Raw genomic sequence first — 112,336 nt, 5'->3', positions numbered from 1 at the left:
TGGTGTCAGTACGACGACGTTCGGATCGGTCACGCCGGGAGCCGCGGCCCGCAGCGAGCGGAGCAGGTGGACGGCGTAGTCACCGACCGCGCGGACCCGGTGCTTGGCGAACAGGTCCGGGAACACCCGCGCCATCGTCCGGCGGTTCTCCATCACGTACGAAACCCCGGACGGGCTCCGCAGGTTGTCCTCGAGAACCCGGAAGTCGCCCTGCTCGTCACGCACAACGTCGATGCCTGCCACATGGATACGGACACCGTTCGGCGGTGCGATACCAGCTGCCTGCCGGTGGAAGTGCTCACAGGAGGTGATCAGCCGACGCGGCAGTACGCCGTCCGCAACGATCTGCTGCTCGCCATAGATGTCGGCCAGGAACGCCTCCAGGGCCCGCACCCGCTGTACGACACCACGCTCCAGCCGCGACCACTCCGACGCCGTGATCACCCGCGGCACCAGATCCAGCGGGAACGGCCGCTCCTCCCCCGACAGGCTGAACGTGATCCCCTGGTCGACCAGCGCCCGGTCGAGCGCCTCCGACCGGGTGGTCAGATCCGCCGGCCGCAACGGCACCAGCGAATCGTGCAGCCGCTTGTACGCCGTACGCACACCGTCGACCGGATCGAACATCTCGTCGTACGCCCCGGCATGCGGGCGACGCGGGTCCAGGTAGCCGTCGAACAACGGGCGGGAGGATTGGGAGCTCATCCACGTCCTCGCTTCGCTCCGGGCGCGGATGAGGCACGTAGGGCGCTGTGTTGTCCGATGAACTCGCTTCGCTCGCTCATTTGCAGATCTTCACCCACGCAGCCCGCACTCGCACCCCGAAAGGGCCGAGTTCTTCCGCACGTAACATTGCGCCCAGTAGACCTACCCGTGGAGGACCTGATGTCCGATCGTCTGTCCGTTGGCGACACCGCACCCGATTTCACCCTGCCCGATGCCGACGGCAACGAGGTGGCGCTGGCGGACCTCCGCGGAAAGAACGTGATCGTCTACTTCTACCCGGCCGCGATGACCCCGGGCTGTACCAAGCAGGCCTGCGACTTCCGCGACTCCCTCGACTCACTCCAGGCCGCCGGGTACGCCGTACTCGGGATCTCCCCCGACAAGCCGGCCAAGCTGGCGAAGTTCCGGGAGCGCGACGGCGTGACGTTCCCGCTGCTCAGCGACCCGGACAAAGAGGTGCTGCAGGCGTACGGCGCGTTCGGCGAGAAGACCATGTACGGGAAGAAGGTGACCGGCGTGATCCGCTCCACGTTCGTCGTCGACCCGGACGGGAAGGTCGCGGTCGCGCAGTACAACGTGAAGGCGACCGGCCACGTCGCGAAGCTGCGCCGCGACCTGGGCCTGTGAACCGAGGTTGTGAAAAGGCACCCCCGCCACAGGCGTTTCCGGAGGGAAACCTTCGACCGTTTCATGACCCCGGTCCATGGAACGGTCGTTTGAAGCAAACTACCGCTGTGATTTGGGTCACACCAACATCTCAGCGGACCGCAGCGGAGTCGGCACTCTCGGTGAGTTTTTAAGCGTTCCTGTGAAAGAGCCGTACTCCGGGGACGGTTCCGGTTCAGCGACGGGTGTGTCACGACCATTGGCGGACTTCGCCGGGACGTGCGGAAACCGGGTAATCTGCGCGCGCAGTCTGCCTCTGGGAGGGAGGGACCTGCCGCGATGGGAAAACATTCCTCTGCGGTGACGCGAAGTAACACCAACCGTCGCTCGGTGTACATCACCGCGGTCGGACTACTGGTGCTGTCGTTGGGCGCCGTCTTCGTAGTCCGGTCCTTCGGGTCCGAGGCAGGCGCCGACGGGTTCCTCGGCGGCGGCAAGGCCTGCGCCGACCCGACACAGGTCCAGCTGGCCACGACGCCCGAGATGCAGGCCCCACTCGAAGCCGCGGCCAAGTCGCTGGCGGCCAAGGGCGGCAAGGACGGCACGCCGTGCGTGCAGGTCACCATCACCGCGGCGCCGTCGGCACAGATCGCGCGGGACGTCGCGCGCGGCAGCGACAACCGGCCCGACCTGTGGGTTCCGGACTCGTCGCTGTGGGTCGCCCAGGCCGACGACGGCCAGAGCGTCCCGAGCATCGCCGTCGCCTCCATCGCGACGACGCCGATGGTCATCGTCAGCCGGCGCGAGAACTTCGCCGACACCTCGTCTTGGCTCCGCATCATGGCCGCCAACGACCCGGCCCTGCTCGACCCGCTGAGCACCTCGCCCGGCGCGCTCACGTTGCTGGCGGTGCAGAGCGAGCGGCAGAAGACCTCGGCGTCCGACGGTCAGGTCTCGCAGTTGGTCGTCCCGCTGGCCCAGAAGCTCGGGTCGATGGCCAGGCCGTACACGGACGTCAACGCGCTGTTCGGCCGCGCGGACCAGGACGGCAGCAAGATCGTCGTACCGGCGACCGAGCAGAGCTTCGTGAAGTACCAGGAGGCGCACCCCGAGGCCCAGCTCCGGGCGATCCAGCCGGACACCGGGACGCTCTCCCTGGACTACCCGATCGTGGTCACGGCGAAGTCCGACACCGACGCGGTGAACGACGCCGCCCAGGCGCTGGCCACCGAACTGCTGACCGACGGCGCCACGCAGGCCCGTGACCAGGCAGGCTTCCGGGACACCACGATGAGCCCGCTCGGCGGCGGTCGGGGCGTCGGCGACGTGAACCAGCTGCCCAAGCCGACCAGTGAGGCGATCGACACCACCCTGCAGAACTGGACCCGGCTGTCGCTGTCCACGCACTCGCTGGCGGTCATCGACATCTCCGGCTCGATGGCGGAGAAGGTCGGCACCAAGACCCGGATGCAGCTCACGATCGAGGCGGCCGTCGGCGGTCTCAGCCTGTTCCCGGACAGCGCGGAACTCGGCCTGTGGACGTTCTCTACGACCATCGGCCAGGACAAGGCCGACTACAAGCCGCTGGTGCCGATCGCGCCGCTGTCCAAGCGGCAGCGCGGCAAGATCGTCGACCAGCTGAAGATCCAGCACCCGATCCCGAACGGCGGCACCGGCCTGTACGACACCGCGATCGCCGCGGTCCGGCAGGTCCGGCAGGAGTACAAGTCGAACGCGGTCAACACGGTCCTGCTCTTCACCGACGGCAAGAACGACGATCCCGGCAGCCCGACCCTCGCCCAGGCCGTCCAGGCGCTCAAGGCCCAGCAGGACCCGTCCCGCCCGGTCCGCATCATCGCCCTGGGCATGGGCCCCGAAGCGAACGCCGACGAGCTCAGCGCCCTCGCCGGAGCCACCGGCGGCGCGGCGTACGTGGCCCGCAACCCCGGCGACCTGAAGAACGTCTTCATCGACGCCCTCCAGAGCCGCTGACCCCACCGAAGGCCGACGCCTCCCCTAGGATGTCTACCCAGGGGAGGCACCAGCCCTCCTCAGCCAGAGTGGTGGAACGGCAGACACACCGGCTTTAGGTGCCGGCGCCTTCGGGTGTGCGGGTTCAACTCCCGTCTCTGGCACAGACTGTTGGACCTCCGGGTTGCAGGCCGTCGCGCGTTAGATGCGGACGGTGCCTGTGGTGCCGTTGAGGGTGGTTGGGGTGTTGGTGGGGATTTGGGTTGTGGCTGCGGGGACGGCAAGCACTGCGGGGATGCCTTGTTCTCGGGCGACTATGGCGGCGTGGGAGAGGATGCCGCCTTGTTCTGTGATTACGCCGGCTGCGATGGACAGGAGTGGGGTCCAGGCTGGGTCGGTGTGGGGGCAGATGAGAATGTCGCCGGGGCGGACCTGGGGGAAGTCGGCTGGGCCGCGGACGACTTTGGCGGGGCCGGTTGCGGTGCCATGGCTGCCGGGGATGCCGGTCAGCAGTCGGTTGCTGCCTCGGTCGCCTGTCAGGGGCGCGGGGGGTGGTTGGGCTGTGATGGGGCGGGACTGGAGGAGCCACGGGGTGTCGGCGGTCAGGGACCATTCGATGTCCTGAGGGCGGCCCAGGAGCCTGGTGACTGATTGGGCTAGCGCTGCTAGTTGTGCGGCGGTGGTGTCGGTGAGGGTCGGCGTACGGCGTTGGGGGGTGGGGACCTGGCGGATGGTCAGTGACAAGCCTCGGCGGTCCAAGGACGTGAGTTTGTCGGCGATCGTGCGGGTGACCGTGCCGCCTGCGGTGACCTGGTAGCGGTCGGGGGTCACGCGACCTTCGACGATGCTTGGGCCCAGACCCCAGGAAGACTCGATCAGCGTGGAGCCGTTGGTGTCGGTGAACATTACGCCGGAGACGTCCGCGTCCACGTGGCGCTGGATGATCACGGCCATCGCCGGGGGCTCGGAGCCGTCGCGGTAGGCCGTTGCGCGCGGGGACCACACGGACGCCCAGCAGGCGTGTACGGCGTCAACTACGGCAGCGATCCCTTGTACGCCGAGGAAGCTGTCGTGCTGCCCCGCCGCCGAGGCCAGTGCGGTGTCCTCGTTCGCGGCCGACGATCGGACCGCGACCGGAGGATCCCCCACGCTCGCAAGCCACCGCGAGATCCCGTCGACAGGTAGCTCAGCACCAGCGGCATCGGACGGGATGACGACGCCTTCGGGGACTGGGAGGCCGGCTTGGAGGAGGGTGGCGAGGGTGGCTGCTTTGGGGCTGCAGCGGTCGGGGGTGGCGTCGGCCAGCGGCACCAGCATGCAGAGGCTCCCATCAACGAAACGTTGACAACGGAATGTTGACAACGTTCTGTTGATAATCCACTGTAGGCGGATGCGAAGCAAGCAGGACGCAGACCAGGAACAGGCCGAACGCCAGCGCGAAGCCCGGGAGCAACTGCTCGACTTGGGCGCGAAGGACCTCCCGGCTCGACCGTGGCGACCAGCGCCGATCCCCTTGTCCGCGGTGGATTTCACGCAGTTCGCGGCCTGGCGGGCCGCCGACCTGAGCAACGACGACCTGCTAGCGGCGCTAGCGCTGTTGCCGGCGGCCCGGGCGGAGGTCGACGAGGTCGAGGCCGGCCTGCTGTTCATGGCCAGGAGTGCGGGGCTGACCTGGGCGGAGATGGCGGACGCGATGGGGTTCAGCTCGCCGCAGGCCTGTCAGCAGCGGTTCAACCGGCTGACCGCACGGCAGGATTCATGAGGCTCCTGGTGCTGCACGCGGTCCGGCTGCTCGGGTTCGCGGACACGCCAGCGATCGCACGACGTTTCGAGCTCCAGGACGTCGAGGACGAGCTGAAGGATGCCGAGGCGCGCGGGTGGGCGACGTACAGCAGCTTCGCGGGTACGTCGGGCTGGTCGCTCACCGAAGCAGGTCGCACGGAGAACGAGCGCCTGCTCAAGGCCGAGCTGACCGACCCCGAACCCATCCGCCAGGTGTACGACGAGTTCCTGCCGCTGAACGGCATGCTCCAGCAGGCCTGCACCGACTGGCAACTGCGGCCAAAGAACGGAGATCCGTTGGCGGCAAATGATCACACCGACGCAGCCTGGGATGCCGGGGTGCTGCACGAGCTCAAGGTGATCGACGGAGCACTCGGCAGCATCGTGCGGCGGTTGAGAGAGGTGCTGCCGCGGTTCAGCGGCTACGACAAGCGCTTCTCACAGGCGTTGGCACGAGCGAACGCGGGTGACGTCGCCTGGGTCGATCGCAGCGACGTCGACTCCTGCCACCGCGTCTGGTTCGAGCTCCACGAGGACCTCCTCGCCACCCTCAACCTCCACCGCGGCGACTAACCCTTGTGCGCGGCGTGATTGGGGAGAGCCGGAAATCCGGCTCTTATGACGGATGAGTGGGCCGCCGATCGGTCGTGTCGTCCCGCGGGCCGTGGCTCGCGCCGGCCTCTGCGAGGGTGCCGATTCCGCCGCCTCCTCCACGCGACGTCCGAGTGGGCGCCGCTCCCGGCTTCGCGTCCACCGCGACGTCTGAGTGGTTGGGCACGCGTGGCGTCGAGCAAGACTGAGCTGACTGGGGAGGATTTGAGACAGGAACTTGTGGCTGCGGACAGGAACTGGTGACAGGCGACAGGCAATAACCTGTTCAAGCGCCCGCGAGCCCGGACCCCACCCCCACGCACCACTCACCGCCCACACAGCGAACCCCGGTCGGCCCCGCGGGGTGGGGCAGGGCGGCTGGTGCGGCGGATTCTGTGCAGGCCGACAGTACGTATACGTCCACTGTCCGGCGATTCGGCCTGCCGCCCGGTGCGGGGTGGCGGGTAGTAGACGTATACGTACTGTCGAGCTGCCGCTTCCCAGTCGACGGCTACCCGTGAGCGCGGTCAGCCGGTTGCCGGGGGAACCGACACCTTCCGGGTACTGGGAACAGGCAATAGCAGGTGCAAGCCCACCAGAACCTGTCACACCGCCCCCGCAGTTCACCCACACAGGAGACAGGAGAGCCGTTCCTTTCCAGATCGGGCAGGTGACTCTCCCCAGATCAACGTGCACCCTCGTGCGAGGGCGGCATGATCTAGTTGCCGATGGCATCCAAGTAGGCCGCACCGCGTGGCGTCAGCCGGTACCCGACCTCGAGGCTGTAGGTGAGCCCCAGGTTCTTCAGCTTCCGTACGTCGAGTTTGAACGGCGCCGTCTCGCGCCCGACGGACGCGGCCAGGTCCGCCGCCCGGGTGGCCGGCGTGGAGGCGATCAACCGCAGCGTCTCCAGAGTCCAGGGACCGTGGTTGCTGAGCTCGTCGAACCGCTCCAGTCGCTCCCGGAGGTCGGCCACATCAGCCGCCGACAGCGACGACTGCGCGGCCAGTTCCTCCCGGGGATCCGGGCCCTCGACCAGATGGAAGCGGATCAGGAACGTCGGCAACGTGTCGTCGCCGCGCAGCCTGCGCCGCACGTCCTTCGCGTTCTGGCGGTCGGCGAGCGCCACGTCCGGGTCGTTGTCGGCGATCAGCTCCGGGTTCACCTCGCGGATGCTGTCGATCTCGATCCGGCCCGCGTTCGTCCGGTAGATCCGCCCCTCGACCACCCGCGGCTCGGCCCACCGCCGGTACGCGACAGTGATCTGCCCGCTCGCCACGCCGTCCTTGTCCGATCCAGCGAACAACATCCCTAGCTCCCCAACGCCTTCGCCACGATCGGGGCCAGTTCGCGCAACGCCTTGCCGCGGTGGCTGATCGCGTCCTTCTCCTCGACCGACAGCTCGGCCGTCGTCCGGTCGTACCCCTCGGCCTGGAACAGTACGTCGTACCCGAACCCGCCGGTGCCGCGCAGCGAGCGGATCACCGACCCGCGCATCTCGCCGAGCACCATCTCGTCCGGGCCGTCCGGCCGGACAAAAGCGACCGCGGCGACGAACGACGCGCCGCGACGCTCGTCCGGCACGTCCTCCAACTGCCCGAGCAGCAGCAGGTTGTTCGCATGATTGTCTTTCGCGGGGCCCGACCACCGCGCCGACAGGACGCCGGGCATCCCGTTCAGCGCGTCCACGCAGATCCCGCTGTCGTCGGCGATCGACGGCAGCCCGGTCGCGGCGAGCGCGGCGCGCGCCTTGAGCAGCGCGTTCCCCTCGAACGTCGGCTCGGTCTCGGGAGGTTCGTCGTACGGCGGCACGTCGCCGAGCCCGAGCACCTCGATCCCGGGCACGATCGGCGTCAGGATCCGGCGCAACTCCTCGAGCTTCTTCTTGTTGTTCGAGGCAAGCAGTACCCGCGTCACGCGAGGGCCTCCTGCTGGATCTTGGCCAGGTCGGCGCAGCCCGAAAGACCCAGTGAGAGCAGGCTGTCCAGCTCGGCGCGGTCGAACGGCGCGCCCTCCGCCGTACCCTGCACCTCGATGAACTTGCCGTCGCCGGTGATCACCAGGTTCATGTCGGTCTCGGCGCGGACGTCCTCCTCGTAGCAGAGGTCCAGCATCGGCACCGAGTCGATGATGCCGACGGACACCGCGGACACCGTCCCGGTCAGCGGCTCGCTCTTCAGCAGCTTCCGGTCCCGCAGGTACGACACCGCGTCCGCGAGCGCGACGTACGCACCGGTGATCGCCGCGGTCCGGGTGCCGCCGTCGGCCTGCAGTACGTCGCAGTCGAGCAGGATGGTGTTCTCGCCGAGCGCCTTGTAGTCGATCACAGCTCGCAGCGAGCGGCCGATCAGCCGGGAGATCTCGTGGGTGCGGCCACCGATCTTGCCCTTCACCGACTCGCGGTCCGACCGGGTGTTGGTGGCCCGCGGGAGCATCGCGTACTCCGCGCTCACCCAACCGAGGCCGGAGCCCTTGCGCCAGCGCGGCACGCCCTCGGTCACACTCGCCGCGCACAGCACCCGGGTGCGCCCGAACTCGACCAGCACCGAGCCCTCGGCGTGGTCGAGCCAGTTCCGGGTCACCGTCACGGGTCGGAGCTGGTCAGCATTACGTCCGTCAATCCGAGCCATACCCAAGACCCTAGTCGCAGTTGCTTACGTCCGAAGAACTGGCGGGAGCTCCGCTCGCTTCTTCGGACGCAAGCGCATCCCCTCGCCGGACGGGAGGGACTGCGTCAGTGCCATCCGGGCCGCCCACGGCAGCAGGTCGTTCGCCCGGCGGCCGACCCACGGAACCCCTTCCCGGACCAGCCACGCCGCGTCCGCCCACTTGCTCGGCGGCCGATAGGCACAGTCCAGCTCGGGCCGTACGTCGATGCGCAGCCCGCGGACCGCCAGCTCGTCCGCGAACGCCCGGGCGAGCTTGCGATGCCCGCGCTCCGCCGGGTGCAGCCGGTCGACGCTCCAGAAGTCCCGCCGGTACACCTCCGGGTAGTCGGCCATGTCCAGCCGGATCCCGCCGAACCTGGCGTGCAGGTCGTCGAACGCGACGTTGACCTGCTCGATCCGGTGCCACAGCGGCCGCCGCAGCCACCGCGGCAGGCCGAACACCTGGCCGTGGTCGTGGAACCGGACGGTCAGCAGCAGCGCACCGCGGGCGGTCAGCTGCTCCGCGCACAGCTGCAGGTGCTCCCGGATCCGGCCGGCGTCGAAGGTGGACCGCAGCGTGTCGTTGACGCCGACGATCAGTGAGGCGAGGTCGATCGGACCGTCCCCGGTGGAGGGCAGTTGCTCGGTCGCGACGACGGGCACGGTGGCGCCGCTGGTCGCGAAGTTGGAGAACGTCACACGGTGGGTGCTGGCCAGGGAGTCGGCGAGCAGCGAGGCCCAGCCCCGCCACCCCTCCCCCGGGCGCGCACCGGCACCGGACAGGTCGGTCGTACTGCTGCCGTTCATCGGGTCCCCGACCCCTACTGTGGTCGAGTCCCCCAGTGCCACGTAGTGGAGGCTCACATTCCGCCATGGTGACGGCACGGAGCGAGACGTCGATGTGCGGCGGGTGACGGGCAGCCCAATTCCAACTGGAGGATCGGTGATTGCTTGCCAGAATTGCTCGGAGTTAGGCTGTTGCAAACAACTATGTGCAGGAGTTGCCTGGTATGACTGATCTTCGGTTTGGCGTGGTGGGGCTCGGAGCGCGCAGCCGCATCGCGCAGTACGCGCACCGTCCCGGCGAGGGCTCGGAAGTCGTCGCGGTCTGCGACCCGGTCGCGGGGCAGCGGGACCTCGCACTGGAGCTGTACCCCGACGCCACGGCGTATGCCGACCACTCCGAACTGCTGGACCAGAAGCTCGACGGCGTGTTCCTGACCACGCCCGACGACCTGCACGAGGGTCCGGCGATCGACTTCCTCCAGGCCGGGGTCTCGGTGTTCGTGGAGAAGCCGCTGGCGATCACCACCGAGGGCAGTGACCGGGTCCTGCAGGCGGCGTACGACTCCGGCGCCCGGCTGTACGTCGGTCACAACATGCGCCACATGCCCGTCGTACTGACGATGCGCCAGCTGATCCAGGACGGCGCGATCGGCGACGTGAAGGCCATCTGGTGCCGGCACTTCGTCGGCCACGGCGGCGACTTCTACTTCAAGGACTGGCACGCGGACCGCACCCGCACCACCGGTCTGCTGCTGCAGAAGGGCGCCCACGACATCGACGTGATGCACTGGCTGGCCGGCGGCTACACGACCCGGGTGAACGCGATGGGCGCGCTCACGCTGTACGGCGGGATCACCCACCGGATGGACCGCACCGGCCAGCGATTCAAGGACTTCGTGTCCAATGACAACTGGCCGCCGCTGGAGCAGAAGGGCCTGGCACCGGTGATGGACGTCGAGGACCTGTCGATGGCGAACCTGCTGCTCGACAACGGGGTCTTCCTCACCTACGAGCAGTGCCACTACACCCCGGACTACTGGCGCAACTACACCGTGATCGGCACCCACGGCCGGCTCGAGAACTTCGGTGACACCGCGGGCGGCGTGGTCAAGGTGTGGAACAGCCGCCGCTCCGGGTACCGCGAGGACGCCGACCAGGTCGTCGAGATCGCCGGCGAGACCGAGCACCACGGCGGCGCCGACCCACACCTGGTCGCCGAGTTCGTGAACTTCGTGCGCGACGGCGGCGCGACCCTCACCTCCCCGATCGCGGCCCGTGCCGCGGTCGCAGCGGGTTACGCCGCCACCCAGTCCCTGCGCGCGAACGGCGTACCGCAGGACGTCCCGGCCCTGGACCCGGCCCTGGTCAGCTATTTCGACAACGGGCAGACGCGCTGACAGTGCTACGCTTTTCGACGTGACCAGGTACGCCGCGATGCGAATGCTGAGCCCTCGATACGGGAGGACTTCAGCGGCGTAGGCACGTGTGCTTGCAGCGAGAGGCCCCCGATGTCGGGGGCCTCTTTCGTTTCCCCAGCTGCTGCCACCACCCTGGAGTGCCACATGATCACGTACATCACCGACTGTCACGACGGTAACGCCCGCGCCAGACTCAGCATCCGGATCGGCACCCTGTTCGGCCAGGCGCCGACGATCGTCGCCGCCGACGGACCCGATCCGGAGTCGTTCGCCGCGCTCACCCTCCTGGACTGCCTGCAGGCGCTGGACCTGCTGGGCGAGGAGGGCCACCCGACCATCACCCTGCTCAACATCGCGCCCCGCGACGGCGTCTGGCCGAACGGCGTCCCGTTCTGCTTCTTCCGGTACGGCAAACACCTGGTCGCGAGCACCTTCAACACCCGCGTGCTTTCCCTGGTACGGCGGGAGCTCGGCATCGACCACGTCTACGTCACCGATATCCGCGAGGCGGTCACCGCCGCCGGGTTCGCGCCGGGCGAGGTCGAGAAGATCGCCGGCACGCAGTTCCGCAGCCTGTGGTACCTGCCGCTGCTCGCGAAATGGGTCGCCGACGGCCGCGCCGTACCGGCGACCCAGACCGCCGTCCCCGAACCGCTCGACGACGAGCCGGTCGTCGCCGTGGTCGACAACTTCGGCAACTGCAAGCTCGACCAGCGCCTCGACCTCGTCCCCGGTACGACGCTACCCGTTGCCCAGCGCAACGATGACGGCAGTACCACGATCGTCGACGTCACCTGCTACCCGCATCTGACCGCCGTACCGCGGAACGCACCGGGCATCGTTCCCGGCAGCTCCGGCACCGGCTTCACCGAACTCGTCATCCGCGGCGGATCGGCGGCCGGAGCCTTCGGCCTGCAACCCGGCGACACCCTGCTGGAGCGAGCCGCCGAGAAGGTCGCGTAACGGTCGGTGGGCTCGCCTACGGTTCCATCGGAAGTCCGGCGGCGAGCTGGTCGAACGCCTGGTCCAGAATCTCGAGGTACTGCGGGAGAGGGGCGCCGATCGCGGTTTGGTACGTCGCCAGGACGACGCCGACGACCGCTCCGGCCCAGGCGCGGACCGCGAAGTCGTCGGTGGGCCGGCTGGTGCGTTCGGCGGCGAGGGTCGCGAGGAGTTCGATGCCCTCGTACAACTGGTCGAGCATCCGGACGCGGAGCTCGGGGGCGTTCATCACCAGGCGCTGGCGTTCGGATTCCAGCTCCCACTCCTCCGCGGTCAACGCGTCCATGCCCTGACGGATCGCCGCCCGGAGCGCCTCGGTCGGGTGCAGCTCGGGCGGCTGGCCGCGGAACAGTTCGATCATCACCGGGTCGAGCCGGTCGAGGACGACGGTGTCCTCCTTGGTCGGGAAGTACCGGAAGAAGGTCGCCGGCGACACCTCGGCCGCGGCGGCGATCTCCTGGACCGTGGTCTCGGCGTACCCCTGGTCCCGGAAGAGCCGCAGCGCGTGCTCCTGGATCGCCGCCCTGGTCTTCGCCTTCTTCCGCTCCCGCAGACCGCTCATACCTTGATTGTCGCAAGCTCCGGTGTGGTTGCCGGGGTACGACGGGGCAGGAACGCCAGCGCGAGCACGATGGACACCACCGCGAGGCCGCTGCACGCCCACAGCGTCACGTCCATGCCGTCGACGAACGCCGCGCGGGCCGACCGGGTCAGCTCGGGCGAACCGATCGCGACCGCCGCCGAGGCACTGTCCCGGGCGGCCTGGGCGGCTGCCGGTGGAAGACCCGTGACGTCCAGGTGGTTGCGGTACGCCGCGTTGAGCACCGTGCCGAGGATCGCGACGCCGAGCGTGCCGCCGACCTGGCGTGACGCCTGGATCAGCGCGGATCCGGAGCCGCTCCGGTCGAGGGGCAGCGCGGCGAGGGCGAGCCCGTTCATCGGCGGCAGAGTGAAGCCGATGCTGACCCCCACCAGGCTGACCCAGATCGCGGTGAACCCGTAGCCGTCGCCGACCTTCGTGAACGCCCCGAGTGCCAGCCCGACGAGCATCAACGAGAACCCGATCACCACCGAGACCCGCGCCCCGGCCGTCTCGACCAGCCGCTCGGCGACCTTCGCGCCGATCAGCATCCCGCCGATGATCGGCAGCAACCGCAGGCCGGTGTGGAACGCGTCCGCGCCCTGCACCGCCTGGAACAGTTGCGGCAGCACGAACAGCAGTCCCACCAGCGCGAACGAAGCCAGCGTCGCCAGCACCGTGCCCCAGGTGAAGCCGGCCGACCGGAACAAGGACAGTTCGATCAACGGATCCGCCGTACGCCGGGCCCACGCCCAGAACACGGTCAGGAAGATCACTCCGGCCGCGATCCCGCCGAGCGTCCACGCCGAGCCCCAACCGTGCTCACCCGCCGCGATGAACCCGTACGTCAGGCAGACCAGCCCGGCCGCCGTCAGCAAGATGCCCGGTACGTCGATCCGCCGCGACCGGTGCCCACTGGTCGACGGGATCAGTAGTGCCACTGCAACTAGTCCGATGGCTACCAGTGGCAAGTTGATCAGGAAGATCGAACCCCAGCGGTAGTGGTCGAGCAGCCAGCCGCCGAGGACCGGGCCGAGGGGGATGCCGAGCGAGTTCGCCATCAGCCAGATCGTCATCGCGCGCTGCCGTTCCTCCGGCGCGAACAACAGGTTGAGGAGCGACATCGACAGCGGGATCAGGAACGCCGACCCGATCCCCAGCGCCGCGCGACCCGCGATCAACTGACCGGGCGAGTCCGCGAACGCGCACGCCGCCGACGCCAGCCCGAACACCACCAGCGCCGCGAGCATCAGCCGCTTCGGCCCGAACCGGTCCCCCAGCAGTCCCGCCGGCAGCAGCAGCGACGCGAGCACCAGCGTGTAGGCGTTCGCGAACCACTGCAGTTGACTTGTCGACGCCTGCAGATCGGTCGCCAGCGTCGGCAGCGCGACGTTGAGCACGGTCAGATCCAGCCCGATCACGATCAGGCTGAGCGACATCGCCGCCAGGGCCCACCACCGCCGCGGATCCAGCATGACAAACACCTTTCTGAGATCAACTCTAATTTGAGAGTAGATCTCAGAATCGCGATCTGTCTACCGCACGGTGCCGCGCAACACCTCCCGGAAGAGCTCCGGCTGCTCGCGCCACGGAGAGTGCCCAGCGCCCGGGATCAGGTGGAAGGTGTGATTCGGGGTGTGGGCGGCGAGGTCGCGGACGGCGAACGCGGGACGGGGGTCGCCGGCGCCGTGGATGAACGTCACCGGGGCCTGGATCGACGCGGCCCGGGACGTCACCTCGGTCGCCGTCCAGCTGTTCATGTCCGCGGCGAGCGCACGGTTGGCGGCGAAGTTGATCGGCAGGTCGACAGACGCGCTCTCGTACGCCCACTCCATCGCCCGCTCCCGGTCGGCGTGATCGGGAAACCACGACAGCACCCGGAACTCGATCTCCTCGGCCGGCGTGCGCGGGCGGCCCGAGAGGCCCTCGAGCCGGTCCTGCTGATCGGGGGTCATCCGGCGCGCCCGTTCCGCGGCGTCATGCGGACGCCAGTCGCCGATGCCGACACCGCCGACGTACACGACGCCGGCGACCTGCTCGCCGTACGCCGCGGCGTACGTCATCGCCAGCGAAGCGCCGAAGGAGTGGCCGAGTACGACGATCCGCTCATGACCGAAGTACGTGCGCAGTTCGTCGATGTCCTGCGCGAGCCGCGCCATCGTCTGCACGTCAGACGGATCGCTTCGGCCGCACCCGCGCTGGTCGAAGCGATGGACAACCGTCAGGTCGTCGAGCATTTCCGCGAAGACGGCGTAGTCGTCCCACAGACCTGGGCCGCCGTGCAGGACAACGACAGGTGGTGCGGATGTCGCCGAGCCACTGGTTGCGGTCCACAACCGAACGCCGTCAGATGTCGAAAACGGCATGCGGGGTAGCGATCTCGACCGGTCCGGAGAAGGTGCGGCGGGCGTTCTCGGCCTGCGTCACGCGGTCGTACCACGGCGGGACATGAGTAATGACGAGCCGCTTCACATTGGCCTTCTTGGCATGCTCACCAGCATCAGAGGGCGTCAGGTGCAGGTCAATCGGATTGTTCGGCTCGTTGTCCGGCAGCGCGGCCTCGGACAGCAGTACGTCGGCGCCGCGAGCCAGCTCGATCAACGCGTCGTTCGGACCGGTGTCGCCGGTGTAGACCAGCGACTTGCCGCCGTGCTCGACCCGGATCGCGTACGCCGGTACCGGGTGCACCATCGGCGCGGTGCGGATCGTGAACGGCCCGACCTGCTGAACGTCCTGCCAGGCATGGAATTCCAGCTCCTCCTCCATCCCCGGATCGAGCGGCAGGTCGTAGGCCAGCGCCATTCGTCCCGCCGTACCGGGCGGACCGAACACGGGGATCCGCGGGATCGGCGCCCCCGGCGCGTAGCGCGCCGCGACGTACAACCCGCACAGATCCATGCAGTGGTCCGGATGCAGGTGGGTCAGACCGATCGCCCCGATCTCCGGGACGGCGATATGCCGTTGGAGCGAACCGAGCGCGCCACTGCCGAGGTCCAGGATCAGGTTGAACCCGTCGGCGGTGACCAGATAGCTCGAGGCGGCCGAGTCCGGCCCGGGCACAGACCCGGAACAACCGATCACGGTGAGCTTCATACCTGGAACCCTACCGGCGAGTCGACCCCCGCGCAGGACGACCGGTGGCGTCGATTCGGTTACCACACAGGCATCCGGAACGCTTCCGGTGCCTTGGACAACGGCCGGATGCGACCCAGGTCACATGTCAGCGGATCCAGGCGAACTGGTCGACCCCGGACAGCACCGGGCCGAGGAAGCGGGAACCGATCGCGGCGAATTCCGCGGGGTCGCCGGTGGTGACGAACCGGTGCGCCGGGGTCGGGAGGTCGTCGGGGCGGAGCAGGCCGGTCTTGGTCAGTACGCCGTACACGTCCTTCGCGCACTCCTCGGCGCTGCTGACCAGGGTCACGTTGTCGCCCATCACGTACGAGATGACGCCGGTGAGCAGCGGATAGTGGGTGCACCCAAGGATCAGCGTGTCCACACCGGCCTCGACCAGCGGGTCCAGATACTCGTGGGCAGCCTCGAGCAACTCCGGTCCGGACGTCACGCCGGACTCGACGAAGTCCACGAACTTCGGGCACGCCCGCGTGAACAGCTCCACCTGCGGCGCGGCCGCGAATCCGTCTTCGTAAGCAAGCGATTGCGCGGTCGCCTTCGTGCAGATCACGCCGACGCGCTGGTTCCGCGTCGCCGCCACGGCGCGCCGCGCGGCCGGCAGGATCACCTCGACGACCGGTACGTCGTACCGCTCGCGCGCGTCCCGCAGCATCGCGGCACTCGCGGAGTTGCACGCGATCACCAGCATCTTCACGCCGGCCTCGACGAGATGGTCCAGGCATTCCAGCGCGTACTCGCGGACCTCGGCGATCGGCTTCGGCCCGTACGGCTGCCGCGCGGTGTCGCCCAGATAGAGGATCGGTTCGTGCGGCAACTGATCGAGTACCGCGCGGGCGACGGTGAGTCCCCCAAAGCCTGAGTCGAAGATCCCCACCGGTGCGTCTGCCACGGGAAGAGCTTAGAGGTTCCGCCAAGAGATGACACCGTCGCGAGCGTCGTCCCGCGGAGTGCTGGGCAAGGCGGAGGAGGGAGGCAGGACGGAGTCCTGTCGACCGACGACAACGCCGCCCAGTGCCCGCGGGGCGGCGCGCAGCAGGTGGCATCTCTTGGCGGAACCTCTCAACGGGTCCGGCGGCGGGCAGATCAGAAGTGCAGCCTTACCTAACCGGCTGGAGCGACACGCCGAGGTTGTCCACATCTTTACGTTATGGAATTGCCTTTTCGCGTGATGCGCGCCACTCTGGAGCGATGTTTGTACGACCGCCCCTCGTGATGCCATGGATCTGATGCATCACCTAGCGGTGGTGATGAGTACCACCGCCGCACCAACTCCGCAGCCGGACCACGTCGCCGCCGCAGGCCAAGCGGCCAGTCAGGCAACGGAGTCCGGCAACGGCACAGCAGCCGATATCGCGTCGTCCATCGGACCGACGGGACTCCTGCTGCTGGCGCTGATGGCGATGTTCGCTGCGTACGTCGTCTCGCTGTCGCTGCACCCGAACGCCAAGTGCAACCGGTGCAAAGGTGCCGGCCGGCACCGCGGCAGCATCTTCAGTTACGCCCAACGCCCGTGCAACAGCTGCAAGGGCCGCGGCGTCCACCCCCGACTCGGCCGCAAGGTCCTGTTCAAGCAACCCTAGGAACCATGACGTAATCACCCCTGCAGGTGCCTAAGGCAACAAAGGCGCCACCTACCCCGGACCGGCCCTCCGCCCGCCGTTCCGGCTCCCCTCACTCCTGCACCGACGGGTTCAGCGTCCGGTTCGGCCGTCGAGCTGTTCGCGCAGGATGTCGGCGTGCCCCGCATGCCGGGCGGTTTCCTCGATCAGATGCACGAGCGTCCACCGCCGCGACGGCGCCGTACGCCTGCCCGGGCGCGGCCCCGGTACGGTCAGGTCGTCCCAGCCCGCGACCGCCGCGTTCGCCTCGGCCCCTGTCTGCGCGTACGCCGCGAGCACCTCCGCCGCCGTCTCGTCAGCTCCCGCGCGGAACGTCGCCTCCCAGTCCGCCACCTCATGCCCCATCAAGTGGTACCGCTCCACGGCGGTCAGATGCTTCACGAGTCCGAGCAGACTGGTCCCGGAAGGTACTCCGGGTGCGCGTACCTCGTCCTCCGGCACACCGTCGGCCTTGGCCGCGATCGACGTACGGAGGTAGTCGAGGAAGCCGACGAGTACGTCGCGTTCGCCCGGCGCGGTCGCCGGCGGTCCGGTATCACGTCTCTTCACCCGGCCAAGAATGGCGTCCGGCCGGTCCTTCCAGCACGAAATGTTGCCGGACCGGCAACGGTTCAGACGCCCTCTCAGGCCCAGAGCTGGCCTTCGAGGCGGTCCTCGGCCTCGTCGATGGTGCCTTCGTAGGCGCCCGTGGACAGGTACTTCCAGCCGCCGTCCGCGACCACGAACGCGATATCGGCCTGCTCACCGTCGCGCACGCACTTGGCCGCCTGGCCGAGCGCCGCGTGCAGGATCGCGCCGGTCGAGATCCCGGCGAAGATGCCTTCGTTGTCGAGCAGCTCGCGGACCCGGCGGACCGCGTCACGCGGACCGACCGAGAAGCGGGCGTCGATCAGCGTCTCGTCGTACAGCTCCGGGACGAAACCCTCGTCCAGGTTGCGCAGGCCGTAGACGAGTTCGCCGTACCGCGGCTCGGCGGCGACGATCCGCACCGCGGGCTTGTGCTCGCGGAAGAACCGGCCGGCGCCCATCAGCGTGCCGGTGGTGCCGAGGCCGGCGACGAAATGCGTGATCGCCGGCAGGTCCTCGAGGATCTCCCGCGCGGTGCCGTCGTAGTGCGCGAGCGCGTTCGACGGGTTGCCGTACTGGTACAGCATCACCCAGTCCGGGTGTTCCTCGGCGACCTGCTTCGCGACCCGGACCGCCTCGTTGGAACCGCCCGCGGCCGGGGAGGAGATGATCTCGACCCCCCACATCCGCAGGATCTGGCGGCGCTCCTCGGAGGTGTTCTCCGGCATCACGCAGACCATCCGGTACCCGCGGAGCTTGGCCGCCATCGCCAGCGAGATCCCGGTGTTGCCCGACGTCGGCTCGAGGATCGTGTTCCCCGGGCGCAGCCGGCCGTCCTTCTCGGCGTCCAGCAGCATCCGCAACGCGGCCCGGTCCTTGATCGACCCGGTCGGGTTGTGGTCCTCGAGCTTCGCCCACAGCCGGACGTCGGCCGACGGCGACAACCGCGGCAGCCCGACCAGCGGCGTACCGCCGACCGAGTCGAGCAGGCTGTCGAAGCGCATCGGGACTCAGCCGCCCGCGACGGCCGGGAGCACGACGACGATGTCGCCGTCCTTGACCTCGGTCTTCAGTCCGCCGGTGAACCGGACGTCCTCGTCGTTCACGTACACGTTCACGAACCGGCGCAACTCCTCCGGCTCGCCCTCCACGATGCGCTCCTTGAGGCCCGCGTGGGTCCCGTTCACGTTGTCGATGAACTCGGCCAGGGTCGCGCCGTCGCCGTTGACCGCCTTCGCGCCACCGGTGTAGGTGCGGAGGATCGTCGGCACGCGCAGCTCGATCGCCATATCAGTCTTCTCCTTCTGTTTCCTCATAAGAACCAACGACGCGTACTTCTTCTTCCGTCACCACGCCGCCGATGATCCGGTACGAGCGGAACTCGACCGGCCCGTCGTACGTCTGGGAGTGCGCGCCGCCGCGGGTGGAGACCAGCACGTAGTGCGCGTTCGGCTCCTGGGCGCGGTCGATGTCGGTCCGCGACGGGTACGCCTCGGTCGCGGTGTGCGAGTGGTAGATCACCACCGCTTCCTCGTCCCGGTCCCACATCTCGTTGTAGAGCCGCTTCCAGTCCTCGTCGTCGAACTGGTAGTACGTCGGCGACATGGCCGCGTTCAGCATCGGCACGAACCGCTCGGCCCGATCCGACCCCTCCGGCCCGATCACCACCCCGCACGCCTCATCCGGATGATCCTTCCGGGCATGCGCAACGATCGCCTCGTACGTCCCCTTCTCGATCACCAGCACGCCTCTACGGTAGTTGGCCGAAGCGCTGCATCCGGCCGACCGCACTCTGCGTCCAGATAGTGGATGGTTTCGGAGAGTAGTCAAGTGGTGATACTGAGCGAACATGAGGGGACTGCGGAAGTACTGGGGTTGGGGCCTGCTGGCCGTCATGCTGACAGCGATCTGGTCGTGGAGCCTCGGGCCTGCGGTGCTGATCGCCGGCTGGGCGCTGGTGACGGCCTATTTCCTGTTCCAGGTACCCGTGTGGTGTGGCGCCGAGGGACGGCAGGGGCCGTGCCGGAACAACTCGTCGGGGATCATGCTCGGGTGCAACCAGGTCCGTCAGCACAAGTACCAGAAGCTCAAGCTCGCGTTCGTCCCGCGCAGATGGCGTGAGCTGAACCGCGGGCTCTGGGTCAACCCGGCCAAGTGTCTGGCCAGTGCGGGAGCAGTCGTCGGCATCGTCACCGGCATCGTGTCGACGACTGTGAGCGTCGTACGCGGCTGACCTACCAGCGGTCGTGGATCTGGGGGCGGATGAGGGTGTCGTAGGTCTGCTGGACGGCGGTGAGTTGGTCGGGGGTGAGAGGGGGGAGGGTGGCGGCGGAGATGTTGCCGGCTACCTGTTGGGGGTTGCGGGCGCCGGGGATGACGACCGTGACGCCGGGCTGGTCGAGGATCCAGCGGAGGGCGAACTGGGCCATCGCGGTGCCTGCGGGGAGCCAGGGCATCAGGCGGCGGACGGCTTCCAGGCCGGTGCCGAAGTCGACGCCGGAGAAGGTCTCGCCGACGTCGAAGGCCTCGCCGTGCCGGTTGTACGTGCGGTGGTCGTCGTCGGCGAACGTGGTGTGTTCGTCGTACCTGCCCGAGAGCAGCCCGCTGGCGAGCGGGACGCGGGCGATGATGCCGACCCCGGCCGCCTGCGCGGCGGGCAGTACCTGGTCGAGCGGCTTCAGGCGCAACGCGTTCAGGATGATCTGCACCGACGCGACATTCGGCCGCGCGATCGCGGTCAGCGCCTCGGCACAGGTCTCGACACTGACGCCGTACGCCGCGATCCGCCCCTCGTCGACGAGCGTGTCCAGCGCGTCGAAGACCTCGTCGTTGGAGTACACCGGCGTCGGCGGGCAGTGCAACTGCACCAGATCGATCGTGTCGACCCCGAGGTTCTGCCGGGACCGGTCGTTCCAGGCGCGGAAGTTCGCCAGCGAGTAGTTCTCCGGCACCTGCTCGACCCGGCGCCCCATCTTGGTCGCCACGGTCAGGCCCTCGGACGACTTCAGCACCTGTCCGACGAGCCGCTCGCTGCGCCCGTCGCCGTACACATCCGCGGTGTCGATGAACGTCACGCCGCCGTCGATCGCGGCCTGCAGCACCGCGAGCGCGTCGCTCTCGTCGACCGCTCCCCAGTCGGCCCCGAGCTGCCACGCCCCGAGCCCGACCACACCAACATCCCGCCCGGTCCGCCCGAGCCGCCGCATCTCCATACGCCCAACCCTAGTGTCAGCGGATGAGCGGACCTCCAGCACTCACCAAGTCCCCCGGACGAGCCTAAGCACAGCCAGATTCAGCGTACGAACCCGCCAACAGCAACTGTTACTGAGTGGTGCACGTCCGCCCCACCGCTCAGCGCATGTTGTGGAGGAGGGCGGATTGGAGGTAGCCGAGCCAGTCGTAGAGGTCGTAGGTGAGGCGGCGGGGGTCGTCCTCAGGGAGTTTTTCCCAGGTCGAGTAGTCGTCCTCGTCCTTGATGTCGAGGCGGGTGCCGATGGCGAGGCGGAGGTCGTTCAGGGCGCGGAGCCAGGACAGCTGCTCGTCGGGCTCCAGTGCGATCTCGTCCGCGCCGGACTCCTCGAGCGCGGACAGCACCCGCTTGGCGTCGGTGACCTTGCCCTCGCGCAGCCCACGCTCGGTGAACCGGCGGAACTCGGCCGACGCCATGTCGTCCTGCTTGTACGCGTCCGGCAGCAGCCGCTGCAGCACGATGTCCTCGGGCGGCGACGTCGGCCCGTCGGAGTCCAGCAGCGCCGCGAGCGGGTCGCTCGACTCGGTGGCGCGCGGCGGCAGGCCGTCGTACAGCAGCTCGACCAGGTTGCGGAGCAGGTTCGCGAGGATGTCCGCCTCGTGCTCGGCGAAACTGACGACCACGGTCTTGCGGCGCCTGCGGAAGCGCGTCACGACTTCTCGCAGGTGGCCCACAGGCCGTAGGTGTGCATCGCTTCCACGTCGCGTTCCATCGCTTCCCGGTTGCCGTTCGAGACCGCCGACTTGCCCTCCTGGTGCACCTGCAGCATCAGCTTCTCCGCCTTCTGCTTGGAGTAGCCGAAATAGGTCTGGAAGACGAAGGTGACGTAGTCCATCAGGTTGACCGGGTCGTTCCAGACGACGGTCACCCAGGGCGGGCTCAACTCGATCGCCTCGTCGACCTCGGCGCTCTCGAGTTCGCTTGGTGCGGTGGTCACCTGTCCATTCTCTCCATCATCGGTTCGGGCTTCGCAATAGGCTGCCCCTGTGAGCCACTCGACGGCGTTATTGACCGACCATTACGAGCTGACCATGCTGCAGGCCGCGCTGGCCGACGGCACGGCGCAGCGCCGCTCGGTGTTCGAGCTGTTCGCCCGCCGGCTGCCGGACGGCCGCCGGTACGGCGTGGTCGCGGGCGTCAACCGCCTGCTGGACGCGCTCGAGCGGTTCCGGTTCGACGAGCAGACGATCGCCTTCCTGGCCGATCGCGGCGTCGTCGACCAGGCTACCCGGGACTGGCTGGCGGAGTACCGCTTCTCCGGCGACATCTCCGGGTACGCCGACGGCGAGATCTTCTTCCCCGGCTCGCCGGTGCTCGTGGTGGAGTCGTCGTTCGCCGAGGCGGTGCTGCTGGAAACCGTTTTCTTGTCGATCCTGAACCACGACTCCGCGGTCGCCTCGGCGGCGTCGCGGATGACCTGGTGGGCCGGTGGGCGGCCCTGTATCGAGATGGGCTCGCGCCGGACCCACGAGGAGGCGGCGGTCGGCGCGGCGCTGGCGGCGTACATCTCGGGGTTCAGCGCCACCTCGAGCCTGGAGGCGGCCCGCCGGTTCGGCATCCCGAGCACGGGGACGGCGGCGCACGCGTTCACGCTGCTGCACGACCGTGAGGAGGACGCGTTCCGGTCGCAGGTCGACGCGCTCGGCAAGGGTACGACGCTGCTCGTCGACACCTACGACGTCGCGAACGCGGTGCGGACCGCGATCGAGCTGACCGGCCCCGAACTGGGCGCGGTCCGGCTGGACTCCGGGGACCTGCCGTCGCTGGCCGGGCAGGTCCGGGAGCAGCTGGACTCGCTGGGCGCGACGAAGACCCGGATCATCGTGACGAGCGACCTGGACGAGTACCAGATCGCCGCGCTGGCGCCGGCGCCGGTCGACGGGTACGGCGTCGGTACGTCGCTGGTCACCGGGTCCGGGTACCCGACGTGCGGGTTCGTGTACAAGCTGGTCGCCCGGGAGGATGCGAGCGGTGAGCTGGTGCCGGTGGCGAAGAAGAGCCCGGACAAGATCTCCATCGGCGGGCGGAAGTGGGCGCTCCGGCGGCGTACCGCGGCCGGGGTCGCCGAGGTCGAGCTGATCGGTGTCGGTGAGCAGCCGGTCGACGACGGCGACGACCGGGTGCTGCTGAAGCCGCTCGTCGAGGCGGGCAAGATCGTCGGCCGGACCACGCCGGAGGAGTCGCAGGCGCACCATCAGAAGGTCCGCGACGAACTCCCCCGCTCCGCCAGCCAACTGAGCCGCGGCGAACCCGCCATCCCCACCGACTACATCGGCGACTACAACAGCCGGAAGCCGTTCCTGCCCCGGAGTCACACGTGAGCACGACGCACAACGCCGGAGAGTGGTCACCGGATGCGCCGGCTGACGAGGCCGACGTACTGATCGCGTTGCGGTTCGCGGAGCGGGCGGCGCGGAAGGCGGTGGCGGAGGAGCTGGCGGGGACCGTGCTGCACACCGGGCAGGAACTGGTGCTGGCCAAGCTCCTGCACCACGGGTCGTTGCCGGTGGCCCGTCTCGCGAAGGTCCTGGACGTCGAGGTGCCGACGGCAACCAAAACCACGCAGCGGATGGAGGCCGCCGGGCTGGTCCGCCGGGTGAAGAGCACGACCGACGCCCGCCAGGTCGGCATCGAGCTGACCGACCGCGGCGTCGAGCTCGCCCACACCGTCCAGGAGATCTACGACCGGGCGGGCCGCCGTGCGCTCGCCCAACTCAGCCCTGAAGACCGTCGCATCCTCCGCAACCTTCTCTGGACCATCACCGGCACCTTGGAAGACCTCACCCAGCTCTGACCCACCGCCGCACCACAGCCGCCGACTCCCACACATGGCGGCTCTTGTATTGGATGTGTGGGGCGAGGATGGCCAGGTCTGGGAACTGGGGACTGCTACCCATCTGAAGTAACCAGCCGACGTCCCCGATCGGCCGGCTCCGGGTATTGGGCGTGGTGCTGCCGGGGTGGGCTTGCTGCGGGTTGTGCAGGTCGACAGTACGTATACGTCCACTGTCCGGCGATCCCGCCTCCCGCCCGGCGCGAAGAGGCAGGTAGTAGACGTATACGTACTGTCGAGCTGCCGTTTCGGCGGACTGTGGCTACCCGTGAGCGCGGTCAGCCGGTTGCCGGGGTTATCCGCCTCGCGTCAGGAGGTTGGGAGGTAGGTGTCCAGGTACGGGTTGCGGAACTTGCCTGTGGGGTCGAACTTCGACGCGAGGGTGATGAAGTCCGGGACGCGTGGGTAGCGTTCGGCGAGGGTGGTGGCGTCGGCTTCGAAGACCTTGCCCCAGTGGGGTCGCGCGTCGAGCGGTGCGAGCGCGTTCTCCAGGGCGGCGACCACGGGACGGACCACTGTCTCGTCCTGGATCCAGGTGAAGTGCAGGGCGACGGTGTCCCGGCCCTGGCTCGGGCTGAGCCACAGGTCGTCGGCGGCGATCGTCCGGACCTCCGACACCTGGATCATCGGTGCGAACTGGTTGCCCAAGGCCCGCAGTACGTCGAACGCCTCGGCCGCCCGCGCACGCGGTACGAAGTACTCCGACTGCAGCTCGTCCCCGTTGCTCGGCGTGAACTCGAGCCGGAAGTGCGGCAGCCGCTCGTTCCACGGCCCAGCTACCCCGCCCTGCTGGGTCGCGTAGTCGGCCGGCATCACCTTGATCGGGTGCCGCGGCCCGTCCGCGAGCCGCGCCCCCAGCCACTCGGCCGAAGGCGCACTCAGCTCCCGCCGCTTACGCCACACCATCACGTCCGGATCCACCCAGTCGGTGAACGCGCTCACGCTGTACGCGCTGCCCATCACCTCGGCGAAGTCCGTCCCGAGCCGCTCCACCGGCAGCCCGTCGTACACCACCTGGCTGATCTGGTACGTCGGTTGTACGTCGAGCGTCAGGCTGACGGTCACGCCGAGCGCACCGAGCGAGATGACCGACCCGGCGAAGTCCTCGTCGTCCCGGGTCAACGTGACGAGCTCACCGGACGCGTCCACGAACGTGATCGCGTTGACCGCGTCCGCGAGCGGCCCGTTGGCGTCGCCGGAACCGTGCGTCCCGGTCGAGCACGCGCCGGCCACCGAGATGTGCGGCAGCGAGCCGAGGTTGTGCAACGCCAGCCCCTGAGCCTGCAGCGCGGCCGTGATCTCGCCGTACCGCAGCCCGGCCGAAACCGTGACGCCACGCTCGCCGATCTCGATCACCGAGGGCAGGTCGGCGACGCTGACCAGAGTGCCGGCGCTGTCCGCGATCCGGTTGAACGAGTGTCCAGTGCCGAGCACCCGCACCTTCTCCGACCGGCCGACGAGGTCCTGCAGTTCGGCGATCGACCGCGGCCGCTGCAGCGCGCTCGCGAAGCTGATGTTTCCCGCCCAGTTGGTCAGCGTCATGACAGGACTCTCGCACACCACCTGCCGTCGGCCTCCAGGGGTCTTGACCCTTGGAAAACAACGAAAAGTTTCGCGCTCCACCCCCGGTTCCGGGCTGCTCCGGTGGCCCGCGTTAGCGTGGCAACGACAGCGAAATCTCGACTGAGAGGAAGCTATGTCGCGCATAACACCACGCCGATGGGGCGCCGTCGCGCCCGGTCCGGCCGGCGTCCTGGCCACTGGAACCGCGGTCACTCTCGCGGTCGCGGGTACGGTGCCCGCCCAGGGCGCAACCACCTCCGCGGACAGTGCCGCTGCAACAGCGTCGGCGACGCGGAAGATCAAGTGTGACCCCAAGCCCGGCGGCAAGCCGTTCTACGACCCGCCGTCGGCATCGAAGAAGTACGACAAGCGGTTCCGGAAGAGCGCCGCGCTGCCCAAGCTGGGGTCCTGCATCCCGCAGGGCGTCGGTACCTGGTGGAACTGGTCCGGGTCGAAGAACCTGCTGCTGGTGGCCATGTACCACCCGGGCAAGCGCTCGCTCATCGTCGGTATCGACCCGGCGACCAACAAGGTCGTCGGCGACGTCTCGATCGCGTCGACGCACGCGGGCGGAATCACCACCGCGTACGGGTGGGCCTTCGTCCAGGGCAGCACGCACGGGATCCGCAAGTACAAACTGTCCACGCTGGCCAAGGCGATGAAGAAGTCCGGTACGCCGTACGTGAAGGCGACCGGTTCCGAACGGAAGGTCTACTGGGCGTCGTTCGTCACCAGCTACGGCGACTCGTTGTTCGCGGGCCGGTTCAACCCCAAGGGCCGCGGCAAGATGTACCAGTACAAGATCAAACCCAACGGCTCGCTCACCACGATCAAGAAGGCGTGGGAGATCCCGGCCAAGACCCAGGGCCTGCTGGTGACGAAGAACCACTTCATCTACAGCACGTCCTCGGGCCGCAAGTACCTGAGCAACCTGTACGTCGTACGCCGCGGGCAGCGTGATCTCGACAAGGCCAAGCTGACGTGCTTCCGGGCGCCGAGCATGTCCGAGGGGATCACCGACTTCGGCGGGTACGCGTACCTGGCCTTCGAGTCCGGTGCCTACAAGTACCGCTCCGACCCGAGGACGAAGAACGTGATCAAGAACCTGCACCGGGCGAAGATCTCGTCGCTGACCAGCCTCTTGTGAGCGGCTGACCAGCCTGTCGTGACGGCATCGGGCGTCATCAGATGGTTTGATGGCGCCCGATGGTCATCTGTTTCGGTATCGCCGGGTTCTGGTTCCTCGTCTTCGGCGTCAGCTTCCTGCGCGACCGGCGGCTGTTCAAGAACGGGATCTTCCTGGTCCTCACGCTGATGTTCGCCGGCCTCGGCGTGATCTTCGCGGTCGAGACGGTGAGTAAACCCGTGGCGGTCGCGATGGTGTGGGCGATCGTGGTCGCGATCCCGTTGACGATCGCGGTGCTCGCGGTGTTCCTGGTGATCAACGGTGTCACGATGCTGCGCCGGGAGCGCCGCCGGCTGTCCAACCTGCTGTCGCTGCTGGTCGGCCTCGGGATCATCGGCTTCGTGATCTTCAGCGTGCTGGTGCAGAAGATCGGCTGGGAACCGCTGGCCGTCGTACGGTCGGTCCTGCTCGGCGTACTGACCTACATCTCGTTCCTGTTCCTCTGCTTCCTGGTGTACGCGTTCTTCTACAGCCGGGTCCGCTCGTCGCGGAAGGTGGACTTCGTCGTCGTCCTGGGCTCGGGCCTGATGGGCTCGCGGGTCACGCCGCTGCTGGCGAGTCGGCTGGACCGCGCGCAGCAGGTGTACGAGCGCGCGCTCCGCAAGGGCCGCTCGCCGCTGCTCGTGACATCGGGCGGCCAGGGTCCGGGTGAGGACTTGCCCGAGTCGCACGCGATGGCGGCGTACCTGGTCGACCACGGCGTCCCCGACGACCAGATCCTCCGCGAGGACAGGTCGACGACCACCTGGGAGAACCTGACGTTCAGCCGGGACCTGATGGTCGAGCTGCGACCGCAGTACCGCTGCCTGATCGTCACGAACAACTTCCACGCCTTCCGCGCCGCGCTCACCGCCCGCAAGGCCAAGGTCAACGGCCAGGTGGTCGGCTCCCCGACCGCGGCGTACTACTGGCCGACGGCAACAATCCGCGAGTTCGTCGCAATCCTGGCCGGCCACCCCTACATCAACGGCGCCATCTGCCTCCTGATCGCCCTCATCACGATCCTGCCGTACTTCTGAACCTCGCCTGCCCTCTGGTGAACCGCTCACCTGCCGGGCCGGCCGACCATGCGGCGGTCGGCGATGCTCAGCGCCGGCGCGGCTGCACCAGGCCGGACTCGTATGCGGCGATCACGAGCTGGGCCCGGTCGCGGGCGTGCAGCTTGGCGAGTAGGTGGCCGATATGGGTCTTCAAGGTGCCGCGACCGACGTGCAGGTGGTCGCAGATCTCCTCGTTCGACAGTCCGCGCGCGATCAGCGACAGTACCTCCCGTTCCCGCTCGGTCACGCCGTCGAGACCGGTGAGCGGGCCCTGCCCTGGCTCGGCCAGCCGTGCGAACTCGGCGATCAGCCGGCGCGTGATCGAGGGCGCCAGCAGCCCCTCGCCGGCCGCGACGACGTTGATTGCCTGCAGCAACTCCACGGGCGGGACGTCCTTCAGCAGGAACCCGCTCGCCCCGGCCCGCAGACCGGCGTACACGGCGTCGTCGAGGTCGAACATCGTCAGGATCAGCACCTTCGTGGCGGCTGTCTCCGGCGCGGAGCAGATCCGCCGGGTCGCCTCGATCCCGTCCAGCCTGGGCATCCGGACGTCCATCAGTACGACGTCCGGCCGCTCGCGCCGCGCGAGTTCGACCGCCTCGATCCCGTCCGCCGCCTCGCCGACCGTCGTCAGCCCGGGCGTGGTGTCGATCAGCACCCGGAAGCTCCCGCGCAGCAGCGCCTGGTCGTCGGCGACCAGGACCCGGATCTCACTCATACGGCAGCCGTACGACGACCTCGAAGCCACCGCCCGCGCGCGGCCCGGCACGGTACGTACCGCCGTACACACTGACCCGCTCCCGGATCCCGATCAGGCCGTGCCCTTCGACGACCGCACCACCTTCGCCATCGTCATAGACCTCGAGCTGTACGGCGTTCGCGGCGCCGGTGATCGTGATGCGGCAACAACGGGCGCGGGAGTGTTTGGTGATGTTCGTCAGGCATTCCTGGACGATCCGGTGGACCGTGAGAGCGACGGCCTCGGGAAGCGGTTCGGGTACGTCGACCTGCAGCTCGACTGCGACGCCGGTCGACTCGACGCGCGCGACCAGCTCCGGCAGCGCGGCGAGACCCGCGGGCGGCGCGAGCTCCGCGGGCTCGTCGGAGGTCCGCAACAGCCCGAGCATGTGCCGCAGCTCGACCAGTGCGTCGCGACTCGTGGACTCGATCACCGACAACGCGTCGGACACCTCCTCGGGACGGACCCGCAGGACATGGTTCGCGACCCCGGCCTTGACCGCGATCAATCCCATGCTGTGGGCAACGATGTCGTGCAGTTCGCGGGCAATCCGCAGCCGTTCCGCGGCCACCGCCTGCTCGGCCAGCAGCTGAGCCGAGCGTGCGGCGGCAGCCCTTCGGTCCCGGACGACTTGTCCCAGCACCCAGGCGCCGTACAACGCGGCGATCCCGGTGAGCACGATCGCGGCGCGGGACTGACCGGCCGGCGCGCCGGCGACCACGGCGAGGAGCAGAACGACGAAGCCGACCGCCCCCGCGAGACTGATCAGCCGGCGGCTGGACAGCGGCCGGTGCGTTTCCCGGGTGAGTGCGACGACGTACAGCACGTACGCCGCGGCGAGCAGCGGATCGCGCAGCCCGTCCACGGCGAAGGCGACCACGGACATCACGCCCACGACGGCGAACGCGGGAACCGGCCAGACCCGCCGTACCGCGACCGGCAGCGCGAGTCCGATCGCGACGAGCGCGGGTCCATTGGACGAGGTGAGCAGGACAAGAACGGCGTACCCGACCGCCACAACGCAGTCCACGGCGATCAGCTGCCGCCGACTCAACCCGAACTCGTCCGCCACACGTCGAACCTAGCCGAGCCCACGGACCACCACCTCAGACCGGAGTCCGACGGCCCCTGGTCCGATGCGCGCCCGCTGGTGAGGTCAGCGGACGCGGACCGCGACCGACGGGCTCTTCTGGACGTTGCGGCCGTCGCTGACCTCGACGTGGTACGACACCTTTCGGCCGCTGGTCAGGCCGGAGTCGGTGATCGAGGTGACGGTCGGCTTCGTCCAGGAGTTCGACGTCCGCGACCAGCTCGCGATCCGCGTGCTGCCGCGGTACACCAGGTAGGTGAGCGTGAGGTTGTCGCGGTCGAGCACAGTCGGGACGGCGATCGTCACCTTGTTCACCCGCGCACTGGCGACCTTGGGCGCGGCCGGTCGCGCCGGCGCCGCACCACCCGGCGTGTTCGTGAACCGGGTCAGTCCCTCCTGCGGTACGCCGTTCACCTTGGTGAAGTCACCGCCTGCCCAGAGGTCGTTGCCACCGGACGCGAACGCGAGCGGACCGACGAGCGTCGTACCACCGGCCGTCGCGTTCGGGAACCACGGACCGAGCTTCCCGGTGATCGCGCTGTAGACGAGGAAGTGATGCATCCCGGTCTTGTCCGGGAACGCCCCGTCCGCGCTGCAGTCGTGCGCGTGCGACCCCTTGTACAGCCAGTTCCCGATCGCCTTGATCGCCTCGGTCGCGCCGCGGCACTTGCTCTGCCAGAGCAGCTTGCCGGTCGTCGCGTCGGCGGCGAGCACCCCGTCGTAGCAACCCACGCTGTGCGTCCCGGCGTTGGACGCGAAGACCTTGTTTCCTTGGACTTCGAGGTCCTTGACCCGGCTGTCGCACTCCTCGGACTTCGGCGGGATCGCGGCCGCGGCGGGCATCGGGCGCGCGGCGCCGGTGGCGGCGTTCACCATCGCCAGCGCGTGCACGTCGCGGCCGCCGATCCGGGTGAAGCCGCCGCCGACGAACGCACGCTTGCCGTCGGTCGACAGCTCGATCGCGTGGACGTCGTCGTTCGCGTTCGGGCTCCACGCCTGCAGTGCGCCGCTGTTCAGGCTGACCGCGGCGACCCGGCTGCGGGCGACCTTGTCCACGGATCCGAACGAGCCGCCGAGGTAGACCGTGTCGCTGGAGATCTTCAGCGCCGCGACCCGGTAGTTCACCACCGGGTCCCAGCCGGCCACCAGCTTGCCGCTGGCAACATCGAACATCGCCACCCGCGACCGCGGCACCCCGTCCACGACGGTGAAGTCGCCGCCGATCACGACCCGGCGGCCGTCCGGTGAGGTCGCGACGCTCCACACCGGGCCGTTGACCTGCGGCGCGAACCGCGTCGGTACGCCGGTGGTCCGGTCGAACACCGCGAAGTACTTCCGCGCCACGTCCCCGACCCCGCGGGCCTTCCCCGGCGGCCGGACCCGGGTGAACAGACCGCCCGCGAACACCAGGTTCCCCGCGACGGCGAGCGTGTTCACACTCGCGTTCGTCTGCCACGTCGTCTGCTGCACCGACGACAGCGCGGACCCGAACCCGCGCGGTGCGCTGCCGGTCGCGGCCCCGGTCGCCGCCCGCACTGCGGGACCGGAGGGAACCAGCGCCGCCGCACCCACAGCGGCAGCGGTGACAACAGCCAGAACGGCCTTCTTCATGAGCAAACCCCCAAGGGCCCGCTCCGGCGGGAGATGCCGACCCTATGACTTGATGACAATGCGCACGCAAACGATAACTGTCGGCACACGCAACCCGCCGCTCGGGGTCAGCGGCGACCGGGCCGGCAACCGGCCAGGGTGTGAGTGCCGGTGCCGCTCGTGTGCGGGATCAGGCCGTAGTAGATACGGGGTGCGCCGTCGAGCGTCAGCGTCGCCTTGCCGTTGGTCACAGGCAGCGTCCGCGCCTGCCCGATCGCGTCCAGCTCACGTACGGCGGAACTCGCGGCCACCGTGAGCGATGTCTTGGTCGGCCACGGGTCGACCCAGACCTCCGGCGCCGGGAAGTGCCAATCGGTGCGCTGGCCGGCCGTGTTCAGGATGTAGCCGTCGGCCCGATTCCACAGCACGACCGCCGGCCCATCCGGGGTGTCGAACCACAAGCCGGACGTCAGCGGATCCGCAAAGGTCAACTTCCCGCGGAAGGTCGCCTGGTCGAGCACCCGGGCCGCCGTCGCGTAGGCGAGCAGCGACGGCTTCGGGCTCAGATCGCGATTCATCAGGCCGAAGTGGTACTCGACATTGTCCGGATCGGCGATCTGCGGCATCCCGAGCACACTGTCGTGGAACTGGTACCAGCAGACGCACCGAATACCCTCGGCCTTGGCCAGCGCCAAACTCAGCAGGATGTTCTCCGCGGCATGGCGATAGGTGTCGTGCCACCAACTGTTGGGCTTGGTCGCCGCGTAGGCCTCCGTCAGCCAGATCTCCTTCGCACCGTGCTCCGCCATCAACGCCTTGAGCTGCATCAGCCCGCCGTAGAAGTTCCAGTAGGTGCCCACGGCACCTGTGCCCCAGTCGTCACCCGGCGGAATGTAGTCGGGCGTGAAGTTGCCGCGACCGGGGTGGTAGGCGAAGGCGTCGATCAGGTCCCATCCGCCCGCGGCGATGAAGTTCTCGACCCACGGCTTGTCCATCCCGGCCAGTCCGTTGTTCATCAGCTTCACGGTGTCCCCGGTGACGGCCCGCCGGTCGAAGACCGGCCGCATCACCTTGTCCAGATAGGCCTGTGCGGCGACCCCGGTGTTGAACGGCCGGTTCAGTTCGTTGCCCACCTCGAAGTACCCCGCACCGGCACCGGCCGCCACCGCGAGCTTGTCCGCGGCCCAGGCCGCCGCCTCGGTGTCGGTCACGGTCAACGACGGCTGCAGTTCGATGTTGTGCCGCATCCCGCGCGCGTCGAACACGGACGGTGGCAACCCGGGCCCACCGTCGTACGCGATCCGGACCAGGTTGATACCGGCTCGCTGCCAGAGATCGAGTACGGCGTCGGCGCTCGGCCGCTGGAGCCACGGGTAGTTGGCGATCCCGAACATGCTCTCCGCACCGGCCTGATAGTCGTACGTCGGCAGCACGGCGAGGTTGGTCCGCGCGAACGCCGCGTCGTCACCCGATCGCACCACGACCTCCGCCAGCGCGATCCCACTGGGCGCGCTCAGGTTGAAGGTGTGCTGCCAGGTGCCGGCCGCGGCGACACTTCCCGTCACGGTCGTCGACGCCAGGAGTACGCCGTCGAACCCGCGCATCCACAGTTCGAGCTCGACCGACTTGGCCGCGCCGCCGTTGGCCACCAGCGCGGTGAGCGCCATCGGCGCACCGACCGACTCGTACAGGTTGAAGTCGCTGTTGGTGGTGAGCTCGATCCCGAGCTCACGGCCGCGGCCGATCGTGGCGGTCGCCGACGGGCGGGTCTCGGAGAAGAAGAAGTCCGCCCGGCTGGTCCAGCCGCCGGCCGGATCCGCTACGCCGGGTGAGTGCACCCAGGTCGCGTTCGTCCACGCCTGGCGGGAGCGGTCCAGCAGGAACAGGCCGTGCAGGCTCGAACTCCACGTCGACGTGTGCGCGACGCCGACGGTGTCCTCGTACGGGATCCCGCCGCCCGCGTCGCGAACCCACTCGGTGATCGCGATGTAGTCGTCCGGCGCCGTCGGTGCCTGGATCGCGCGACTGAACAGGAACCCGTCCGGAATCAGCGTGTTCGGCCCGGTGATCCGCCATTCCAGCCGGGCGTGCGACGTACTGACGCTGAACCAGCCGGTGACGACCGTCGAGCCGGCCGCGGCGTCGAAGGTGTAGTCCATCCGGATCGCCGGCGTCCCGTCCGCGAGCGCGCTCAGCGTCGGCGTGCCGCCGGTGGACGTCAGGACGCCGGCGACGCTGTCCTTGACCTGGAACTTCGAACCGGCCGACCGCGTGACGCCACCAGCGTCACGGATCGCGAGCCGGCCGCCAGGGCCGGCCAGCAGGCTGATGCCGCCGGCCGTCAGTGTCACGTCACCGGCCGCGGCGAAGGCTTTGATCGGGGTCGCTTCGGCGACCAGGACGACACCGGCCGCGAGCGCCGCACCGAGCAGGCCGCGGCGGCTAAGGGTGGAGGTCATCGACTACTCCTTCTGATAATGCGTATCTTCAGATTCGTTGGACGGAACATTCCCAGCCGTGAACCGTGCCGTCAAGAGGTCATTGCGCTATTGGCTTCGACTGGGCTATGGTCGCCGCAGCTCGTTGAAGATAGGCATTATCACGACGGAGGAACGATGGCACCGAAACCTCGCCGGGTCACCCAGCGCGAGATCGCCGAGCTGGCGGGCGTCAGCCAGACCACCGTGTCGGTGGTGCTGAACGACCGCGACGGCGGAGGCGTCCGGATCCCCGAGGCGACCCGGGCGCGGGTCAAGAAAGCCATCGAGCAACTGACGTACGTCGCGGACCCGGCCGCCCGCCGCCTGGCCGGCCTGGACAACCAGATCATCGGCGTCTTCACCTACGAGGCCGCATTGTCCCCCGAGAGCATGGACTTCTACGGGCCGCTGCTGAACGGGATCGAGCGCGCCGCCGAGAAGATCGGCTGGGACCTGCTGTTCTTCACGTCGTCACCGGTCGAGAACGGCACCCGGAGCCTGTTCCACCGCAAGACCCGGCTGCGGCTGACCGACGGCTGCGTGCTGCTCGGCCAGCAGATGGTCGCGTCCGAACTGGAGCGACTGGTCGCCGAACAGTTCCCGTTCGTCGCCATCGGGCGCCGGGACGAGACCGCCGCCGCGGTGCCGTACGTCGCCATCGACTACGTCACGCCAACCACCGCGCTGATCGACCAGGCCGCGGCCGCCGGGCATCAGCAGGCGCTGTACGTGCACCGCGGCCGGGACACGCCCGCGGCCCGCGACCGCCGCGGCGCCGTCGAGGCCGCCTCGGCGGAGGGGCGACTCGCGTTCCTGCTGGTCGGCGAGGAGCGGATCGGCGACCTGCCCCGGCTCGCGCAGGCGACCGGCGCGACCGTGATCATCGCCGAGGACGCCTTCCTGATCGAGGACGTCGTACACGCCCTGACCGCGGCCGGAGTCGCCGTACCCGACGAGATCTCGGTCGCGGCGCTCGGCGAGGTCCGCGGGCACCGGATCGACGGCAAACCGCTCGCGGGCTTCCACGTCCCGAGGGAACAGCTGGCCGCGGAAGCGCTCGACCTGCTGCAGTTGCTGATCGCGACAGAGCCGGACGAGTGGTCCACGCTGGAACTCCGGCGGCACCTCGACTCCGACGTGGAGCCGGGCGCCACCATCGTCGTACGGACAGAAGCGTGATCTCCACCGAGGTCGCGATTATCGGCGGCGGTCTCGGCTCCGTCGCGGCCGCGCTGGCGTTGCTGCAACGCGGCCGGCGCGTGGTGATGACCGAGGAGTACGCCTGGCTCGGCGGCCAGCTCACCTCGCAGGCAGTGCCGCCCGACGAGCACATCTGGGTGGAGCAGTTCGGCGTCACCGCGCGGTACCGCGCACTCCGCGAAGGCATCCGCCGCTACTACCGGGACCACTACCCGTTGACGTCCGCCGCCCGTGCGGACCGGGAACTGAATCCGGGACGAGGGCGCGTCAGTCGCCTGTGCCACGAGCCTCGCGTCGCCGACGCGGTCATCACCGAACTGCTCGCGCCGTACCGATCGACCGGGCGCCTGACCGTTCTGCAACCCTGTGTGCCCGTCGCGGCCGAGGTGACCGACGGCGTCGTCCGCACGGTCACGGTCGCGGATCCGCGGACCGGTGCCGAGACCGTCATCTCCGCCGAGTTCGTCCTGGACGGGACGGAGACCGGCGACCTGCTGCCGCTGACCGGCACGGAGTACGTCGTCGGCGCCGAAGCGCGATCCGACACCGGTGAGCCGAGTGCCGCCGAGGTCGCGGATCCGGCCAACGTGCAGTCGATCGCGTGGTGCTTCGTCTTCGACCACGTCGCCGGCGACCACACGATCGCGCGACCGGAGGACTACGACTTCTGGCGGTCGTTCGAGCTGCCGTTCTGGGGCGCGCCGATGCTGTCCTTCGTCGCCCCGAACCCGCGGACGCTGGCGCCGGAAGAGCGGACCATGAACGTCAACCCGGCCGCCGACGTCACCGGCGACCCGCGGTTCGATGCCGGCGACAACGACCTGTGGCAGTTCCGCCGGATCGCGGCCCGGCAGAACTTCGCCGACGGCTTCTACGACAGCGACATCGTGCTCGCCAACTGGCCGCAGCTCGACTACGTCGGCGGCTCGATCATCGACACCGACGACCGCGCCGTACATCTGCTGGCCGCGAAGGCACAGTCCCGCGCGTACGTGTACTGGCTGCAGACCGAGGCGCCCCGCCCGGACGGCGGCCGCGGCTGGCCCGGGCTGCGGCTCCGCGGCGACCTCGTCGGCACCACGGACGGTTTCGCGCAGGCGCCGTACATCCGGGAATCGCGCCGGATCAAGGCACTCACCACCGTCCGCGAACAGGACATCTCGATCAAGGCCCGCGGGTACGACGGCCCGGCCCGGTTCGACGCCTCGGTCGGAGTCGGGATGTACCGGATCGACCTGCACCCCTCCACCGGCGGCGACAACTACATCGACGTCGAGTGCGCACCGTTCGAGATCCCGCTCGGCGCGCTGGTCCCGGTGGCCACCCAGAACCTGGTGCCGGCCGCCAAGAACATCGGCACCACCCACATCACCAACGGCGCCTACCGGCTGCATCCGGTCGAGTGGAACATCGGCGAATCGGCCGGCGAACTCGTCGCGTTCTGCCTCGAGAACGGCCTTTCGCCGCAACAGGTCGCGACCGACGACACCCTCGTCGACCGCCTCCAGAGCCGATTGAGCGAGGCCGGAGTCGAACTCCACTGGCCCGAGATCGCCGGCTACTAGCCATCCTCTGCTTTAAGGACCCATCATGATCACTGCACGGAAGCTGCTCGGCGCGCTCGCGCTGACCACGGCCGCGACGCTGACCGCCGCGTGCGGCGCCTCCTCCGACACCGGCGCATCGAAGGCCACCGACGTCAAGCTGCGGATGACGGTCTGGACCTCGAACGAGGACCAGCTCAAGCTGTTCAACTCGATCGGCGACGCCTACCGCGCCGAGCACCCCGAGGTCTCCTCGATCACCTTCGAGAGCCTGCCGTTCGCCGACTACAACACCACGCTGACGACGCAGATCGCCGGCGGCAACGCGCCCGACCTGGCCTGGATGGGCGACCTGTCGAGAGACCTGATCGCCTCGGACGCGCTGGTCGGCCTGACCGACCAGCTGAAGGCGACCGACGGCTGGCAGTACGACGACCTGGTGGACAGCGCGACCAAGGAGTTCAGCCGCGACGGGAAGCTGTACGCGTACCCGTTCTCGAACTCGCCGTTCGCGCTGTACGTGAACACCGACCTCCTGGCGAAGGCCGGTCAGAAGATCGATCCGAAGACGCTGACCTGGGACCAGGTCGCCGCCGCGGGCGCCGCCGTCCACGCGAAGACCGGCAAGGCGGGCTTCGTGATCCGGGACTTCGACTACAAGTCCTGGAACACGCTGGCCACGGTCTGGACCGGCTTCGGCGGCTCGGCGTGGAGCGCGGACGGGAAGACCTGCACGTTCGACAGCCCGGAGATGCAGCGCGCGTTCACGTTCCTGCACGACGCCGCATTCAAGACCAGCGCGATGCCCGGCCCGGGTACGAAGGCCGACTTCTTCGCCGGTGACGCCGCCTTCACCGTCGCGCAGGTCTCCCGCGCGTCCTTGCTCACCGGGTCGTTCAAGTTCGGCCTGTACCCGTTGCCGGCCGGGCCGTCCGGGAAGTACGCCGTACTCGGGCAAGCCGGTGTCGGTGTCCTTGCCGCGAGCAAGCATCCTGATCAGGCCACCGACTTCCTTGCCTACCTGACGAATCCGGCCAATGCGGCGAAGCTCGCGCAGTTCTTCCCGCCGCCCCGCAAGTCGTTGCTCACCGGCGCGAAACTTGCCGAGAACAACAAGAAACTGACCGCGGCGCAGCTGCAGGAGGTCGTGGTCGACCAGCTACCGAACGCCGTCACGCTGCCCAACCACACCAGCCCGGCCGAGATCGCCCAGAAGGGCAAGACCGCACTGGACGCACTATGGAAGGCCGACGCCGACATCCCCACCGTCCTGAAGTCGGTCTGCACCGCGATCGATCCCATCCTGGCCAAGTGATGCGCTACTGGACCACACGCCGGCGAGATGTGCTGACCGGGTACCTGTTCATCGCGCCACAGCTCGCCGGCGTCCTGCTGTTCGTGCTGATCCCGGTCGGCCTGGCGATCTGGTACAGCCTGAACAAGTGGAACGTCTTCACCGGCAAGCAGGTCTTCGTCGGCGGGGACCACTACGCCGCGCTGGCCTCCGACCCGCAGCTGCCATCGGTGCTGCTGGCAACGGTCGTGTTCTCCGGCGGCGTCGTGGTCCTGAACATCACCCTCGGCCTGCTGATCGCCGTACTGCTGAACCGGAGGTTCCGCGGCGCGACGTTCTTCCGCACCTTGTTCTTCTCGCCGGTCGTGGTGTCCGTGGTGGCCTGGACCCTGGTCTGGGGCTTCCTGCTGCAGGACAACGGCGGCATCAACGGACTGCTGCACGCGATCGGTGTCGACGGCCCGAACTGGCTGCAGCACGGCGACACCGCGATGCTGTCGGTCATCGTCAGCCAGGTCGTGCGCAGCGTCGGCGTCAACATGGTGTTGTTCCTGGCGGCGCTGCAGGGCGTGCCGTCGGAGCTGTACGAGGCGGCCCGGATCGACGGCGCGCGCAGCCGGTCGATCTTCGCCCGCATCACGCTGCCGCTGATCTCGCCGACGGTGCTGCTGACCGCGATCATCACCGTCGTCGGCGCGCTGCAGTCGTTCGCGCAGATCGCCGTACTGACTGGTGGCGGACCTGAACTGAGCACCACCGTGCTCGTGTACTACGTGTTCCAGCAGGCCTTCGAGTTCAACGACATCGGGTACGGGTCGACGCTCGCGCTGATGCTGCTGAGCTTCGTGATGGTGCTGACGCTGCTGCAATGGCAGCTGCGCCGGAAATGGGTGTTCCATGAGCAGTAGAACCTCGGTGCTGCGACGGGTGCTTCTGGTGGCAGCGCTCGCCGTCCTCGCGGTCCCGTTCGCCGTACCGACGATCTGGATGGTCGCCGCGTCGATCAAGCCGCTGCCGGAGATCTTCAAGGCACCGCCGACCTTGTGGACCTCGCATCCGACGCTGGCCGCGTACGGCGAGGCGTTCACGTTCCAGCCGTTCGCCCGGCAGTACGTGAACAGCGTCTACATCGCCGTACTGGTCACGCTGATCACGCTGCTGGTCTCGAGTATGGCGGGGTACGCGTTCGCCCGGATCCGGTTCCCTGGCGCCAACGCCCTGTTTCTGGTGGTGCTGACCGGTCTCCTGGTGCCGAGCGAGGTGACGATCGTCCCGCTGTTCCAGGTGTTCAAACAGGCCGGGCTGATCAACACCCACTGGCCGCTGATCCTGGTCACCGCCTTTGGGGCGCCGTGCGTTCTGGCGAGCTTCATCATGCGGCAGTTCTTCATCGCCCTTCCCGCCGAACTGGAGGAAGCCGGGCGGCTCGACGGCCTCGGCCGGCCCGGGATCTGGTGGCGGATCTGCCTCCCGCTCGCCCGGCCGGCGCTGTCGGCGGTCGCGATCCTCACCTTCCTGGCCTCGTGGAACCTCTATCTCGAGCCCACGGTCTACCTCACCTCACCGGAGCTGTTCACGCTGCCGCAAGCGCTCACCCGATTCACCGACGCGTACGGAGCCGACATGTGGAACACCCAACTGGCCGCCGCCACCATGACCGTCCTCCCGGTCCTGATTGTGTTCGTCATCGCCCAACGCCAGTTCGTCGAGGGCCTCGCCCACTCGGGCCTCAAATGACCGAGCCGATCGTTTTCGAACATGCCAACGTGCAGGTACGGGTCGATCGCGGCATCTTCGAGCTGTTCCAGCGAAGGAACGTCGTCGCCTGCTACCGGACGCCACTGGACTGGGTCCGGGTGCACGTCCAGGTCCGCAGGCGCGCGATGCTCCTGCACTTCTCCCACGTCGAGGACCCGGACGAGCCGATCTACGGACGCCTCATGAACAGCGTCTACTCCCTCGCCACCGTCGAGATCCCCATGTCCGACGAACCGGTCTACCGAGCCTTCTTCACCGAACTCGCCGAACTCTCCGGCCGCCCGATCGCCTGACCCGGCTTGCCACGTTTTTGTTAGTCGGCTAAGTTTTCTTTTTAGCCGACTAACAATATAGCTGGAGGACGGGTCATGGACCTGGGTTTCAAGGATGTGGCGGTGCTGGTGACGGGTGGGTCGTCCGGGATCGGGCGGGCCACCGCGGTCGCGTACGGGCGGGAAGGGGCCCGGGTCGCGATCACCTACAACTCGCGGAAGGACGCCGCCGAGACGGTCGCCGAGGAGATCGAGGCGGCGGGCGGTACGGCGTACGTCGTCCCGCTGGACCTCAGCGCGCCGGAGACGATCGCGGCCGCGGTGGCGTCGACGGTGGAGCACTGGGGCGGGCTGGACGCGGTGGTCGCGAACGCGGTCGACTGGGGACCGCACGACGGGCGGACCGACAAGGTCGAGGACGCCTCGCCGGAGTGGTGGACGAGGATCGTCCGCGCGAACCTCGAGGGGAACATGCACCTCGCACAGCAGGTCGCGCCGGCCCTGCGGCAGTCCGCGCACGGGCGGCTGGTGCTGGTTTCGACGGACCTCGCGGAGCGTGGCATGGGCGGCGGCGCCTGGGCGTACGGCGCCGCGAAGGCCGGACTGCACGGGCTCGCCGCGAGCCTGCAGCACGATCTGGGCGCGGACGGCGTACTGGTCAACGTCGTCCTCCCCGGCATCACGCTGGAGCGCGGCGAACACCGGATCATCCCCCGCGCGGCCCTCGACAAGATCACGGCCGGATTCACCGCACGGCACCTCCCCGACGTCTCCGAACTCGCCGACGCGATCCTGTTCCTCACCTCACCCCGGACCAAGGCAGTCCAAGGCCAACTCCTCCGCGTCACCGGCGGGCACCTGATCCCGGCGTAGGACCTGAATGCGGCGTTGCGGGCGGTGACGCTTGTACGGTGGGCTCAGGAAGTACTCCGGAGAAGGAGCGTCGCGATGGCCCGGGCACTGATCGTGGTTGATGTGCAGAACGACTTCTGCGAGGGCGGGAGCCTGGCCGTCGCCGGCGGCGCGAACGTGGCGTTCCGGATCGGCGAACTCCTGCACCACTGGCACGAGGCCGAGCCCGGCGACCGTCAGTACGACTACGTGGTGGCCACCCGGGACCACCACATCGACCCGGGTGACCACTTCTCCCGCGAACCCGACTTCGTCCACTCCTGGCCACCGCACTGCGTCGCCGGCACCGACGGCGTCGGCTTCCACCCCAACCTCGACCCCCAGCCCTTCGACGCGATCTTCGACAAGGGTGAGTACGCCGCCGCCTACTCGGGCTTCGAAGGCAAGTCCCACGAAGGCGGTCACCCCCTGGCCGACTGGCTCCGCGCCAAGGGCGTCACCGCCGTAGACGTCTGCGGCATAGCCACCGACTACTGCGTCCGAGCCACCGCCCTCGACGCCCATAAAGCCGGCTTCACCACCACAGTCCTAACCCCCCTCACCGCCGGCGTCGCCGAAGCCACCACCAACCAGGCCCTCCTGGACCTCCGCACGGCGGGCATAACCCTCACCTAAAGAGGAACTGCCCTTTGCCGCCTCCGGCGGGTACGCGTCTCGCACCGCCGAGAACTGCTCCGGAGGCGCGGCATGGCACCTCAACTGGTGACTGGGAACAGGCAATGGTGGGTGGGCACCTGGTATTGCCTGTCCCCAGCCACCATTGCCTGTTCCCAGTCCCCAGTGCGTGCTCTCGGTGCGTGTCCTCGGCTCCCCAAACTGGTTTGGGGAGGTTCACCTGCCGTTTCGGGGTGCAGGGCTCCCCGAACTGGTTTGGGGAGCCCTGTGCAGCGACCGGGGTTTGCGGCGGGGGGGTGCGCGGCGGCTCGACAGGTAGAGCACCGGCGAGACGCCGTACGCGCGGGCACGATCACGCTCAGGTGCACTACCCATCCACTCGACACCTCCTAATGGGTGTCGAAATGCACTCCCCGCAGACCACGCTCCGTCTCCACGCGGTGTCCGGCGCTCAGTGCAGCTCGTCCCAGTGCTCATCTCACCGGGGCGCCTGGGCCGAGGGGGATTCCTAGGGCCCACCAGGCCAGGAACAGGAGGGTCCAGGAGATGGTCATGGAGATTGCCAGGGGGACTGTGTATGACGCTAGCGTGCCCACGCCGGCGTCCTTGCGGTAGCGCTGGAGGAAGCCGAGGGCCATGACGAAGTACGGGCTCATGGGGGTGATGGCGGTGGAGCCCGAGTCGGCGATTCGGAAGAGGGCCTGGGTGGTTTCGGCGGGGACGCTCAACAGGAGCATCATCGGGACCAGGATCGGGGCGGTCAGGGACCACATTGCGGAGCCGCTCGTCACCAGGACGTTGATGACGGTCAGCAGGGCGAGGATGCCTAGGAAGATCAGCACTTTCGGCGCCCCGAGATCTCCTAGGACCCGGGCGGATTCCGCGGACAGTAGGTCGCCGAGGTTGCTCCAGTCGAAGTAGGCGAGGAACTGGGCGATCGCGAAGAACAGCACCAGGACCGGCGCCATCTGCTTGATGCCCTCGCCCATCAACCGAGGTACGTCGGCGGCGCGTTCGATCGCCCGTACCGTCACGCCGTACGTGATGCCGACCAGGCCGAAGAGGACCGCGACGACCATCGCGATGCCGTCGAGGAAGGGTGAGTCGACGATGCTGCCGTCCTTGCCGCGGAGTGGGGAGCCGTGCGGGAGCAGGATTGCGACGATCGCCGCCGCGGCGACCAGGAAGACGAGGCCGGCCCGGCGCAGGCCCTTGCGCTCGGCATCCGACACGGACAGCTGATCCAGGTCGCCAGGGGCGTCCGGGTCGGCGTCGAGATCGGTTCGCTTGCTCAGGACCAGGCGGGTGACCAGCGTGATCACCAGCGCCAGCAGGATCGACGACGCGATGTTGAAGAACCAGTTCGAGAGCACCGAGACGTGCGCGTCCGGGTCCACGGTGCGTGCGGCCGCGGTCGTGATGCCGGCGAAGATCGCGTCGTTCGGGGTCGGGATCGGGCTGGCGTCGTACCCGGAGGCGATCGCGGTGTACGCGACCACGATACCGAGGATCGGCGACCGGCCGACCGCGCGGAACGCGAGCCCGCCCAAAGGCACCAGGATGATGTACGCCGCGGCCGACGCGACATGGGCCATCGTGCCGGCGAACGCGACCGCGAAGACCACCATCGACTGCGGTACCCGGGACACGCTGACCCGCATCAGCACCTGCAGGAACCCGGTCCGCTCGGCCAGCGCGACGCCCATGATCACGACCACGATCGTCGCCATCGGCGGGAACTCGGCGAAGTTCGAGATCGCCGTCGACACCGCCATCTGGAGGCCGTCGCCGGACAGCAGGTTCTGGACGGCGACCTCCTTGCCGTCCTTCGGCGAGAGCACCGAGACGTCCAGCGCGGACAGGATCGCGCTCACCACGGCCAACAGAGCGGACAGGATCCAGAACAGCCAGAACGGGTGCGGCAGCGCGTTCCCGATCCGCTCGATGACCGCCATCGCCCGGACCAGGCGCGGCAGCTCCCTCGTGTCGGTCGCCGTACTCATAACGTGTGCGCCTTGAAGAACGCGCCGATCAACTCGTGCGCCTCGAACGTCTGCGTCACATAGCCAGGCCCGGACGTCGAATCCGATCCCGGCCAGCTGTGCCCGCCGTCGGTGACTGCGACGTGCACGACGTCGGCCTTGCAGCCCCTGTAGGTGAACTTCAGGACGTCGTCACCGAGCTGCGAAGTCCTCGGGTCAGGGTCGCAGTGGTCGCGGACGGCCCAATCCCGGACCCAGGTCTGTACGTCGGGCAGGTCGCGCTGACCGTCACCGCCGTACGGGATCGTGGTGTCGCCGGTGCCGTGGATGTCGAGGACGGGCACCGGGCGGCTCGGCGCGCAGTGGGTGCCCTCGATGTAGAACGCGCCGGAGACCGGGGCGATCGCCGCGATCCGGTCGGCGAGCTGACAGGCGAGTATCCCGGTGAAGCCGGCGCCGTTGGATTTGCCGGTCGCGTAGACGGCGTCGGTGTCGACGCAGTACGACGACTCGAGCTGGTCCAGCAGGTCCCGCGTGAACTGAACGTCGTCGACGCCGTCGGCGGAGTACGGCGCGCCCTGCCAGGCCTGCTTGTTCTCGTCGCCGATCACACCGTTGGGGTAGGCAACGATCGCGTCGAGTTTCGACAGGTCGGAGAACGCCTCGGTCTGGGCGCCGGTCTTGCCGCGGCCGTGGTAGACGAGGATGAGCCGCTTGGCCTTGGAGCTCTGGTAGTTGTCCGGTACGTGCAGTCGATAGGTGCGCGTGATGCCGCCGCTCGTGACGGTGTAGTCGCCACTCGGTGCGGCCTGCTTGCCGCAGCCGGGACTACCCGCGGAGGCAGCAGTTGCTGTGGGCAACGTGGTGGCGGCGGTCACCAGAGCCGCCGCTCCGAGCAGCGCACCAACCCGGCGGGCGGTACGACGGGGGATTTTCGGGCGTGCGAAGTTCATCAGGGGCCTCCAAGGGGCATGCGGGCGGGCAGGCTCGCGCCTGGACCTCCCTGAGCGAAGGTCCAGTGTTCGGTGGTGCAGCGTCAGGCCGACAGGAGTTCGTCGGCGAAGGTGGCGATGCGGTCGGCGGCGGTCTCCACGAGGAGCCGGCCGTCCTCGGCTGTGGCGCGGCGGGGATCACCCAGCACGCCACGCTTGTGGTACGCGTCGAACCCGACGGACAGCCGCGGTCCGCGCGACTGCCGGGAGAGCCGGGCCGTGGTGGTCAAGTCGTCGAGCGTGGTGGCGCCGGGCTCCAGGCGGTCGGCCTGGACCAGGTCCGGCGCCAGGTACAGCATCTGCGCGGTCTCCGCCTCGCCGGCGTGGCCGTGCACCTCGCTGACTCCGGTGATCAGGTCTGCGACGACGGACGTGACCGGGGTCCACGCGAACGTCAGCTCGCTGCGGACGTACTCCTGCGCGAGCACGGACAGGGCGGCGTTGTTCCCTCCGTGCCCGGTGATCACCAGGAACTGCCGCCAGCCGTGGTCGTGCAGGCTGGCCACCAGGTCCCGGAGAACGTGCATGAACGTTGCCGGTGACAACGTCATCGTCCCGGCGAAGGACATGTGGTGCGGTGAGACGCCGTACGGGACGGCCGGGGCGAGCACCGCGCGGCCGGCCAGCCGTTCCGCGACCCGCTCGGCGACGCCGACGGCGCGGACGGTGTCGGTGGACATCGCCATCCCGCCGCCGTGCTGTTCCTGCGCGCCGACCGGGATGATCACGAGCGGCGACTGCCGGACCGCGGCGGCAGCCTCGTCGGTCGTCAGGTCGCCAAGTTTCCGGAACTTTTTGGTCACCTGGTGACGATTTGTTTCCGGATAGGCGGTCATGAGAACTCCGGGGCGGATTCGACGGTCTGGCGGATGTTGTCCAGGTGGGCCCGGGTCAGCTGCTCGGCCCGTACGGCGTCCTGCGCGCGGACCGCGTCGACGATCGCCTGGTGCTCCTCGTGGTCGCGTCCGCGGTTGTCGTACAGCGCGCGGATCAGCTGCTGCTCGCGGACCCTGACCTTCAGCAGCGACGCCAGAACCTCTTGCAGCAAAGGGTTCCCGGATGCCGCCGCGAGCTCAACGTGAAAGTTCAAAGCGAACGCCGGACCGCCGGGCGGGACGAGCGCGTTGGTGACCGCGGCCTCCAGGCGCTCCAGGTTCTCGGCCCGGCGCGCGAGAGCGGACTGCGCCGCGACGGCCGGCTCGATCACCAGGCGGGCGCTGATCAGCTGCAACACCGAGTCCTTGGTGATCGGCGGCCGGTGCGGATTCGCCAGTACGACGTTGTTGATCGTCGGACCGACGTACGTCCCCGACCCGTGCCGGAACTCGACCGCTCCGGTCGCCTCGAGCTTCCGCAGCGCCTCCCGCACCGTCGGCGTGGTGATCGCGAACCGCTTCGCCAGCTCCCGCGCCGACGGGATCGCGTCACCGGGCCGCAGCCCGCCGTCCCGGATGATCCCGAGGATCGACTCGGTCAACCGGTCCGACAAACTGGGCAGCGCCTCAGAAGCTGAGTAAGTCACAAAGTGACTAAATCACTTAGCCTTACGTCGGTCAAGCTCTCGAACGAGTAGTTCTGCTCAGGTGCGGTGACCGTCCGTGCCCATACCTTGCTGGCATGAAGGAGCGCACCTGGGCAGGATCGATCGTCGTCATCGTGCTCCGTGCCCTGGGCATCGGTCTGGGCGTGGGCGTCGTGGTCGGGATCATCGTGACGAGCGTCCAGTCCGCGGACTGCCTGCCCGAAGAGGAATGCTGGGCGGCCGTCGGCGGCATCGCGTACGGCGCTCTCGGCGGCGGGATCGCGATGGCGCTGGCGATCCTGGTGTTCGCGATCCGTCTGCGCGTCGGCGCGATCTTCGGCGCCGGCGCCGCGATCGGCGTACTCGCGCTTCTCGCCGCGGCGTGGGCGTCGCTCCTCGGATGGGGCCAGCCACTCTTCTTCCTGGCCGCTGTCGCGTTCTCGGCCGGCGTGGTTCTCCAGCGCTGCCACCGGCCGGCCGACGGCGGGCATCGGCAGTGGTCGCGGCCGTCGCGGGTGGCGGTTCTGATCGCGGCAGGCGTCGTGCTCCTCGGCGCCCTCCCGGCCGGTGTCAAGCTCGCCAAGGTGTGGTCGGAACAGCGGCGGATCGAGGCTGTCATCGCCCGGCCGCTGCAGACCGACCTGGACGGCACCTGGCCGTACACCGTGCGCTCGTGGGACTCCGGGTTCGAGTACGACGTGATGGAGCCCCCGTCGAACGGACAGCGGATCGCCGAGGTCTCTGTCACCGTTCGCAACGCGGCCCCGGACCAGGCACCGTGCACCGGCTTCACCGACCGTGTCGAAGGTCCGGTCACGGTGACCGGCTGCACGGAACTCGCCCCGAACCTGTGGCAAGGACAGGGCGCCAACGGTCAGACCCACTACTTCGTCCATGCCGGGGATCGCCAGTGGGCCTACGTCCGGGCAGGAACCTATGGCGGCGCGGAGGTCCAGCGACTGCACGACGCCCGCGCCGAACAGGTCGCGAGATCCCTGCGACCGCGCTCCGCCTTTCCGCTCGCCGCCGAATCGGTCGGCTGTGGCTTCTGCGAGTGGCTGGCGTAACAGCCACTCGCAGAAGCGGGGTCAGGGGGTGACCGTGATCGGGGAGCCGTTGGAGGTCAGGGACCAGTCGGTGGTGTGGAAGGTGGTCGGGTCGACGGTGCCGGTGGCGGTGACGTAGTCGATCATCAACTGGCGGATCTCGACCTGGCGGTTGTAGACGACCGGGGCGGTCTTGACGTGCGGGAAGTTGCCGCCGCCGGACTGGCGGTAGTTGTTGACCGCGACAACGAACTGCTGGTCGGCGGCCACCGGTGTGCCGTCGTACGCGAGGTCGGTGATCCGGGTGCCGGCCGCCTTGGCGATGTCGATCTTGTAGGTCAGCGGCTTCGACAGGCCGCCCATGATGTCGTAGTTGTAGTCCGGCGTGCCGTTCGGCGCGGTCGGGGTCGGGGCGTTGGTGACATCCGAGGACGGGAACGGCCCGGTCCCGGTCACCTGCTTGAAGTACAAAGCGGAGAACTCCAGGTACTCCTTGATCTGCGCGCCCGTCATCGTCACCCCGAGCAGCGTGTTGTCGAAGATGTAGAGCCCAGCGACGTCGCGGATCGAGACATCGCCGGCCGGGATCGCGGCGGCCCGGTTGAACGGCGCCGCGATCGCCAGCACCGGCAGCGACGCCTGCGGCGTACCGGCGAGGGCCTTCGAGACCGCGTCGGCCTGGATGAAGTTGACGAAGTCCAGCGCGGCGGTGTCCTCCCAGGGCGCGGTCGCCGCGGACATCGCCTCGGTGCAGGTGCCGATCTTCGAGTTGACGTACTCGACGACCTTGTCGTGGTCCTTCTGCAGCACGTCCACCACGTGCGGGTCGGCGTCGACGGTGTTCGCGTTCAGCACCTGGCTGTGCCGGCCGACGACCTTCCACTGCCCGCGGACCTTCTGCAGGTCGAGGTCGAACAGCGACAGCCGCATCCCCCACTTCAGCGGCTCGCTGAGCACCACCTGCTCGCCGCTGGTCTTGTTCGTGACGAGCCGCTCGGGGATCTCCAGGTGCGCGTGCCCGACCAGGACGGCGTCGATGCCCGGGACGGTCTCGGCCATCAGCACCGACGCGTTCTCCGGGTAGGGCAGCGCGTCGCCGTACGACGAGGACAGATCCATCCCCGAGTGCACGGAGGCGATCACCACGTCGGCGCCGGCCTTGCGGACCCGCGGCGCCCAGATCTTCGCGAGCTCGACGATGCCGCCGAACTTCAGCTTGTTCTCGACGTTCGCCTTGTCCCAGATCGCGATCCCCGGGTTGGTCAGGCCGAGGATGCCGACGGTGATCGGCTTCTCCCCCGGCACGTGCACCCGCTTCAGCGTGTACGGCGGGAACACCGGCAGGCCCGTGGTCCAGTCCTGGGCGTTCGCGCCGAGCAGCGGGAACCGCAGCTGCCGCTGGAACTTGCGGAGGATGTCGAGGCCGTAGTTGAACTCGTGGTTGCCGAGCGCGGCGGCGTCGTACCCGATCCGGTTCATCGCGGCCGCCATCGGGTGGATGTGACCGCCGGTGATGGGCTCGATCTTCGCGAAGTAGTACGCCAGCGGCGTGCCCTGGATGGTGTCGCCGGCGTCGAGCAGTAGCGGGCGCGGCGCATGCCGGTCGGCGGCGATCCGGTCCCGGACCGCGCTGACCAGCGTGGAGATCTTGGCCAGGCCGATGTCGTTGTGCGCGCTGTCGTCGTACTCGGCGTTCTTGAAGTAGTCCCAGTTGAAGACGTTGCCGTGCAGGTCCGTGGTGCCCATCACGGTCAGCCGGACCGTCTTGCCCGACGATCCACCACCCGCGTACGCCGGAACCGCCTGGAACCCGGCCGCGGCCAGCGCCGCCGCACCGCCGATCACCGTCCGTCGTGTCATCGTGGTCCGCTCACCGCTGTCCGTCATCGCCCCGCCTCACAGGTCAACTCGCCGGGATCTCCGGCCCGAAAGCACACGATACGACCGACACACCCCCACCCCCACCAACGCATGGCACCGGACTCGCGAGAAGATGCCCGTCATGACCAAGCCGCCCGGCAAACTCCTGCCGTTGGTCGCCGCCCTCCTCTGCGGTGCCGTCCTCGCCCAAGCCGCCACGCCGTCCGAGCACTCCGTCACGTCTGCCGCCGCGCCGGTCTCCCCGACGGCCGGCCACGAACCGCTGGGTACGCCGGTGACGTCCAAGCGCGGCGAACCGTCGTCGACCAAACAACCCACGCAGCCCGCGCGGCCCGTCAAGCACCCGGTCGCCAAGCCGCCCGCCGACGACTGGAACCTGGCCGCGCACGGGAAGGTCCTCTACCTGACCTTCGACGACGGCCCGCAGCACGAGTGGACCCCGAAGGTCCTGCAGCTGCTGCGCAAGCACAAGGCGCAGGCGACGTTCTTCGTGCTCGGGATCCAGGTGGCGCAGTACCCGGAACTGATCGCCGCCGAGCGGGCCGCCGGGCACACCGTCGGCAACCACACCTGGGACCACAAGACGCTGACCCTGCTGCCGGACGCGAAGGTACGGCAGGAGATCGCGATGGGCGTGAAGTCGAAGTGCCTGCGGCCGCCGACCGGCGCCACGAACACGAAGATCCAGGCGATCGCCGCGGCGTACCACCAGCGGCAGGTGCTCTGGGACGTCGACACGAAGGACTGGGAGAAACCCGGCGCGGCGCACATCGAGAACGCGATCATGGCCGGCGCCCGTCCCGGCGCGATCATCCTGATGCACGACGGCGGCGGCAACCGCTCCCAAACCGTCGCCGCCCTCGACCGAGCCCTGACCAAACTCACCAAGCTCGGCTACACGTACCGCGCCCTGCCCTGTTAGCGAGCCACCGCCGCTACCCCGTTCGAGAAGTACCGCAGCGCCTGATCGATGGCCTCAACCGGCTGGTCAAGAGACGCGACGCTGTAGATACCGGCAGTCTTGACCCGCCGGCTCCGCCGCAGCAGTGCCCGGACAACCGGCTGGTCGAGACCACTCACACCCGGGCTGTCGGCGGTGACCCCGGGCTGTACGACGACCTGCAAGAGCGGCTGCCCGAGCCTCCGCTTCCGCCGGAACCCCACCACTGCCGGCCAGGGCAGGACGACCGGCGCCGGTGCACCTTCCACACCGAGCTCGAGTCCGGCGGCGGTCATCCGCAATGCGTACGGCGGGAGGTCCGCGCCGGCGTACCAGCGTTTCAGCTTGCCCCACTGGACGAACGGGACGAGGCTGCTCCCGAAGAGGAACACCATGCAGGCGATCATCATCGCGCCCATGGCCCACGAACCGCCGAGCCAGAACGTCAGCCAGATCGACAGGGCCAGGCCGGCCATCGAAATCAGCAGCGTGAATCCACCGCTGATCATCCGAACCCGGCGGACTGTGCTACGCCGGCGCAACATCTCGTCGCGCCTCAGACCGACCACGAAGCTCTCGTTCATGCCTCGAGCCTTGCAGGTCGGCAGGTCAGCGGTCGGGGGTCAGCGCAGCACGCCCGCGGTGCCGTCGGAGAAGTGCTTGATTGCCTCGTCGATGACGTGCACCGGCTGGTCGAGGGCCTTCACCAGGAACATGCCGGTGGGGCGCAGGAGCGGGTTCGGCTTGACGACGCTGCGGACCGACGGCTGGTCGAGGCCGCGGACACCGGCCGTCGTCGCACCGACGCCCCGGACCAGGGCCAGGTCGAGCATGTACTGGCCGAGGAGCTTGTGCTGGGTGAAGCCGCGGACGGTCGCCCACGGCAGTACGACGGGGAACGCGGCGCCGTCGCAGGCCAGCTCGAGTCCCTTGGCGGAGATCCGCATCGCCACGGGCGGCAGCTCGTTGGCGTCGTACCACTCCACGCGCTCGGCCTGCAGGCGGTACACGAGCACCGTGCTGAGCACCAGTGGGATCATTGCCGCGATCAACAACAGCGCGAACGGCCACATCCCGGAGCCGCGGAACGCGATCAGCGCGTAGATCGCGGCCACGATCCCGATCGTGCCGAGGGCCAGCGTCACCCACGCACCGCGCCGCTCGACGGTCCGCACCACCTCACGGCGCCGCAGTACAGCGTCCCGGTCGATCCCGACCACGAACGGCTGCCCCGGATCCCGTGGCGGCACCTGCACCTCCGGCTCGACCTCTGCGGCACTGTCGTCTGCAACCAGCGAAGCTACGTCCCCGTCCTCACTCACAGAGGACAGAATCCCACAGTGGGCGTGTCTCCGTCAGTTTGTGCTGTCAGCCCTTGTGGCGGCCGGCCCAGGTCCAGGCGTAGACGCCGTCGTCGACCGCCTGGCCGGCCTCGCCGAGTTCGAGCGGGCGGAAGGTGTCGACCATGACGGCCAGTTCCTCGAAGCGCTCGGCGCCCAGCGAGGCCTCGATCGCCGACGGCTGCGGCCCGTGCGCGTACCCGCCGGGGTGCAGCGAGATCGAGCCGAGGCCGATCCCGGAGCCCTTCCGCGCCTCGTAGTCGCCGCCGCAGTAGAACATCACCTCGTCGGAGTCGACGTTCGAGTGGTAGTACGGCACCGGCACCGACAACGGGTGGTAGTCGACCTTCCGCGGCACGAAGTTGCAGACCACGAAGTTGTACCCCTCGAACACCTGGTGCACGGGCGGCGGCTGGTGCACCCGCCCGGTGATCGGCTCGAAGTCGCTGACGTTGAACGTGTACGGGTACAGGCAGCCGTCCCACCCGACCACGTCGAACGGGTGCGTCGCGTACGTCATCCGGCTGCCGACGATCCCCCCGGCGCCGTTGCCGCGGTGCTTCACCAGCACCTCGACGTCGGTCGCCTCGACCACGAGCGGCTCGGTGGTGGGGTGCAGGTCGCGTTCGCAGTACGGCGCGTGCTCGAGGAACTGCCCGTACCGGGACAGGTAGCGCTTCGGCGGCGCGATGTGCGAATTGGCCTCGATCGCGTACGCGTGCACGCCCTCCGGCCCGGGCAGCCAGCGGTGCGTGGTCGCGCGCGGGATGATCACGTAGTCGCCCTGGACCGCGTTCAGCACGCCGAACACGGTCTCCACGGTCGCCGACCCCTTCTCGACGTACACGCACTCGTCACCGATCGCGTTCCGGTAGTACGGCGACGGCTGCTCGGCCACGACGTACGAGATCCGGACGTCGCCGTTGCCCAGCACCAGCCGGCGATCCTCGACCGGGTTGGTCTTCGAAGTGTCGGTGAAGAGGTCGTGCAGCTTCAGGTGCCGCGGTGTGAGCGGGTGGTTCGGGACGGTGGCGAGATCCGGCAGGTCCCACACCTGGGAGTCGACGATCGCGGACGGGACGCCGGCGTGATACAGCAACGAGGAGTCCGACGAGAACCCCTCCTCCCCCATCAGCTCCTCGTAGTACAGCCCGCCGTCCGGTTTCCGGAACTGTGTGTGCCGCTTCGGTGGAACTTCCCCGACCTGCCGGTAGAACGCCATCAGAACTACTCCAGAGTGTACGTTAATCGAACGCGCGCGTCCGCTTACCGAAAGCATCCGTTAGGCTTCGACCCATGTCAACCGTCCCTGCGCTGTACCGGCACCTGGTCGACGACGCCTCGATGTTCCCGCCGGGCAACCTGCCGCTCGCCGAGGCCGTCGCGGCCCACCACGTCCACCGCCGGTCGTCGTACGCCGACCTGGTCGGCACGTTCGTCTGCACCGACGACGACCTGATGAAAGTCGCCGCCGAAGCCGCCCGCACCGGCACGGCACCGCTCCGTGTGGCAGTCGTGATCTCCGGCGGCGCCGGCGGGATCGAGCCGGTGATCCGGTGGGGAGACCGGTCGAAGGACGTCGAGGTGACCGCGGTCGAGGTGCGACTGCGGGACGAGGACGACCTGTCCCGGAACGCGCTGCGCGTGGTCCGGGCGTGTGACGACTGCCTCGACGAGGAGACGGCGTACGTCGAACTCGGCCTGGACGGCGCCTGGGAACGCGCCCTCGACGTGGTCGCCGACGCCGGGTACGCCGCGAAACTCCGCACCGGCGGACTGGATGCGGCACTGTTCCCGTCGGAGCACCAGGTCGCCGCGTTCATCACCGCGTGCCTGGATCGCGAGGTGCCCTTCAAGTGCACGGCCGGGCTGCACAACGCGGTCCGGCATACGGCTGCGGACACCGGATTCGAGCACCACGGGTTCCTCAACGTGCTGCTCGCCACCCGGGCGTCGCTGGACGGTGCATCGCAGGACGAGCTCGAACATCTTCTGGCCGAGCGGGACGGCACCGTACTCGCGGCGCGGGCGGGTGAGTTGTCCGACGAGCAGGCGGCGAGCACCCGCCGGTGGGTCACGTCGTTCGGCTCCTGCAGCATCGACGAACCATTGGCCGACCTGAAGACGCTGGGGTTGATGGAATGAGCTGGATCGACATCCCCGACGGCTCGCCGTTCGGGGCGGAGAATCTGCCGCTCGGTGTGTTCCGGCACGGCGACGAGGAGCCGCGGGTGGGTGCGGCCATCGGCGACCAGATCATCGACCTCGCGCCCGTCGCGTCCGCGCAGATGCTGGACGGCGCGCAACTGTTCGCCGAGCCGACGCTGAACGCGTTTCTCGCGCTCGGCCGCCCGGCCTGGCGCGCGACGCGGAACTGGCTGCTCGACCTGGTGCGCAACGAGAACGACCGGGACGCCGTCGAGCCGCACCTGATCCCGCAGTCCGCGGTGACGATGCAGCTGCCGTTCGAGGTCGGCGACTACGTCGACTTCTACGCCTCCGAACAGCACGCCTCGAACCTCGGCCGGCTGTTCCGCCCGGACTCCGAGCCGCTGCTGCCGAACTGGAAGCACCTGCCGGTCGGCTACCACGGCCGGGCCGGCACGATCGTTGCCAGCGGCACCGACATCGTCCGCCCGTCCGGCCAGCGCAAGGCCCCGGACGCCGCGGCACCGACCTTCGGGCCGTCCCAGCGGCTCGACATCGAGGTGGAGCTCGGCTACGTCGTCGGTACGCCGTCAACGCTCGGAAAGCCTGTTCCTGTTGAGGATTTCGCGGACCACGTGTACGGCGTGGTGGTCGTCAACGACTGGTCCGCCCGCGACCTGCAGGCCTGGGAGTACGTGCCCCTCGGCCCGTTCCTCGGCAAGTCCTTCGCGACCTCCATCTCGCCCTGGGTCGTCTCCCTCGACGCCCTCGCCCCCTCCGCCGTCCGCCTCCCGGCGCAGAATCCACCCGTCCTCCCGTACCTCGACGGACCGGACCTGACGAACTTCGACATCACGTTCGAGGTCAGGTTGAACGGCCACCTGGTGAGCACCCCGCCGTACCGCGACATCTACTGGTCGCCCGCGCAGATGCTCGCCCACATGACCGTCAACGGAGCCAGCGTCCGCACCGGCGACCTCTACGCGTCCGGCACCGTCAGCGGTCCGGCCAAGGACCAGCGCGGCTCGTTCATCGAGCTCAGCTGGGGCGGCCGCGAGCCGCTGCTCGTGGCCGGCAAGGAGCACACGTTCCTCGAGGACGGCGACGAGGTCACGATCTCCGCCTGGGCCAACCCAACCAACGGCTCCCGCCTCGGCCTCGGCGAGGTCACCGGCCGAATCACCCCCGCGGCCACCCCACCCGCCTAACACCCCGCGCCGACCCCGCAGCGGCGTCTTTGGGCACCCACCAACCACGCGCGAGCCGCCGAAACGGTTGGTGCGTGCCCAAAGTGGGATTTTCGTCCTTGGGCCCCCACCAACCATCCCGGGGCCGCCGAAACGGTTGGTGGGTGCTCAAGGTGGGTCGACGGGAGCGGAAGTTGTTCATTACTGTTCGTTTCTCTTGACGAGTTAGCGGTTACGTGCGAACTTCGTCGGCATGAAACGTTCAGTGGGGTGTGGAGTACTGGCTGTAGCGTTGGCTGCCGGTGTGCTGGGCGTGCCTTCAGGTGCGCATGCTGCTGGTGATCTCACGTTGCGGTCGCCGGAGTTGACGGTCACTGTCGGGGCGGACTTTCCCCGGGTGGTCAAGTACGTCGACAACGCCTCCGGGCAGGCCCTCGGGGGTCAGCCGGACGCGATCTCGACGGTCACGATCGACGGGGTGGCCCGCACCGCGCATCTCGCGGCGACACCGACGGTCGACGGCGCGCGAGCGTCGTACACACTGGTCTTCGACGCCCTTCCCGGCGTCGAGCTCGACGCGAGTCTGAGCGTGACCGGCCGGGTGACGACGTTCGCGATCGACGCGGTGCGCGACAGCGACGCGAGCCGGGTGCACACCATCGACATCCCCGACCACGACCTGGTCTCGGTGGCGAGTACGGACGCCGGCGCGACGACCGCGTTCACCACGCTGGATCCGGATTCGACCCGTACCGCCGACAAGATCACTCCGGTCACCGCGAGCACGCCGGGCGATCCGGCCGCGACCGGTGCGGCGTACGCGTTCGTCAACACCAGCGGTCTCGCGGCGGGCATCGAGTCGAACTCGGTGTACGACAAGCCGTCCGGGCCATCGGTCGACGACGGCGCCCGGTTCTGGCACCGCGCCCGCAAGGCCGCCGACGGCAGTACCCGCGTCGGCGTGTGGAGCGGCCAATGGACGTACCGTGCCGACACGTCGCCGTACACCGAACCGCTCCCGTGGGCGAAGGTCGTCGTCACCCCCGACGCGAACAACGACCGCACGGTCGACTGGGAGGACGGCGCGGTCGCGTTCCGCTCGATCATGACCGAGCCGAACGGCGGTGACCAGGTCAAGAACCGGGTGATCACACACATCCCGTTCAACTTCGCCAGCCAGGCCACGCACCCGTTCCTGCGGACGCTCGACGACGTGAAGCGGATCTCGCTGGCGACCGACGGCCTCGGCCAGATGGCGGTCCTGAAGGGGTACGGCGCGGAAGGCCACGACTCCGCCCACCCGGACTACGGGGGCAACTACAACACCCGCGCCGGCGGCCTGACCGACCTGAACACACTGCTCAAGCAGGGCAAGTCCTGGAACGCGTCGTTCGGCGTCCACGTCAACGCGACCGAGTCCTACCCGGAGGCGAACGCGTTCAGCGAGGAGCTGGTCGACAAGAACGCCAAGGGCTGGAACTGGCTGAACCAGAGCTACTACATCAAGCAGCGCCCGGATCTTGCCTCCGGCAACATCGTGAAGCGGTTCCAGCAGCTCCGCGACGAGACCGACAAGAACCTGCAGGAGCTGTACATCGACGTGTACTACCAGTCGGGCTGGCTCGCCGACGGCCTGTCCCGGCAGCTCGCCGACCAGGGCTGGCAGATCGCCACCGAATGGGCGGACCGGCACGAGCGGACGTCGCTGTGGTCGCACTGGGCCAACGACCTCGACTACGGCGGCGCCACCAACAAGGGCCTGAACTCGCAGATCATCCGGTTCGTCCGGAACCACGAGAAGGACGTCTGGAACCACGACCCGATCCTCGGCCAGACCGCGATCGTCGAGTTCGAGGGCTGGACCGGCGAGACCGACTGGAACGCGTTCTACGCCAACATCTGGCAGCGCAACCTGCCTACGAAGTTCCTGCAGCAGCAGAAGATCCTGGACTGGAACAGCGGCGACATCACGTTCACCGGCGGCGTCCGCGGCGCGGTCGAGAACGGCAAGCGCGCCGTGTACGTCGGGAACGCGAAGGTGCTCGACGGCGACAAGTACCTGCTGCCGTGGGACAACAACAAGAAGCTGTACCACTACAACCCGGCCGGCGGCCGCACCACCTGGCAGCTGCCCAGCGCGTTCGCCGGGGTCAGCACGTTCACCGCGTACCAACTCACCGACACCGGCCGCGCCAAGCCGACCACGATCCGCGCCAACCACGGGACCATCACGGTGGACGCCATCCCGGGCCGGCCGTACGTGATCTACCCGGTAGCCGCTCCGCAGCCGCGGACCGCCGCCTGGGGTGAAGGCAGCCACCTGAAGGACCCCGGCTTCAACGCCGGCAACCTCCAGGCCTGGAACGCGACCGGTGGCGCGACCATCGCGACCCTCGACAACGGCCAGCACGTGGTTCAGCTCGGCACGCGAGCCTCCTCCATCAGCCAGCGGATCACCGGGCTCACCGCCGGCCGCACCTACAGCGCGTCCGTCTGGGTCGAGGTCGAGCCGGGCAAGTCACGGACGACGACGTTGACCGTGGACGGCGTACGCAACCAGGTCATCAGGTCGACCGCACAGAACATGGTTGCTGCTGACGACAAACACGAGGCGTACTACCAGCGGGCTCGAGTCGTCTTCACCGCCAAGGGAACTACCGCTGACCTGGCAATCGGAGCAGTGGCGTCGGCCGCGAGGGTGCGGGTTGACGACGTGCGGGTGGTTGAGACGACGCGTCCCGCGGCAGGGCTCGTGGACGACTTCGAGCACGTGGACCAAGGCTGGGGTCCGTTCGTGAAGGGCGATGCCGGTGGCGTCACGGATCCGCGGACAGTGCTCGCTCCCAAACATGCGCCGTACACGCAGGCGGGCTGGAACGGGAAGCTGGTCGACGACGTGCTCGACGGCAACTGGTCGCTCAAGTCGCACGAGGAGAACCAAGGGCTGGTCTACCGGACCGCGCCGTGGACGGTGAACTTCCAGCCGGGCCACAAGTACAAGGTCAGCTTCGACTACGAGAGCGGTCGCGCCGGGCAATACGCGTGGGTCCAGGGCGTCGACCGGCCGGCGTCCGTGGAGGTCAAGGCGACGCCGATCGGCGAACAGCGGACGAAGGCGACGTTCAACCAGGAGTTCGTGGCCGGTTGCGGCGGCGACTACTGGGTCGGGCTGCGCAAGCTCACCGACGGCGGCGACCAGGCCGACTTCATCATGGACAACTTCGCCGTCACCGATCTCGGTACGACGTCGCAGCCGGCGGACTGCACCTCAGTCGCGGTGTCGGGCCTGACCGGGTTGGTGTCCGGTGAAGCGAACACCGTCGCCACGACGTTCACCAACAACGATGTGGTGGCCGCCGGCAACATCACACTGGGCTTGACCGCACCGGACGGCTGGACCGTGACGGCGACCACGCCGGCGACCCACGCAACCGTTGCCGCAGGCACCAGTGTGACGACCACGTGGGACGTCACTCCCCCGGCCGGTACGCCGGAGGGCAAGTACCCGGTGACGGCGACGGGTGGTCAGGCAACGATCAGTGCGGAGGCCACTGTGCTGCCGCCGGGGATCGTTCCGCAGTCCCGGATCAAGGTGGCTGCCGTGAGCAGTGAGGACGTCGCCACGGGCGGAGCCGCGACCATGGCGCTGGACGGAAACCCCAGCACCCTTTGGCATTCCGCCTGGTCCGAGGTCAGCACGCCGGCCGGGTACCCGCACTACATGACGCTCGATCTCGGGTCGACGTACCAGGTGAACGGGTTCGGCTACCTGCCCCGGCAGAGTGGTACGAACGGGATGTTCAAGGGGTACGAGATCTATGTGAGCGCGGACGGTCAGGACTGGGGTACGCCGGTTGCGACCGGGCAGTTCCCGAACTCCACCGCCGTACAGCGGGTCGACTTCACTGCCAAGCCCGGCCGCTACGTGAAGTTCGTAGGCACAAGCTCCCTGAACGGAGCGGTCTTCGGATCAGCCGCAGAGTTCAACGTCTACGGCACGCACTGAACACCAACCGGGGGCGTTGCACAGGTCATTCACTGTGCAACGCCCCCGGTGGTTGTCCCCACCCCCGGCAGTTGGCCGGCGCCGACTACTTGGTGATGGTCACCGAGACCGGCGCGGACGCGGTGTTCGCCGCGACGACGCGGAACTTGTTCACGCCGACCCGGCCGCTCGAAACCCATACCGAGTAGGTCGCCCGGCTGGTCACCTTGGTGGTGGCCGGGAAGTTGACCCACTTGCCGTTCTGCAGCCGCTGCACCTGGACGACGGTGTTCTTCGCGATACCGGACGTCTTGCCGGTGAACGAGACCTTCGTCCACGCCTTCGCAGTGGTCTTGTCGGACTTGATGGTGATCGACTTCGCCGCGACCGAAGCGCTCGCCGTGGTCGTCGTGGTGGCGGCGTTGGCCTGCAGGGCTCCGGCGACGCCGAGACCGGCGGCAGCCAGTGCGACACCCGCGAGAGCAGCGGCGGTACGGCGAACGAACTGAGTACGCATGATGTTCTGGTTTCCCCTCGTTTTGTTGGTGTTACGGAGGGGAAGACGCGGTAGCCGACGGAAAGGTTGTGTTACAACACCGTCTCAGGTCCGGCCGGCAGGACCAATCGGGCAAGCGCGCCGCCGCCAGGTGCCTCGCCGAACGTCAGCTCGGCGCCCAGCACCTTGGCGTGCCCGACCGCGATCGTCAGGCCGAGGCCGTGCCCGGCGCCGCGTTCGGCCATCCCGGACCGGAACCGACGCGGGCCCTCGGCAATCAGTTCCTCGGGGTAGCCGTTGCCATGGTCAACGACCTCGACGGTCCGGCCGCAGACCGTCACCTCCACTGGCGGCCGGCCGTGCCGCAACGCGTTGACGATCAGGTTCGCCAGGATCCGCTCGATCCGCCGCGAGTCGGTCGACACCGTCTCGTCCGGCCCGGTCTGGTGCACGATGACACTGTCCGGCGCGAGCGACTGCTGCATCCGCAACCGCCCCACCGCCGAGCCGACGAACGCGCCGAGTCCGACCAGTTCCAGATCGGCCTGCTCGACACCCGAGTCGAAGCGGGCGATTTCCAGGAGATCCTCGACCAGGCGGCGCAGGACCTTTGCCCGATCGCGCACCAGTTCGCTGGGGCGTCCCGGCGGCAGCAGTTCCGCGGCGGTGGTCAGACCCGTCACCGGCGTACGGAGATCGTGGGCGACGTCCGCGGTGAACCGGCGCTCGGCCTCCAGCTGACCGCGCAACGAACTGGCCATCGTGTCGAGCGCGGTCGCCAGCGACTGCACCTCGTCCTTGCCCTTGCCAACGGCCTCGGCCGCGGACGCGTCCAGATCGCCCGCCGCGATCCGCCGGGCAGTGCCCGCGACCGCGACGATCCGTTTGGACAGGCTGCCGGCCAGGATCACGCTGACCAGCGCGACCAGCGCGACCGTGCCGATCCCGCCCAGGATCAAGGCCTGCTGCAACGCCTTCATCGAGTCGTCGGTGCTCTCGTAGTCCTGCTCGATCGAGAGCACCTTGCCGTCCTTGACCGCGACCGCCGCCCACATCTTCGCGTGCGGCGACCCGGTCTTGAACGTGGCCCGCTTGCCCTCGAGCACCGCCTCCCGCAACTGCGGCGGCAGCTCCGGATCGTCCACCTTCGCCCCGAACACCGGTACGTCGTTGGTGTCGTAGGACTGCGCCGCGAGTTGGATCCGCTCGTCCGCGAAGCTGCGCGTGCGGTCCAGCCGGGCCGACTGGGCCTGGGTGTAGACCGCGACGCACAGCACCAGGATCGCGAGCGCGGAGACCAGCAGGAAGATGAGACCGAGCTTGCCGCGCAGTCCCATCACTCAAGGCCCATCCGTTATGCCCTGAGCTTGTACCCGAAGCCGCGGACGGTTTCGATGCGGTCGGCACCGATCTTGGTCCGTAGCCGCTGCAGGTGGACGTCGACCAGCCGGCCGTCGCCACCCCACTCGTAGTCCCAGACCCGTTGCAGCAAGGTCGACCGGCTCAGCACCACACCGGGGTTGTTGGCGAACTCGATCAGGAGCTTGAGCTCGGTCGGCGTCAGCTGGACGGTCTGTCCGCTGCGCCGTACCTCCAGCGCCTCCCGATCCAGTTCGAGGTCGCCGAACGACTCCACGCCGGAGCCGGCCGCCGGTGCCGGACGCTCCGGATCGGAGACCGCGCGCCGCATCACCGCCCGCAACCGTGCCACCAGCACCTGGGTGTCGAACGGTTTGGTCACATAGTCGTCAGCGCCCGCTTCCAGGCCGAGTACGACGTCGAGCGCGTCTCCGCGCGCCGACACCATCACGATCGGGACGGTGCTGGTCTCGCGGATCCGCCGGCACACCGAGATACCGTCCAGCCCGGGCAGCATGATGTCGAGCATCACGACGTCCGGATGGATCTTCTCGAAACGCTCGATCGCTTCCAGGCCGTCCTCGGCCGTGGTCACGTCGTAGCCGTGCCGCTCGAGGGTCAACTGCGTCGCCTCACGGATCACCGCGTCGTCCTCAACCATGAGAATGCGCGCTGCCGGTTCTTCCGGTACCACGAACTTCAGTCTCCCTACTGGTCCGTCGAGCTCACCTTGATCATCTGCCGCCCGTTCCAACGGTAGACCTCGACCCGCCGGCCGGACGGGCAGCAGACCGGGTCGTTGATCCCGAAGATCTTCGACTCGACCACCAGGTCCCCTTGCGGGCTGGCGTTCACGGTCGGTTGCTCGACGTCCAGATTCCAGATCGGTCGCGGGCCGGTCGGCTCGACGGCGATCAGGAAGATACCGAAGACGAACTTCTCCAGAGTATGGATCAGAACGATCTGCTGAGGTGTACCGCTGTGCAATACATCAACGGTCTTACCCCTGCTGAGGCAACGCGAAATCACGGTGCAATTCACGAGGACTGTCCGCGAGTAGCTCGACAGCCGCTTGTCCGCGAGCAGCCGGGACCGGACTTTGTACAGGTCAACGGCTACTTCCGGGGTGCGTTCGGCCTTCGGCGAGGGGGTGCCGGTACCGAACGCGACCGACGGTGTCGGGGTCGTCGGTGGCGGCGATTCAGGCCCCTCGACGCGCAATCCGCCGCCGTTCCCGCAGGCGGCGAGCGTGATCGTCGCCACCACCGCGGCGACGACAGGCAGCACGGTACGGCGCCACAGACTCATCGGGCGCCTCCTACCCTGCATCAAGTCCCCCCGCGAATTCGTACACGTCCTCACTTCCATGGTGTCGGCCGGACGTCACATTCGACGGGCATGGACGTCGAGTGGCCTCGACAGTTCTATTGCGGTTCCGTCACAGCCTCATCCGGCAACGACCTTTCCCGGATTCAGCAGGTTCTTCGGGTCCAGCGCGGTCTTGATCGCCCGGTGCACGTCGAGGGCGACCGGCCCGATCTCCTCCGCCAGCCAGGTGCGTTTCAGCACCCCGACCCCGTGCTCGCCGGTGATCGTCCCGCCGAGCTCCAGCCCGATCTCCATCACCCGGTCGAACGCGATCTGCGCCCGCTCCGCCTGCGCCGGATCGGTCTGGTCGAAGACGACCGTCGGGTGCATGTTGCCGTCGCCGGCATGCCCGAGGACGCCGATCGTGATGTCCAGCTCGGCCGACAGGTCCTCGAGCCGGCCGATGAACTCGGCCAGCCGCGAGCGCGGTACGGCGACGTCGTCGATCATCGTCGTACCGAGTTCCTCCAGCGCGGTGAGCGCGACCCGGCGGCCCTCGAGGAGCATCTCGCCCTCGGCGTCGTCCTCGGCCTCGATGCACTCCAGCGCGCCGTGGTCGCGGCACAGCTTGGCCACCGCGGCGACATCGGCCGCGCCCGCCTCGCCGCCCGCGTCGGACTGGGCGATCAGCATCGCGGCGGCCTCGTCGGGCAGGTCCATCCGCTTGTACTTGTTGACGGCCTGGATCGTGGTCCGGTCCATGATCTCCAACAGGCTCAGCGAGACGCCGCTGCGGATGATCTCCAGGATCGCGTTCCCGGCCTCGACGCCGGAGCCGAACAGCGCGGCCATCGTCTTCGGCTTCGCGGCGGCCGGGCGCAACGCCAGCGTGGCCTCGGTGATGATGCCTAGCGTGCCCTCGCTGCCGACGATCAGTTTCGCCAGGTCGTACCCGGCGACGCCCTTCACGGTCTTCCGCCCGGTCCGCAGGATCCGCCCGTCGGCGAGCACGACCTCCAGGCCGAGCACGTAGTCCGTGGTCACGCCGTACTTCACGCAGCACAGGCCGCCCGAGTTTGTGGACAGGTTGCCGCCGATCGAGCAGAACTCCCAGCTGGACGGGTCCGGCGGGTAGAACAGCCCGTGCTCCCCGACTGCGCGGGACAGCACCGCGTTGTACACGCCCGGCTGCGTGACGACGTACCGGTCGATGGGCTCGATCGCCAGGATCCGGTCCATCTTCTCCAGCGAGATCACGATGCAGCCGTCGAGCGCGTTGGCGGCGCCGGACAGGCCGGACCGCGCGCCCTGCGGCACGATCGGTACGCCGGCCTCGGCCGCGACCCGTACCGCGGCCTGGACGTGCGCGGTCTCCCGGGCCAGCACGACCGCGAGCGGAACCCCGGCCGGGCAGAACATCGCCCGGTCGTACCGGTAGCTCTCCATCCGGTCCGGATCAGTCACCAGCGCCTCGGGCGGCAGTACCTGACGCAACTGCTCGACAACCTCACTCATACAGCGAGCCTAGTTACTACTCCGCGGTACTGCGCACCCCTTGTCTCACCGAGTGCGCTTGGTGACGTTCTCCGAGATCTCCTCGTAGCCGCCGCCGTAGTTGTGGTACTCGCGGCCGATGGCGGCGAACGTGATGCTGCCGGCGGTCGCCTTCACCTTCGGCGTCCGGCAGGTGCGCTGCCCCTGGATCACCGCGCCGTTGCCGCCGCTGCTGTCGCAGCTGAGCACCCGGCCGTTGTTGCCGCCGCCGTACTGCACCAGGAAGGCGTTGGCCTTCGCGTTGGCCACCAGCGGCGACGCCATGGTGATCTCGGCCCAGTACTGGTAGCAGCTGTCGCGGACGAGCCGGACCGTGCCCCAGCTGGGTGGTTGGTGGTTACGCAGCATCGGCGCCGATGCGATGGACCTCGCGCCCGAGCAACTGGCGGCCGTAGCCGCCTCGGCCGGGAGGGCGGACAACGCGAACGCGCCCACGCCGGCCAGGCCGGCGGTGCTGAGCAGAATGCCCAGTGTCTTCATGACGAAACCCTTCCTGAGTGCACGCCCCGACGCCCACTCAGGAAGGCACACTACGCGAACGGAGCCTGCCCGGACAGTCATTCCGGTAATCGGACGGCGACACGCCGTATGCAGTTGCTACCGGCAAGGTTCTGGGCGTCGGTTACCCGCTTAACCGGCTCCTAGCGGGTCAGACAGCCTCTCAAAGGTTGCCGCGACGCTCCTGTTCGCGCTCGATCGCCTCGAAGAGTGCCTTGAAGTTGCCCTTGCCGAAGCCGAGTGAGCCGTGCCGCTCGATCAGTTCGTAGAACACCGTCGGGCGGTCGCCGATCGGCGCGGTGAAGATCTGCAGCAGGTAGCCGTCCTCGTCGCGGTCGACCAGGATCCCGCGCGACTGCAACTCCTCGATCGGCACCCGCACCTCGCCGATCCGGGCGCGGAGCTCCGGGTCCTGATAGTAGGAGTCCGGGGTGTTCAGGAACTCGACGCCGTTGGCCCGCATGATGTCCACGGTGCGCAGGATGTCGTTGGTCGCGAGCGCGATGTGCTGGGCGCCGGCGCCGTCGTAGAACTCCAGGAACTCGTCGATCTGCGACTTCTTCTTCGCCACCGCCGGCTCGTTCAGCGGGAACTTGACCCGGTGGTTGCCGTTGGCGACGACCTTGCTCATCAGCGCCGAGTAGTCGGTGGCGATGTCGTCGCCGATGAACTCCGCCATGTTCACGAAGCCCATCACCTTGTTGTAGAAGGCAACCCACTCGTCCATCTTGCCGAGCTCGACGTTGCCGACCACGTGGTCGACAGCCTGGAACAGCCGCTTCGGGTGCCCCTCGGGGCGGGTGACCTTGGTGGTGGCCGCGACGAAGCCGGGCAGGTACGGGCCGTCGTACTTGCTGCGGTCGATCAGCGTGTGCCGCGTGTCGCCGTACGCCGCGATCGCCGCGCGGCGGATCGTGCCGTGCTCGTCGGAGACGTCGTTCGGCTCCTCGAGGACGACGGCGCCGACCTTGCGGGCGTGCGCGATGCACTTGTCGACGTCCGGGACCTCGAGGGCGAGGTCGGCGACGCCGTCACCGTGCTTGCGGTGGTGGTCGAGCAGCGTGCTCTTCGGGCTGACGCCACCGGAGATCACGAACCGGGCGGAGCCGGCCTTGAGGACGTACGACTTGCTGTCCTTGGAGCCGGTCTCGGGGCCGGAGTACCCGACCAGGTCCATCCCGAACGCGAGCTGGTACCACTTCGCGGTCTGGGTGGCGTTGCCGACCACGAACACCACCGCATCCATGGCGGTGACCGGGAACGGGTCGGTGCTCTCGTCGTACGGCACCAGGCCGACGAGCTGCTTCAGCTGGTCGAGGTCGAGATCGGCGTCGAGCTCTGCGGGCGTGAGGTCGGTGCTGGTCATCGGGGTCCTCCCGGGTCGGTTTCGTGCAGCCGAGCCTGGTGGGTGGGCGCAGGTTGCGCAACAGTTCCTTGTTTGGCCGGACAAGCTGTGCAGTATGCTGCGGATGTTGCTGGACTATTTGGTCAGTCTGACCATCGCGGGAGGTTGGCCATGACGGTCGATGCGCTGGATGCCCGGATCCTGGGGCTGTTCGCTGCCGAGCCGCGGGTCGGCGTACTGGAGGCGTCGCGCCGGCTGGGGGTCGCGCGCGGGACCGTGCAGGCGCGGTTGGACCGGTTGCAGCGCGATGGAGTGGTGCGCGGGTGGGGGCCGGACATCGACACGAGCGCGATCGGCTACCCGGTGACGGCGTTCGCGACGCTGCAGATCGAGCAGGGCTCAGGTCACACCACGGTCGCCGAGGCGCTCGCCCGCATCCCCGAGGTCCTCGAGGTCCACACCATCACCGGCGCCGAGGACCTCTGGTGCCGCATAGTCGCCCGCTCGAACGCCGACCTCCAACGCGTCATCGACCAGGTAGTCATCGTCCGAGGCATCCAAAGAGCCTCCACCGTCATCGCCCTGGCCGAACAAATCCCCCACCGCGTTCTTCCCCTGGTAGAAGCCGCCACCAACCCCCACCCCCATTTGCCTGGCTGACCCAGCAAATGCGGGGTTTGTGACCCTCAACCAGGGTCAGGAACCCCCGAGTTCGCTGGTGGGCCAGGCAAATTGCTGGGTCAGCCAGGCAAATGGATTGAGGTTGGCGGCCCCGGACCTCCACCACTCACCAACCCGCTGGAATGGCGCGGCCCGCGCTTGCCGAGGCGGAGTACGCCCACGGAGCGTGCGGTTGGTGAGTGGTGGGCGTCCGCGTCAGGCCAGGCGTTTGGCTACTTCTACTGCGGCTCGGGCTACTCGGGGGCCTACGAAGTCTCGGTCGAGTTTGCCCAGGACTACTACGCCTATGGAGGCTTCGACGCCGGGGACGCCCAGGACGGGTGAGGACACGCCTTGGGCGCCGGCCTGGAGTTCGCCGGAGGTGACGACGAAGGGGCGTCCGGCGGGGTCGGGTTTGCGGCGGCCGGCGAGGATCGCCTTGCCGGCGGCGCCCTGGTCCAGCGAATGCCTCGAACCCATCCGGTACGAGACGTGGTAGTCGGTCCAGCTCGGCTCGACGACCGCGATCGCGAGCGCCTCCTCACCGTCCGCGACCGTGAGGTGCGCCGTCGCGCCGGTGTCCTCGGCGAGCGAACGCAGGACCGGTAGCGCGGCATCACGCAGCGTCGGCTGCACGCGCCGGCTGTAGTGCAGTACGGCGAGACCGAGCCGGGCTCGCCCCTCGCTGTCACGACGCACCAGCCGGTGCAGCTCGAGCGTGTTCACCAGCCGGTACACGACCGTACGACTCACGCCGAGCGCCGCGGCGAGCTCGGTAATGGACAGCCCGTCCGGGGCGTCCGCCAGCAACTCGAGGACGGTCAGCCCCCGGTCGAGCGTCTGCGAGGTCTCGGCGGGCACCTAGAAAGAGTATCCGTTATTCGGGCGCGGCCCGATGGCCCCGTATCTTGCTGCCGTGCGAAATTACTGGTCGCTGCTTCCAGCCATCGTCGTGATCGTCGTTCTGATCCTGGTCTATGCCGTTCCGACGATCATCAATCCGCAATGGACGAGCACGATCACGGCCCTGTTCCGCACCACCTCGGTCCCGGCCGACGCGACCCCGGAGGAGGCCCGCCGGGCGGCCGGCATCCTCGGCCCGCAGCAGCTGAAGTCCCGCCGGATGCTGGCGATCGCGATGGTCGTCGGCGCGGTCGCGCTGATCGGCTTCAACATCTCGTTGAACCGCGAGGCGGTCGGCTGCTACAAGGCCGCCCGCGCGTTCGGGGCGATCGACGGCCCGGACGCCAAGGATCCGTGTATCGACATGATCTACGGCACGTTCATCGGCGACGGCTCACGGCCCCCCAACGAGAAGACCCAGCAGCCGGTGAAGTACTACCAGCGGGTGGACGGGAAGAAGCCGAAGTACCTCAAGTGGATCCAGAACGCGCCCAAGTACGACGAGGCGGACCTGCTGTTCGGCACCGTCGGCAAGTGCGCGTCGGACCTCAGCGTCCAGCAACTCGAGGACAAGATCATGGTGGTCGTCGACACCGACTCGCCCTGTCCGGAGGACAGCAACATGTCGATCACCCCGATCAAGCTGAAGAAGCCGCTCGGCGACCGCAAGATCGTGACCATCGACGACGAGCCGGTGACCGAGATCAACCCGGACATGGACTCCTGGTTCACGGTCCTCAAGAAGCTGGCCACCGGAGGCTAGTCAGCTGAGTGCCCGGGTCTGTGAGTCGTAGACCCGGAACGGCCGGTTCCGCGCCAGCAGGATCAGCAGCCCGGTCACGCACACCGCGGCACCGCCGAGCAGCGCGACGGTCGGAGTGGTCAGCGAAGCCGTCGTACCCGCGACGAAGTCACCGAGCCGCGGCCCGCCGGCGACAACCACGATGAACACCCCTTGCAGCCGCCCGCGCATCGCGTCCGGCGCCGCGGACTGCAGCACCGTGTTCCGGTACGCCGAACTGACCATGTCGGCTGCCCCGGACAGGGCGAGCAGCGCGACACCCAGCCAGATCGTCCGGGACAGCCCGAACAGCCCGACGGCAGCGGCGTACGCCGTGATCGCCAGCACAATCGCCACGCCCTGACGGCGGACGCGGGTCACCCACCCGGAGAAGATCACGCCGATCAGCGCCCCGATCGCCGGCGCGGCCTGCAGCAGGCCGACGGTTCGCACGCCGCCGCCGAAGAACGCGCCCGCGACGGCCGGGAACAGCGCCCGGGGCTGGGCGAACACCATCGCGAGGATGTCGGCGAGGAACGTCGCCAGCAACGCCGGTGCGGCGCGCAAGAACGTGAATCCCTCCAGCACCGAGCGCAGCCCGGCCCGCCGTACGACGCCGGTCGGTGGCACCGGCGGTAGCCGGAACAGCGCGTACAGCGCCGCGGTGAACGTGATCACGTCGACCAGGTACGCCGCCGCGAAGCCGTGCCAGGCGATCACCGCCGCACCGAGCAGCGGTCCGGCGGTGAAGCCCAGGTTGAACGCGGCCTGGCTGAGCGTGTTCGCGGCCGGCAGCAGTTCGGGCCGGATCAGCCGCGGGATGATCGCGGACCGGGCCGGGTTGTTGACCGCGAAGCACGCCGACTGACAGGCCACCACGGCGTACAGGACCGAGACCTGTGCCCAGTCCAGCTGCGATTGCAGTACCAGGACCATCGAGAGCAGCCACAGCCCTGCGGACGAGACGAGAGCGAGCGTACGGCGGTCGATCGCGTCGGCCATCGCGCCGCCGTACAACCCGAACACGATCAGCGGGACCAGCGAGCACAGACCGACCAGCCCGACCGCGAACGTCGAGTGCGTCAGCGCGTACACCTGGATCGAAACGGTCACCGCGGTCATCTGCTGACCGAGCTGCGACACCGTCGACCCGACCCACAACCTCCGGAAATCGGCGGACTCACGCAGCGGGCGGATGTCGGTGAGCAGACGCACGCTGACAACTTATGTCACACCGTGAAAAATTAAACAGTCGGGAAGTGGGGGTGGTCGAGCGGCTGGCCGGGGGTCAGGTCGAGGCCGTCGGTGACGACGTGGGCGGCGCCGGTGTATGTCGCCTCGGCGTCGAAGTAGATGTTGACGTGCGCGATCCGCGGGTCGTCGGTGAAGTTCGGCGTCGCGGAGTGCGCGAGGTAGGCGTTGTGGAAGGTGCAGTCGCCGGCCTGCAACGGGATCGTGAGGCGCTCTCCCCAGCGCAGGTCCGGCGCGGCGCGGAACAGGTCGTCGCGGTCCGACAGATCCTGACGGCGCAGGTTCTGATGGTCCTGCGAGCCCGGGATGAACGTCATACAGCCGCGCTCCACCGGCACGTCGACGAGCGCGATCCACGCGGACAGGGACGCGCGGGAGTCCTTGTGCGGCCAGTACGGCGCGTCCTGGTGGAACTCGGTCGCCGCGCCGTTGTGCGGTGGCTTGATCAGCAACTGGTCGTGCCAGATCCGCAGCGGTACGCCGGCCAGCGCGGTCGCCGCCGCGGCGAGACGCGGGTCGAGGGTGAGCTCCCGCAGTACGTCGTTCTGCTGCCAGACGTTGACGTACTGGTTGAAGATCTTCGACTCCTTGAACAGGTCGTCGGCCTGCGTCGTGGCGGCGACAGCAGCTTCGGCGAACCGGGCCGCCTCGCCGCGGCCGATGATGTTCCGGATCCGGACGACGCCGTCGCGGCGATAGGCGGAAATGGTCTCTTCGTCGACGGTCGCGGGTGCCGTAGGGTCGGTCGTGGTCATCGGGGTTCTCCTCGGATTCCGGTGGCCTGGAAGGTGTTTCCAGCGTCGCGGTTGCCTCGCTCCGGGGACAGGCGGTGGTTCACCAGCACTTGACCGATCTTGACCTCCTGGAGGCCTGGATGCACAACGTGCTGAGCAGCGAGGTGTTCCCGGACCCCCGGCTGCCGGTGGCCGGGGAGCGGATCGAACTGGTCGCGGACGTCGCGTCGCACAGCCACGCGTTCTTCGAGATCGCGGTCGTGGTGGCCGGGCGGGGCACGCACGTGTCGGCGGCCGGCGAGGTCGCGCTGGCGCCGGACTCGGTCGTCGTACTGCGGCCCGGTGAGTGGCACGGGTACGTCGACTGCGAGGGACTCGTGGTGCGGAACGCCTACCTCGGACCGGACGTGTTCGGGCTGCTGTCCGGCGCGCTCGTACCGGGATCTCTCGGAGCCCCGGCGCATCCGGCGGTCCAGCACGCGATGCGCCTCCTCGAATCCGACCTGGCCGAACCCTGGGCCCTCGACCAGCTCGCGGCTCGCGTCAACCTCGCGCCCGGGTACCTGATCCGGCTCTTCGGCAAGTCGGTCGGCCTGTCCCCCATGGCCTACCTGAACCGCATCCGCGCCGAGCGCGCCGCCGGTCTCCTGATCGAGACCGAACTGCCCGTCGCGACCATCGGCGCACTGGTCGGCTGGCACGATCCGAGCCACGCGACGCGAAGATTCCGCTCAGCATTCGGACTCAGTCCATCCCAGTACAGGTCCGCTTTCAGACCGTAGGCCGTGGCTGGTGCTCCCACGCCGTAGCGAGCATGTGCTCGGTGCGGTGCATCGGCGCGCGGGGGCGTGCCGAGTGCAGCGCAGTAGGCGGGGGAGCACCAGCCACGGCCTTACGCAAAGATGTCCCTCATGACGTCGTCTGTGCAAACGCCTGACCCGAACCCCGGCTGGCTCTCCGAGTTCGCGCTCGCGGAGACCCGGACGCGGGTACCGATCCTGTACGTCGAGGCCGTTCCGGCGCGCGTCGACACCTCCGGCCAGATCGAGCACGTCGGGGTCCTGCTCCGGACGTCCCCAGCGACCGGCGAGATCACCCGCACGCTGGTCTCCGGCCGCGTCCTGCACAACGAGTCGATCCGCGACGCGCTGCAGCGCAACATCGAGAAGGACCTCGGCCCGGCGGCGTTCCCGCGGCTGCCCGCCACGCTGGTCCCGGTGACCGTCGCGGAGTACTTCCCGTTCCCCGGCATGACCCCGCTGCACGACCCGCGCCAGCACGCGGTCGCCCTCGTGTACGTCGTGCCGGTCACGGGCGAGTGCAACCCACGCCAGGACGCACTCGAACTCACCTGGCTGACCCCCGAAGAGGCTCTGTCCTCGAGCCTGCTCAACGACATGGAAGGCGGCCGCGGCCTCCTCCTCAAGCAGGCCCTCGCCTGGTCAGGCGCCATCGTCTGACCCGCACTCAGGTGGGTTGACCCACGAGATGCTGGGTTTGCGTTCGGGATCCGGTGGGCGAACCCGGCATCTGGTGGGTGGACCCACGGGAGGTCGTCGGGCTCACCAGGCGAGGCGACCTTCTTCGGCGTACACGTGCCCCGTCGGCCCGTCGGGACCCAGCGTCGCAAGACCGACCGCGACCGCTGCGCCTTGGGCGGGGGTGCGGGCGGCGGTCCAGCCGCCCATGTCGGTGGCGCAGTTGCCGGGGTCGGCGCCGTTCACCAGGATGCCGGTGGTGCGCAGCTCGTTGGCGAGCATCACCGTGACCATGTTCACCGCCGCCTTCGACGCGTTGTAGCCCAGCGTCAGCACGGTCGACATGCGCGACTCCGGATCGCCGACCTGCTCGAACGACGCCAGCGACGTCGACAGGTTCACGATCCGGGCGGCCTCGGCCGTCCGGAGCAGCGGCAGGAACGCCTGCGTCACACCCACCAGCCCGAGCACATTGGTCTCGAACGCAGACCGCAGTACGTCGGCCTCGATCCGCGACACCGCATCGTCGCCCGCGGGGATGATCGCCGCGTTGTTGACCAGTACGTCGAGCCGCCCGTACTCCGCCGCGACCCGCCCGGCCGCCGCCCGGACCGACGCCGCATCCGTCACCTCCAGCTGGATCCCGACCACATCGAGGCCTTCGGCAACCAGCTCCTTCACCGCCAGTTCACCGCGCTGCACGTCCCGCGACCCGGCCAGCACGGTGAACCCGGCCTCCCCGAGCTGCCGTGCGATCTCCTTGCCAATGCCCTTGTTGGCGCCCGTAACCAGCGCGATCTTCGTCGTCTCCATGCCCTCCACCCTCCGGTGATGCGACGTGATCAGGCAGAGTCGGCTGAGGCTGGGATCGGCGGTCCCTGGCTGAGCTCGCGGCAGCCTGGGATCCTGGAGACATGGATCGCGACGGGCTGGCGGAGTTCCTGCGGGTACGGCGGGAAGCGTTGCAGCCGTCCGACGTCGGACTCCCAGCCGGCCTGCGCCGTCGTACGCCCGGGCTCCGCCGGGAGGAAGTGGCGAGCCTCGCGACCATGTCGACGGACTACTACACCCGCCTGGAGCAGGGCCGCGGTCCACGACCGTCCCGCCCGGTACTGACCGGGCTCGCCCGCGCGCTGCGACTGTCGGACGACGAGCGCGGTCACCTGTTCCGCCTCGCGGGCGAGCAGCCCGCTCCGCCGCCCGGTCCGCCGGCGGAGGTTCGGACCGGCGTACTACGGATGCTCGCGCGGCTCGACGTACCGGGTCTGGTCCTGGACGCGAAGTACGACGTACTCGCGTGGAATCCGTTGGCCGCGGCGCTGATCACCGACTTCTCCGCGCTGCCGCCACGGGACCGCAACCTGCTGCGGCTCCGCTTCCTCACAGATCAGCAGAGCCTGACCGATCGGCAGACCGAGTTGTTCGGCGAGCAGGCCACCCGGGAGTTCGCCCGCGACGCGGCAGCCGACCTACGCGCGGCAACCAGCACCTACCCGAACGATCCAGCCCTCGCGCAACTGGTCGACGATCTGCTGGCCGGGAGCCCCGAGTTCGCGGAGATCTGGGCGCGGCACGAGGTGGGGCGGCAGCAGACGCTGTGCCAGACGATCTTCCATCCGCAGGTCGGGCGGATCGACGTGATCTGCGAGGTGCTCGTGGTGCCGGAGCGCGACCAGCGCGTGGTGCTCTACACGGCCGAGCCGGGATCGGCGTCCGAAGACGCGCTCCGCCTGCTCGACGTCATCGGCACCCAATCGATGTCCACAGGTTGATCCCCCCGAGAGGGCTGCGTCCACAAGAAGGCCGCATCACAGTAAGCGCGCTTACTCGTACGGCTGGACGATCTCCGTCCGCCAAGTGGCGGGGTCGCCGTCAGGCGGGTCGCGATAGATCTCCCACGGGTCGCCCGCAGCCTTCGCTCCGCGCAGCCTGAGCCACTCGGCCACTGCCGCGTAGTTCTCACCGAGCGTGTCGTACGGGCCGACGTGAACAGTCACGGCAACCGTGCCGCCGGGCAGGCTGGACATCTGGGTCACGGCGTCGGAGGCCACTACCCCGACCACCGGGAATCCGGCCTCGACCTCGAAGCGGCCGTCGGGAAGCTGATGGTAGCGCGCGAACGGAGGCCCGGCCGGCATGGTGTGGTGGGTCCGAAGAAACGCGACGATTTCGCCATAGGTCTTGGGGAACCAGGCAGACATCTCGGTCGGCGCCATCGTCCCTCGGCGGACGACGGTCGGTTGTTCGGTCAAGACTCGGCTCTCGACCACGGTTGTGCACATCATTCCGCCCTTCGTTTCGGTTCACCTCCAGCACAGGCCCGGACGTATGCGGTCAGTAGGGCCAAACGTCCCCACCGGTCGCACCGTCGACCCCACGGGCGATGGACAACCGCCGCCTGATGTCGGCTCCTGATCGGCCGCCTCCCCGCGCTTCTGTGAGCCCGCGAGTATCGGTCAGCTCGCGGACAGGACTCGCCCAACCCAGTCCGGCCGGATCGCTGCGACGGTGAGAAGCGCGATATCGATCACGACGCCGAACACCAGCCAGGTGTTCCAGAAGAGGACGAGCAGGACCAGCGAGAGCAGACAGGCCACAACAGTGAGGGCCGGCCACGCCGCAGACAGACTGGAACGCCCCACACAGCCAAGGCGAGAAGGGCAAAGGCGACACCCGTTGCAGCGGTGAGGCCCAGTGCGAGTGGGCGTCGTGCGGTGTCTGGCACGAGCCACGACCGATCCATGGAGAACTCGTGCACGTCGTCGGCGAGGTAGAGCAGGTGAACGAGCCCGTGGGCGAGGAAGAGGACTCCTGCCACGATGCGGACCACGACCATGTCCGACCTTCTTCCTGGTTCAGCCGACCTGGCGTTCTGCACGGCTGATATCGCAGTCCCGCAGGATTCGTGCTCGGAGTTGGACAGCCGGCCGCCTCACGGGTTCGGTGACGGCGCGGCTTCCTCGTCGCGCCGGAGTCGCGTAGGTGCCGCGATCCAGCCAAGGTGCCTGGCGCTCGCCAGCATCCACATCGCAACGATCGCGGCCACCAGAGTTGCCATCGCGCCGCTGCCGGCGCCGACGACCGCGATGATTCCCGCGACCAATGCCACGACACCGATACCGGTGACCAGCACGAGGTAGGCCAGTGGTGCTCGGCGACCAGGACCAGCACCGTAGACGTCTGCGAGATAGGACCGCGCCGCGGTGCAGGCCGCGACCCCCAGTCCGAACACCACCGCCGCCGACCCTCGATCGCTCAGGCCGAACGCTGCCGTTGACCCCAAGCCGCTCAGATACACCCCGACGGCGGCCAGCACGAAGATGCTCGACGCGGCATCGGTCCACTTGACCCTCATCATCGACCCTCCCCACCCCTCGCCCATCGAAGGGACTCCGATGGCTAGCACCTACGATCCGCCCGCCGCTCGAGGCCGGGCAGGGCCGTTCGGCCTCGCGGTTCGAGGCCAACGCCTCGATCCCACCGACAGGTTGACAACCGGATGCGACTCAAGCGATCGTTTGACGCGTTGAATTCCGACGTAAGGGTCTACTTGATGCGTAAGTTAATTACCATCCCGGTCGTGCTCGGGCTGCTTGTCGTACCGGCCGCGGCCGCGATGGCCGATCAGCGCGACGACGTCCGGGCGGCACCGGGGAAGGTCGTGTTCGCGGACGAGTTCGACGGTACGGCGATCGACCGGACGAAGTGGGCCATCCACTCGAACGCGGAAGCCGACCAGTGCCTGGGAAACAAGGGCAACCAGGAACTCGAGTGGCACACCTGGGACGCGCTGTCGGTGCACGACGGCATGCTGACGATGACGGCGAGGAAGAACAACCCGGCGCCGGGGTACGAATGGTCCGGCGCCCTCATCACCACCGGGCAGTCCTGCGGTCACGAGCCGTCGCAGTCGTTCGCCGTACAGCCCGGCGACTACATCGAGACGCGGCTGAAACTCCCGTCCGCCAAGGGTTTCTGGCCGTCCACGTGGACGTGGAACGGCAACGGCTCCAACGAGCAGGACACGTACGAGTTCTACAGCGACAACCACAACGCGCTGTACCTCACCAACCACCAGTCCCCCGGCGGCGGCTGCACCTACCAGTCGCCCACCGACCTCACCACCGACTGGCACACGATCGCCCAGCAGCTCGGCCCGTACGAGACCGTCTGGTACCTCGACGGCAAGGAGATCTGCCGCCAGGGCCCGTACGCCGGCACCGGCGACGCCCTGATCCTCGATCTGTTCGTGTACGCGAAGATCCCGCCGACCGTCACGTCCGAGTCGATGCAGATCGACCACGTCCGGGTGTACCGCCCGGAGTAAAGGCTGAGGCCCAGCACCCTTGAGGGACCGGGGTGCTGGGCCTCGGGGATCTCTCGGGGATCTATTGCCCGGTGAAGGTGAAGGTGCTGCCGGGTTCCTTGAGGATGTCGCCGTCGCGGGAGTTGGTGATGGTGACGTTCGACAGGTTCGCGTTGCCGCGGGCGCCGCCCATCGCGAGGATTCCCGAGCCGTTGTTCGACTTGTCGATCCGAACGTTGCTCAGGGCAACATTTGGCAGCTCGCCGCCGCCGGTCTTGAACTGGATGCCGTCGTACGTCGAGTCGTGGATCTCGGTGTCCCGGATGGTCACACCGGGGATCGGGAGGTTCGACGGGAACAGCGTGATCGCCCCGAACTCCTGGTCCTCGTTCCAGAACACCCCGCCGCAGCGGTAGAGCGCGTTGTTCGCGATCAGCGTCGTACCGGAGAACGGCAGCGGGTCGTGGTCGGTGGCGAGCATGATGCCGGGGTAGTTCATCGTGTCGTAGATCAGGTTGTTCTCGATCTTGTTGCCGTACCCGCCGTAGATCGCGATCCCGTTCGCCCGCCACGGCAGCTGGACCGTGTTGTTGGTGAACGTGTTGTCGTGGGCGATGTCGACCGACTGGTCCTTGACGTACTTGTTCGCCCAGACCGCGAGCGCGTCGTCGCCGGTGGTCCGGAAGGACGAGTTGAACACCTTGGAGTTCCGCGTCCCGTTGGAGAAGTTGATGCCGTCGGCGTAGGTGTCCCGGATCCGCATCCCGCTGAACTCGAGCCCGTCGGCCGGGCCCCACAGCTCGGGGATGTTGTCGTAGTCGCGGCCGACCCAGACCCCGACGTTCGCGTGCTCGATCCAGACGTTGCTGATCTTCGTACCGGTCCCGAACCGGCCGTTCAGCCCGACACCGCCCTCGGCGTTCCCGTCGCCGCCGCGGATCCGGCCGGAGCCGAAGATCGCGATGTCGCTCAGCTGGACGTTCTTATCGATGTCGAAGCCGAAGTTGCCCTCGTGCGGGTGGTTGATACCGCCGGCGTTCTGCGGCTCGATGGTCGAGTACAGCTGCGAGTACCACATCCCGGCGCCGCGGATCGTCGCGTTGCTGATCCCGACCTGGTTGTACTGCCCGCGGTTCTGCGGGTCGTCGGTGAGGATTTTCTTCTCCTGCCGCCACTGCCCTTCCGGGATCCAGACGCAGCTGATGACGCCGTTCTGGTCGTCCGTCACGGCCCGCTGGATCGCGTCCGCGTCATCGATCCCGTCGTTCGGCACAGCGCCGTACTGCGTGATCGACGTACACCCGGCCGGCTGGGACAGCGCCGGCGCGACCTGCTCCAGGTCGACCAGGTCGATGATGTAGTACGACGCCGTGTCGCCGGAGTCGCGCTGCAACCGGAACTTGGTACCGGACGGGTACGACTGACCGAGCAGGGCGTGCGACTCGTCGAAGAGCCGGCGCGCGTCACCGCCGGGCGTGTTGGTGAGTGCCTCAGGTCCGTCGCTGTTGCCGTACAGCCAGCTGTTGCGGGACGACAGCGTGAGCTTCTGCTTGAAGGTCCCGTTGACGTACAGGCTGATCGTTGCCTGCAGCCCCTGACCGTCGGCGGAGTCCGGGATCGAGTTGCGGACCACGACCGAGTTGGTCGGCACGGTCGAGGTGAACTCGACGTACTGGCCGCTCGAGTTCAGCCGGACCGACGAACGGCCGGACGACTCGGTCGCGAAGTTCGTGTGCCCGAAGGTTCGCGTCGCGTCGGCGGTCAGCAGGGTCCCGGTGTAGTCGCCGGCTTCGGCCTCGTACGACGTGTAGGGTACGGCGGCGCCGCGGCCGACCACGATCGACTTCGTGAAGGTGTTGTTGGTTTCGTTGGTCTCGTCAACGGTATTGCCCGCATCCGCCGTGGCGGTGACGGTTGCTCCGCCGTTGGTCGCCGTCCAGGTGCCGCTGATCGCCACGTTGGCGGTGGCTCCGGAGGCGATCGACGCGGTGCTGCCGTTGAGCGTGGTGGCGCCGACCACCAGCTTGGTGGTGGTGGCGGCGGAAGCCGACGTACCGCGGTTGTTGACGGCGACCGTGAAGGAGACCTGGGTCCCGGGCGCCGGGTTGGCCGGGTTGGTGGTGATGCCGGTGACCTGAAGGTCTGGTCCCGGGGCTTGGGCGACGGTCAGCTGGGTTGCCGCCTGGAGTGTGTTGTTGGTATCGCTCTGTTCGACGACCGTGTTGGCCGGGTCGGCGACTGCCGCGACGGTGTAGTTGCCTTGGGCATGGGTTCCCGCGTTGGCGGTGACGGTGGCGGACGCACCGGCGGCGAGAGCTTGGACGCTCGCCGTGCCGGCCACCGAGCCGCCGAGGAGGAAGTTGAGGCTGCTGGCCGGGGCGGCCGCGGAGCCGTTGTTCTTGACGGTCGCGGACAGGGTGATCGGCGTCGACTCGGACGGGTTGGCGGGCGACCAGTCGACGTTCGTCACCACGAGGTCGGGGTTGGGTGCCGCCGTACCGAAGACCTGGAGCTCTGCGACCTGGCCGCCGGGCGCACCTGTGTTACTGAAGACCTGCAGGCGGAGGTCGGCGTACCGGCCGGTGACCGGGATGGCGACGGTGTTCTGGCTCGCCGGGGCGAACTGGTAGTCGGTCCGGGCAACCGCGGAGGTGAAGGTGATCGCGGACTGTTCACGGCCCAGGACCTCGATGCTCTGCGTGCGCGCTCCCCAGACCGGATCGGGGTTGAGCTTGACGACGACCGAGCTGACGTCGGCGTTCGAGCCGAGCTTGACGGTCAGGGCCGACGGGAAGCCGTTCGACTCCCAGTAGGTGCCGATGTTGCCGTCGTTGGCGTTCGACGCGACGAAACCGAAGACCGAACTCGACGCCTCGATCGGCTTGCCGGAGGCGAGATCGGTACCGGTCGGAGGTTCGACCGGCCCGCCACCAGGCCCGGCCAGTTCGAACTCCGACAGTTGCGCGGCCGGCCAGCCGGTGTTCGCAGTGAAGGTCAGCCGGACGTAGCGCACCGAGGTGTTACTGAAGCTGATCGTCACGACATTGACACCGCTGAAGGTGTACGCCGTACTGCTGACGATCGTGGTGAACGAGGATCCGTTCGCGCTGCCCTGGACCGTGAGGGTCTGGGTGCGCGGACCCCAGGAGGACGGGAGTTTGAGGGTCACCTGGTTGACGTCATTGGTGGCGCCGAGGTCTGCCTGGAGCCACTGCGGGAAGGCGTTGTTGCTGCTCTCCCAGTAGGTGTTCGCGTTGCCGTCGCCGGCGTTGGTACTCGGGTACTCGCCGAGTGAGCTGCTGGCGGTCAGCGTCTTGGTGAGGTCGGCGGCCATCGCGGTCGGGACGGACAGCAGGCCGGCGGCGACGAGCAGGGCGGCCAGCACGAGCCGCAGAAGATTCTTCCGATGCATCGGTTGGGTCCTCCATCGTGGGGCGGTGGGAGGTTCCTCGCGCTACGTAAATTGCGTAAGTCTGACGATTTCTTGCAGCGCGGGTATCCGAAGCTTGCAGCACCACTCGCAGGACGTCAACACCTCACCCCCGACGGAAACACCCCGCCCTGGAGACCCAGGACGGGGTGCCGGTTGCTTCCGGAAGTCAGGCGCGGCGTTGGGCGGCCCAGTCGCGGATCAGTTCGATCCGCTCCTTCAGCTGGATCGACGAGGCGTGGGCGGCGGCCGGGCCGCCGAGTTTGCGGCGGAGGTCGTTGTGGATGACGCCGTGCGGCTGGCCGGTGCGGTGGTGCCAGGCGGCGACCAGACCGTTCAGCTCGCGGCGCAGGAGCCCGATCTGCTCGTGGGTGGCCAGCTCGGTCGGCGTCGGATCCTCACGGTCGCTCGTGGACCGTGAAGACTTCTTCTGCGCCGCCAGCGACTTCTGCTGCCGCTTGTGCAGCAACTCCCGCACCTGATCCGGCTCCAGCAGACCAGGCAACCCGAGGAAGTCCAGCTCCTCATCGGTCGCGTTGTCGCCGCCGGTCCCGTAGTCGCCGCCGTCGAACACCACCCGGTCGAAGCTCGCGTCCGACCCGAGCGCCTCGAAGGTCCCCTCGAGCTCGTCGCTCGCCCCCTCGGCCTGGTTCGCCTGCTTCAGCAGGTCGTCCTCGAGCGCGAAGATGTCGCCGTCCTCGTTGCTGTTCTTCCGCCCGAGGACGTGGTCCCGCTCGACCTCCATCTCGGCCGCGAACCCGAGCAGCCGGGTCACCGACGGCACGAACACCGACGCCGTCTCACCCCGCTTCCGGGCCCGCACGAACCGCCCCACCGCCTGCGCGAAGAACAGCGGCGTCGAGGTCGGCGTCGCGTACACGCCCACCGCCAGCCGCGGTACGTCGACACCCTCGGACACCATCCGTACGGCGACCATCCACCGGGACTCGTCCTCGGAGAACTTCTGGATCTTCTTGCTGGCCGCTTTCTCGTCCGACAGCACGACGGTCGGCGACTCGCCGGTCAGCTCGCGCAGCGTCTTCGCGTACGCGCGGGCCGTGTTCTGGTCACCCGAGATCACCAGTGCGCCGGCGTCCGGCATGTGCCGCCGTACCTCGGTGAGCCGCTTGTCCGCGGCCGCCAGCACCGCGCCCATCCACTCGCCGGCCGGGTCCAGCGCGGTCCGCAGCGCCTGGGCGGTCAGGTCCTTGGTGAGCGGCTCGCCCAGCCGCGCGGCGACCTCGTCACCGGCCTTGGTCCGCCAGCGCATCTCACCCGAGTACGACATGAAGATCACCGGGCGAACGACGTGGTCGCGCAGCGCGTGCCCATACCCGTAGGTGTAGTCCGCCTTGCTCCGGGCGACCCCGTCGTGGCCCTCCTCGTACGTCACGAACGGGATCGGGTTGTCGTCGCTGCGGAACGGCGTACCGGTCAGGCAGAGGCGGCGGGCAGCGGGCTCGAACGCCTCGCGGACGCCGTCACCCCAGCTGAGCGCGTCACCGCCGTGGTGCACCTCGTCCAGGATCACCAGGGTCTTGAACCGCTCGGTCCGGACCCGGAACGCCAGCGGGTTCACCGCGATCCCGGCGTACGTCACCGCGACGCCCGTGTAGTCCTTGTTCGTCTTCCCGCGCCGCCCGGCGAACGCGGGGTCGAGCGCGATCCCGGCCCGGTCGGCCGCCTCGGCCCACTGGACCTTGAGGTGCTCGGTCGGCGTGACCACGGTGATCCGCTCGATCTGCCGCCGGTGCAGCAGCTCGGCGGCCACGGTCAGCGCGAACGTCGTCTTACCGGCGCCCGGTGTCGCCACCGCCAGGAAGTCCCGCGGGTTGCTGTCCAGGTAGAGCTGGAGCGCCTCGGCCTGCCAGGCTCGCAGCTTGCTCGCGGTACCCCACGCTGCCCGGTCCGGATAGGCCGGTGGCAGGACGGCAGGGTTGGCCGGCACGTGCGAATCCACAGACAGCTACTCCCCCGAAGTCGACAGTGTGCCGGGCAGGAAGGTTACCCGAGATCGGTTACGAGATCAGATCGGCGGGCACCACGGTCACGTCGTACGGACTCGTCAACCGCGCCGATTCCTCGCCGGTGACCTTCGCGACCTGCACATATGCCCCGTCCTGCAGTTCCCACGCGATCAAACTCGGCGTGTCGGGATCCACCACCCAGTACGCCGCACACCCGGCGGCCTCCAGCCGCGAGAACTTGACCATCACGTCGAAGCGCCGCGTGCTCGGTGACAACACCTCGACCGCCAGCAACGGCGGCCCAGGCAGATCGCGCTTCGTGAAAGCATCACGGCGAGCGACCAGGACGTCCGGGATCATCACCGTGTCGTCCGCCAGCACCATGTCGAACGGCGCCCCCATGACGTAGAGCTCCGGCGGGCACACCTGCCTCAGGTGGAAGATGAGATTGAGAGCCACATCCTGGTGGTTGAACGACGGGCTCGGGGTCACGAGAAGGACTCCGTCGATGAGCTCGTGCCGGTACCCGTCATCGGGCATCCGGTCGAGATCGGCGCGGGTCAGCGGCGTTGCGGGTCGGCTGAACACGTCGGGTGGGTTCGGAATGCTGTCCACAGCACTCATAGTGCCTCCTTTGGTTGGTCACGGCAGAGAAGGTGCCGGGATCTGCCCCTGGATTCCCCGGGAATCCCCGAGCTGTGGAAAAGTTCCTGGTCGGCTGGTGACACGTCCTACACTCGGGGTATGAGTACTCAGCTGACCCCCGGTGCGGAGACGGTTGTCGACGAGCGGACCCAGACGTCGCCGGCGGAGCCGGGTGATCACGAGCGGTTCTCGCACTACGTGCCGAAGGACAAGCTGACCGAGGCGATGGTGATGGGCACGCCGGTGGTCGCGCTCTGCGGCAAGGTGTGGGTCCCGAGCCGTGACCCGCAGCGTTTCCCGGTCTGCCCGGAGTGCAAGGAGATCTGGGACTCACTCAACCCGGGTGACGACGGCGACGGCGGCGACGAGTAGCCGCCCCAATAATTCCGGTCTAGTTCTGGGTCGGGTCGTCCGGGTACGTCGCCAGGTAGGCCATCTGGTCGTTCTGGCGGCGCAGGACCCGGCGCCACAGGGTGTCCGGGTCGTGGCCGAACACGTCGTCGGTCACCGACTCGACGACGTACCAGGCGCCCTCGGCGATCTCGCCCTCGAGCTGGCCGCTGGACCAGCCGGCGTACCCGGCGAAGATCCGCATCCGGGTGATCGCGCCCTCCAGCAGCGCGGGCGGAACGTCGAGGTCGACCAGACCGATCCGCCCGAAGCACTCGCGCCAGCCGGGCGGGTCCGTGGACGCGGCCACCTCGGCGACCGCGAGCGCGCTGTCGGTGCCGACCGGGCCGCCCATGAACAGCACCCCGGGCTCGTCGACCGCGGACGACCAGTTCGGCAGCACCTGCCCCACGGACAGGTCCGCGGCACGGTTCACCACCACCCCGAGCGCGCCGTCGTCGTCGTGATCCAGCAGCAGGATCACCGACCGGCGGAAGGGCGGCTCGTCGAGCAACGGCGTGGCCACCAGCAGCGAACCGGTCAGGGTCGAGACCGTCATACCCCCATCATGGCGTACGACGGGGCACCCGGGCCCGTCCGTACCTGGCCAGCCAGGCGCCGAGCGCGACCCCGGCCAGGTCGGCGAGTGCGTCGAACGGATCGCCGTCGCGCTGCGGCAGCAGCCAGTGCTGCACCAGTTCGCTGACCACCGCGTTCGCGACCAGTGCCCCGAGCAACCAGCGCGCCGGTACGCCGACCTTCAGCCCGGTGAACGCGACGGCCGCGAACAGGAAGCAGTGCGCGACCTTGTCGATCTGCGGGATACCGGTCTGCGGACCCGCCTCGCGCGGCGCGTAGACGCCGTACAGCTGCAGTGCCACGGCCGCGACGAAGGCGATCCGCCAGGCCCAGACCCGCACCCGCGAGCCCGCCCGCTCCGAAACCGCGGCAGTCATGTCCCCAGTCACAGGGCCGGGGCGTCGTCCGGGAAGCTCTCGTGCGCGGGGGCCTTGCCGCCGGCCGCGTCGCGGACCGCGTGCGCGACCCGCGTGTGCACCTCGGGGTGGAAGACGCTCGGCACGATGTAGTCCGCGTTCAGCTCGTCGTCGGTCACGACACTGGCCAGGGCCTTCGCCGCGGCCAACTCCATGTCGATCGACACCTTGGACGACTGCGCGTCGAGCAGACCGCGGAAGACACCCGGGAACACCAGCACGTTGTTGATCTGGTTCGGGAAGTCGCTGCGCCCGGTCGCCACCACGGCCGCGTGCTCGTGCGCTGCGGCCGGGTCGACCTCCGGGTCCGGGTTGGCCAGCGCGAAGACGATCGCGTCCTTGTTCATGGTGGCGATGTCGGCGCCGTTCAGGATGTTCGGCGCGGAGACGCCGATGAACACGTCCGCCCCGCTCAGCGCACCCTTCAGGTCACCGCTGTACTTCGCTGCGTTGGTGTTCTCCGCGATCCAGCGCAGCTCGGGCGACAGGCCCTCGCGTTCGGTGTGGATGACGCCCGCGATGTCGGCGACGATCGTGTCCTTCACACCGGCCTTGAGCAGCAGCTTCAGGATCGCCGTGCCGGCCGCACCCGCGCCGGACAGCACGACGCGGATCTCGCTGATGTCCTTGCCGACCACTCGCAGCGCGTTGAAGAGCGCCGCCAGCACGACGACCGCCGTACCGTGCTGGTCGTCGTGGAAGACCGGGATGTCGAGCTCCTCGCGCAGCCGGGCCTCGATCTCGAAGCAGCGCGGCGCGGAGATGTCCTCCAGGTTGATCCCGGCGAAGCCCGGCGCGATCGCCTTCACGATCGAGACGATCTCGTCCGGGTCCTGGGTGTCCAGGCACAGCGGCCAGGCGTCGATCCCGGCGAACCGCTTGAACAGCGCGGCCTTGCCCTCCATCACCGGCAGCGCGGCCTTCGGGCCGATGTTGCCCAGCCCCAGGACGGCGGAACCGTCGGTGACGACCGCGACGCTGTTGCGCTTGATCGTCAGCCGGCGCGCGTCGTCGGGGTTGGCCGCGATCGCCAGGCAGACCCGCGCGACACCCGGCGTGTAGATCATCGACAGGTCGTCACGGTTGCGGATCGGGTGCTTGGCCTCCATCGAGATCTTGCCGCCGAGGTGCATCAGGAAGGTCCGGTCCGAGACCCGGCCGATCTCGACGCCCGGTACGGCGCGCATCGCCTCGACCAGGCGGCCGGCGTGCTCGGTGTCGGCCGCGGCGCAGGTGACGTCGATCCGCAGCCGCTCGTGGCCGGACGCGGTCACGTCGAGCGCGGTGACCAGACCGCCGGCCTGCTCGACCGCGGTCGTCAGCTTGCTCACCGTCGAGCCGCCCGCGGGCACCTCGAGGCGAACGGTGATGGAGTACGAAACACTCGGCAAGGCAGTCACGCGGGTGATCCTCTCATGTCACTGGTAATGCCCGGAGGTTCCGTAAGTAAAGTGCACGACAGACCTCTGGGTAATCCATTACTCGGCCGGTTACTGTTTCGTCAGGGTCCGGCAGGAAGGGAGCCAGAGTGCCGACTGTCAGCGACGTGGCCGCGCGCGCCGGGGTGTCGACGGCGACCGTGTCACGGGCGCTGAACGGGAAGCCGACGGTCGATCCGGACCTCGCCGCGCGGGTCCGGCAGGCGGCCGACGAGCTCGGCTACCAGCCGAACGGCCCGGCCCGGAACCTGCGCCGCCAGGAGGCCGCGGTGGTGGCGCTGATCATCTCGGACGTGGAGAACCCGTTCTTCACCGCGATCGCGCGCGGGGTCGAGGACGTGGCGCACGAGGTCGGGTACTCCGTCGTGCTCTGCAACTCCGACGAGAGCGCGGAGAAGGAGCGCCGGTACGTCGACATCGCCATCCAGGAACGGGTCGCGGGGGTCATCCTGTCCCCAAGCGGGCCGGCGTCCACGGTCGCGAAGCTGGCGGCGCGCGGTACGGCGTACGTCGCGGTGGACCGGCCGCTGCCGGGACAGGACAGTGATGTCGTCCTGGTCGACACCCGGCTCGCCGCCCGCGAGGCGACCGCCCATTTGATTGCCCAGGGCTACGAACAGGTCGGCTGCATCACCGGTCCTGTGGGTGTTCGGACCGCGGACGACCGGCTGGCCGGCTATCGGGACGCGTTGAAGGCCGCGCGCCGCCGCAGTACGCCGAAGCTCGTCCGGCGCACCGAATACAAGTCGGCCGGCGCGCACCGCGCGGCGCTCGATCTGTTGTCGCAGGCCGAGACGCCCGACGCGCTGCTGATCGCGAACAGCGCGATGGCGGTCGGCGTGCTGCAGGCCCTGCAGGAGCGCGGCGTGCGCGCCGGGCGGGACGTCGGCCTCGTCACATTCGACGACGCCCCGTGGGCCGCCCTCGTCGATCCACCGCTGACGGTCGTCGCGCAACCGGCGTACGAACTCGGCGCTGTCGCCGCCCGCCTCCTCCTCGCCCGCATAGCCGACCCCACCCGGCCCGCCACCACAACCACCCTCGCCGCCCGCCTGACCGAACGCGCCAGCTCCCACCGCCACTAGCCCCCCAAACCAGTTCGGGGAGCCAAACAGCCCACTCTCGGCAGGTAAACCTCCCCAAACCGGTTTGGGGAGGTTCGCGTGTGGCTCAGCCGGTCGGGTTTTCCTCGGCGTAGATCTTCGTGGCGTTCGAGGCGTCGATCAGGCGGGTCGGGAGGATCTGCGACTTCTCGATGGTGCCGCAGTCGACCAGGATCTTCTTGGCGGCGGCGATCGCTTCCTTGCCGTTCGTCGGGTAGGTGAAGGTCGCGGACAGGCGCCCCTGCTCGACGGCCTTGATCCCGCCGGACGGGATCGGCAGCGCGTCGATACCGGTGAACTTCATCTCCTTCTCGCGGCCGACCGCCTTCGCCGCCAGGTACGCGCCCTCGGCCATCGGGTCGTTGTGCGAGTACACGACGTCGATCTTCGGGTTCGCCTTCAGCAGCGCGTCCATCTGCGACTGGCCCTTCTCCCGCAGCCAGTCACCGCTCGCGGCGGCGATCACCTTGACCTTCGGGTTGCCCTTGATCCCCTCGAGGAACCCCTCGTGCCGCTCGGCCTGCGGCGTCGCGCCGGCCAGCCCCTTGAGCTCCACGACATTCCCGCCGGAAGGCAGCAGCTTCTCGGCGATGTACTTCCCCGCCTCGCGCCCGATCTGCACGTTGTCGCCGCCGATGAACCCGGTGTACGCGTCACCCTCGACCTTCCGGTCCAGCACGATCACCGGGATGCCCTTGTCGTAGGCCTTCTTCACCACCGCGGTCAGCGGCTTCGCCTCGTTCGGGCTGATGATCAGCAGGTCGATCTGCTGGGTGATGTAGTTCTCCACGTCCGCGACCTGCTTGGCGTTGTCCTGCGCCGCGTCCGCGAACTTCACGTCGAACTGCGGCACGTCCTTGGCCGCCGCCTTGATGTCGTCGTCCATCCGCTGCCGGTACGGCTCGGCGACGTTCGCCTGGCTCATCCCGATCGTGTACTTGCCGTCGGTGCCCTTGCAGGACTTGGACGACCCCGGCGACGCGGCACCGGAGGTCCGTTCGCTGGTCGTTCCACAGCCGGCCAGTACGAGCGCCGCAACAGCCGCTGCTGCCAACGGAATCTTCACAGTACGCATGACGGAACCTTCCTCACGAGGTGGGGCGGAGTCGCTGCAGCGCGGCGGCGGCAACGATCACCAGTCCCTTGATCAGGAGCTGGATGTTGGAGTCGATGTTGTTCAGGGCAAGGATGTTGTTCAGTACGCCGAGCAGCAGCGCACCTGCTACGGTCCCGGCGACCGAACCGCGGCCGCCGGCCAGGCTGGTGCCGCCGATCACCACCGCGGCGATCGCGTCCAGCTCGTAGCCGATGCCGTCGTTCGGGCTGCCCTGGTTGAGCTGTACGGCGTGCACGATGCCGGCCAGCGACGCGAGCAGCCCGCAGATCGCGAAGACCGCGATCTTGACCCGCACCACGGGGACGCCGGACAACCGCGCAGCCTTTTCGTTGCCGCCGACGGCGTACAAGTGCCGGGAGAACGCGCTGACCCGGAGGAACACGACCGCGGCGATCGCGACCACCGCGAAGATGATCACCGGGATCGGGACCAGGCCGCCGAACGTGCGTTCACCGAGCAGCGCGAACGACGTCGGCGCCTCCTTCGGCCCATCGCCGTACGCGATCGCGACGCCCTGGCCGCCGGACCAGATCCGGGCCAGGCCGCGCGCTATCTGCAGGCCCGCGAGTGTCACGATGAACGACTGGATCCCGATCATCGCGGTGGCGACGCCCTGCAGGGCACCGAAGACCAGGCCGATCGCCAGCACCAGCACGACCGACGGCAGGAAGCCCCAGTCGTTCTCGACCATCAGGACGGCGGACCCGACCGCGGCGAGGCCGAGCACCGCGCCGACCGACAGATCGATCCCGCCGATCAGGATCACGAACGTCATACCGACCGCGATGATCCCGATCTCGGACACCGCGCGGACCACGTTCGCCAGGTTGTCCGCGCTGACGAAGAGGATCTCGCCGTTCTTGCGCGGCGAGAAGATGATCGCCGCGACGAAGACCACGATCAGCCCGAACACACTCTGGAACCGGAACAACGTCGCCGCGACGGACGTCTTCTCCGCCGGCGCCGCCACCCTGTCCTGTACGTCGGTCATTGGACTCCTTCGACGTCGAGATGTCCCATCGCGGCGGCGAGCAGATCGCCTTCGCCCGAGTCCGCCGTACTGAACGAGGCGACGTCGCGGCCGTCCCGCAGGACGACGACGCGGTCGCAGACCCCCACCAGTTCGGGCAGCTCCGACGACGCCAGCAGGACGCCGAGGCCCTGCGCCGCGAGTTCACCGAGCAACCGGTAGATCTCGGCCTTCGCGCCGACGTCGACGCCGCGCGTGGGCTCGTCGAGGAGCAGCAGCTTGGGCTCGGTGAGCAGCATCCGCCCGAACACCACCTTCTGCTGGTTCCCGCCGGACAACGTGCCGACCTCGTCCTGCAGGCGGCCGAACTTCAGCCGCAGCCGATCGGCCATCCTGGTCGAGGCGGCGCGCTCCATCCGGCGGGCGATCACGCCGAGCCGGCCGTACGACGGGAGACTCGAGACGACCGTGTTGGCGAGGATCGAGTGGAAGAGCACGAGCCCCGACGTACGCCGGTCCTCCGGGACGAACCCGATGCCCTGGGCCAGCGCGTGGCGCGGCCCGCGCGGCAGGATCGCCTTGCCCTGCAGGAGAATCCGGCCGGTGCGGCTGCCGCCGGGCGCGACGCCGTACAGGGTTTCGAGGAGTTCGGTGCGGCCCGCGCCGAGCAGGCCGGCGAGACCGACGATCTCGCCGGCGCGGACGGTCAGCGAGATGCCGTCGGGGTCGCGGCGGCCGGGGCGCGGGCGGCGGGCCTTCAGCTTCAGGTTCTCGACCCGGAGCAGTTCGTCGCCGGTGTCGGAGTCAGGTGTTGTGAACATGGTCTGCACCGGGCGGCCGACCATCGCCTCGACGACTTCCGCGGTACTGAGTTCGCGCGGGTCGAAGCTGGTCACGAACTTGCCGTTGCGGAGGACCGTCGCGCGATCGGCGACCTTGGCGATCTCCTCCATCCGGTGCGAGATGTAGACGATGCCGACACCGCCGGTCCGGAGCTCACGGATCACGTCGAAGAGCCGCTCGACCTCGGAGCTGGTGAGCGCGGACGTGGGCTCGTCCATGATCAGGACCCGGGCGTCGAGTGAGATCGCCTTCGCGATCGTGACGAGTTGCTGCTCGCCGACGCGGAGCTCGCCGACCGGGCGGCGCGGGTCGAGACTGACGCCGCTGCGGTCGAGGAGCTCACGGGCCTCGCGTTCCATCCGGCGGCGGTCGACCGTGCGCACCGGCGTCCGGAGTTCGCGGCCGAGGAAGATGTTGTCCGCGACCGACAGGCCCGGGACGAGGTCGAGTTCCTGGTGGATCATCGCGATCCCCGCGGCCTGCGCGTCGGTCGGTCCGCCGAACCGCACCGGTGCGCCGTTGATCGCGATGCTGCCCGCGTACTCGGTGACGTCGCCGGAGAGGATCTTCATCAGCGTGCTCTTACCGGCGCCGTTCTCACCGAGCAGCGCGTGCACCTCCCCGGCACCGAGCACGAAGTCCACCTCGTGACACGCCTGCACCCCGCCGTACCGCTTCCCGATCGCACTCATCCGCACGAGGTCAGGCACACAGCACCTCCGCGATTCGGGCGAGTAATCGATTTCCCGGACGCTAGACCGCGCCTCTCTGCACCGTCAACCCCTCACCCGCTTTTCCACCTCACTCGAAGGGGGACCTCCAGCACTCAGTAACCTGCCGGTGCGACGCGTGACGCCGCCCGCGTGAGCGTGAACTCGCGCGGGCGGCGTCGGTTGGTGAGTGGTGGCGGTCCGGGGTCAGCTTCCGGACACGGTCACCTTCGCGAAGAGTGGGCGCCCGCTCGGGGGCATCACGAAGTCCTTCACCCGGGAGCGGACGGCGGCGTTGGAGGCGAGGTCGGCGGGGAAGATGCCGACGGCGTCGTCCCAGATCGTCTGGCCGGCCTGCTGGTAGAGCTTCGGGCGGGCCGCCTGGTCGACCGACGAGCGGGCGTCGAGGAGGAGCTTGTCGAGCGCGGGGTTGCAGTAGCCGTTGCGCTTCGCAGTGCACACGTACAGGCGGGCCAGGGTGTAGTCGGCGTCACCGGTGCCGGTCACGTTGGTCTGCAGGTTCATGTCCCAGTTGAGCTTGCCGAAGTCCTCCAGCCACTGCGCGCGTTCCTTCTCCAGCGGCTTGACCGTGACGCCGATCTTCGCCCAGTCGGAGATCATCGCCTGGGCCAGCGCCCGGATGTTCGGCCCGCCTTCGAGCGGCCACTGCATCGACGTGGTGAACCCGTTCGGGTACCCGGCCTCGGTCAGCAACTGCTTCGCTTTCGCCGGGTCATAGGCGTACGGCGACAGCTTCGGCGCACCGATCACACCCTGGGCCAGCGGTGCCTGCGCGACCGACGCGAGCTCGCCGAACAGGTCCTTCACGGTCCCTTCGAGGTTCAGCGCATGCCACATCGCCTGCCGGACCCGCTTGTCGTTGAACGGTTTCCGGTTGGAGTTGAACCAGTCGAAGTAGTACGTCCAGCTGGGCGTCGTCGAGTACGTGATCGCGTCGCTGCCCTTGACCGAGCCGACCTGGTCCGGCGGGATCTGCGTCAGGACGTCGACCTCGCCGTTCTCCAGCCCGGTGATTCGCCCGGCGACCTCCGGGATGTTCACGAACTCGAGCTTGGTCAGCTTCGGGGCGCCGTCCCAGTACGTCGGGTTCGCGGCCAGCTCGAGCTTCTCGTCGGGCTTGAACGACTCGACCGTGAACGGCCCGGTCCCGATCGGCTTGTTGAAGAAACCGTCGGTGTTGATCTTGTCCGCCGGCCCGATGAACAGCAGCGTCAGCGAGCTCAGCAACGTGCCGAGCGGCTTGCTGGTCTTCACCGTCACGGTCTGGTCGTCGGTGGCCACGAAGGACGTCACCGTCGAGTAGAGCGGTACGAGCGGGCCGTCGAGCTTCTTGTGCCGTTCGTACGACGCCACAACGTCCTTCGCGGTGAACGGCGTACCGTCGGAGAACTTCACGCCGGTGCGGAGCTTGAACACCCACGTGGTCGGGTCCGGGTTCTCCCACGCGGTGGCCAGGACTGGGACGATCTTGCCGCCGTCGACGCGGACCAGCGGCTCCATGATCTGCTGGATCGCGGTCTGCACCGCCTCCTCACCGGCGTACTTGTGCGTGTCCAGCGACACCGGGAACATCGCCGGGGCGTACCGCAGGACCTGCTCACCGCTGCTCGGTTCACTGGCCGGTGAGCACGCGGCCGCAGCCAGGGTCACGACGGCCAGCGCCGCGACAAATCGCTTCCTCAACACAGGGTTCTCCTCAGAGCGTGTAGGTGGCGACGACCGGGTGGTGGTCGGAGGGGGCGCGGCCGTCGTGGAAGAAGTCGACGACCTCGCTGGACCGGGCGGCGAGCGGGCCGCGGGCGAAGATCCAGTCGATCGCCTTGGGTGGTGAGGCGAGCGGCGACAGCCGGGTCCCGATCGGACCGGTCGCGACCGTCGGCACGACCGGATGGGTCACCGGTGAGTGCCGGCCGAGGGCGGTGAAACTGTCCAGGAACCCGGCGTTCCCGAGTTCCCACTGCGGTGGGCCGATGTCGTTGATGTCGACCGTGAACAGGCAGGCGCCGTCGCCGGCCAGGCGTTCGAGGGCCTCCCCGATCGCGCGGGCCTGGGCGATCCGGCGGTTGACGTGATCGGTCCGCTCGTCCGGGTGGCCGGGCCAGGTGAGGTGCGCCGTACTGAAGATCAGCTCGGTGCCTTCGGGGGTGCGCAGCCGGACCCAGAACAGGCGCGCGTCGGGCGAGAGGATGCCGACATCCTCGGCGCCGTGCTCGACGTAGGTGAACAGGTCGCGTCGCCACCACAGGTTGCTTTGGGTCTCCCAGCCTGCGGTTCCGTCGACGCGGTCGTGGTCGGGCAGGACGTCGTCGAGCAGCTTGCGAGTGGCGGGCCGGAGCTCTTGTACGGCGAGCAGGTCGGGCGGGCGGGTCGTGAAGAGGCTCGTGATCGCGTCCCGGCGCTGGTCGAGGTAGAACTCGGACCACAGGTTGTAGGTCATCGCCACGAAGGTGAAAGTCATCGGTCCATCCCGGTAGGCACGTTGTACGCCGTCAGTCCGTCGAGCCGCAGCCGCGTGAGCGAGCAGTTCCCCGGCGGATCCAGCACCATCTCCGCCCCCACCGGCAACCCGAGCGCAGCCGCCGCAGCCACCCGAATCGGCCCCCCATGCGTAACCACCAACACCCGCCGCACGTCCGCGTGGGCGATGGCCTGCATCGCTTCCCACACGCGGGCACGCAACTGCCGGAAGGTCTCGCCACCACCACGTGCGATGTCCTCGCCGCGAGCGAAGGCCTCCACAACGTCCGGTTCCTCGGCGGCGACCTCTGCGATCAGCCGCCCTCCCCAGGTGCCGACGTCGATCTCCCGCCACCTCCGGTCGATGCGCACCGACGGTTGGTCAAGCGTGTCGACGTACGGCTGCAAGGTCTCGGTCACCCGCTGAAGATCGCTCGCGACGATCGCGTCGAACTCGAACGACTGCAGATACTCAGCGGCCTGCTTCGCCTGCTGCCGGCCGCGCGCGCTCAACCCGGTGCCTTGCTGACCCTGGTACCGGTGTTCGGCGTTCCACACAGACTCTCCGTGCCGGAGAAGAACGAGTTCGATCACGAGGCAGCTCCAGCGAGCTCGGTAGCGAAGTGGCAGGCGGCGGGATGCAACTCCAGCCGCGTCGTGAGTTCAGGTACGTCGTGCGCGCAGGTCTCCTCCGCCTTCCAGCACCGCGTCCGGAACCCACACCCGGACGGCGGATCTGCCGGCGACGGGACGTCGCCGCCGATGATGATCTGCTCACGCGCCGGTTTGTCCCACGGCTTCGGGTCCGGCACCGCGGACAGCAGCGCCTGCGTGTACGGGTGCAGCGGCCGGGTGAACAGCTCGTCCTGGGACGCGGTCTCGACGATCCGCCCGAGGTACATCACCGCGACCCGGTCGGAGATGTGCCGTACGACGGACAGGTCGTGGGCGATGAACAGGTACGCGAGGCCGAGGTCCCGGCGCAGATCCTCGAGCAGGTTCAGGACCTGTGCCTGGACCGAGACATCCAGCGCGGAGACCGCTTCGTCGCAGATCACCAGCTTCGGGCGGAGGGCGAGCGCGCGGGCGATACCGATGCGCTGGCGCTGCCCGCCGGAGAACTGGTGCGGGTACCGCTCTGCGTGGTCGGGGTTGAGGCCGACGCGTTCGAGGAGGTCGCGGACCTCGGCGCGGTGCCGGTTCCGGGGGACGACGTCGGGGTGGATCTGCCAGGCCTCGGCGATGATCTGCTCGACGGTCGCGCGCGGGTTGAGTGACGCGTACGGGTCCTGGAAGATCATCTGGAGCTGCCGGCGCACCCGGCGCATGGATGCCTTGGGCAACGAGGTCAGTTCGTCGCCGTCGAAGACGATACTGCCCGACCGCGCCTCCTCCAGCCCGATGATCGTCCGCGCGACCGTCGACTTCCCCGACCCCGACTCCCCCACCAGCCCCAACGTCCCACCGGCCGGGATATCGAACGACACGCCCGCAACAGCTTGAATCTGCCCGACGGTACGCCGCAACACAGCAGACCGCATCGGGAACGAGGTCTGCAGATCCCGCACCGACAGCAGCGGAGGCGGCGGAGACTCAGTGGACATCGGTGAGGACTCCTTCCGGGTGATGGCAGGCGGCCTGGTGCGTGCTGGGGCGGTCGGGCAACTGGCGGAGGACAGGTTCGGCCTCGGCGCACTGTTCGTCGGCGTACTGGCAGCGGGGGCGGAAGGAGCAGCCGGAAGGGAGGGCGAGGAGGTCGGGTGGGGCGCCTTGGATGGGGACGAGGCGGTCGCGAGGGCCGTCGAGGGCGGGGACGGACGCCATCAGGCCGGAGGTGTACGGGTGGCCGCTGTGTTCGTAGACCTCGCGGAGCGAGCCCGTCTCGACGACGCGGCCGGCGTACATCAGGATCACCCGGTCGGCCACGCCGGCGACGACGCCCAGGTCATGGGTGATCAGGACGAGCGACATGCCCTCCTCGGCCTGCAACCGGGTGAGAAGGTCCATGATCTGCGCCTGGACCGTGACGTCCAGCGCGGTCGTCGGCTCGTCCGCGATCAGCAGCCGCGGCGACAAGGCGAGCGCCATCGCGATCATCACCCGCTGCCGCATCCCACCGGAGAACTGGTGCGGATAGTCGTCCAGCCGCTTGGACGCGGCCGGGATCCCGACCCGCTTCATCAGGTCCAGCGCAGCCGCGCGCGCTTCCCGGCGGGACGCACCGCGATGCCGCCGGAACATCTCCCCGATCTGCGCACCGACCCGGAACACCGGGTTCAGCGAGCTCAACGGATCCTGGAAGACCATCGCGATCTCCCGTCCCCGCAGGCCCTTCGCCGCCGTCAACAGATCGCGACCGTCATAGGAGATGCTGCCGCCGGTCACCCGCCCGGCCGGCTTCGGCACGATCCCGAGAATCGCCTGCGCGGTAACACTCTTCCCGCTGCCCGATTCCCCCAGCAGCGCAACGGTTTCACCGGCACCGACGTCGAACGACGCCCCGTCGACGGCTGTCACCACACCACCCGAAGTGGCGAATTCGACCCGCAGGTCGCGCACACTCAGCAGCACCATCACAGACTCCTCAGCCGTGGGTCGTACCGGTCCCGCAGGGCGTCGCCGAGGACGCCGAGCGAGATCACCAGGAAGGCCAGCGCGATCCCGGGGATCGTCGAGATCCACCACGCGTCGGCGAGGTAGTTGCGCCCGTTCGCGATCGTCACACCCCAGCTGGGCGTCGACGCCGGCGTCCCGAGACCGAGGAAACTCAGCGAGGCCTCGGCCAGGATCACGTGACCGATCTCGACCGTCGCCACCACCAGCACCGGTGCGATACACGCCGGCAGCACGCACCGGGTGATCAGTCGCCAGGTCCCGGCGCCGAGCGTCCGCGACGCGTCGACGAACTCCCGCCGCCGCGTCGCCAGCGCCTGCCCGCGCGCGACCCGCGCGAACGTCACCCAGTTCGCCACCGCCAGCACGATCACCACGTTCACCACCGACGGACCGAGCAGCGCGGCGATGAAGATCGCCAGCAGGATCGAGGGAAACGCCAGCTGGATGTCCGCGAGCCGCATCAGGACGCCGTCCAGCCGGCCGCCGAAGTACCCGGCGGCGAGACCGATGGTGACGCCAATGGTCCCGGCCAGCACCAGCGTCGCGAGCCCGACCGCGATCGAGATCCTTGCCCCCTGCAACATCTGCGCGAACAGGTCCTGCCCGACCTGGTCGGTGCCGAAGATCGCGAACGACCCGTCGGACAACCGGGTGAACGGCGGCTTCAGCCGGTCCGCGGTCCGGGTGCCGACCGGGTCGTACCGGAACAGCCACGGCCCGATCACCGCGGCCACGACGTACACCGCGATCACCGCGAACCCGAACCGGATCCGGGCCGAGCCGGCTCTGGTACGGCGGCGTACCGCGGCCGCCACGGAAAGCTCAGCAGTCAAGGTCAGTCACCAGCCAGACGGACGCGTGAGTCCAGGAAGCCGTACAGGAGGTCGACGAGCAGATTGATCAGCACGAAGATCGTTGCCACCAGCAAGATCGACGCCTGGACGACGCCGTAGTCGCGGCGCCCGATCGAGTCGATCAGCAACCGTCCAACCCCCGGCCAGGCGAACACCGTCTCGACGATCACCGTGCCGCCGAGCAACGCACCGAACTGCAGACCGACGACGGTCACGATCGGGATCAGCGCGTTCCGCATCGCGTGAACGAGGACGACGATCCCCTCACCGAGACCTTTCGCCCGGGCGGTCTGCACGTACCCCTCGTGCACGACCTCGAGCAGTCCGCTGCGCGTCAGCCGCACGAGGATCGCCAGGAACGGCAGTGCCAGCGTGATCGTCGGCAGCACCAGATGCGCCCACGATCCCGAGCCCGCACTCGGCAGTACCTTCAGCCCGCGGGCGAACACCAGGATGAGCACGATGCCCAGCCAGAACGACGGTGTCGACTGGCCCATCAGCGAGAACACCGAGATCGCGCGGTCCACCCAGCTGTGCGCCCGCAACGCGGCGATCACACCGAGCGGCAGACCGATCAGCAACGACAGCAGCAACGCGGTCGTCGCGAGCTGGATCGTGGCCGGAACCCGTTGCAGGACAAGGCTCATCGAGTCCGCGTTCAGCCGGAAAGACTCGCCGAAGTCCAGGTGCACGACGTTCGCCAGGTACGTCGCGTACTGCTGGATCAGGGACTGGTCGAGGCCGAGTTGCGCCCGCAGCGCGGCCACCTGCGCCTGGTCCGCGTCGGGACCGAGCATGATGTACGCCGGGTCGCCGGGGACCAGCCGGAGGACGACGAAGATGATCGTGACGGCGCCCCACAGTACGAAGAGCGAGAAGAACAACCGCCGGACGACGTACGCCCCCATCAGACCCCGCTCCGCAGTACGGAGACCACGCGCCGGACCTCGTCGACCGAACCCGGCTGGATCAGCTCGGCGCCCAGCGCGCCGGCGCACGAGCCGTCCGGCGCCCGTACCGGCACCGCGACCATCCGCGGCAGCGAAGCCACCGGGCGGGCGTTGTGCGCGAACCCGGACGCCCGAATCCGCTGCAACGCGTCGAGCAGATCAGCGCTCCCCGTCACCTGCTCGACCGGAAGCGCGGAAAGGTAAGCCCGCCCAAGCGCACTCCACCGCAACGAAACCGCATGCCCCGGCCGAACCGCCCCCACCCTGGCACCACTGCCCGCCTCCGCCGCCACGTCCGTGACCTGGAGGACCAGGCCGGTGGTTTTGGGGAGCGGTTTCGCCATTACCACGAGGCGGCCGAGGCGGGTGCCGAGTTCGGTCAGCGAGTGTTCCGGGGCGGGCCGGCGGTCGGGCGTACGACGTAAGGCGGCGAGACCGTCCTGGGCCGTGTAGCGGTGGTCGTCGACCTGGGCGGCGAGGCCGTGGGTGCAGAACGTGGCGAGGATGCGGTGCACGGTGCTCTTGTGCAGGCCGACCGTGACGGCCAGCTCGGTCACGCCGTACGCGCGGTCCTCACGGTTGAGCTCGGCCAGGACGGTGAGCGCACGGCTCAGCGACTGCATGGCGCCTCCCGGCGGAAGAAGGGGAACGCCACCATGAACGTTAACGGTAGCGTTAATGCACCGTAGAAGCGTGTGATTTACGTGTCAATAGACCACCGTTGCTGAGGATGAAACAGCCCGTTGACGGCCAATTCCCGTGAACGTTAACTTCACCTCACATCCACCGAACCCGCCCTGGGAGGCACTGCGTGACGACATCCGACGTACGCGCCGCGCTACTGTCCGCCGATCCCCGGCTGTCCAAGTTCTCGCCGTTGCCGCGCATCCTCGCGTTCGACGAGTTCGACAGCGGGACGCACGGCTGGACCGAACTGCTCGGCAACTACAACGGCCGCGGCGACCTCAGCACGGTCGACGACCACATGCGCGACTTCCGGCCGCCGCAGCTGTCGGCCTGCAACTTCTTCGACATCGGTACGCACGGAGCGCTCAGCGGCACGTACGCGCTCAAGCTCGCGACCCGCCCGCACAAGGGCCACACCGCGGTCGCGATCCGCCGGCTCACGATGAGCGGCCGCGGCCTCGTGCAACTCGAGACGTACTTCGCCTTCAAGTCGGAAGCGACCCTCGGTGGCGGCGCCGAACTCGACAACTTCGGCGACGTGCAGTGGGACGGCAACACGCACCCGTCCGAGGCGCAGTTCGGCGCGTTCACGGTCGCGACCGACCTGTGCGGTGACGGAGGTCTGCGCTACCACACGGTCGCGCGCTACCAGAACACCGATCTGGACAACCACTTCACCCGGCGGTGGATGGCGCCGACCGTCCCCGAGCCGACGCCGCGCGAGCACTTCGAGGGCAAGGTGAAACTGGAGTACGCCGCCGACTTCACCGCGCCGAACCCTGAGGACTGGCAGGCGTTCGGCGAGCCGCAGGAGCTCTGCTACAACGAGGTCCCGACCAAGGTGAACTGGCATTACCTGCGCTGGCTGATCGACACCGACAAGCGGCGCAACGTGGAGCTGCAGGTCAACGACCGGGTGATGGACATGCGCGACGTCCCGGTTCCGCCGTACGAGGAGCGCTACGAGACGCTCGAGAACCTGCTGAACTTCTACTTCTCGGTCCGCACGCACAGCTCGGTGCGCAACTTCCTCTTCCTCGACTCCGTCCTCATCTCGGTTGATTGGTAGGCCCATGCGACAGTCCATGACGGCGGTGCTGGAACGCGACACGACGTTCGACACCCGCTTCGCGACCGAGCCCTACGAGGTCGCCTGGGCCGGCGAGGCGCGCTGGTTCGTGCAGCACATCGGCGGCGACGGTACGGCGACGTACGTCACGCAGGTGTCCCCCGACGGGATCACCTGGTGCGACCTCGACGCCTTGGAGCATGTGGTCGAGCCGGGCAAGCTGGTGAGCTGGCCGGTCACCGGGTTCGGCCACTGGCTGCGGTTGCGCGCTAAGGTCGAGGGCTCGGTCCAGGTGCGGATCCACCTGGCTGTGAAGGCGTAAGGCTGAAGGCGTAAGAGGGGGACGGATGACGGAGGGCCCACGGCCGCGGCCGACGTTGCGGGACATCGCGACCGCGCTCGGCCTGTCGGTGAACACCGTGTCGCGCGCGCTCGGCGACAAGGACAGCGTGAGCGCGGCGACGCGGGCGGCTGTCCAGGCCGAGGCGGCGCGGATCGGGTACGTCCCGAACACGCTGGCGCGGTCGCTGGTGCTCGGCTCCGCGATGACCCTGGGCCTCGTCATCACCAACCCCTCGAACCCGTTCTATGCGCAGCTGATCAGCAGTATCGAGCTCCGGGTCCGCGCCCAGGGGTACTCGTTGCTGCTGCTCGTCACCGACGAGAGCGTGGAGAACGAGCAGCGCGCCACCGAGGCGTTGCTGCGCTCCGCGGTCGACGGCGCCGTGGTCGTACCGGTGCAAGCCGAGTGGGACCACTGGCGCCGGGTCCGGGACAGCGGCATCCCGCTGGTGTTCGTCAACCGTGACGTGCCCGAGCTCGGCTGCGACATGGTCGGCGTCGACTACGAACGCGGGTCGTACGAGGCGACCAGCCACCTGATCGCGGGCGGTGCGCGCCGCCTGCTCCTGCTGGAAGAAGACCTGCCGATCACCACCACGGCGGACCGGATCACAGGCTTCCGCCGGGCGATGGCCGATGCCGGGCTGAAGGTGTCGGACGACCAGGTCCAGGCGGTGCCGACGAAGCGGTACGACTCGCTCGCGCTCCCGTGGCAGCCCGAGGAGGCGTACCGCTTCGCCCAGACCCTGCTGACCGACGCGCACCCCGACGGCCATCCCGACGGCTTTGTCACGGGGAACGACTACTTCGCGCTCGGTCTGCTCCGGGCCCTCGCCGAGCGCGACCTCGCCGTCCCGGGCGACGTCGCGATCACGGGCTACGGCGACCACCCGTACGCGGCGTACCTGCAGACACCGCTGACCACGGTCCGCCTGCCGGCTGCGGAGGTCGGCACCACCGCGGTCGACCTGCTCCTCCAGCGGCTCCGCGCCGGCACCGAACGCCCGCGCAAGACGCTGATCCGCCCCGAGCTAGTGATCCGGGCCTCGACGGGCGGACCTCCAGCACTCACCAACAGGCAGGAACAGCCGAGCTCGACGCCCGGCTGAGCGCGGGCGCGCCCAGCGCCACGTGGTTGGTGAGTGGTGCAGGTCCGGCTACTCGGCCAACCAGCGGCGAACGGACTCGTCGTGCTCGCCGAGCCGCGGCGGCGGGAGGTTGGTCTCGCGTGCGCCGGCGTACTGGTTGTCGTCGAAACGCAACGGCGGGCCGGGGAGCTGGATGGTGCCGAGCGTCGGGTGCTCGACATCGATCAGCAGGCCCTGCGAGCGGGTCTGCTCCCAGTCGTACACCTGCTGGAAGTCGCGGACCTTACCGGCCGGAATCCCCTTCTCCGCAAGGCGTTCCAGCCAGACATCGGCCGATTCGGTGGCGAACGCGGACTCGATCGCCGCGGTCAGCTCGTCCCGATGCGCCACCCTGGCCGAGTTGGTCGCGAACCGTTCCTCCGAAGGATCCAGACCGACGATCGGGGCGAACAACCGCCACAGCCCTTCGCTGCCGATCGCGACCTGCACGATGTCGTCCCGGGTGCGATAGAGCCCGTACGGCGCGATCTGCGCGTGATGGTTGCCGACGCGTCCGGGGAGTTCGTGCGCCACCGTCCACTTCGTGCCGTGGAACGCGTGCACGCCGACGACCGATGCGAGCAGGCTGGTCCGGACGACCCGCCCCTTGCCGGTGATCGATCGCTCGTGGAGCGCGGCGAGAGCGCCGTACGCGCCGTACATCCCGGCCAGCAGGTCCGCGATCGGGGCGCCGACCTTCGTCGGTTCGGTCTCGCCGGTGATGCTCATCAGCCCGCCCTCCCCCTGGGCGATCTGGTCGTACCCGGCGCGGCCGCCTTCGGGTCCGTCGTGCCCGAACCCGGTGATCGACAGGATCACCAGGCCCGGGTTGAGCTCGTGCAGGCGTTCGGTGGAGAAGCCGAGCCGGTCGAGGACGCCGGGCCGGAAGTTCTCCATCAGTACGTCGGCCTTGCGGACCAGCTTGGTCAGGAACTCCTTGCCCTCGTCCGACTTCAGGTCGGCGGTCACCGATTCCTTGTTCCGGTTCGCCGACAGGTAGTACGTCGACTCGCCGTCCACGAACGGCGGGCCCCAACCGCGGCTGTCGTCGCCGCCGTTCGGGGTCTCGACCTTGATCACCCGCGCCCCGAGATCGCCCAGCATCATCGCGGCATGCGGCCCGGCCAGCGCCCGGGTCAGATCCACGACCACAACATCGGAGAGAAGGTTCTGCACGAGCTCGAGCGTAGGCGAGGTCCCCGGCCCCGGCCGTGACGCGGTTCTCATCCGGCTGAACCGATCGCGATTCCCATCCGTGTCGAGGAGGGGAACTCCGTCCCCACGACCTGCAGGAGGGCAACATGTCCGCACGAACCATCGTCGCCGCAGCCGGCATCGTGGCGCTCAGCGCCCTTGGGCTACCGGCCGCGAACGCAGCACCCGCCATCCCGTTGAACGGCGAGCAGGAGGCCGCCACTGCCGACGCGGACGGCCACGGGTTCTTCAGCTACACGATCGACGGCACCACGTTCTGCTGGACGCTGAGCTGGCAGGACATCGAGACCCCGACGGCGGCGCACGTCCACCTCGCGCCGCGCCATGTCGCCGGACCGGTCGTCATCCCGCTGTCCGTGGCCGCGAACCCCGGATCGGGTTGTACCACGATCAGCGCCGACCTCGCCGCCGGGATCACCGCCGATCCGAAGGCGTACTACGTGAACGTCCACAACGCGACGTTCCCGGCAGGTGCCGTCCGCGGCCAGCTGAAGTAGCTCAGCTCACCTTGCGGGCCAGGGACGCCAGTCGGTGGGTGACGTCCCTGGGCCGCTCCTGCATGAGCATGTGACCGGCGCCGGGGTAGATCCACAAGCGGGCGGTCGGGAGCTGGGCGGCGATGCGGTTCGCGTGGCGCGGTGGGAGCAGGCGGTCGCGGGTGCCGTGCATGATCTCCACCGGCAGTTCGTCGAGCACCTTCAGCGCGTGTCCTCGGTCGTGCTCCAGCATCGTCTCGAAGAACCCGCCGTACGACGCTCCCGGCACCACCGCGAGATCCGCCATGAACAGGTCGACCTCCGCCGGATCAGGCTTCTTCCCGAACACCACCCTCCGCAAAGCCGGCCGCTGCAACCGAGCAGCAAGAACCGCCGCCTGGCGCGCACTGGATCGCGCACTGGCAGTCGCGCGGCGGTCGACCCTTCGACCGACCGCGTTCAGGACGCGTGGTGTGATCCGGACGGCTGCGGGGTCGAGTCTTGTGGGGAGGCCGAGGGCGCCTTCGGTCAGGTGGCCTGAGGTGGTGCTGACGAGGGCTGCCGCGCGGATGCGGGAGCCGAAGAGTTCCGGGTACCGGTCCGCGGCCGCCATCAGGGTCATGCCGCCCATCGAGTGGCCGGCGTACACGACCGGGCCGTCGCCGACGACCTCGTCGAGAACCGTCACCAGGTCGTCCGCCAGCTGATCGAGCCGCGTCGTACCGGCAGGCGCGGCCTCCGACCGGCCATGCCCGCGATGGTCATACGTGACAACCCGCACCGCGTCCGGCCCGAGGATCTGCGGCAGTCCCTCCACCTGGTTGTGCCAGGAGCGCGTCGAGCACGTCCACCCGTGCACGAGCAGCACCGTCACCGGCGCGTCGGCCGGACCGGTCACCTCGACGTTCAGCCGTACTCCGTCCGCGGCCATAAGGGAGTGTCTCAGTACCCCGGACCGCTCCAACTGGATCGTCACGCAGTCTCCCGTTCCCGTTCGCCGGCAGCCAGGTGGGCCGCCCGCATCCGCCCGCCGCGGGCGCCGCGCCCGACCAGCCAGGCGATCCCGATCACCTCGAGCAGCCCGACCACCGCGAGCAGCGCGTACCCGGCGTTCCACATCCATCGTGGCACGTCGGTCCGTTCTTCGCGCCGCAACGTCTGCTGCTCGTTCACGAACTCGACCGTCTGCCCGTTCGACACCTGGATCGCGGGTTTCGCGATCGCCGCGTCCTCCGGGGCGTACACCCAGCTCGCCACCAGGTCCCGCGGCCCCTGGTGCAGCCGGATCATCGACTTCCACTTCCCGTACATCGGCAGCGGGTCCGCCGACCGGTACGTGCCGTCGGCAACCTTCTCCATCGGGTGGAACACCAGCCCGCCGCCCTGCCAGGCCAGCGCCTCGAACCAGCGCGCGCCATCGGCCGCGTCAGCGGGCGTGAGAGTGATCGTGACGTACGCCGTCGGCTCGGCCCCCGTGGCCACCCGCTCCAACGACACGACCCCTGACACCCCCGCTCCCGCTGTCCGCGGCACGCAGAAGAACACCGTCGCCACGACCGCGACGAGGCCTGCCGCGCCCAGTTGATGGGTACGCCGGACCGCGATCGGCCGGACGTACTTGATCCCGATCGCACGCTCCTCGCCGGCCACCTCGGCGTACCGGGTCGCGAGCCACGCCCCGACCAGGCCGGCGCCGGCCCCGACGATCACGCCGTACCCGATCGCGGACGGCAGCATCGACGACGGCCACGCGATCGGCATCCAGACCTGGCTCCAGGCGTACTCCGCGACCACGCCGACGGTGCCGATCAGCAGACCGGACACGAGGCCCAGCCGGAAGCGGTTCTTGTTGCCGAGGGCAAGCGCCACGCCCTCGACCAGCAGCGCCTCGACGACCAGCAACGGGAAGTGCCCGACGATCTCACCGAGCGGCTCGGCCACCGCCCACGCGATCCCGCCGCGGATCACCAGGTACACGGCAAGCGCCGCGAACGTCGTCCCCGGTCCGCGGCGCGCCCGCAGGATCGTGAACGCCATCGCCGCACCGAACACGATCAGCAACGGCTGCAGGATCAACGGGAACTGCGGTACGCCGTAGTTGAACTCGGTGCTGAACAGGTCCCACGCGATCAGCAGCGCACCGACCGACACGATCTCCTGGAGCAACCGGCGCTTGTTGACGCCCATCAGCTGCTCGACCTCGGCGATCGCCAGCAGCCGCGCGAAGATCGAGAAGACCACGCCGCCGATCATCAACAGGTGGGTCGGTCCCCACAGCGTGACGTCCTCGCCGAACAGCCGGTGCCAGACGTCGTCGAGCGGGAACCCGACCAGCGCGAACATCCCGCAGACCGTGATCAGCGCGGCGCTGCACGGGATCCGCCAGCTCCTGGGCGTGTCTCTCGACTCGCGCCTCGTCAGCTTGATCGTCCGGGCCGGCAGCGGTTTGCCCGCGAGGGCGATCGGCAGGACGCCGGACACGATCACGCCGAGGATGCCGAAGAAGATCGGGTAGTGCGCCGGCGTCCCGAACGGGCCGGTGTCGCGGCCCTTGTCGATGTGCACCGCGATGTCCCACCAGACCCCGAACGCGCAGGCGAGCAGCGAGACGGCGTGCAGGTACGGCGTGAGCGCGGCCCATCGGGGGACTCCGTCCAGTCTCCCGATGGTGTCCGCGAACCTACCTACCAGCGTGACGCGGCCGGTGCGTTCGCGCCACAGCAGTACGGCGAGTGCGACGTACAGCAGTCCGACCACGCCGGTGACGATCGCGATCTGGTCGAACGTCGCCGTACCGGTGGTCGCCAGCGGAATCGCCATCCAGCGTCTCCTTCAGACATAAGACCAGACATAAAGTATGCGCCATGGCGCATGTTACATCTACTATGTAACGTGGAGTCTGGAAGACTGTCAAGGGTGGATGAGGAGCTCACTGTCGACCAGCTCGCCGCCAAGGTGGGGATGACGGTCCGGAACGTGCGTGCGTACGCCGGGCGCGGGCTGATCCCGCCGCCGCGGCTGGTCGGCCGGACCGGGTACTACGGCCAGGATCACGTGGCCCGGCTGACGCTGGTCCGCGAGCTGCTCGCCAAGGGGTACACGCTGGCCGCGGTCGAGCGGATGATGGGCGAACTGCCCGACGGCGCGATGGCGCTCGGTGTCTTCGAGACCCTGGTGAACCCGTGGACCCCGGCCGAGCCCGAGGTCCTCGACGAGTTCCAGCTGGCCGAGCGGGCCGGCGTACCGCACGATCCCGCGGTCATCGAGCGGCTGGTCGAGCTCGGGATCGCCGAACGGCTGGACGACGGCCGGCTCCGGATCGCGAACTCGGACCTGCTGCGCACCGGCCTCGAGGTGATCAAGCTCGGCGTCCCGATGCAGGCGATCTTCGAGATGCTGCCGAAGCTGTTCGCGCAGGCGGACGCGGTCGCGAAGACGTACGTCGAGCTGTTCCGCAGCACGGTGTGGCGCGACTTCACCAACGCCGGCATGCCCGCGGAGGGCTGGCCCGAGATCCAGCGGACGCTGGAGGGCATCATCCCGCTCGCGGGTCAGGCGCTGGTCGCGGCGTTCCGGGAGGCAATGGCCCGCGAGATCGAGATCGTCGCCTACGAAGAACTCGGCCTGGACCCGAAGGCCCTGCCGTCAACCGGCTGAGCCAGAGAGAACTGACGCCAGGTCGGTGTGAATGAAGCCCTTGCCCTTGAACAACAGGGGTTCCCCGGTGTCCTTCGCCAGTGCATAGGCGAAGCAGTCGCCGAAGTTGAGACCGGCAGGATGACCGCTGCCCTTGCCGAAGTCGCGGTACGCCTCGCGGGCGGTCCGCGCCTGCCTCTCGGTCACGGGCTCGATCTGAAGATCGGCAGCCGCACACAACTCGTCGAAACGCCGGCTGACGACCGGATCCCGCGCGCTGTCCATCACGACGGCAGCCTCAAGGAAGTTCGCGGCGGATATCCGGCGTACCGTGGCACCCTCGATCGCCTCCGCGAAGTCGGCCGCGTCTGGTTCGGCTCGCAGGATCGCGACCAGGGCCGAGGTGTCGATGATCACCGGGGCAGTCCGTTCTCGTCGTACAAAAGGTCGCCGTGGTCAGCGGTTCGCAAGTCTTCCGGCAGACGACGCGCGGCATCAGCGCCGATTGCCAGGAGTCGATGCGCAAGTCCCGCGCCACGAAGGCGGCGCACTCGAGCCAGCCGCTCCCGCACTGCGGCGTCCACCGCAGCCGTCTGCGACTCTCCCGTGAGCCGCGCCAACTCCCGCACCAACCCGTGAGTCTCCTCGTTCTTGATGTTCAGGCTCATATCTCCACCCTTCTACCATATCCCTGGTCCCAGTCTACCCGAACCGCGCCGCCGTTTAGACGCGGTCGGTGAGCCAGGTGAATGTGCGGCGGGAGTAGTCGAGTCGGTGTGACGGACGGCCTGACGACAGGAACAGGTGGCCGGCGCCGGGGTACAGCACGAGCTCGGTCTCGACCTGCTGGGTGTGCAGGGCCGCGAACCACTGCTCGGCCTGCCCCACCGGACTGCGGTCGTCGTCGGCGCCGTGCAGGATGAGCGTCGGCGTACGCACGTCCCGGACGCTCTCGTACGGCGATTGCGGGCGGAGGACCGCGGGATCGGTGCCGCCGTAGATCAGGTCCATCATGCCGACGCCGACGTCCGCCGTACCCCCGAGGCTGACCAGGTCGCACATGCCGCCGCCGGACACCGCGGCCCGGAAGCGGGTGGTGTGTGCGGTGAGCCAGTTGGTCATGTAGCCGCCGTAGCTGTAGCCCGCGACGGCCAGCCGGTCCGAATCGGCGATGCCCTCGGCAACCAGTTGGTCGATGGGCTCGAGCAGGTCCGGGGCGTCGCCGAAGCCTTGTTCGGCGTAGACGGCGGCGTGGAAGTCGTCGCCGAATCCGTCGCTGCCGCGAGGGTTCAGGAGCAGCACGGACCAGCCGGCCGCGGCGAGGGCGAGTTGGTACGGATAGCCGAGCTGCATCAACGGCGCCCACCAGCCGTGCGGACCGCCGTGGATGTCGAGCAGCAGCGGGCCGGGACGTTCGGCCTGGAACAACCACCCGGAGACCGTCGTACTGTCCGAGATCTGGAAGGTGCGCGGCTCAGGACGAGCCCAGTCGAGGTCGTGCAAAGCATCGGCGGTGTACGACGTGAGCACCTTGCGGACCCCGGTCGCGAGGTCGAGGGTGGCGACCTCGCCGTACGTGTCCAGCGAGGCGTAGGTGATCGCGGCGCGGGTGGCCGCGGCGGAGAGTGCCGTGATCCAGAGCTGTTCTTCGTCGGTGATCGGGCGTAGCGGGTCTAGCTCGTAGACGCGGGTTGTGGCGTGCTCGTTGACGGTGGTGAGGACGCGGCCGTCCTGGGTGGTTGTCGGCGTGGCGAGCGTGCTGCCGTAGTCGATCTCGGCGAGCAGGTCGGTGGGTGCGGAGCCGTCCAGCGGCACGCGGAGCAGGCGGGGCTGCGTTTCCGAACGTGGCGCCAGGCGCGCCATGATCAGCGCCTCGCCGTCAGGTGCCCACATCAGCGCACGAAGCATGTCCTCGGTGCCGACGCGTTGCGGCTCTTCGCCTGGTGTCAGCACGAAAGGTGCCGTGGACAACGAGTTGTCGGTGCGGGCGTCCCGCAACCCGGCGAACGCCAACCGGGTTCCGTCCGGCGACCAAACCGGCGAATGCGCGGACCAGTCGCCGTCGGTGAGCTGCGTCGTCACACCGGTCGCGAGCTCGATCACGAACAGATGCGGCCGGCGATAACCACGCAGCCCGCCGTCGCGGTACCCCAACCGTCGCGTCACCACGGGATCGCCGGCCGCGTACGGCGTACCGTCGTCTCTCGTCAGGTCCACCGCAGCCGAGAACGCGATGCGCGTACCGTCCGGACTCCAGGCCGCCGCACCCGCACCCAGCTCACGATCCGTGAGTTGGCGTCCGTCGCCGGTGTCCGGGTCGATCAGCCAGAGCTGGTCCTCCCTGAGTACGGCGAGTTGGCGGCCGTCCGGGGACCAGGCGGGCGACGACCCGTCGGTGCAGAACCGAGGCGCTCCCCCATCGGCGTCGACCATCCAGACCGCCCGGTGGTACGCGTCGGCGTCCTCGTCCACGGTCGTCAGCACGTAGGCGATCCGGCGACCGTCCGCCGACATCGCCGCCCCGGAGGGCACCGGGACCCGGCACAACGTCGACAGCATCTCAGCGCTCACGGGCCCAGTCTTCCACCCGCCGCAGGCGCTTCACCCGGTCGGCGATGTCCTCGGCAGTCCACTCAACCACTACGCCGGTGACGAGTTCGTACTGCAGCGGCTCAGCAGATTGTCCACCCCTGCATCCTCCCTGAGGGGAGGCCGGTATTTCTGAGGGAAGCGCAGGGGTCAGATAGGTAATCCTCCGCATGTGTGAACCGGTCCTCATGCGCGAGCGTATAGCTACCAGAACACGTCAGGCAGGAGGAAGAGGATGCGCCAGATCCAGATCCGTCGGCGGCCCCGCACCACCACGACCCGTCGGCAGACCCAGACCCTCGACCTCCGGACCCCGTCCGGCCGTCCGCTGCCGTTCTGAAAGCTGACTCCGATGAGACTCCGCCTGCATGTCCACCATGTCCGCTCCGGCGGCTGGTGCGCCGACATCGACGACGACAACGACCGGCAGCCCGACGACCCGTACTGGTGCGAAGATGCCTGGCCGACCCTCGAGTCCGCCCTGGCCGCCGGCTGTGCCCGCCTCGCGGAACTGGCCCGCACCACCGCCCCATCCCGCGTCAGCGGCTACTACGAACCGGCCCTGGCCGCCTAAGACCAACGGGGAACGGGGAGGCCCGGCGAACCGCAGGGGGTTTGCCGGGCCTCACTATGTCTCCTACTTCTTGCTGAGGTCGCGCCGGTCGGGAAGATCACCTAGATCGGCGTCCCAGTCGTCCTCGTCGTCCGGGAGGTTGGCTTCGTGGCGGCGGGCGATGCGGAGGAAGGCGAGGATCAGCAGGATCGGCCCGAGGACCATCGCGGTCTCGGGGATTCCGCCCATGTGCAGGGTGATCATGAGGCCGTCACCAGTGCGATGCCGCCGGCTGTGAACGCGACCATCGCGGCCAGCATCGGGTACTGCGCCCTGCGCAACTGCCGGCGGCGGAACAGGTCGGCAGCGCGATCGTGCGCGGACACGACCCCAAGTACGTGTCCGAGCACGATCGCACCGATCTGGACCCCCGCGATCAAGCCGGTCCCGAGGAACGCGTAGTCGATTCGCGTCCCGCTCGTACCGAGCAGGTCCCAGCCGCGCCCGAACGGGTCGGTCGCGAGCAACCAGCCCTCCTGGCCCTGGAACATCGCGAACGAGAAGTAGTGCGCGACGGCGTACCCGATCGCGATCGGCACCAGCGAATGCACGAAGGTGCCCGGCAGCCCGGCGGCCCCGACCGCTCCCGGCCGGATCTGCGCCGCGCCCGTCGTCCGCGCGGCGAGCAGGAACAGAGCCGTGACGATCGCGACCGCGGCGATCAACCCCACGGTGTACGCCGGGATGTGGTCGAGCCCACCCGTCCGCCGGGTCCACACCGACCACCGGGAGAGTCCGTCGAAGGCCGTCGACCCGAGCAGCAGACACAGCAGGCCGACGAGGCCCGGTTGTTGCGGTGTCGTCGCCAGTCCCGCGAGCGGGTTCCGCAGTTCGAGCCGGCCGCCGGCACCGCGTCCGAGCGGGCTCAGTCGGGCGAGCGTCTCGGCGTACACCTCGAAGCTGTCCCCGCTCGCGAACCAGGACGGGCCGTAAACGATGCCTGCGGCAACATTCAGGACGGCGTACGTCGTGGCGAACATCGCGACCACGCGTGGATCGGAGCCGTCCGGGTACACCAGTTCGAGCCAGAGGAACCCGGCCAGGCCGGCCACCGCGGGCCAGTACGCGATGCCGTCGGGGAGTCGCCGGTACGACGTACGCCGGACCAGGCCCGCGATCGTCCGCAACGGGTTCGCGAGCCGCCAGATCGGTCCGCAGAGCAGCGAGAGCGGGATGATGCCGACCCAGATCCACACGTACAGCCAGGTCGGCGCCGGGTTGCGGGACGGCTCGGGGTTACCGAACCACGCGGCCCCGAGCAGCAGTGCTAGCGCTGCTAGCCCGGCCAGTTTCAGTACGACGCGCGCTGCCGGGTGGTCGACGATCCGGGTCAGGACCTCGAGCGGGCGGCCCGCGATGCTTTCGAACCGCGGGCGCGACCAGAACGCGGCGAGCGCGAAGAACGAGACCGCGACCGCGGCGCCGGCGGAGTAGATCGCGAGCCACAACGGCACAGGCAGGTCACCGCGACCACCGATCCCATGCAGTGGCAGCACCGCACGCTCCCATCCACCCCAAGATCTCACCAGCACAGTATTCGACCGATCGAATGTAACACGATCGATGTCACATAGCGAGGGTCTGATATTCGGAAGGATCGAACCGCCGGGTGAGCTGCCGGAACCGGAACGTGAACGACGGCCAGAGGGTCGTGTTGCGCCCCTCCGAGTCCAGGTACCAGCTGGTGCAGCCGCCGCGGGTCCAGATCGTGTTCCGCATCGACGAGCGGACCCCGTCGACGAACGCCCGCTGCACGTCCCGCCGTACCTCGACCTCGCGCAGCCCCTGGGCGTCCATGGTCTTCAGCGCGTCGAGGATGTACGCGATCTGGGACTCGATCATGAACACCATCGAGCTGTGCCCGAGGCCGGTGTTCGGGCCGATCAGCATGAAGAAGTTCGGGAAGCCGGCGATCGCCGTCCCGAGATGGGCCTCCATCCCGTCGGCCCAGGCCTCGCGCAGCGAGACACCGTCGCGGCCGTGCACCATGTCCATCACCGGCAGGTCGGTGACCTTGAAGCCGGTGCCGTAGACGATCGTGTCGACCTCGTGCTTCACGCCCTCGGTGGTGACGATCCCGGTCGGCGTCACCTCGGCGATGCCGTCGGTGACGACCTCGACATTCGGCCGCGCGAGCGCCGGGTAGTAGTCGTCGGAGATCAGCACACGCTTGCAGCCGAGGGTGAAGTCCGGCGTCAGCTTGGCGCGCAGCAGCGGGTCGCGAACCTGGTGCCGCAGATGCTTCTCGGCGACCTTCTGCGCCTGCTTCATGATCGCGGGCAGCTTGGCGAACCCGAGCACCATCGACTCGCGGCCCCAGTAGATCCCGGCCCGAACCGCCTTCTGCACCAGCGGGAAGCGCCGGTAGATCGCCTGCTCCGCCGCGGTGATCTTGCGGTCGGGCCGCGGCATCACCCACGGCGGCGTCCGCTGGAACAGGTGCAGTTCCTCGACCTCGGGCTGGATCGCCGGCACGAACTGGATCGCCGACGCGCCGGTCCCGATCACGGCGACCTTGCGACCGCTGAGGTTCAGGTCGTGGTTCCAGCGCGCGGAGTGGAAGACCTCTCCCTCGAAGTCCTCGATCCCCGGAAGCTTCGGGTACGACGGTTCCGCCAGCGGACCCATCCCGGACAGCACGATGTCGGCCGTGAACGTCTGCTGGTTCGTGGTGATCAGCCAGGCGCCGTCCTCCCAGCGCGCCGACTCCACCGCGTGACCGAAGCGGATGTGCGGGCGGACGCCGTACGAATCGGTGACCTTGCGCAGGTAGTCCTCGATCTCGGGCTGCGGCGAGAACGTCGACGACCAGTCGGGGTTCGGGGCGAACGAGAACGAGTACAGGTGCGACGGCACGTCGCATCGGCAGCCCGGGTACGTGTTGTCGCGCCAGGTGCCGCCGACATCCTCGGCGCGCTCCAGGACGACGAAATCGTCGTACCCGGCCTGCTTCAGCCGGACCGCCATCCCGATCCCCGCGAACCCGGTGCCGATCACCACGATCCGATGCCGCTCAGTCAGCTGCTCAGTCATCCTCGGCCTCCGGTCGGCTGGAACTTACTCGTAGTAAGTTACTCGGAGTCAGTTAGACTGCGCAAGTGACGTCGACCACTGAACAGCCCCCGAAGCGTCGCCGCGATCGCGCGGCCCGGGAGCGGGAGATCCTGGAGGCGGCCGAGCGGATCTTCGGCGAGCGCGGCTACCAGGGCACGTCCATGGACGACGTCGCCGCCCAGGTCGGGGTGTCGAAACCGCTGATCTACCAGTACTACGGCTCCAAGGACGGGCTGTTCCTCGCCTGCCTGGCCCGCCTCCGCGGCCAACTGCTGGACACCGTCGCCGACGCAGTGATGGCCGCGCCGAACGCCGAGGACGCCCTGTACGCCGGATTCCTGGCCTGGTTCCGTTTCCTCGACGAACACCCGCAGGCCTGGTCCGTCCTGGTCGACGAGGGCATGCTGAGCGCCGGACCGGCCGCGGAGGCCACCGACGAGGTTCGCGCGGCCTTCATCGAACTGATCGCCACGATGGTCCGGATGAACCTCCCCGCCGGCCGCCCGGTCGACGACGACGAGGTCCAGATCGTTGCCCAAAGCATCTCCGGCGCCACCGAACGCCTGGCCATCTGGCGCACCCGCGCTGCCGCGCCGCCCAGTCCCGAGAAGGTGGCGCGCACCCTCCAGGACCTCCTCTGGCAGGGCCTCCACACCCTCAAGACCACCTGACGCACCCCGGCCACATCGACAAGCTCTGGTCACCGTGTCGAGGATCGCCCCGCGACTCCGACGTACCCGGCAACTCGACGAAAGGATGCCCAGATGTCCAAGGTGTACGCGCAGGCGTCGGTCTCGCTGGACGGCTTCATCGCCGGCCCCAACGGAACCGGCTTCGACCGCCTGTTCGCCTGGTGTACCGCGGGAACGGTAGAGACTCCGACCAGCCAGCCCGACCGACTGACCTACCGCACGAACGCAGCCACCGCCGCCTACCTCCGCGACCTGCTCGAAGGCACCGGCGCACTCGTCATCGGCCGCCGCCTCTTCGATGCCACCAACGGCTGGAACGGCTCACACCCACTGGGCAAACCCGTCTTCGTCGTCACCCACGAACCGCCCACCGACTGGGTCGACACCGACACGCCCTACACCTTCGTCACCGACGGCATCGCCTCAGCCATCGCCCAGGCACAGTCCGCGGCCGGCCCCCTCGACGTCGGTGTCGGCCCCGGCACGACGGTCGTCCAGGCCCTGGACGCCGGCCTCCTCACCGAGCTCCGCCTCGACCTGGTCCCCGTTACCCTCGGCTCCGGCACCCCCATGCTCGAAGGCCTCACCACCCAACCCACCTTCACCGACCCCCAAACGATCACCGGCATCGGCGTAACCCACCTCATCTACACAGTCGCCTGACACCAGCGGGCGCCAAGCTGACGTCAGCTGATTCGGGAAGGGTGTCGGATCGGCCCCGACGTGGTCGTAGTAGTGGTGAGGGCGCCACCGAAGGCGCCGAACCACGGGAGAACCAGAATGACCGCCCGCTTCACCTTCGACATCTTCTCGAGCCTCGACGGCTACTCGAACAGCACGTCGTTCGGTGGCTACTTCGGGAGCAAGGTTCGGAGTTTCTCGGAGCGCCCCGGGCCCCGCGCCGCGCGGATCGCCTAACAGCGAGCCGCTACCAGAAGCCCGCGATCCAGCGCTCCTGTCAGTCCAGCGCACCCGTTCCTTCAACGCACCTGATCCTTCAATGCACCTGTTCCTTCAACGGCTCTGCTGGTTCAGCGATCTTGATTGTTCAGTCCTTCGCGGCGTTGGTGATTGTCTGTAGGAACGTTCTTGGCGGCGACTGTCACGGCGAGTCGGAGGCGTGACGCGGCCGGCTTCAGCGGTCTTGGCCTCTGGGTGGAGCGGTGCACTGCCCGAGGCTCGACGCGCTCGGTCTGCCCGAGCATCGTGGAGACCCAGCGGGGTCAGATTGTGGCGAAGGACGGCGGGCCGGCGCCGGAGTCGTGCGGGGTCCGTACGCCCCAGACCGCGAATCGAGCTGCTTCCGCACGTGTCACCTCGCCGGCGTGCCAGCGGCTCGGTCCGACACCGGGGACGGTAGCTGCGGGCAGGGCGGTCTCACCCCACGGATCGTCCGCTGGGGTTGAGGTTTCAGGCCTCGGACTGCCGGTGGGCGTGAGTTGGCCGTCCGCTGGATCAGGGCGCGTGGGGCGATCACCCGGGGGCTTATGCCCTTGGGATGCGTCGTCCGTTGGGTCCAGGGGTCTGGGGCGTCCCTCTGGCTCGCGTGCCTGGGATACCTCGTCCGCTGGTCTGTGTGGACGGGGTGGTGGGTCGGCCCACTGGGGGCGGGTGACGTGGACTTGGCCGTTGGTGATGGTGATGGTCCAGTGGCCGTGGTGCAGGTCGGTGTGGTCGCGGCGACAGACCAGGGCGAGGTTCTCGATCTTGGTTTCACCGCCGTCGATCCAGGAGATCAGGTGATGTGCGTCGCACATGACCGGTGGCGCGTTGCAGATCACGCAGCCGCGGTCGCGGGTGTTCAGGGCGCGGCGGATGGCCTTGGTGACGAGGCGT

At 68.6% G+C, this 112,336-nt stretch carries 115 protein-coding genes and 1 tRNA gene (1 of these 116 cut by a window edge); 44 read left to right on the top strand and 72 right to left on the bottom strand.

The genetic code is table 11. The annotated features are described in order from the left end of the window. Positions 1–705, bottom strand: partial view of a circularly permuted type 2 ATP-grasp protein gene (locus E0H50_RS28150; RefSeq protein ID WP_131293545.1) — the 5' end (the start) only. The gene continues 873 nt to the left of window position 1, outside the view; 705 of the gene's 1,578 nt are visible here — the first part of the coding sequence; it begins with the start codon at positions 703–705; its stop codon lies off the left edge, out of view. 180 nt (positions 706–885) lie between these two features. Here E0H50_RS28150 and bcp point away from each other — a divergent pair, with 180 nt between their 5' ends. The 3 genes from bcp to E0H50_RS28135 all read left to right on the top strand — a co-directional run bounded on the left by bcp (position 886) and on the right by E0H50_RS28135 (position 3,467). Beyond that, positions 886–1,353, top strand: coding sequence for a thioredoxin-dependent thiol peroxidase (gene bcp, locus E0H50_RS28145; RefSeq protein WP_131293544.1), 468 nt, complete (start codon positions 886–888; stop codon positions 1,351–1,353). 339 nt (positions 1,354–1,692) lie between these two features. Further along, positions 1,693–3,324 (top strand): substrate-binding and VWA domain-containing protein, encoded by a 1,632-nt coding sequence (locus E0H50_RS28140; protein WP_238151288.1) that lies wholly within the window; start codon positions 1,693–1,695, stop codon positions 3,322–3,324. 62 nt (positions 3,325–3,386) lie between these two features. After that, positions 3,387–3,467 (top strand) — tRNA-Leu (locus tag E0H50_RS28135). A gap of 37 nt (positions 3,468–3,504) precedes the next feature. Here the strand turns inward: E0H50_RS28135 and E0H50_RS28130 are convergent. Then, positions 3,505–4,620, bottom strand: a complete 1,116-nt coding sequence (locus E0H50_RS28130) for a PEP/pyruvate-binding domain-containing protein (RefSeq protein WP_131293542.1) — start codon at positions 4,618–4,620, stop codon at positions 3,505–3,507. A 73-nt stretch (positions 4,621–4,693) separates the two neighbouring features. On the opposite strand from E0H50_RS28130, the gene E0H50_RS28125 reads away from it, so the two are divergent. Together E0H50_RS28125 and E0H50_RS28120 are read left to right on the top strand one after the other, a co-directional pair. After that, positions 4,694–5,065 carry a DNA-binding protein gene (locus tag E0H50_RS28125; RefSeq protein ID WP_131293541.1) on the top strand — a complete coding sequence of 124 codons (372 nt, stop codon included), beginning with the start codon at positions 4,694–4,696 and terminating at the stop codon, positions 5,063–5,065. Then, complete coding sequence (locus tag E0H50_RS28120; RefSeq protein WP_131293540.1) at positions 5,062–5,658, top strand: transcriptional regulator; 597 nt, start codon at positions 5,062–5,064, stop codon at positions 5,656–5,658. Before E0H50_RS28125 ends, E0H50_RS28120 begins: the two co-directional genes overlap by 4 nt. Positions 5,659–6,394: 736 nt before the next feature. Here E0H50_RS28120 and E0H50_RS28115 read toward each other — a convergent pair. The 4 genes from E0H50_RS28115 to E0H50_RS28100 are packed head-to-tail and all read right to left on the bottom strand — an operon-like array spanning position 6,395 to position 9,188. Continuing rightward, positions 6,395–6,985, bottom strand: a complete 591-nt coding sequence (locus E0H50_RS28115; RefSeq protein WP_131293539.1) for a hypothetical protein — start codon at positions 6,983–6,985, stop codon at positions 6,395–6,397. A gap of 2 nt (positions 6,986–6,987) precedes the next feature. Next, positions 6,988–7,593 (bottom strand): RdgB/HAM1 family non-canonical purine NTP pyrophosphatase, encoded by a 606-nt coding sequence (gene rdgB, locus E0H50_RS28110; protein WP_131293538.1) that lies wholly within the window; start codon positions 7,591–7,593, stop codon positions 6,988–6,990. Further along, the gene (gene rph / locus E0H50_RS28105; protein ID WP_131293537.1) at positions 7,590–8,306 is read right to left on the bottom strand and encodes a ribonuclease PH; all 717 of its coding nucleotides are present in this window, start codon (positions 8,304–8,306) and stop codon (positions 7,590–7,592) included. The genes rdgB and rph overlap by 4 nt, the downstream gene beginning before the upstream one ends. 24 nt (positions 8,307–8,330) lie before the next feature. After that, complete coding sequence (locus E0H50_RS28100; RefSeq protein ID WP_131293536.1) at positions 8,331–9,188, bottom strand: SGNH/GDSL hydrolase family protein; 858 nt, start codon at positions 9,186–9,188, stop codon at positions 8,331–8,333. 146 nt (positions 9,189–9,334) lie between these two features. Between E0H50_RS28100 and E0H50_RS28095 the strand changes: the two genes are divergently transcribed. Both E0H50_RS28095 and E0H50_RS28090 read left to right on the top strand, forming a co-directional pair. Beyond that, positions 9,335–10,507: a Gfo/Idh/MocA family protein gene (locus E0H50_RS28095; RefSeq protein ID WP_131293535.1), complete on the top strand. Its 1,173-nt coding sequence runs from the start codon at positions 9,335–9,337 to the stop codon at positions 10,505–10,507. A gap of 165 nt (positions 10,508–10,672) precedes the next feature. Then, positions 10,673–11,491 (top strand): SAM hydroxide adenosyltransferase, encoded by an 819-nt coding sequence (locus E0H50_RS28090; RefSeq protein WP_131293534.1) that lies wholly within the window; start codon positions 10,673–10,675, stop codon positions 11,489–11,491. A 16-nt stretch (positions 11,492–11,507) separates the two neighbouring features. On the opposite strand, the gene E0H50_RS28085 is transcribed toward E0H50_RS28090, so the two are convergent. From E0H50_RS28085 to murI, 5 genes are all read right to left on the bottom strand, one after another. Beyond that, on the bottom strand, positions 11,508–12,092 hold the full coding sequence (locus tag E0H50_RS28085; protein ID WP_131293533.1) for an acyl-CoA-like ligand-binding transcription factor: 585 nt from the start codon (positions 12,090–12,092) through the stop codon (positions 11,508–11,510). Then, positions 12,089–13,585, bottom strand: a complete 1,497-nt coding sequence (locus E0H50_RS28080; RefSeq protein WP_131293532.1) for a DHA2 family efflux MFS transporter permease subunit — start codon at positions 13,583–13,585, stop codon at positions 12,089–12,091. The genes E0H50_RS28085 and E0H50_RS28080 overlap by 4 nt, the downstream gene beginning before the upstream one ends. A gap of 60 nt (positions 13,586–13,645) precedes the next feature. Further along, positions 13,646–14,476, bottom strand: a complete 831-nt coding sequence (locus E0H50_RS28075; RefSeq protein WP_131293531.1) for an alpha/beta fold hydrolase — start codon at positions 14,474–14,476, stop codon at positions 13,646–13,648. Continuing rightward, positions 14,457–15,203 carry an MBL fold metallo-hydrolase gene (locus E0H50_RS28070; RefSeq protein WP_131293530.1) on the bottom strand — a complete coding sequence of 249 codons (747 nt, stop codon included), beginning with the start codon at positions 15,201–15,203 and terminating at the stop codon, positions 14,457–14,459. Before E0H50_RS28070 ends, E0H50_RS28075 begins: the two co-directional genes overlap by 20 nt. Before the next feature lie 127 nt (positions 15,204–15,330). Further along, positions 15,331–16,134 carry a glutamate racemase gene (gene murI / locus E0H50_RS28065; protein ID WP_131293529.1) on the bottom strand — a complete coding sequence of 268 codons (804 nt, stop codon included), beginning with the start codon at positions 16,132–16,134 and terminating at the stop codon, positions 15,331–15,333. A 358-nt stretch (positions 16,135–16,492) separates the two neighbouring features. Here murI and E0H50_RS28060 point away from each other — a divergent pair, with 358 nt between their 5' ends. After that, positions 16,493–16,825: a hypothetical protein gene (locus E0H50_RS28060; RefSeq protein WP_238151286.1), complete on the top strand. Its 333-nt coding sequence runs from the start codon at positions 16,493–16,495 to the stop codon at positions 16,823–16,825. 111 nt (positions 16,826–16,936) lie between these two features. Here E0H50_RS28060 and E0H50_RS28055 read toward each other — a convergent pair whose 3' ends face one another. From E0H50_RS28055 to E0H50_RS28040, 4 genes are all read right to left on the bottom strand, one after another. Then, positions 16,937–17,413, bottom strand: a complete 477-nt coding sequence (locus tag E0H50_RS28055) for a DinB family protein (protein ID WP_238151285.1) — start codon at positions 17,411–17,413, stop codon at positions 16,937–16,939. Positions 17,414–17,487: 74 nt separating this feature from the next. Then, the gene (locus E0H50_RS28050; RefSeq protein WP_131293526.1) at positions 17,488–18,435 is read right to left on the bottom strand and encodes a PLP-dependent cysteine synthase family protein; all 948 of its coding nucleotides are present in this window, start codon (positions 18,433–18,435) and stop codon (positions 17,488–17,490) included. Positions 18,436–18,441: 6 nt separating this feature from the next. Further along, entirely contained in the window at positions 18,442–18,720 is a 279-nt protein-coding gene (locus E0H50_RS28045; protein WP_131293525.1) for a MoaD/ThiS family protein, read from the bottom strand. Between the two features lies 1 nt (position 18,721). Beyond that, positions 18,722–19,177, bottom strand: a complete 456-nt coding sequence (locus E0H50_RS28040) for a M67 family metallopeptidase (RefSeq protein WP_131293524.1) — start codon at positions 19,175–19,177, stop codon at positions 18,722–18,724. 103 nt (positions 19,178–19,280) lie between these two features. Between E0H50_RS28040 and E0H50_RS28035 the strand changes: the two genes are divergently transcribed. After that, entirely contained in the window at positions 19,281–19,664 is a 384-nt protein-coding gene (locus E0H50_RS28035) for a hypothetical protein (RefSeq protein WP_131293523.1), read from the top strand. 1 nt (position 19,665) lies between these two features. Here the strand turns inward: E0H50_RS28035 and E0H50_RS28030 are convergent, their stop codons facing one another. From E0H50_RS28030 to clpS, 3 genes are all read right to left on the bottom strand, one after another. Next, the gene (locus E0H50_RS28030; RefSeq protein ID WP_131293522.1) at positions 19,666–20,643 is read right to left on the bottom strand and encodes an aldo/keto reductase; all 978 of its coding nucleotides are present in this window, start codon (positions 20,641–20,643) and stop codon (positions 19,666–19,668) included. A gap of 139 nt (positions 20,644–20,782) precedes the next feature. Further along, positions 20,783–21,334 (bottom strand): DUF2017 domain-containing protein, encoded by a 552-nt coding sequence (locus tag E0H50_RS28025; RefSeq protein WP_131293521.1) that lies wholly within the window; start codon positions 21,332–21,334, stop codon positions 20,783–20,785. After that, on the bottom strand, positions 21,331–21,618 hold the full coding sequence (gene clpS / locus E0H50_RS28020; RefSeq protein ID WP_131293520.1) for an ATP-dependent Clp protease adapter ClpS: 288 nt from the start codon (positions 21,616–21,618) through the stop codon (positions 21,331–21,333). Before clpS ends, E0H50_RS28025 begins: the two co-directional genes overlap by 4 nt. Before the next feature lie 94 nt (positions 21,619–21,712). Between clpS and E0H50_RS28015 the strand changes: the two genes are divergently transcribed. After that, a complete protein-coding gene (locus E0H50_RS28015) occupies positions 21,713–23,002 on the top strand; it encodes a nicotinate phosphoribosyltransferase (protein ID WP_238151323.1) in 1,290 nt (429 codons plus the stop codon). Continuing rightward, positions 22,999–23,475, top strand: a complete 477-nt coding sequence (locus E0H50_RS28010) for a MarR family winged helix-turn-helix transcriptional regulator (RefSeq protein ID WP_131293518.1) — start codon at positions 22,999–23,001, stop codon at positions 23,473–23,475. The genes E0H50_RS28015 and E0H50_RS28010 overlap by 4 nt, the downstream gene beginning before the upstream one ends. Positions 23,476–23,823: 348 nt before the next feature. Here E0H50_RS28010 and E0H50_RS28005 read toward each other — a convergent pair whose 3' ends face one another. Continuing rightward, entirely contained in the window at positions 23,824–25,056 is a 1,233-nt protein-coding gene (locus tag E0H50_RS28005; protein ID WP_131293517.1) for a D-arabinono-1,4-lactone oxidase, read from the bottom strand. A 154-nt stretch (positions 25,057–25,210) separates the two neighbouring features. Here E0H50_RS28005 and E0H50_RS28000 point away from each other — a divergent pair, with 154 nt between their 5' ends. Together E0H50_RS28000 and E0H50_RS27995 are read left to right on the top strand one after the other, a co-directional pair. Next, positions 25,211–26,224, top strand: coding sequence for a hypothetical protein (locus E0H50_RS28000; RefSeq protein WP_131293516.1), 1,014 nt, complete (start codon positions 25,211–25,213; stop codon positions 26,222–26,224). Positions 26,225–26,283: 59 nt separating this feature from the next. Beyond that, positions 26,284–27,282, top strand: a complete 999-nt coding sequence (locus E0H50_RS27995; RefSeq protein ID WP_131293515.1) for a YdcF family protein — start codon at positions 26,284–26,286, stop codon at positions 27,280–27,282. Between the two features lie 67 nt (positions 27,283–27,349). Here E0H50_RS27995 and E0H50_RS27990 read toward each other — a convergent pair whose 3' ends face one another. The 4 genes from E0H50_RS27990 to E0H50_RS27975 all read right to left on the bottom strand — a co-directional run bounded on the left by E0H50_RS27990 (position 27,350) and on the right by E0H50_RS27975 (position 33,181). After that, positions 27,350–28,021, bottom strand: coding sequence for a response regulator (locus E0H50_RS27990; protein ID WP_131293514.1), 672 nt, complete (start codon positions 28,019–28,021; stop codon positions 27,350–27,352). Continuing rightward, positions 28,014–29,114 carry a histidine kinase gene (locus E0H50_RS27985; protein WP_202868365.1) on the bottom strand — a complete coding sequence of 367 codons (1,101 nt, stop codon included), beginning with the start codon at positions 29,112–29,114 and terminating at the stop codon, positions 28,014–28,016. Before E0H50_RS27985 ends, E0H50_RS27990 begins: the two co-directional genes overlap by 8 nt. A gap of 84 nt (positions 29,115–29,198) precedes the next feature. Then, positions 29,199–30,743 (bottom strand): WD40 repeat domain-containing protein, encoded by a 1,545-nt coding sequence (locus tag E0H50_RS27980; RefSeq protein WP_131293513.1) that lies wholly within the window; start codon positions 30,741–30,743, stop codon positions 29,199–29,201. Between the two features lie 107 nt (positions 30,744–30,850). Continuing rightward, positions 30,851–33,181: a glycoside hydrolase 5 family protein gene (locus tag E0H50_RS27975; RefSeq protein WP_131293512.1), complete on the bottom strand. Its 2,331-nt coding sequence runs from the start codon at positions 33,179–33,181 to the stop codon at positions 30,851–30,853. Between the two features lie 156 nt (positions 33,182–33,337). Here E0H50_RS27975 and E0H50_RS27970 point away from each other — a divergent pair, with 156 nt between their 5' ends. The 8 genes from E0H50_RS27970 (at position 33,338) to E0H50_RS27935 (ending at position 40,797) form a co-directional block, all read left to right on the top strand. Then, positions 33,338–34,381, top strand: a complete 1,044-nt coding sequence (locus E0H50_RS27970) for a LacI family DNA-binding transcriptional regulator (RefSeq protein WP_131293511.1) — start codon at positions 33,338–33,340, stop codon at positions 34,379–34,381. After that, complete coding sequence (locus E0H50_RS27965) at positions 34,378–35,967, top strand: FAD-dependent oxidoreductase (RefSeq protein ID WP_238151283.1); 1,590 nt, start codon at positions 34,378–34,380, stop codon at positions 35,965–35,967. Before E0H50_RS27970 ends, E0H50_RS27965 begins: the two co-directional genes overlap by 4 nt. Positions 35,968–35,992: 25 nt before the next feature. Beyond that, a complete protein-coding gene (locus tag E0H50_RS27960) occupies positions 35,993–37,261 on the top strand; it encodes an ABC transporter substrate-binding protein (RefSeq protein ID WP_131293510.1) in 1,269 nt (422 codons plus the stop codon). Beyond that, positions 37,261–38,148, top strand: coding sequence for a carbohydrate ABC transporter permease (locus E0H50_RS27955; RefSeq protein ID WP_165547331.1), 888 nt, complete (start codon positions 37,261–37,263; stop codon positions 38,146–38,148). Before E0H50_RS27960 ends, E0H50_RS27955 begins: the two co-directional genes overlap by 1 nt. Next, the gene (locus E0H50_RS27950; protein ID WP_131293508.1) at positions 38,138–38,977 is read left to right on the top strand and encodes a carbohydrate ABC transporter permease; all 840 of its coding nucleotides are present in this window, start codon (positions 38,138–38,140) and stop codon (positions 38,975–38,977) included. The genes E0H50_RS27955 and E0H50_RS27950 overlap by 11 nt, the downstream gene beginning before the upstream one ends. Further along, a complete protein-coding gene (locus tag E0H50_RS27945) occupies positions 38,974–39,291 on the top strand; it encodes a hypothetical protein (RefSeq protein ID WP_131293507.1) in 318 nt (105 codons plus the stop codon). The genes E0H50_RS27950 and E0H50_RS27945 overlap by 4 nt, the downstream gene beginning before the upstream one ends. A gap of 75 nt (positions 39,292–39,366) precedes the next feature. Further along, the gene (locus E0H50_RS27940; RefSeq protein ID WP_131293506.1) at positions 39,367–40,143 is read left to right on the top strand and encodes an SDR family NAD(P)-dependent oxidoreductase; all 777 of its coding nucleotides are present in this window, start codon (positions 39,367–39,369) and stop codon (positions 40,141–40,143) included. A 75-nt stretch (positions 40,144–40,218) separates the two neighbouring features. Then, the gene (locus E0H50_RS27935; protein WP_131293505.1) at positions 40,219–40,797 is read left to right on the top strand and encodes a nicotinamidase; all 579 of its coding nucleotides are present in this window, start codon (positions 40,219–40,221) and stop codon (positions 40,795–40,797) included. A 473-nt stretch (positions 40,798–41,270) separates the two neighbouring features. Here E0H50_RS27935 and E0H50_RS27930 read toward each other — a convergent pair whose 3' ends face one another. The 4 genes from E0H50_RS27930 to E0H50_RS27915 all read right to left on the bottom strand — a co-directional run bounded on the left by E0H50_RS27930 (position 41,271) and on the right by E0H50_RS27915 (position 45,293). Beyond that, positions 41,271–42,800, bottom strand: a complete 1,530-nt coding sequence (locus E0H50_RS27930; protein ID WP_131293504.1) for an AbgT family transporter — start codon at positions 42,798–42,800, stop codon at positions 41,271–41,273. Next, a complete protein-coding gene (locus E0H50_RS27925) occupies positions 42,797–43,732 on the bottom strand; it encodes a CE1 family esterase (RefSeq protein WP_131293503.1) in 936 nt (311 codons plus the stop codon). Before E0H50_RS27925 ends, E0H50_RS27930 begins: the two co-directional genes overlap by 4 nt. A gap of 83 nt (positions 43,733–43,815) precedes the next feature. Beyond that, positions 43,816–44,574 carry a creatininase family protein gene (locus E0H50_RS27920; protein WP_238151282.1) on the bottom strand — a complete coding sequence of 253 codons (759 nt, stop codon included), beginning with the start codon at positions 44,572–44,574 and terminating at the stop codon, positions 43,816–43,818. Positions 44,575–44,603: 29 nt separating this feature from the next. Then, on the bottom strand, positions 44,604–45,293 hold the full coding sequence (locus tag E0H50_RS27915; RefSeq protein ID WP_238151281.1) for a FadR/GntR family transcriptional regulator: 690 nt from the start codon (positions 45,291–45,293) through the stop codon (positions 44,604–44,606). Between the two features lie 95 nt (positions 45,294–45,388). Here E0H50_RS27915 and E0H50_RS27910 point away from each other — a divergent pair, with 95 nt between their 5' ends. Beyond that, entirely contained in the window at positions 45,389–46,360 is a 972-nt protein-coding gene (locus E0H50_RS27910; RefSeq protein WP_131293501.1) for a hypothetical protein, read from the top strand. Between the two features lie 21 nt (positions 46,361–46,381). Here E0H50_RS27910 and E0H50_RS27905 read toward each other — a convergent pair whose 3' ends face one another. Further along, positions 46,382–48,226: a bifunctional metallophosphatase/5'-nucleotidase gene (locus E0H50_RS27905; protein ID WP_131293500.1), complete on the bottom strand. Its 1,845-nt coding sequence runs from the start codon at positions 48,224–48,226 to the stop codon at positions 46,382–46,384. Positions 48,227–48,341: 115 nt separating this feature from the next. On the opposite strand from E0H50_RS27905, the gene E0H50_RS27900 reads away from it, so the two are divergent. Next, positions 48,342–49,142 (top strand): polysaccharide deacetylase family protein, encoded by an 801-nt coding sequence (locus E0H50_RS27900; RefSeq protein ID WP_131293499.1) that lies wholly within the window; start codon positions 48,342–48,344, stop codon positions 49,140–49,142. Here the strand turns inward: E0H50_RS27900 and E0H50_RS27895 are convergent. Genes E0H50_RS27895 through E0H50_RS27885 form a run of 3 tightly spaced genes read right to left on the bottom strand, consistent with a single transcriptional unit; the run spans position 49,139 to position 51,722 of the window. Continuing rightward, complete coding sequence (locus E0H50_RS27895; RefSeq protein ID WP_131293498.1) at positions 49,139–49,744, bottom strand: hypothetical protein; 606 nt, start codon at positions 49,742–49,744, stop codon at positions 49,139–49,141. The genes E0H50_RS27900 and E0H50_RS27895 overlap by 4 nt on opposite strands. A gap of 39 nt (positions 49,745–49,783) precedes the next feature. Then, the gene (locus tag E0H50_RS27890) at positions 49,784–50,482 is read right to left on the bottom strand and encodes a Hint domain-containing protein (RefSeq protein ID WP_238151277.1); all 699 of its coding nucleotides are present in this window, start codon (positions 50,480–50,482) and stop codon (positions 49,784–49,786) included. Positions 50,483–50,528: 46 nt separating this feature from the next. Further along, a complete protein-coding gene (locus E0H50_RS27885; RefSeq protein WP_131293497.1) occupies positions 50,529–51,722 on the bottom strand; it encodes a homogentisate 1,2-dioxygenase in 1,194 nt (397 codons plus the stop codon). A 74-nt stretch (positions 51,723–51,796) separates the two neighbouring features. Here E0H50_RS27885 and E0H50_RS27880 point away from each other — a divergent pair, with 74 nt between their 5' ends. The 3 genes from E0H50_RS27880 to E0H50_RS27870 all read left to right on the top strand — a co-directional run bounded on the left by E0H50_RS27880 (position 51,797) and on the right by E0H50_RS27870 (position 57,841). Further along, positions 51,797–52,645, top strand: coding sequence for a hypothetical protein (locus E0H50_RS27880; RefSeq protein WP_131293496.1), 849 nt, complete (start codon positions 51,797–51,799; stop codon positions 52,643–52,645). Further along, a complete protein-coding gene (fahA, locus tag E0H50_RS27875; protein ID WP_131293495.1) occupies positions 52,642–53,856 on the top strand; it encodes a fumarylacetoacetase in 1,215 nt (404 codons plus the stop codon). The genes E0H50_RS27880 and fahA overlap by 4 nt, the downstream gene beginning before the upstream one ends. Before the next feature lie 232 nt (positions 53,857–54,088). Beyond that, the gene (locus tag E0H50_RS27870; RefSeq protein WP_131293494.1) at positions 54,089–57,841 is read left to right on the top strand and encodes an endo-alpha-N-acetylgalactosaminidase family protein; all 3,753 of its coding nucleotides are present in this window, start codon (positions 54,089–54,091) and stop codon (positions 57,839–57,841) included. Between the two features lie 85 nt (positions 57,842–57,926). On the opposite strand, the gene E0H50_RS27865 is transcribed toward E0H50_RS27870, so the two are convergent. The 7 genes from E0H50_RS27865 to hppD form a co-directional block, all read right to left on the bottom strand. Further along, on the bottom strand, positions 57,927–58,337 hold the full coding sequence (locus tag E0H50_RS27865) for a hypothetical protein (RefSeq protein ID WP_131293493.1): 411 nt from the start codon (positions 58,335–58,337) through the stop codon (positions 57,927–57,929). A gap of 71 nt (positions 58,338–58,408) precedes the next feature. After that, positions 58,409–59,653: a HAMP domain-containing sensor histidine kinase gene (locus E0H50_RS27860; RefSeq protein WP_131293691.1), complete on the bottom strand. Its 1,245-nt coding sequence runs from the start codon at positions 59,651–59,653 to the stop codon at positions 58,409–58,411. 17 nt (positions 59,654–59,670) lie between these two features. Beyond that, complete coding sequence (gene cseB / locus E0H50_RS27855) at positions 59,671–60,336, bottom strand: two-component system response regulator CseB (RefSeq protein WP_165546781.1); 666 nt, start codon at positions 60,334–60,336, stop codon at positions 59,671–59,673. 47 nt (positions 60,337–60,383) lie between these two features. Then, positions 60,384–60,983 carry a hypothetical protein gene (locus E0H50_RS27850; RefSeq protein ID WP_131293491.1) on the bottom strand — a complete coding sequence of 200 codons (600 nt, stop codon included), beginning with the start codon at positions 60,981–60,983 and terminating at the stop codon, positions 60,384–60,386. A 138-nt stretch (positions 60,984–61,121) separates the two neighbouring features. Continuing rightward, on the bottom strand, positions 61,122–62,498 hold the full coding sequence (locus E0H50_RS27845) for an FAD-binding oxidoreductase (protein WP_131293490.1): 1,377 nt from the start codon (positions 62,496–62,498) through the stop codon (positions 61,122–61,124). Positions 62,499–62,543: 45 nt separating this feature from the next. Beyond that, the gene (locus E0H50_RS27840; RefSeq protein ID WP_131293489.1) at positions 62,544–63,017 is read right to left on the bottom strand and encodes a DUF2690 domain-containing protein; all 474 of its coding nucleotides are present in this window, start codon (positions 63,015–63,017) and stop codon (positions 62,544–62,546) included. Positions 63,018–63,198: 181 nt separating this feature from the next. Next, a complete protein-coding gene (hppD, locus tag E0H50_RS27835) occupies positions 63,199–64,401 on the bottom strand; it encodes a 4-hydroxyphenylpyruvate dioxygenase (RefSeq protein WP_131293488.1) in 1,203 nt (400 codons plus the stop codon). A gap of 150 nt (positions 64,402–64,551) precedes the next feature. Between hppD and E0H50_RS27830 the strand changes: the two genes are divergently transcribed. After that, the gene (locus tag E0H50_RS27830; RefSeq protein WP_131293487.1) at positions 64,552–65,040 is read left to right on the top strand and encodes an Lrp/AsnC family transcriptional regulator; all 489 of its coding nucleotides are present in this window, start codon (positions 64,552–64,554) and stop codon (positions 65,038–65,040) included. 216 nt (positions 65,041–65,256) lie between these two features. Here E0H50_RS27830 and E0H50_RS27825 read toward each other — a convergent pair whose 3' ends face one another. Beyond that, a complete protein-coding gene (locus E0H50_RS27825; protein ID WP_130382015.1) occupies positions 65,257–65,901 on the bottom strand; it encodes an IclR family transcriptional regulator in 645 nt (214 codons plus the stop codon). 55 nt (positions 65,902–65,956) lie between these two features. Here E0H50_RS27825 and E0H50_RS27820 point away from each other — a divergent pair, with 55 nt between their 5' ends. Further along, positions 65,957–66,706, top strand: coding sequence for a hypothetical protein (locus tag E0H50_RS27820; RefSeq protein ID WP_238151275.1), 750 nt, complete (start codon positions 65,957–65,959; stop codon positions 66,704–66,706). Here the strand turns inward: E0H50_RS27820 and E0H50_RS27815 are convergent, their stop codons facing one another. Next, positions 66,707–67,939, bottom strand: coding sequence for an MFS transporter (locus E0H50_RS27815; RefSeq protein ID WP_131293485.1), 1,233 nt, complete (start codon positions 67,937–67,939; stop codon positions 66,707–66,709). A 29-nt stretch (positions 67,940–67,968) separates the two neighbouring features. Then, on the bottom strand, positions 67,969–68,730 hold the full coding sequence (locus E0H50_RS27810) for a phytanoyl-CoA dioxygenase family protein (protein ID WP_131293484.1): 762 nt from the start codon (positions 68,728–68,730) through the stop codon (positions 67,969–67,971). 89 nt (positions 68,731–68,819) lie between these two features. On the opposite strand from E0H50_RS27810, the gene E0H50_RS27805 reads away from it, so the two are divergent. Further along, positions 68,820–69,491, top strand: a complete 672-nt coding sequence (locus E0H50_RS27805) for a helix-turn-helix domain-containing protein (protein WP_131293483.1) — start codon at positions 68,820–68,822, stop codon at positions 69,489–69,491. 129 nt (positions 69,492–69,620) lie between these two features. Next, positions 69,621–70,169: an NUDIX hydrolase family protein gene (locus tag E0H50_RS27800; protein WP_202868364.1), complete on the top strand. Its 549-nt coding sequence runs from the start codon at positions 69,621–69,623 to the stop codon at positions 70,167–70,169. A 102-nt stretch (positions 70,170–70,271) separates the two neighbouring features. Here E0H50_RS27800 and E0H50_RS27795 read toward each other — a convergent pair whose 3' ends face one another. Continuing rightward, entirely contained in the window at positions 70,272–71,000 is a 729-nt protein-coding gene (locus E0H50_RS27795) for an SDR family NAD(P)-dependent oxidoreductase (protein WP_131293481.1), read from the bottom strand. 101 nt (positions 71,001–71,101) lie between these two features. On the opposite strand from E0H50_RS27795, the gene E0H50_RS27790 reads away from it, so the two are divergent. Further along, positions 71,102–71,959: a helix-turn-helix transcriptional regulator gene (locus E0H50_RS27790; RefSeq protein WP_131293480.1), complete on the top strand. Its 858-nt coding sequence runs from the start codon at positions 71,102–71,104 to the stop codon at positions 71,957–71,959. 51 nt (positions 71,960–72,010) lie between these two features. On the opposite strand, the gene E0H50_RS27785 is transcribed toward E0H50_RS27790, so the two are convergent. The 3 genes from E0H50_RS27785 to E0H50_RS27775 form a co-directional block, all read right to left on the bottom strand. Next, positions 72,011–72,439, bottom strand: a complete 429-nt coding sequence (locus tag E0H50_RS27785; protein WP_202868363.1) for a GyrI-like domain-containing protein — start codon at positions 72,437–72,439, stop codon at positions 72,011–72,013. Positions 72,440–72,643: 204 nt separating this feature from the next. Further along, positions 72,644–72,829 carry a hypothetical protein gene (locus tag E0H50_RS43530; protein WP_202868362.1) on the bottom strand — a complete coding sequence of 62 codons (186 nt, stop codon included), beginning with the start codon at positions 72,827–72,829 and terminating at the stop codon, positions 72,644–72,646. A gap of 290 nt (positions 72,830–73,119) precedes the next feature. Next, positions 73,120–73,545 (bottom strand): hypothetical protein, encoded by a 426-nt coding sequence (locus E0H50_RS27775; RefSeq protein ID WP_131293478.1) that lies wholly within the window; start codon positions 73,543–73,545, stop codon positions 73,120–73,122. A 195-nt stretch (positions 73,546–73,740) separates the two neighbouring features. On the opposite strand from E0H50_RS27775, the gene E0H50_RS27770 reads away from it, so the two are divergent. Next, on the top strand, positions 73,741–74,514 hold the full coding sequence (locus E0H50_RS27770) for a glycoside hydrolase family 16 protein (RefSeq protein WP_165547321.1): 774 nt from the start codon (positions 73,741–73,743) through the stop codon (positions 74,512–74,514). A 61-nt stretch (positions 74,515–74,575) separates the two neighbouring features. Here E0H50_RS27770 and E0H50_RS27765 read toward each other — a convergent pair whose 3' ends face one another. From E0H50_RS27765 to E0H50_RS27755, 3 genes are all read right to left on the bottom strand, one after another. Then, complete coding sequence (locus tag E0H50_RS27765; protein ID WP_131293477.1) at positions 74,576–77,905, bottom strand: CARDB domain-containing protein; 3,330 nt, start codon at positions 77,903–77,905, stop codon at positions 74,576–74,578. 187 nt (positions 77,906–78,092) lie between these two features. Then, positions 78,093–79,883 carry a DEAD/DEAH box helicase gene (locus E0H50_RS27760; protein ID WP_131293476.1) on the bottom strand — a complete coding sequence of 597 codons (1,791 nt, stop codon included), beginning with the start codon at positions 79,881–79,883 and terminating at the stop codon, positions 78,093–78,095. A gap of 58 nt (positions 79,884–79,941) precedes the next feature. Further along, a complete protein-coding gene (locus E0H50_RS27755) occupies positions 79,942–80,514 on the bottom strand; it encodes a Uma2 family endonuclease (protein WP_131293475.1) in 573 nt (190 codons plus the stop codon). 120 nt (positions 80,515–80,634) lie between these two features. Here E0H50_RS27755 and E0H50_RS27750 point away from each other — a divergent pair, with 120 nt between their 5' ends. Further along, complete coding sequence (locus E0H50_RS27750; RefSeq protein WP_131293474.1) at positions 80,635–80,907, top strand: DUF3039 domain-containing protein; 273 nt, start codon at positions 80,635–80,637, stop codon at positions 80,905–80,907. A gap of 19 nt (positions 80,908–80,926) precedes the next feature. On the opposite strand, the gene E0H50_RS27745 is transcribed toward E0H50_RS27750, so the two are convergent. Genes E0H50_RS27745 through E0H50_RS27735 form a run of 3 tightly spaced genes read right to left on the bottom strand, consistent with a single transcriptional unit; the run spans position 80,927 to position 83,320 of the window. Further along, the gene (locus E0H50_RS27745; RefSeq protein WP_131293473.1) at positions 80,927–81,484 is read right to left on the bottom strand and encodes a YqgE/AlgH family protein; all 558 of its coding nucleotides are present in this window, start codon (positions 81,482–81,484) and stop codon (positions 80,927–80,929) included. A 7-nt stretch (positions 81,485–81,491) separates the two neighbouring features. Further along, positions 81,492–81,881 (bottom strand): VanZ family protein, encoded by a 390-nt coding sequence (locus E0H50_RS27740; protein WP_131293472.1) that lies wholly within the window; start codon positions 81,879–81,881, stop codon positions 81,492–81,494. An 8-nt stretch (positions 81,882–81,889) separates the two neighbouring features. Next, on the bottom strand, positions 81,890–83,320 hold the full coding sequence (locus E0H50_RS27735) for an NAD-dependent malic enzyme (RefSeq protein ID WP_131293471.1): 1,431 nt from the start codon (positions 83,318–83,320) through the stop codon (positions 81,890–81,892). Positions 83,321–83,448: 128 nt separating this feature from the next. On the opposite strand from E0H50_RS27735, the gene E0H50_RS27730 reads away from it, so the two are divergent. Further along, positions 83,449–84,444 carry a LacI family DNA-binding transcriptional regulator gene (locus E0H50_RS27730; RefSeq protein ID WP_131293470.1) on the top strand — a complete coding sequence of 332 codons (996 nt, stop codon included), beginning with the start codon at positions 83,449–83,451 and terminating at the stop codon, positions 84,442–84,444. 85 nt (positions 84,445–84,529) lie between these two features. Here the strand turns inward: E0H50_RS27730 and E0H50_RS27725 are convergent, their stop codons facing one another. From E0H50_RS27725 to E0H50_RS27675, 11 genes are all read right to left on the bottom strand, one after another. After that, positions 84,530–85,537 (bottom strand): substrate-binding domain-containing protein, encoded by a 1,008-nt coding sequence (locus tag E0H50_RS27725; protein WP_131293469.1) that lies wholly within the window; start codon positions 85,535–85,537, stop codon positions 84,530–84,532. 13 nt (positions 85,538–85,550) lie between these two features. Continuing rightward, positions 85,551–86,570 carry an ABC transporter permease gene (locus tag E0H50_RS27720; RefSeq protein WP_131293468.1) on the bottom strand — a complete coding sequence of 340 codons (1,020 nt, stop codon included), beginning with the start codon at positions 86,568–86,570 and terminating at the stop codon, positions 85,551–85,553. Next, complete coding sequence (locus E0H50_RS27715) at positions 86,567–88,102, bottom strand: sugar ABC transporter ATP-binding protein (RefSeq protein ID WP_238151272.1); 1,536 nt, start codon at positions 88,100–88,102, stop codon at positions 86,567–86,569. The genes E0H50_RS27720 and E0H50_RS27715 overlap by 4 nt, the downstream gene beginning before the upstream one ends. A 207-nt stretch (positions 88,103–88,309) precedes the next feature. Next, on the bottom strand, positions 88,310–89,806 hold the full coding sequence (locus E0H50_RS27710) for an ABC transporter substrate-binding protein (protein WP_131293467.1): 1,497 nt from the start codon (positions 89,804–89,806) through the stop codon (positions 88,310–88,312). Between the two features lie 13 nt (positions 89,807–89,819). Further along, the gene (locus tag E0H50_RS27705; protein ID WP_131293466.1) at positions 89,820–90,581 is read right to left on the bottom strand and encodes an endonuclease/exonuclease/phosphatase family protein; all 762 of its coding nucleotides are present in this window, start codon (positions 90,579–90,581) and stop codon (positions 89,820–89,822) included. Continuing rightward, complete coding sequence (locus tag E0H50_RS27700; RefSeq protein WP_272948525.1) at positions 90,578–91,174, bottom strand: histidine phosphatase family protein; 597 nt, start codon at positions 91,172–91,174, stop codon at positions 90,578–90,580. The genes E0H50_RS27705 and E0H50_RS27700 overlap by 4 nt, the downstream gene beginning before the upstream one ends. Next, positions 91,171–92,184, bottom strand: a complete 1,014-nt coding sequence (locus E0H50_RS27695; RefSeq protein WP_131293464.1) for an ABC transporter ATP-binding protein — start codon at positions 92,182–92,184, stop codon at positions 91,171–91,173. Before E0H50_RS27695 ends, E0H50_RS27700 begins: the two co-directional genes overlap by 4 nt. Next, positions 92,174–93,154, bottom strand: a complete 981-nt coding sequence (locus tag E0H50_RS27690) for an ABC transporter ATP-binding protein (protein ID WP_131293463.1) — start codon at positions 93,152–93,154, stop codon at positions 92,174–92,176. Before E0H50_RS27690 ends, E0H50_RS27695 begins: the two co-directional genes overlap by 11 nt. After that, positions 93,154–94,029, bottom strand: coding sequence for an ABC transporter permease (locus E0H50_RS27685; protein ID WP_202868361.1), 876 nt, complete (start codon positions 94,027–94,029; stop codon positions 93,154–93,156). The genes E0H50_RS27690 and E0H50_RS27685 overlap by 1 nt, the downstream gene beginning before the upstream one ends. A gap of 2 nt (positions 94,030–94,031) precedes the next feature. Then, positions 94,032–94,958, bottom strand: coding sequence for a nickel ABC transporter permease (gene nikB / locus E0H50_RS27680; protein ID WP_131293462.1), 927 nt, complete (start codon positions 94,956–94,958; stop codon positions 94,032–94,034). After that, complete coding sequence (locus E0H50_RS27675) at positions 94,958–95,623, bottom strand: helix-turn-helix domain-containing protein (RefSeq protein ID WP_131293461.1); 666 nt, start codon at positions 95,621–95,623, stop codon at positions 94,958–94,960. The genes nikB and E0H50_RS27675 overlap by 1 nt, the downstream gene beginning before the upstream one ends. A 188-nt stretch (positions 95,624–95,811) precedes the next feature. On the opposite strand from E0H50_RS27675, the gene E0H50_RS27670 reads away from it, so the two are divergent. The 3 genes from E0H50_RS27670 to E0H50_RS27660 are packed head-to-tail and all read left to right on the top strand — an operon-like array spanning position 95,812 to position 98,207. Next, positions 95,812–96,756: a DUF6772 family protein gene (locus E0H50_RS27670; RefSeq protein WP_131293460.1), complete on the top strand. Its 945-nt coding sequence runs from the start codon at positions 95,812–95,814 to the stop codon at positions 96,754–96,756. A 4-nt stretch (positions 96,757–96,760) separates the two neighbouring features. Then, a complete protein-coding gene (locus E0H50_RS27665) occupies positions 96,761–97,078 on the top strand; it encodes a hypothetical protein (protein WP_131293459.1) in 318 nt (105 codons plus the stop codon). Between the two features lie 25 nt (positions 97,079–97,103). Further along, positions 97,104–98,207, top strand: a complete 1,104-nt coding sequence (locus E0H50_RS27660; protein WP_131293458.1) for a LacI family DNA-binding transcriptional regulator — start codon at positions 97,104–97,106, stop codon at positions 98,205–98,207. Between the two features lie 48 nt (positions 98,208–98,255). Here E0H50_RS27660 and E0H50_RS27655 read toward each other — a convergent pair whose 3' ends face one another. Further along, on the bottom strand, positions 98,256–99,401 hold the full coding sequence (locus E0H50_RS27655; protein ID WP_238151270.1) for a CaiB/BaiF CoA transferase family protein: 1,146 nt from the start codon (positions 99,399–99,401) through the stop codon (positions 98,256–98,258). A 125-nt stretch (positions 99,402–99,526) separates the two neighbouring features. Here E0H50_RS27655 and E0H50_RS27650 point away from each other — a divergent pair, with 125 nt between their 5' ends. Continuing rightward, positions 99,527–99,937: a CHRD domain-containing protein gene (locus E0H50_RS27650; protein WP_131293456.1), complete on the top strand. Its 411-nt coding sequence runs from the start codon at positions 99,527–99,529 to the stop codon at positions 99,935–99,937. Between the two features lies 1 nt (position 99,938). Here E0H50_RS27650 and E0H50_RS27645 read toward each other — a convergent pair whose 3' ends face one another. Next, a complete protein-coding gene (locus E0H50_RS27645) occupies positions 99,939–100,892 on the bottom strand; it encodes an alpha/beta fold hydrolase (RefSeq protein ID WP_238151269.1) in 954 nt (317 codons plus the stop codon). Further along, positions 100,889–102,736: a hypothetical protein gene (locus tag E0H50_RS27640; protein WP_131293455.1), complete on the bottom strand. Its 1,848-nt coding sequence runs from the start codon at positions 102,734–102,736 to the stop codon at positions 100,889–100,891. The genes E0H50_RS27645 and E0H50_RS27640 overlap by 4 nt, the downstream gene beginning before the upstream one ends. 96 nt (positions 102,737–102,832) lie before the next feature. On the opposite strand from E0H50_RS27640, the gene E0H50_RS27635 reads away from it, so the two are divergent. Next, the gene (locus tag E0H50_RS27635) at positions 102,833–103,573 is read left to right on the top strand and encodes a MerR family transcriptional regulator (protein ID WP_238151268.1); all 741 of its coding nucleotides are present in this window, start codon (positions 102,833–102,835) and stop codon (positions 103,571–103,573) included. Here E0H50_RS27635 and E0H50_RS27630 read toward each other — a convergent pair. The 3 genes from E0H50_RS27630 to E0H50_RS27620 are packed head-to-tail and all read right to left on the bottom strand — an operon-like array spanning position 103,562 to position 106,123. After that, complete coding sequence (locus E0H50_RS27630; RefSeq protein ID WP_131293453.1) at positions 103,562–103,969, bottom strand: type II toxin-antitoxin system VapC family toxin; 408 nt, start codon at positions 103,967–103,969, stop codon at positions 103,562–103,564. The genes E0H50_RS27635 and E0H50_RS27630 overlap by 12 nt on opposite strands. Beyond that, the gene (locus tag E0H50_RS27625) at positions 103,966–104,220 is read right to left on the bottom strand and encodes a type II toxin-antitoxin system VapB family antitoxin (protein ID WP_131293452.1); all 255 of its coding nucleotides are present in this window, start codon (positions 104,218–104,220) and stop codon (positions 103,966–103,968) included. Before E0H50_RS27625 ends, E0H50_RS27630 begins: the two co-directional genes overlap by 4 nt. Positions 104,221–104,275: 55 nt before the next feature. After that, complete coding sequence (locus E0H50_RS27620; protein ID WP_131293451.1) at positions 104,276–106,123, bottom strand: S9 family peptidase; 1,848 nt, start codon at positions 106,121–106,123, stop codon at positions 104,276–104,278. Between the two features lie 370 nt (positions 106,124–106,493). On the opposite strand from E0H50_RS27620, the gene E0H50_RS27615 reads away from it, so the two are divergent. Further along, a complete protein-coding gene (locus tag E0H50_RS27615; protein ID WP_131293450.1) occupies positions 106,494–106,715 on the top strand; it encodes a hypothetical protein in 222 nt (73 codons plus the stop codon). 63 nt (positions 106,716–106,778) lie between these two features. Here the strand turns inward: E0H50_RS27615 and E0H50_RS27610 are convergent, their stop codons facing one another. The 3 genes from E0H50_RS27610 to E0H50_RS27600 all read right to left on the bottom strand — a co-directional run bounded on the left by E0H50_RS27610 (position 106,779) and on the right by E0H50_RS27600 (position 109,787). Further along, complete coding sequence (locus E0H50_RS27610; RefSeq protein ID WP_131293449.1) at positions 106,779–106,958, bottom strand: hypothetical protein; 180 nt, start codon at positions 106,956–106,958, stop codon at positions 106,779–106,781. Beyond that, the gene (locus E0H50_RS27605; RefSeq protein WP_131293448.1) at positions 106,955–108,250 is read right to left on the bottom strand and encodes a hypothetical protein; all 1,296 of its coding nucleotides are present in this window, start codon (positions 108,248–108,250) and stop codon (positions 106,955–106,957) included. The genes E0H50_RS27610 and E0H50_RS27605 overlap by 4 nt, the downstream gene beginning before the upstream one ends. Before the next feature lie 70 nt (positions 108,251–108,320). Continuing rightward, positions 108,321–109,787: a flavin-containing monooxygenase gene (locus E0H50_RS27600; RefSeq protein WP_131293447.1), complete on the bottom strand. Its 1,467-nt coding sequence runs from the start codon at positions 109,785–109,787 to the stop codon at positions 108,321–108,323. A 65-nt stretch (positions 109,788–109,852) separates the two neighbouring features. On the opposite strand from E0H50_RS27600, the gene E0H50_RS27595 reads away from it, so the two are divergent. The 3 genes from E0H50_RS27595 (at position 109,853) to E0H50_RS43150 (ending at position 111,418) form a co-directional block, all read left to right on the top strand. Then, a complete protein-coding gene (locus E0H50_RS27595) occupies positions 109,853–110,479 on the top strand; it encodes a TetR/AcrR family transcriptional regulator (protein WP_131293446.1) in 627 nt (208 codons plus the stop codon). Between the two features lie 93 nt (positions 110,480–110,572). Further along, entirely contained in the window at positions 110,573–111,163 is a 591-nt protein-coding gene (locus E0H50_RS27590; protein ID WP_131293445.1) for a dihydrofolate reductase family protein, read from the top strand. A 117-nt stretch (positions 111,164–111,280) separates the two neighbouring features. Next, a complete protein-coding gene (locus E0H50_RS43150; protein ID WP_165547319.1) occupies positions 111,281–111,418 on the top strand; it encodes a hypothetical protein in 138 nt (45 codons plus the stop codon). Between the two features lie 305 nt (positions 111,419–111,723). On the opposite strand, the gene E0H50_RS27585 is transcribed toward E0H50_RS43150, so the two are convergent. Then, positions 111,724–112,227, bottom strand: coding sequence for an HNH endonuclease family protein (locus tag E0H50_RS27585; RefSeq protein WP_238151321.1), 504 nt, complete (start codon positions 112,225–112,227; stop codon positions 111,724–111,726). Here E0H50_RS27585 and E0H50_RS43945 point away from each other — a divergent pair. Continuing rightward, the coding region (locus tag E0H50_RS43945) for a hypothetical protein (RefSeq protein ID WP_238151330.1) at positions 112,150–112,336 on the top strand (187 nt) is incomplete at its 3' end. The genes E0H50_RS27585 and E0H50_RS43945 overlap by 78 nt on opposite strands.

Origin of the sequence: Kribbella sindirgiensis (assembly GCF_004331435.1) — a bacterium.
GTDB lineage: Bacteria > Actinomycetota > Actinomycetes > Propionibacteriales > Kribbellaceae > Kribbella > Kribbella sindirgiensis.
This window is presented reverse-complemented; position numbering and strand designations above follow the sequence as displayed.

Bases quoted from the DNA above. Each gene is read 5' to 3' on its own strand.
- E0H50_RS27975 (WP_131293512.1), bottom strand. From the start codon at position 33,181: ATGACCTCCACCCTTAGCCGCCGCGGCCTGCTCGGTGCGGCGCTCGCG.
- E0H50_RS27940 (WP_131293506.1), top strand. From the start codon at position 39,367: ATGGACCTGGGTTTCAAGGATGTGGCGGTGCTGGTGACGGGTGGGTCG.
- E0H50_RS27845 (WP_131293490.1), bottom strand. From the start codon at position 62,498: ATGAGTGAGGTTGTCGAGCAGTTGCGTCAGGTACTGCCGCCCGAGGCG.
- fahA (WP_131293495.1), top strand. From the start codon at position 52,642: ATGAGCTGGATCGACATCCCCGACGGCTCGCCGTTCGGGGCGGAGAAT.
- E0H50_RS27905 (WP_131293500.1), bottom strand. From the start codon at position 48,226: ATGACGGACAGCGGTGAGCGGACCACGATGACACGACGGACGGTGATC.
- E0H50_RS27705 (WP_131293466.1), bottom strand. From the start codon at position 90,581: ATGACTTTCACCTTCGTGGCGATGACCTACAACCTGTGGTCCGAGTTC.
- E0H50_RS28090 (WP_131293534.1), top strand. From the start codon at position 10,673: ATGATCACGTACATCACCGACTGTCACGACGGTAACGCCCGCGCCAGA.
- E0H50_RS28130 (WP_131293542.1), bottom strand. From the start codon at position 4,620: ATGCTGGTGCCGCTGGCCGACGCCACCCCCGACCGCTGCAGCCCCAAA.
- E0H50_RS27675 (WP_131293461.1), bottom strand. From the start codon at position 95,623: ATGCAGTCGCTGAGCCGTGCGCTCACCGTCCTGGCCGAGCTCAACCGT.
- E0H50_RS28075 (WP_131293531.1), bottom strand. From the start codon at position 14,476: ATGCCGTTTTCGACATCTGACGGCGTTCGGTTGTGGACCGCAACCAGT.
- E0H50_RS27900 (WP_131293499.1), top strand. From the start codon at position 48,342: ATGACCAAGCCGCCCGGCAAACTCCTGCCGTTGGTCGCCGCCCTCCTC.
- E0H50_RS27695 (WP_131293464.1), bottom strand. From the start codon at position 92,184: ATGTCCACTGAGTCTCCGCCGCCTCCGCTGCTGTCGGTGCGGGATCTG.
- E0H50_RS27870 (WP_131293494.1), top strand. From the start codon at position 54,089: ATGAAACGTTCAGTGGGGTGTGGAGTACTGGCTGTAGCGTTGGCTGCC.
- E0H50_RS27660 (WP_131293458.1), top strand. From the start codon at position 97,104: ATGACGGAGGGCCCACGGCCGCGGCCGACGTTGCGGGACATCGCGACC.
- E0H50_RS28120 (WP_131293540.1), top strand. From the start codon at position 5,062: ATGAGGCTCCTGGTGCTGCACGCGGTCCGGCTGCTCGGGTTCGCGGAC.
- E0H50_RS28115 (WP_131293539.1), bottom strand. From the start codon at position 6,985: ATGTTGTTCGCTGGATCGGACAAGGACGGCGTGGCGAGCGGGCAGATC.
- E0H50_RS27910 (WP_131293501.1), top strand. From the start codon at position 45,389: ATGAAGGAGCGCACCTGGGCAGGATCGATCGTCGTCATCGTGCTCCGT.
- E0H50_RS27745 (WP_131293473.1), bottom strand. From the start codon at position 81,484: ATGACGGTCTCGACCCTGACCGGTTCGCTGCTGGTGGCCACGCCGTTG.
- E0H50_RS27650 (WP_131293456.1), top strand. From the start codon at position 99,527: ATGTCCGCACGAACCATCGTCGCCGCAGCCGGCATCGTGGCGCTCAGC.
- E0H50_RS28030 (WP_131293522.1), bottom strand. From the start codon at position 20,643: ATGGAGATGCGGCGGCTCGGGCGGACCGGGCGGGATGTTGGTGTGGTC.
- E0H50_RS28085 (WP_131293533.1), bottom strand. From the start codon at position 12,092: ATGAGCGGTCTGCGGGAGCGGAAGAAGGCGAAGACCAGGGCGGCGATC.
- E0H50_RS28005 (WP_131293517.1), bottom strand. From the start codon at position 25,056: ATGACGCTGACCAACTGGGCGGGAAACATCAGCTTCGCGAGCGCGCTG.
- E0H50_RS27955 (WP_165547331.1), top strand. From the start codon at position 37,261: ATGCGCTACTGGACCACACGCCGGCGAGATGTGCTGACCGGGTACCTG.
- E0H50_RS28060 (WP_238151286.1), top strand. From the start codon at position 16,493: ATGAGTACCACCGCCGCACCAACTCCGCAGCCGGACCACGTCGCCGCC.
- E0H50_RS28080 (WP_131293532.1), bottom strand. From the start codon at position 13,585: ATGCTGGATCCGCGGCGGTGGTGGGCCCTGGCGGCGATGTCGCTCAGC.
- E0H50_RS27720 (WP_131293468.1), bottom strand. From the start codon at position 86,570: ATGACCGACGTACAGGACAGGGTGGCGGCGCCGGCGGAGAAGACGTCC.
- E0H50_RS27995 (WP_131293515.1), top strand. From the start codon at position 26,284: ATGGTCATCTGTTTCGGTATCGCCGGGTTCTGGTTCCTCGTCTTCGGC.
- E0H50_RS27850 (WP_131293491.1), bottom strand. From the start codon at position 60,983: ATGAGTCTGTGGCGCCGTACCGTGCTGCCTGTCGTCGCCGCGGTGGTG.
- E0H50_RS28125 (WP_131293541.1), top strand. From the start codon at position 4,694: ATGCGAAGCAAGCAGGACGCAGACCAGGAACAGGCCGAACGCCAGCGC.
- E0H50_RS27970 (WP_131293511.1), top strand. From the start codon at position 33,338: ATGGCACCGAAACCTCGCCGGGTCACCCAGCGCGAGATCGCCGAGCTG.
- rph (WP_131293537.1), bottom strand. From the start codon at position 8,306: ATGGCTCGGATTGACGGACGTAATGCTGACCAGCTCCGACCCGTGACG.
- E0H50_RS27945 (WP_131293507.1), top strand. From the start codon at position 38,974: ATGACCGAGCCGATCGTTTTCGAACATGCCAACGTGCAGGTACGGGTC.
- bcp (WP_131293544.1), top strand. From the start codon at position 886: ATGTCCGATCGTCTGTCCGTTGGCGACACCGCACCCGATTTCACCCTG.
- E0H50_RS27665 (WP_131293459.1), top strand. From the start codon at position 96,761: ATGCGACAGTCCATGACGGCGGTGCTGGAACGCGACACGACGTTCGAC.
- E0H50_RS27770 (WP_165547321.1), top strand. From the start codon at position 73,741: ATGCGTAAGTTAATTACCATCCCGGTCGTGCTCGGGCTGCTTGTCGTA.
- E0H50_RS27765 (WP_131293477.1), bottom strand. From the start codon at position 77,905: ATGCATCGGAAGAATCTTCTGCGGCTCGTGCTGGCCGCCCTGCTCGTC.
- E0H50_RS28035 (WP_131293523.1), top strand. From the start codon at position 19,281: ATGAGGGGACTGCGGAAGTACTGGGGTTGGGGCCTGCTGGCCGTCATG.
- E0H50_RS28050 (WP_131293526.1), bottom strand. From the start codon at position 18,435: ATGCGCTTCGACAGCCTGCTCGACTCGGTCGGCGGTACGCCGCTGGTC.
- E0H50_RS27690 (WP_131293463.1), bottom strand. From the start codon at position 93,154: ATGGTGCTGCTGAGTGTGCGCGACCTGCGGGTCGAATTCGCCACTTCG.
- E0H50_RS27950 (WP_131293508.1), top strand. From the start codon at position 38,138: ATGAGCAGTAGAACCTCGGTGCTGCGACGGGTGCTTCTGGTGGCAGCG.
- E0H50_RS27930 (WP_131293504.1), bottom strand. From the start codon at position 42,800: ATGAGTACGGCGACCGACACGAGGGAGCTGCCGCGCCTGGTCCGGGCG.
- E0H50_RS27990 (WP_131293514.1), bottom strand. From the start codon at position 28,021: ATGAGTGAGATCCGGGTCCTGGTCGCCGACGACCAGGCGCTGCTGCGC.
- E0H50_RS27775 (WP_131293478.1), bottom strand. From the start codon at position 73,545: ATGATGAGGGTCAAGTGGACCGATGCCGCGTCGAGCATCTTCGTGCTG.
- E0H50_RS27865 (WP_131293493.1), bottom strand. From the start codon at position 58,337: ATGCGTACTCAGTTCGTTCGCCGTACCGCCGCTGCTCTCGCGGGTGTC.
- E0H50_RS27640 (WP_131293455.1), bottom strand. From the start codon at position 102,736: ATGGCGATTCCGCTGGCGACCACCGGTACGGCGACGTTCGACCAGATC.
- E0H50_RS27860 (WP_131293691.1), bottom strand. From the start codon at position 59,653: ATGGGACTGCGCGGCAAGCTCGGTCTCATCTTCCTGCTGGTCTCCGCG.
- E0H50_RS27960 (WP_131293510.1), top strand. From the start codon at position 35,993: ATGATCACTGCACGGAAGCTGCTCGGCGCGCTCGCGCTGACCACGGCC.
- E0H50_RS27625 (WP_131293452.1), bottom strand. From the start codon at position 104,220: ATGAGCCTGAACATCAAGAACGAGGAGACTCACGGGTTGGTGCGGGAG.
- hppD (WP_131293488.1), bottom strand. From the start codon at position 64,401: ATGACCAGCACCGACCTCACGCCCGCAGAGCTCGACGCCGATCTCGAC.
- E0H50_RS27790 (WP_131293480.1), top strand. From the start codon at position 71,102: ATGGATCGCGACGGGCTGGCGGAGTTCCTGCGGGTACGGCGGGAAGCG.
- E0H50_RS27740 (WP_131293472.1), bottom strand. From the start codon at position 81,881: ATGACTGCCGCGGTTTCGGAGCGGGCGGGCTCGCGGGTGCGGGTCTGG.
- E0H50_RS27810 (WP_131293484.1), bottom strand. From the start codon at position 68,730: ATGACCACGACCGACCCTACGGCACCCGCGACCGTCGACGAAGAGACC.
- E0H50_RS27725 (WP_131293469.1), bottom strand. From the start codon at position 85,537: ATGCGTACTGTGAAGATTCCGTTGGCAGCAGCGGCTGTTGCGGCGCTC.
- E0H50_RS27980 (WP_131293513.1), bottom strand. From the start codon at position 30,743: ATGAAGAAGGCCGTTCTGGCTGTTGTCACCGCTGCCGCTGTGGGTGCG.
- E0H50_RS43150 (WP_165547319.1), top strand. From the start codon at position 111,281: ATGACCGCCCGCTTCACCTTCGACATCTTCTCGAGCCTCGACGGCTAC.
- E0H50_RS27895 (WP_131293498.1), bottom strand. From the start codon at position 49,744: ATGAACGAGAGCTTCGTGGTCGGTCTGAGGCGCGACGAGATGTTGCGC.
- E0H50_RS28015 (WP_238151323.1), top strand. From the start codon at position 21,713: ATGCTGCAGGCCGCGCTGGCCGACGGCACGGCGCAGCGCCGCTCGGTG.
- E0H50_RS27885 (WP_131293497.1), bottom strand. From the start codon at position 51,722: ATGGCGTTCTACCGGCAGGTCGGGGAAGTTCCACCGAAGCGGCACACA.
- E0H50_RS27615 (WP_131293450.1), top strand. From the start codon at position 106,494: ATGAGACTCCGCCTGCATGTCCACCATGTCCGCTCCGGCGGCTGGTGC.
- E0H50_RS27800 (WP_202868364.1), top strand. From the start codon at position 69,621: ATGACGTCGTCTGTGCAAACGCCTGACCCGAACCCCGGCTGGCTCTCC.
- nikB (WP_131293462.1), bottom strand. From the start codon at position 94,958: ATGGGGGCGTACGTCGTCCGGCGGTTGTTCTTCTCGCTCTTCGTACTG.
- E0H50_RS28045 (WP_131293525.1), bottom strand. From the start codon at position 18,720: ATGGCGATCGAGCTGCGCGTGCCGACGATCCTCCGCACCTACACCGGT.
- E0H50_RS27880 (WP_131293496.1), top strand. From the start codon at position 51,797: ATGTCAACCGTCCCTGCGCTGTACCGGCACCTGGTCGACGACGCCTCG.
- E0H50_RS27600 (WP_131293447.1), bottom strand. From the start codon at position 109,787: ATGACTGAGCAGCTGACTGAGCGGCATCGGATCGTGGTGATCGGCACC.
- E0H50_RS27925 (WP_131293503.1), bottom strand. From the start codon at position 43,732: ATGAACTTCGCACGCCCGAAAATCCCCCGTCGTACCGCCCGCCGGGTT.
- E0H50_RS28070 (WP_131293530.1), bottom strand. From the start codon at position 15,203: ATGAAGCTCACCGTGATCGGTTGTTCCGGGTCTGTGCCCGGGCCGGAC.
- E0H50_RS28000 (WP_131293516.1), top strand. From the start codon at position 25,211: ATGTCGCGCATAACACCACGCCGATGGGGCGCCGTCGCGCCCGGTCCG.
- E0H50_RS27830 (WP_131293487.1), top strand. From the start codon at position 64,552: ATGACGGTCGATGCGCTGGATGCCCGGATCCTGGGGCTGTTCGCTGCC.
- E0H50_RS27750 (WP_131293474.1), top strand. From the start codon at position 80,635: ATGAGTACTCAGCTGACCCCCGGTGCGGAGACGGTTGTCGACGAGCGG.
- E0H50_RS27755 (WP_131293475.1), bottom strand. From the start codon at position 80,514: ATGAGTGCTGTGGACAGCATTCCGAACCCACCCGACGTGTTCAGCCGA.
- E0H50_RS27840 (WP_131293489.1), bottom strand. From the start codon at position 63,017: ATGAAGACACTGGGCATTCTGCTCAGCACCGCCGGCCTGGCCGGCGTG.
- E0H50_RS27590 (WP_131293445.1), top strand. From the start codon at position 110,573: ATGTCCAAGGTGTACGCGCAGGCGTCGGTCTCGCTGGACGGCTTCATC.
- E0H50_RS28095 (WP_131293535.1), top strand. From the start codon at position 9,335: ATGACTGATCTTCGGTTTGGCGTGGTGGGGCTCGGAGCGCGCAGCCGC.
- cseB (WP_165546781.1), bottom strand. From the start codon at position 60,336: ATGGTTGAGGACGACGCGGTGATCCGTGAGGCGACGCAGTTGACCCTC.
- E0H50_RS27935 (WP_131293505.1), top strand. From the start codon at position 40,219: ATGGCCCGGGCACTGATCGTGGTTGATGTGCAGAACGACTTCTGCGAG.
- E0H50_RS27610 (WP_131293449.1), bottom strand. From the start codon at position 106,958: ATGATCACCCTGCACATGGGCGGAATCCCCGAGACCGCGATGGTCCTC.
- E0H50_RS27795 (WP_131293481.1), bottom strand. From the start codon at position 71,000: ATGGAGACGACGAAGATCGCGCTGGTTACGGGCGCCAACAAGGGCATT.